Consider the following 115,343-nt stretch of genomic DNA (forward strand, 5'->3'; position numbering starts at 1 on the left):
TGACGTGGTGATATGGATGACGGATGGCTGGCCGCTGTATGAATCCCGCCTGAAGGGAAAGCTGCACGTAATCAGCAAGCGATATACGCAGCGAATTGAGCGGCATAACCTAAATCTGAGGCAGCACCTGGCACGGCTGGGACGGAAGTCGCTGTCGTTTTCAAAATCGGTGGAGCTGCATGACAAAGTCATCGGGCATTATCTGAACATAAAACACTATCAATAAGTTGGAGTCATTACCAAGCCAGCAAAGTGAATAAGGATAAGGACTTCTGCAACCATGATAAAACAGCATCGGGATCACCAATGGAAGCTCTTTATAGCCTGCATCAAGATGGTTTTGCATCGCCGCAATGGAATAGCGCATCATGCGAAAAGCCATTAATTCTTCCGGCTTACTTTGGTGCTCTATCACTACATAAATATAACCTGCTCCCTCCTGCGTTTTCACAGACCACAAGAGGTCGGAATAATATTGCCGCAGGTCTTCATCAATAAAACTGTTTGGTTCCAGTTTTAGCGTTGTTAAATCACACAGTTTGCGCAGCGGCGCGGGAAGATGAATATCAATAAAATCCCGCGCGGTGTCTGGATGGCGTAAAAAAGATTTAAATACCGCATCATGCGGCGTGGAAGTTGTCGATATTGTCATGGCGTTCCGTCACCCCTCAAATTTAAGATGACGCGACAATAACCACGATTAATACCCAATGCAGCAGGCAGTTTTTATCTTTGGACAGCGAATTCAGAACTATTTTTAGCGGACTGCAACTTTTACATTTCAGCGGAAGCTGACTCGCAAATTCCCCTTGAAAATACTCCGGCAGCGTTAGCCACCGGAGGGGGAATTATTTCAGCGATCCCTTAAGGAACTGTTGCAGACGAGGGCTTTGCGGGTTACCAAATAACTGTTCTGGCGCGCCCTCTTCTTCTATTTTCCCCTGATGGAGGAAAATGACGTGAGTAGAAACATGGCGAGCAAAGCCCATTTCGTGAGTCACTACCACCATGGTTTTCCCCTCTTCTGCCAGTTGCTGCATAATACGCAACACTTCGCCTACCAGTTCAGGATCGAGCGCCGAGGTAGGTTCATCAAACAGTAAAACTTCCGGTTCCATCGCCAGCGCCCGCGCGATAGAAACACGCTGTTGCTGACCACCGGACAGGTGCACCGGGTATTTCCCCTGCGCACGTTCGTCTATCCCGACTTTTGCCAGATATTTCACCGCCCGCTCGCGCGCTTCCTGCTTGCTCAGGCCCAACACCTGAATCGGCGCTTCCATGACGTTTTCCAGCACCGTCATATGGCTCCAGAGATTGAAGTGCTGGAATACCATCGTCAGGCGTGTGCGCAGTAAGCGCAGCTGATTTTTATCGGCGACTTTGAGTTGACCATCTTTGTCGCGCACCAGATTGATCGTCTGGCCATTGACCACGATCGATCCTTCGCTCGGTTTTTCGAGGAAGTTAATGCAGCGCAGAAAGGTACTTTTCCCCGATCCCGACGATCCGATGATGCTAATTACATCTCCGGCATTCGCTTGCAGTGAAACCCCTTTCAGCACTTCGTGTTCGCCGTAGCGTTTATGCAAATCGATAACGTTTAATTTATTCTCGGACATCGTATTCTCAGTGCGTTGAAGAAGGTTTCACATGCTGCAACCAGCGTTTTTCCGCTCTGCGAAAGAGGCTGATCAGGACATAAGAGATGATTAAATAGAGCACCGCGGCAATGCCGAAGGCGGTAAAAGGTTGATATGTGGCGGCGTTAATATCGCGGGCAATTTTCAGCAGATCCGGCACCGTGGCAGTAAATGCCAGCGCAGTAGAGTGCAGCATCAGGATCACTTCGTTGCTGTACGCCGGTAACGCAATACGCAGCGCAGAAGGCAAAATAATGCAGCGATACATTTTAAAGGTCGAGAAGCCATAGGCTCTGGCGGCTTCAATTTCCCCATGCGGCACTGAACGGATTGCCCCGGCAAAAATCTCGGTAGTGTAAGCGCAGGTGTTAAGCGTCAGCGCCAGCACGGTACAGTTCAGACCACTGCGAAAAAAGGCGTTAAGGAACTCGGTTCCCTTAACAATCTCCAGCGTGTACATGCCGGAATAGAACACCAGCAACTGAACATACAGCGGCGTACCGCGAAAAATATAGGTAAATAACCAGATTGGAAACTGGATGTATTTATTACTTGAGACGCGACCAATCGCCAGAAACAGCGCCAGAACTCCGCCTATCACTACCGACAAAATAAGCAGCCACAGGGTGATCGCCACGCCAGTAAAGCGATAACCGTCGGTCCACAGCAGTGGTTTCCAGTATTCATGTAAGATTTCGATCACAGGTCAGCCCTCTTCACACCCACGGAGTAGCGGCGCTCAAGGAACAGCAGCACACCATTGGAAACAGTGGTGAAAACCAGGTAAATCACGCCACAGACGATGGCGAAATAGAACGGTTCCCAGGTACTTTTGCCTGCCAGCTGAGTGGCTTTGAGCACATCTTCCAGGCCGAGTAACGAAACGAGTGCGGTAGATTTGAGGATCACCTGCCAGTTGTTGCCAATGCCTGGCAGGGCGTAACGCATCATCGCCGGAAACATGATCCGTCGAAACACTTGCCCACGAGTAAAACCGAACGCCGTCGCCGCCTCTATGTGTCCTTTCGGCACTGCCATAAACGCGCCACGAAACGTTTCGGTAAAATAAGCACCGTAGATAAAACCGAGAGTGATAATACCTGCGACCATCGGATCAATATCAATCTGCCCGACGCCCATCGCCTCCGTCACCGTGTTTAGCGCAATCTGCAAACCGTAGAAAATCAGCAGCATCAACACCAAGTCCGGCACGCCTCGAATCAGCGTGGTGTACCCTTCGAAAATCAGCCCCGAAAGCCGATTTTGCGAGAGCTTACCGCCAGCGCCAATTAAACCGATAATTACAGCGAGCACTACAGAGCTGATAGCCAGCTCCAGCGTGACGAGCGCACCCTGTAAAATAACACCTGAAAACCCATACAACATGCTGCCTGTCCTGTCGTGTGTGGTGAATTACCGCCTCTTGTCTCCCTCCGGTTACCCGAAGGGAGCGGACTTTCTTTCACCGATGGCGATTAACCACCATAAACATCAAAATCGAAGTACTTTTTCGCTAATTTCTCGTAAGTACCGTCAGCGCGCATTTCGGCAAAGGCTTTGTTCAGTGCCTCGCGCAGTTCGTTATCTTCTTTACGCAGGCCCATGCCGGTCCCTACGCCAAACAGTTTTTCATCTTTAACAGACGGACCACCGAATTTGTAATCTTTACCGACGGGTTGTTTGAGGAAACCTTCGCTGGCAGCGACCTCATCCTGGAACGCGGCATCAATACGTCCGGCAGTCAGGTCAGAATAAATGTTGTCCTGCCCCTGATAAGAAACGATTTCAATGCCTTTTGGTGCCCAATGTTCGTTACCGAACGTCTCCTGGGTGGTGCCCTGCAATACGCCTACCCGTTTGCCTTTCAGCGACTCGACTGTCGGCTGAATGTCGGAATTTTTCGCCACCACCAGACGAGAATCGGCAGCGTACAGTTTGTCGGTGAAGGCAATTTCTTGCTGACGTTTTTCCGTAATGGAAAGCGATGACATGATGGCGTCAATCTTCTTCGCTTTTAAGGACGGGATTAACGCATCCAGTGGGTTTTCGACAAACGTACATTGCGTATTGATGCGTTTGCACAACTCCTTCGCCAGATCGATATCGAAGCCAACCAGTTCGCCTTGTGAATTTTTTGATTCAAATGGCGCATAGGTCGGATCGGTACCGATGCGGATGTTTTGCGGAATCGCAGCAAACGCCGCAGTTGCGCTGGAGAAGGCCAGAACCAGAGAGAGCGATAGCACCAGTTTTTTCATAATGTCCTCAACTGACAGTCTTTTTATAGGGAATATTTACAGGTTTGTTACACTTATCGTGCCATAAAATTGACCATCAAGGCAAAATATCCCGCCCCGTTAGACGTATTATTTTTCATTAAAAATGCTTAAGTATGCATTTCAATGCACCACGATAGTGCAACAAACCTGGCGTGCACCATGATGATCATTCCATCAGGTACAGTTTCCCTGCGACGTATCAGTCACCGTAGACATTAAAGTCGAAATACTTTTTCGCCATCTTGTCGTAGGTACCGTCCTGACGCAGCTCGCCAAGCGCCTTATTAAACGCCGCCGTCAGTTCAGCATCATCTTTACGTAGCCCTACACCGGTACCGTCACCGAAGTATTTTTTGTCTTTCACTGATGAGCCAGCAAAGGCGAAATCTTTACCAGCAGGTTGCTTGAGGAATCCTTCACTGGCAGCAACTTCATCTTGTAACGCAGCATCCAGACGTCCTGCAGCCAGATCGGAATAAACCAAATCCTGGTTGGCATAGGCCACCACATCCACGCCTTTGCTACGCCAGGTCTCGTTAGCGTATGCTTCCTGGGTTGATCCCTGCAGCACACCCACATGTTTACCTTTCAGTGAATCCAGCGTTGGCTGAATCGGTGAACCTTTGGCGGCAATCAAACGAGAATCTGCGGCGTACAACTTGTCGGAGAAAGCAATCTCCTGCTGACGTTTATCGGTAATGGAGAGCGACGAAATAATGGCGTCGATTTTTTTCGCTTTTAGTGAGGGGATCAGCGCGTCAAAGTCACTGGCAACCCAGGTACATTTCACCTGCATCCGTTTGCACATCTCGTTACCGAGATCGATATCAAAGCCAACAAAGTCACCTTTGGCATCTTTCGATGAGAACGGCGCATAGGTGGTATCGGTTCCGATACGTACCGTCTCCGGTAGCGCCGCATAGCTGGAAGCCGCTGCGGAGAGACCGACTAACAAAGACAGAGCGAGAATCGACTTCTTCATACATAACCCTCAAGTGAAAATGGCTTTTTTATGTTGTGTATTGTGTTGTGTGTTTGCAGGCTCTTTCATGCAGGTCTTATGCCATCTTTACGACAACAGTAACATTCAACGTTAAATATGTTAATAAGACGTTGCATTATTGTCCTAGAGTTGAAGATAGCAGGTATGGCGGTTGAATCGCAGCGTTTCGATTCATCGAAAGGAACAAAATGTCGAGGATTTGATCGCGGTTGCAAAATTGCCCTGAAACAGGGCAACAGCGGAGTTATGCGCCCTGCCAGCGGGCAAAGAGATCTTCAGGAAGGGTTATCGCAAACTGGTCAAGAACACGATTAACCGTCTGATTTATCACATCATCAAGGGATTGCGGGCGATGATAAAACGCCGGAACGGGAGGCATAATCACCGCACCGATTTCTGCCGCCTGGGTCATTAAACGCAGATGGCCTAAGTGCAATGGTGTTTCACGCACGCAGAGCACCAGCGGGCGACGCTCTTTCAGCACCACATCTGCCGCACGGGTCAGTAAGCCATCAGTATAGCTATGGACAATGCCGGACAGGGTTTTGATTGAACAGGGTAAAATCACCATCCCCAACGTCTGGAAAGAACCGGAAGAAATGCTGGCAGCAATATCGCGCGCATCGTGTGTCACATCAGCTAACGCCTGCACTTCGCGCAGGGAAAAATCCGTTTCGAGGGATAAGGTCTGGCGCGCTGCCTGGCTCATTACCAGATGCGTTTCGATATCTGTGACATCGCGCAGAACCTGTAATAAACGCACGCCATAAATCGCGCCGCTGGCACCGCTGATGCCTACAATGAGTCGTTTCATAAATAGTTGCCCTGTCAGACTTGCAGGCAGACTTTGCAGGATTTCGACGGGAGTTGCAAGTCAGGGTGCCAGACCGGCACCCTGAGCGAAGGCATCATCCTTCGTTATGCATTTCGAGATTTTCCACTTCGTTCTGACGTTGCACGGCTTTGGCGTCGTCATTACGTAAAGTATCGAGGAAATCGAGGTAGCCCTGATCAACGTCTTTGGTGACGTAGACGCCGTTGAATACCGAGCATTCAAACTGCTGGATATCCGGGTTTTCAGCGCGAACGGCTTCGATCAGATCGTTCAGATCCTGGAAAATCAACCCGTCAGCACCGATGATCTGGCGAATTTCATCTACTTCGCGACCGTGAGCGATCAGTTCCGTGGCGCTCGGCATATCGATACCGTAAACGTTCGGGAAGCGAATTTCCGGTGCCGCAGAAGCGAGGTACACTTTCTTCGCTCCGGCTTCGCGTGCCATCTCGATAATCTGCTCAGAAGTGGTGCCACGGACAATGGAGTCGTCGACCAGCAAGACGTTTTTATCGCGGAACTCGGCGCGGTTGGCGTTCAGTTTACGGCGCACGGACTTACGACGCAGCTGCTGGCCCGGCATGATGAAGGTGCGGCCAACATAGCGGTTTTTAACGAAGCCCTGGCGGTACGGTTTGCCCAGAATACGAGCAATTTCCAGCGCGATATCACACGAGGTTTCCGGAATAGGGATCACCACGTCGATATCCAGATCTTCCCATTCGCGGGCAATTTTCTCGCCCAGTTTGGTGCCCATATTCACGCGCGCGCTGTAAACGGAAATTTTGTCGATGAACGAGTCCGGGCGGGCAAAGTATACATACTCAAACAGGCACGGATTGCTGACCGGATTGTCAGCACATTGACGGGTAAACAACTGCCCTTCTTCAGTGATGTAAATCGCTTCGCCCGGCGCGACGTCACGCAGGAAATCAAAGCCCAGCGTATCGAGCGCAACGCTTTCGGAAGCGACCATATATTCTGTACGGTTCTCGTCAATATCACGTTTTCCCAGTACCAACGGACGAATACCGTTTGGATCGCGGAAAGCAACCATACCGTGGCCGATGATCATCGCCACACAGGCATACGCGCCGCGGATTAAGCGGTTTGTAGCAGCGATGGCGGCGAAAATGTTGTCGGCTTCCAGCGGATAGTGGCGGAAGTTGTCCAGTTCGCTGGCAAAGATATTAAGCAGAATTTCCGAGTCGGAAGTGGTGTTGATGTGGCGGCGTTTTTCTTCAAACAGTTTTTTACGCAACTCGTGAGCGTTGGTCAGATTGCCGTTGTGGGCAAGCGTAATGCCATACGGGGAGTTAACGTAAAACGGCTGCGCTTCAGAGGCGCTGGAGCTGCCAGCCGTAGGGTAACGCACATGACCAATGCCCATATTGCCCTGCAAACGCTGCATATGGCGAGCTTCAAATACATCGCTCACCAGCCCGTTCGCTTTACGCAAACGGAAGCAGTTATTGGCATCTATGGTGATGATGCCGGCGGCATCCTGACCGCGATGCTGAAGCACCGTTAAGGCATCATAAATCGACTGGTTAACCGGCATAACACCGGCGATACCGACAATACCGCACATACGTCTTTTTCCTCGTTAAGCCACATCTCAGAGCACTTACGCTCTGGGCAAGAAACTTGACGAGCTTTGCAGATAATCAAAAAACCATCTGATGATAAAACTGAACTGCGGGATCAGCTGTGATTTGCTCCAGTCTTCGCTTTTCGACACCCCGGTAAAGGAGTCGAGAAAGAAGAGAATGGCGGCAACAATCAACACACCGCGCAACGCACCGAAACAGACGCCCAGCACCCGATCGGTGCCTGACAACCCCGTTTTCTCCACCAACTGGCCTATCACGAAGTTCACGATAGCACCAACGATCAGGGTAGCGATAAACAGTACCGCGATGGCAATCCCATTTCGAACCAGTTCGTCTTCAAAGCCCGTAAACCAGACTGACAGGTAAGTGTAGTAATGACTGGCAACAAAGAAAGCACAACCCCATGTCACCAGCGATAACGCTTCACGAACAAAGCCGCGGATCAGGCTAACCAGAGAGGAAAAAGCAATCACCGCGATTATGGCGTAATCAATCCAGACCATATGTGTCCCACGATTTTACGCCCTGTCATCCTGTTCGGGGCGCATTCTAACAGAAAAAGAAAACGTTTGCGTAGGGATTTCCTTCCCGCGCATCAATAAAAATGGCGCTGAAAAAACATTCAACGCCATCGACTTTTTATGCCTTTGCGGCATCGGGCAATGCGTGTCGGATGCGGCGTGAACACCTTATCCGACCTACGGTTCTACCCCTGTGTAGGCCTGATAAGACGCGCCAGCGTCGCATCAGGCAAGACCGTATTAATTCGGCGTATAGCCCATTACCACGCCACTTAAGCCAGAAAGTTGCTTCAACTCACCCAGCGATCCTTTCAGCTTATCTTTCGAGGCATCAGGCCCAACCAGAATACGGGTAATTTTACCCTGCACTGGCGTGGATGGCGACGTATAAACCCGATAACCGGCACCGCGCAGCTTACCGACAATCTCATTCACTTTATCGGCATTTTTCAGCGCGCCCAGTTGCACAACATAGGCTTTACCCGTTGGCGCTGCTTTTTCTTCCACGACCGGCTTCGACGCAGGTGGTGCTTCAACCTTCGGTTTAGGCGACTCCACCGGTTTCGGCTTCGGTGGGGCGACCGGTGCAGGTTCCGGTTCAAACTCGGTGTTATTGACTGCAATAGTGGCCGGATCGAGCGACGGTGCTGCGGCATCACCTGCCCGCACTTCTTCCGCTGCGCCTTCCGGCGGCTGCGTCGGCAGCGCCTGGGTGGCGGCTGGCATCATATCAGGCTCATCGCGATCGCCCGCTTTCGGCACCAGCGGGATAGCCGCGAACTCATCCTGATAATGTTTTTTCTGCCCGTCCAGCAGCCCTGGAAGTACAATCACCCCCAGCGCCACCAGCACGATCGTGCCCACTAACCGATTCTGAAACTTACTTGCCACCGCTTCTCCTCGCGTCAATCACTTCCATGACATGTGCGACCGTGTGGAACGAACCACACACCAGCACGGTATCTTCCGCTTTAGCGTCCGCCATTGCGGCATCCCATGCCTGCGCCACGCTATCAAATGATTTGCCGTTACCCAAATGCTCAAGCAGTTGTTCTGCCGTGGCACCGCGCGGCCCTTCCAGTGGCGCACAATACCAGTCATCAACCACGCTTTTCAACCAGGCCAGAGTTCCGGCAATATCTTTATCATGTAGCATACCGATAACCGCCAGCACGCGCCCGTTTTTCGGTAGCGCTTTCATACGCCCGGTGAGATATTCCGCCGCATGTGGATTATGCGCGACATCAAAAATAACGCGTGGCGACTCGCTCACAATCTGGAAACGTCCCGGCAAAATTGCGCTGGCAATCCCGTCGCGAATGGCATTTTCACTGACCTCCAGCCCGCTGGCACGCAGTGCCGCCAGCGCCGTTGCGGCATTCGGTTGCGGGACAAGCGGCAACGGCAGATTTTCCAGCGTGCCGTGAGCATCGCTAAACGCCCAGTCATGATCGGTGACGGAATAGTTCCACTCAACGCCCCGACGTTGTAACAGTGCACTTTTTTCCTGCGCCACATCAGCAATGGTAGAAGGCATTTCCGGCTCACCGACAATTGCCGGTTTTTCGCTGCGGAAGATGCCTGCTTTCTCGCGACCAATGCTTTCGCGATCTGGCCCCAGCCAGTCGGTATGATCCAGCGCAATGCTGGTTACTACCGCAACATCGGCATCGACAATATTGGTTGCGTCCAGACGACCGCCCAGCCCTACTTCCAGAATCACCACGTCAAGTTGTGCCTGTTTGAACAGCCACAACGCCGACAGCGTACCGTACTCGAAATAGGTCAGGGAAATATCACCGCGTGCCGATTCAATCTCCGCAAAAGAGGCGGTGTGGGCCGATTCCGGCAATTCCTGGCCCTGCACACGTACGCGCTCGGTATAACGCACCAGATGCGGCGAACTGTAGACGCCCACTTTGTACCCTGCCGCCATCAGAATCGACTCCAGCGTACGGCAAGTGGTGCCTTTGCCATTCGTACCCGCAACGGTAAACACAAATGGCGCAGGTTTCAGGACGCCAAGACGCGCCGCGACCTGGCTCACGCGCTCAAGGCCGAGATCGATAGTTTTACTGTGCAGGTTTTCCAGATAAGAAAGCCACGAAGCCAGAGGCGACGCGGCTTGAGGAGTGCGTTTGATAATCATGGTATCCGCTGATTCGTTACGGTGAGAATAGCAAAAGGGCAGAGCCAGTGGCCCTGCCCTTATCAGTTATCAGGCCTCAGGTTCCTGATCTGGTACCAGTGGCACCACTACGCCTTCACGCGGCGCTTCAGGATTCGGCGCTGGCAGATTCATCAACTTCGCCAGAATGCTCGCCAGTTTCAGGCGCATTTCCGGACGACGGACGATCATGTCGATGGCGCCCTTCTCGATCAGGAATTCACTGCGCTGGAATCCTGGCGGCAGTTTTTCGCGAACGGTCTGTTCGATAACACGCGGACCGGCAAAGCCGATTAACGCTTTCGGTTCAGCGATGTTGAGATCGCCCAGCATGGCGAAACTTGCAGAAACACCGCCCATGGTCGGGTCGGTCAGCACGGAGATGTACGGCAAGCCGCGCTCCTGCATTTTTGCCAGCGCCGCAGAGGTTTTCGCCATCTGCATCAGCGACATCAGTGCTTCCTGCATACGTGCGCCACCAGAGGCGGAGAAGCAGATCAGTGGGCAGTTATCTTCCAGCGCCTGCTCAACGGCACGCACGAAACGTGCACCTACCACAGACCCCATGGAACCGCCCATAAAGGCGAACTCGAATGCCGCAGCGACAACTGGCATTCCATACAGGGTGCCTTTCATCACCACCAGCGCATCTTTTTCGCCGGTTTCTTTCTGCGCAGATGCCAGACGGTCTTTATACTTCTTGGAGTCACGAAACTTCAGCACATCTTTCGGCTCAAGCTCGCTACCCAGCTCCACAAGGCTTCCTTCATCTAACAGGCTATGCAGGCGATTACGCGCTGTCATACGCATGTGATGGTCACACTTCGGACAGACCTCAAGATTACGTTCCAGCTCAGCGCGGTATAAAACCTGACCGCAGCTATCACACTTAGTCCACACCCCTTCAGGAATGCTCGCCTTGCGGGTGGGAGTAATGTTGCTTTTAATTCGTTCAATCCAGCTCATTAGGGACCTTTCTGTCTGAACCTGGTTCGATGCCAGTTTTATCTTTGGGGACGCATAATGCCATTTTTGCCCCCAACAGACCATGAATGTTGCACATTAAAACATAACAGCCCGAAACTTTGGATAAAAAAGTGGTCGAACCGCGGAGTTACTTTTTATTTTGCGGCGCGTGCCGCAGCGCGTTTGTGGCGAATAAATTCGAAAACACCTGGCAATATTGAAACAAAAATAATGCCAACAATCATCAGTTTAAGGTTGCTCTGAATGAAGGGGAGCGTTCCGAAGAAATAACCCGCGTAGGTAAAAATCAGTACCCATAGCAACGCGCCGATGACGTTAAAAGCGGCGAAATGACGATACGACATGTGGCCCATTCCCGCAACGAACGGCGCGAACGTTCTGACGATCGGCACAAAACGGGCGAGAATAATCGTTTTGCCGCCATGTTTCTCATAAAACTGATGAGTCTTATCAAGATAACTGCGACGAAAGATTTTCGAATCCGGATTACTGAACAGTTTGTCACCAAATAACCGTCCAATGGTGTAGTTCACCGCGTCACCCACAATCGCGGCGATCAGCATCAGCACCACCATCATATGGACGTTGAGATCGTTGGTTTCCAGTGATGCCAACGCACCGGCAACAAACAGCAATGAATCACCCGGTAAAAACGGCGTTACCACCAGACCGGTTTCACAGAACAAAATTAAGAACAAAATGGCATAAACCCAGACGCCATACTCCGCGACCAGTTCTGCCAGATGCACGTCAATGTGCAGGATAAAATCGATGAGGAAATAAATCAGGTCCATATTAGCCTATGCCTTGTACTCGTCATCTTTCAGGCTGTAACTACGTTGGCTACAGCCTGAAATGTTCCGAGCATTATTCTTGTTAGTCCGCCAGAAATAGCGGGCCCATTGGCGGTTTTGGAAGATCATACCGGTCAGGGTAATCCACCGCGACCAGATACAGCCCTTCCGCTTTTGCCGTTGCTGCCGCCAGCGTTCTGTCCTTTGCCGCCAGCAACTCTGCTATCCAGCTCTCCGGCTGGTTGTGGGCACCGACTTCCATCAGGCTGCCGACAATATTCCTGACCATATGATGTACAAAGGCATTCGCTTTGATATCTACCACCACATAAGGACCGTGACGCGTGACATTAATATGCATAACGTTGCGCCACGGGGTTCGGGACTGGCACTGCACCGCACGGAACGAGGTGAAATCATTCTCGCCCAGCAAGCATTGCGCAGCCCGATGCATCCGTTCAGCGTCCAGCGGTTCGTAAAAATGGGTTACCCCTTTACTCAGTACCGCCGGGCGCAGCCGATGATTGTAGATGATGTAGCGATAACGGCGAGCCGTGGCGCTAAATCGGGCATGAAAATCATCAGGTACAGCTTTAACCCAACGCACGGCGATGTCACCAGGTAAATTCGCATTTACGCCCAACGTCCACGCAGCGTCTTTGCGCTGTGCGGTCGTTTCGAAATGCACAACCTGCCCGGTACCGTGTACACCGGCGTCAGTACGCCCGGCGCAGAAGACGGTGATGGGTTCGTTCGCCACCTGGGAGAGCGCCTTTTCCAGCTTCTCCTGCACACTGCGGACTTCATTCTGCCGTTGCCAGCCGTAATACCTACTGCCGTCGTACTCAATGCCCAGCGCAATTTTATAAACTGGCGGTTGTTGCTGGTCGGACATTAGTACAGATACTCCTGCACCAGTTTCTCGGCGATTTTTACTGCCATCAGCGCGCCGCCAAAGCGAACGTTATCGGCCACCGACCAGAACTGAACTTGCTCCGGCATACCGTAGTCATTACGTACGCAGCCAACAGAAAGATGCGGCGTACCAGAAGCATCTCCTACCTGAGTCGGGAATTCGTTCTCTTCAGAGAGCACAATATCTTCGCCCTGAGCAAACGCATCACGCGCTTCTTCTGCCGCCAGCGGACGCAGTGCTTCAAAGTTGACCATCTGGGCATGACCGTAGAATACCGGTGCCTGGACGACGCTTGCCGAAATCATCAGCCCTTCGTCCTGCAGGATTTTGCGTACTTCGTCAACGATACGACGTTCTTCACGCACGCTACCTTCGCTATCCGGCAGTAACGGCAGCATGTTGAACGCCAGCTGACGCCCGAAGAAATCTTCTTCGTCAATCGGAATGCCATTGAGTAATTTAGCACTCTGCCCCGCTAACGCATCGACCGCTTTTTTGCCCTGGGCGGAGGCTGAAATCAGGCTGGTAACGCTGATACGTGATAAACCGCCCTGATCAATTAGCGGTTTCAGTGCCGCCAGCAGCTGGCTGGTCAGACTGTCCGGTACGGCGATGACATTCCGGTTGCGGTAATCGGTCAGTACAAACGGGTTTACTTCCGGCACTACCAGCGGTACGTCAGGTTCGAGAGCAAACAATCCGCTGCTGTCGATCACCAGACAACCTGAGTTGGTCGCTTCTTCAACCCAGGCAGCGGTAGCTTCTTTGCCTGCGACAAAAAATGCCAGCTGCGCCTGCGTCCAGTCAAATTCAGCGGCATCCTGCACGGTGATTGTCTTACCACCAAAGCGCAGTTGTTCGCCTGCGCTTTCGTTACGTGCCAGTGCATAAATTTCCCCAACCGGGAACTGACGTTCAGCCAGCGTTTCAAGCAGGGCTTCGCCCACAGCGCCAGTTGCGCCCAGGACGGCAATGTTCCAGCCTTCAGACATGGTGGTTTACTCCAGAAATAGCAAAGCTCCCTGCCAATGTTACAGCAGAGAGCATGAAGAAGAGATTAACGTGCCGGATGATGAACGGCGTTAAAACCCAGTTTACACAGCAATGATGCCGCACTGGCGTCATCACAAATTACATACAGAGATGACCATTCACGGCGCTCAAGATAGTTTTTGCGCAGTTTATCGAACTCACCCGGTATCCCGGCGACTTTACGCAGTGGCGCATCATCGCGGCGCACATCATACACCAAATGCACCAGCCTTTTCAGCGTCGGTTGATCGAGCGGACCATGCAGCGTAATGCGACCAAACTCTGGCGCGGGCAGTAATGTATCCAGCGCAACGTGTTGTTCATGCCCAATGAATTTGCTATAGGCTTCAAACACTTGCGTAGTACCGCGTGCTTTACCTTCCAGGGTATAGCCTGCAATATGCGGCGTGCCGATATCCACTTTTGTCAGCAATTCCACATTAAGTTCCGGCTCGCCTTCCCAGACATCCAGCACCACGCTTAACTTCTGGCCTTCATTCAGGCAGGTCAGCAGCGCGGTATTATCGACGACTGCGCCACGGCAGGCGTTAATCAGAATCGCTCCGGGCTTCAGGCTACGGATCAGTTTTTCATCCGCCAGATGTCGCGTTTTGTACGGACCATCTTTAAAGAGTGGCGTATGGAAAGTCAGAATATCCGCATGCTGGACTAATTCATCCAGCGAGCGGAAATCGCCCTCATCCCCACGGTCGGCGCGAGGCGGATCGCAAAGCAAGGTTGTAATCCCTAACGCTTCCAGTCGTGCCTGTAAACGCCGACCAACGTTACCAACGCCCACGATCCCCACGGTACGCTCGTGCAGTGAAAATCCATCGCGTTCAGCAAGCATCAGCAGTGAGGAGAAAACATATTCCACTACTGCAATCGCATTACAGCCAGGTGCAGCGGAAAAACCAATTCCCGCCTGCTTTAACCATGTGTCATCAACATGGTCTGTCCCCGCGGTGGCAGTGCCAACAAATTTAATGGGTTTTCCTGCCAGCAAAGATTCATTCACTTTCGTGACCGAACGCACCATCAGCGCATCCGCGTCTGCCAGTTGAGCCACGGGGATGGGACGCCCGGGAACCGCGGTCACCTCACCCAAACGGCTAAATAAGTCGCGGGCATAAGGCATATTTTCATCAACAAGGATTTTCACGTTTGTGTTACCTGTATGAGACGAGAGTTAACCGGACAAGTGTGCCATAATCTCGCGGCCAGGCATACTTGCGAAGATTTCAGGTATAAGGATACGTAATGATACAACCTATTTCCGGCCCTCCTCCTGGGCAACCACCAGGTCAGGGAGATAACCTGCCGTCTGGCGCGGGCAATCAGCCTTTATCCAGTCAGCAACGTACTTCGCTGGAAAGCTTAATGACGAAAGTGACCTCACTGACGCAACAGCAAAGAGCAGAACTGTGGGCGGGTATCAGGCACGATATTGGTCTGTCGGGAGATTCACCGCTGCTTTCGCGTCACTTCCCTGCCGCTGAGCACAATCTGGCGCAACGTCTGCTGGCCGCGCAAAAAAGCCATTCTGCCCGCCAGCTTTTAGCGCAATTAGGGGAGTATTTACGTCTGGGGAATAATCGTCAGGCGGTCACGGATTATATCCGTCATAACTTTGGTCAGACGCCGCTGAATCAGCTCTCACCGGAGCAATTAAAAACCATTCTAACCCTGTTGCAGGAAGGGAAGATGGTTATTCCGCAACCGCAGCAGCGCGAGGCGACCGACCGTCCGTTATTACCGGCGGAGCACAATGCGCTCAAACAGCTGGTGACCAAACTTGCGGCGGCAACGGGAGAACCCAGCAAACAGATCTGGCAATCGATGCTGGAACTTTCCGGGGTGAAAGATGGCGAGTTAATTCCAGCGAAACTGTTTAACCATCTGGTGACCTGGCTGCAGGCGCGTCAGACGCTAAGCCAGCAAAATACGCCGACGCTTGAATCACTACAGATGGCGCTGAAACAACCTTTAGATGCCAGTGAACTGGCGGCGTTATCGGCATATATCCAGCAAAAATATGGCCTTTCTGCGCAATCATCGCTTTCTTCTGCCCAGGCCGAGGATATTCTTAATCAGCTTTATCAACGGCGGGTTAAAGGGATTGATCCGCGTGATATGCAACCGCTGCTTAATCCTTTTCCACCGATGATGGACACGTTGCAAAATATGGCAACGCGTCCCGCGCTGTGGATACTGTTAGTCGCGATTATCCTGATGCTGGTCTGGCTGGTTCGTTAACCCCGACGAAATGACAGTATCGTGACAATAATTCCCAGCACCGCAGAGATCGCCCCGGCAAGAAATACCGAAGAGTAACCAAACGTGGTCGCCAGCATTCCCGCAAGCGGCCCGGAGACGCCGAGGGCGATATCCTGAAACGCGGCGTAACCGCCCAGTGCGGTGCCGCGAACGTGTGACGGTACGCGTTTAACCACCTCCACGCCCAGCGCAGGAAAGATAAGCGAACATCCGGCTCCGGTTAACGCCGCGCCCGCTAATGCGACCCATGCACCTGGGGCTTGCCAGAGCAGCAACAAGCCCACCGTTTCTACAAGCAGAGAGACGATCGCCACTTTCACGCCGCCAAAACGGTCCGGCATCCAGCCAAACATGACGCGCATCACGACAAATGCGCCGCCAAACGCGGTAAGCGTAAAGCCCGCCATCGCCCATCCTTTGCTGGCAAAGTAGAGCGAAACGAAAGTCCCGATAACCGCAAAACCAACGCCTTGTAGTGCCAGACCTAACCCTGGTTTCCAGATAAGCCCGACAACGCTCCACAGCGATGGACGTTCCCCCGCCAGGGCCGGTACTTTGCGCACTGTGCCGTTACAGGCCCACGCCAGTAAGGGTAATGCCATTGTGGTGAGCGCCAGTGCGGCAAAACCGTAATGGCTATGAATCAATAGGCCAAGCGGCGCACCAACAGCGAGGGCACCGTAAATCGCCATTCCGTTCCATGACATCACTTTGCCGGAATGTTTTGGCCCAACGATGCCTAATCCCCAGGTCAGAGCGCCCGTCAGTAACTGGCTTTCACCAAAGCCAAGAATCAAACGCCCGACGACCAACAGGGCAAATTTGAACGGTGCGGGGACGGGCAAAATCGCCGCCAGCAGCAACGCGCCCCCCGCCAGACCACAAGCTAACATCCCCTGAAGCGCCGAACGTTTTGCGCCATATTGATCGGCCAGTCGCCCGGCGTAACCACGCGTCAGCACCGTAGCCAGAAACTGAATCCCGACGGCAATGCCGACCATAGTGTTGCCATAGCCCAGTTCATGATGAACAAACAGCGGGATAACCGGCAACGGCAACCCTACGGTCATGTAGGTGAGAAAAACCGCAAAAGCGATGCGGAAGAGCGAAAAATTGGCAGAAGATCGTGTTTCGGTTTGGCTTACAGCAGTCATGCATTACTCCAGAATGCAGCGCAAGGCGAGGAGTATCCCCGTCTCATCTCTCTGGTTTCAGGGTTACGGTGCGTTGGCAGGATTTAACGCGTACGTCTTTTCTGAAGGAAATCGACAAAGCGGGAAGTTTGCCTGGAACTGGCGGCGATTGTCAATGATGTGAAAAAGGGAACCATCGGGTTCCCTTTTGCGTTAGTGCCGGAGGCCGCATTGGCGCGTAACGTCGGATGCGGCGCTGGCGCGTCTTATCCGACCTACTCCGAATTAATCTTTCAGCTTGCGCATTACCAGCGTGGCGTTAGTGCCGCCGAAGCCGAAGCTGTTAGACATAACTGTGGTCAGTTCGCGATCGGTCGTTTCGGTCACGATGTTCAGACCCGCAGCCTGCTCGTCCAGCTCTTCAATGTTGATGCTCGGGGCGATAAAACCGTGTTCCAGCATCAGCAGAGAGTAGATAGCTTCCTGTACGCCAGCAGCGCCCAGTGAGTGACCGGTCATTGCTTTGGTTGCAGAAATCGCCGGGCTCTTATCGCCGAACACTTCACGGATAGCTGCCAGTTCTTTCACGTCGCCAACCGGAGTCGAAGTACCATGAGAGTTCAGGTAGTCGATTGGGGTATCAACACCGTGCATCGCCATCTTCATGCAACGCACTGCGCCTTCGCCAGACGGAGCAACCATGTCTGCGCCATCAGACGTTGCGCCGTAGCCAACGATTTCAGCGTAGATATGAGCACCACGTGCCAACGCGTGTTCCAGTTCTTCGACCACCACCATACCGCCGCCGCCAGCGATAACGAAACCGTCACGGTGAGCGTCATAAGTACGGGAGGCTTTTTCCGGGGTGTCGTTGTATTTGGTAGACAGCGCACCCATCGCGTCGAATTCACAAGCCATTTCCCAGCACAGCTCTTCGCCGCCACCAGCAAACACGATGTCCTGTTTGCCCAGTTGGATCTGCTCTACTGCGTTACCGATACAGTGTGCGGAGGTCGCACACGCGGAGCTGATGGAGTAGTTTACACCGTGAATTTTAAACGGCGTGGCGAGACAGGCAGAAACGCCGGATGCCATCGCTTTGGTGACCACATACGGGCCAACCGCTTTCAGGCCGCGCGGGCCGCGCATTGCGTCAGCGCCGAACACCTGAAAACGCGGGGAACCGCCGCCGGAACCTGCAATCAGGCCAACGCGCGGGTTATTCTGGTAAGCTTCCGGAGAGAGGCCAGCATCTGCAATTGCCTGCTCCATAGAAAGGAATGCATAAATGGATGCGTCGCTCATAAAGCGCACAACTTTGCGGTCAATGAGGCCAGTGGTATCCAGTTTTACGTTGCCCCAGACGTGGCTACGCATGCCGGAATCCTTCAGCTCCTGAGAGAAAGTGATCCCTGAACGTCCTTCACGCAGAGATGCCAGGACTTCCTGCTGGTTATTACCGATGCTGGAAACAATGCCCAGGCCAGTAATCACTGCACGTTTCATTCAATACCTCTGTAAGTCGCACATAGAGTAAGTTTCGAATGCACAATAGCGTACACTTGTACGCCGAACAAGTCCGATCAGCCAATTAATAGAGAAATTTGCGCAGCCTGACACACATCGTTAAGATCGTCAGACTGCCCGTCAGACGAGTAACTTACGTGAAACACTACGCCATACAACCTGCCAACCTCGAATTTAATGCTGAGGGTACACCTGTTTCCCGAGATTTTGACGACGTTTACTTTTCCAATGACAACGGACTGGAAGAGACGCGTTATGTTTTTCTCGGAGGTAACCAATTAGAGGCACGCTTTCCTGAGCATCCACATCCTCTGTTTGTGGTAGCAGAGAGCGGCTTCGGCACCGGATTAAACTTCCTGACACTATGGCAGGCATTTGATCAGTTTCGCGAAGCACATCCGCAAGCGCAATTACAACGCTTACATTTCATTAGTTTTGAGAAATTTCCCCTCACCCGTGCGGATTTAGCCTTAGCGCATCTACACTGGCCGGAACTGGCTCCGTGGGCAGAACAACTTCAGGCGCAGTGGCCAATGCCCTTGCCCGGTTGCCATCGTTTATTGCTCGATGAAGGCCACGTGACACTGGATTTATGGTTTGGCGATATAAACGAACTGACCAGCCAACTGGACGACTCGCTGAATCAAAAAGTGGACGCCTGGTTTCTGGACGGCTTTGCGCCAGCGAAAAACCCGGATATGTGGACGCAAAATCTGTTTAACGCCATGGCACGACTGGCGCGTCCGGGCAGCACGCTGGCGACATTTACGTCTGCCGGTTTTGTCCGCCGCGGTTTGCAGGACGCCGGATTCACGATGCAAAAACGTAAGGGCTTTGGGCGCAAACGGGAAATGCTTTGTGGGGTGATGGAACAGACATTACCCCTCCCCTGCTCCACGCCGTGGTTTAATCGTACGGGCAGCAGCAAACGGGAAGTAGCGATTATCGGCGGTGGTATTGCCAGCGCGTTGTTGTCGCTGGCGTTATTACGGCGCGGCTGGCAAGTAACGCTTTATTGCGCGGATGAAGCCCCCGCGCTGGGTGCTTCCGGCAATCGCCAGGGGGCGCTGTATCCGCTCTTAAGTAAACACGATGAGGCGTTGAACCGCTTTTTCTCTAATGCGTTTACTTTTGCTCGTCGGCTTTACGATTTATTGCCCGTCAAATTTGATCATGACTGGTGCGGCGTCACGCAGTTAGGCTGGGATGAGAAAAGCCAGCATAAAATCGCACAGATGCTGTCGATGGATTTACCCACAGAACTGGCTGTTGCGGTCGGGGCGAATGAGGTTGAAGGCGTTACAGGTGTAGTAACAAATTGTGGCGGTATTACATATCCGCAAGGTGGATGGCTGTGTCCAGCAGAACTGACCTGTAATGTGCTGAAACTGGCGCAACAGCAAGGTTTACAGATTCGTTATCAACACCAGTTACAGGATTTATCCCGTAAGGATGACTGTTGGTTGCTGAATTTTGCAGGAGATCAGCAAGCAACGCATAGCGTGGTGGTACTGGCGAACGGGCATCAAATCAGCCGTTTCAGCCAAACATCGTCTCTGCCAGTGTATTCGGTTGCCGGGCAGGTTAGCCATATTCCGACAACGCCGGAACTAGCGGAGCTGAAGCAGGTGCTGTGCTATGACGGTTATCTCACGCCACAAAATCCGGCGAATCAACATCATTGTATTGGTGCCAGTTATCATCGCGGCAGCGAAGATACGGCGTACAGTGAGGACGATCAGCAGCAGAATCGCCAGCGGTTGATTGATTGTTTCCCGCAGGCGCAGTGGGCAAAAGAGGTTGATGTCAGTGAGAAAGAGGCGCGCTGCGGTGTGCGTTGTGCCACCCGCGATCATCTGCCAATGGTAGGCAACGTGCCCGATTATGACGTAACGCTCGTGGAATATGCTTCGCTGGCGGAGCAGAAAGATGAGGCGGTAAGCGCGCCAATTTATGACGATCTTTTTATGTTAGCTGCTTTAGGTTCTCGCGGTTTGTGCTCTGCCCCGTTGTGTGCCGAGATTCTGGCGGCGCAGATGAGCAACGAACCAATTCCGATGGATGCCAGTACGCTGGCGGCGTTAAACCCGAATCGGTTATGGGTGCGGAAGTTGTTGAAAGGTAAAGCGGTTAAGGCGGGGTAATCTGCTTTGGCATTGTTTGTCGGATGCGGCGTAAACGCCTTATCCGACCTACGCGTTACCTGTAGGCCTGATAAGACGCGATAAGCGTCGCATCAGGCATGGTGCTCCAGACGTCACAACTTACTGCTGTGAGGCCTGCTGAAACAGGTGTTCCCACATATCGGTAACCAGCGCCTGGTCACGCGGCGACAATTCACCCGCGCCAATGGCTTTTTCCAGACTCTGGCTAACGGTTGTATGTACCGCCTGGGCGGAGTGGTCATCACCACTTTCCAGTTCTGCGATGGCTAATGTCAGGTGGCCACGCAAATACCCACTGGCAAACAACTCATCATCACTGGCATGGTCAACCATACCGTCGATTAATGCCAGAATGCGTGATTCAAACTCCGCGATCATCTTCTTTCCTCATTGTAAAACGTGGCGCTGGCTTCAGTTGAGCGCTTCCGGCCACGGGAACTGTTCCGCCGTAAGTTCCGGCGTGTGATAATAATTTTGTAGTGCTTTAATGAAGCGTGCCGGACGTTCGGGAATGCCGTTTGCCAGATAATCCATTACCTGCGCATGTACCCGCCGTTGAAACACCACGCGGTCCGGTTCGAAATCCCCTTCCAGATTGTCGCAGCTAACATTAAACGGATATCCCGCCGCCACGCAGAACAACCAGTCCAGCGCCTGCGGCTTCACTTCAACATCTTCAAACTGGCTTTGCGTCTGGGCATCGCGACCGTCCGGGCAATACCAGTAGCCGAAATCAACCTGCTCACGGCGCGCTTTTCCGGCAATACACCAGTGCGAAATCTCATGAATTGCGCTGGCATAAAAGCCATGAGCAAAGACGATTCGGTTATACGGTACTTCCGCATCAGCAGGAAGATAGATCGGTTCGTCGTCGCCTTTAATCAGACGGGTATTAAATTCATCGGCAAAGCAGCTATTAAAAATCTCAATCAACTGCTCATAGTGGTGTGTACTGTTCATTAGTTCATCCCCAACCAGTGGAGGATCTCCTGTCCGTGGCTATCGTAAAGTAATTTTGCACTCATCACCGCCGAGACGATAACGATCATCGGGCGGATCAGCTTTTGTCCTTTGCTCAACACCAGTCGTGAACCCATGCGCGCGCCGAGGAACTGCCCCACCAGCATCACAAAGCCCGTCGCCCAAATCACTTTGCCGCCGAGAATAAACAACAGCAGACCGCCAATGTTTGACGTTGCGTTAAGTAATTTGGCGTGAGCAGTGGCTTTGGCGAGGTTGAATCCGCACAGCGTAACGAAGGCCAGCGCGTAAAACGATCCGGCAGCCGGACCAAAGAATCCATCGTAAAAACCGACGCAGCCCCCCGCCACCAGCGCAAATGGCAGTCCATACATCCGGCGCTGGCGATCTTCTTCACCCAGCTTTGGCATCAGCAAGAAATAGAGGCCGATACAAATCACCAGAATGGGCAAAATCTGCCGTAAGACATCAGCCTGAACATACTGCACCAGTAATGCGCCGCTCATTGAGCCGACAAAGGTCATGGCGATATTGAGTTTCTGATCGCTTAAACTAACCACTTTGCGGCGAATAAAGTAGATAGTGGCGGAAATAGAGCCGCCGCAGGCTTGCAGTTTATTGGTTGCCAGCGCGTTAGCCGGAGACATCCCCGCCGCCATCAATGCCGGAATGGTGAGTAACCCACCGCCACCGGCAATCGAGTCGATAAATCCCGCCAGCATGGCGACAAAAAAGAGAACTCCCAGCAGCAGCGGGGAAACCATAAACAGGCTATTAAACGTTTCCATTAGATCACGTGCTCATCCAGTAGCGCCTGGCAGGAAGGCGGCAACGGAGGCGGTGTCTTCTTCTCAGGCTTTGTTGTTCCCGGTTTTGGTGGTTCAAACCAGCTTTGCAGTTCTGCCCCGCAACCATCGCCCGGTGGCGGTAAAGGTTGATCTTCACACTCCAGGCTATCGGCAGGACAACGTAGTCGTACATGCATATGGGCGCGATGCTGGAACCAGGGCCGCACTTTGCGTAACCAGTCGCGATCGGTGCCCGCATCAAGGCAAAGTTGTTGTTTAATCGCCGGATTAACAAAAATGCGCGTGACGTCTTTGTCCTGCGCGGCGAGTTTAATCAAGCTGAAAATTTCCGGCTTCCACAGCGTCGGGACAACGTGTTTACCGTCGCGGGAAACTAAATCTAACGCTTGCGGGCGCAAGAGCTGCGCGGAGGTCCAGCGTGTTTTTGGCAGTTGCAGGAAGATATCGACATCCAGTCCAGTCTGGTGGCTGGCGTGACCGCCGTTGAAACGACCACCAGCAGGCATCCCCATATCGCCAATCAGCACCGTACCCATACCCAGATTGCTCACCTGGCGACTCAGACGCTGGATAAACATCACCAGATCCGGGTGTCCGAAATAGCGACGCTGATCGGTACGCATGACCTGATAATGTTCGGACTGTATCGGCAGCGTGTCAGCACCGACGATACAGCCATTTGAAAAACTGCCTATCGATTGTGCACTACCCGGCACAGGTTGGGTTATTTTTTGCCACGGCGTCGCTGCCAGGCTGGCGCTACTGGCAAGCAGGGCCAGCAGCACAATCGCAGTTTTGTTCATTTTTACCAGCGTGGAATATCAGTCTTCACATCAGCATTTTGCGCCCGTTGCCGTAACAGGTGATCCATTAAAACGATCGCCAGCATCGCTTCAGCGATCGGCACCGCGCGGATCCCAACACACGGATCGTGACGGCCTTTGGTGATCATCTCAACTTCTTCGCCAAAGCGGTTAATCGTGCGCCCCGGCACAGTAATGCTTGAGGTCGGTTTCAGCGCCATATGGGCAATGATTTGCTGCCCGCTGCTGATACCACCAAGAATGCCGCCCGCATGGTTGCTCTGGAAACCGTCTTTGGTGATTTCGTCACGGTTCTGGCTGCCACGCAGCGCTACCACGTCAAAACCATCACCAATTTCCACACCTTTCACCGCGTTAATGCTCATTAGCGCATGGGCGATGTCGGCATCCAGGCGGTCAAAAACCGGCTCGCCAAGTCCGGCGGGTACGCCACTGGCAACGACGGTGACTTTCGCGCCGATGGAGTCACCCTCTTTTTTCAGCGCGCGCATCAGTTCATCTAACGCGTCGATTTTGTCCGGGTCCGGGCAGAAAAACGGATTTTGCTCGACCTGCGACCAGTCTTTGATTTCCAGCGGAATATCACCCATCTGGGTCAGGCAGCCGCGAATCTCAATGCCAAATTTCTCGGCGAGATATTTTTTGGCAATCGCCCCTGCTGCAACGCGCATAGCGGTTTCGCGGGCGGAAGAACGTCCACCGCCGCGATAATCGCGCAGGCCGTATTTTTGTTCATAGGTGTAATCGGCATGACCTGGACGGAAAACGTCCTTAATCGCACTATAATCCTGAGAACGCTGGTCGGTATTTTCGATCAACAATCCGATGCTGGTGCCAGTAGTAACACCTTCAAAAACACCGGAGAGAATTTTGACCTGATCCGGCTCGCGGCGCTGGGTGGTATAGCGCGATGTCCCAGGTCGACGACGATCAAGGTCATGTTGCAAGTCCGCTTCCGTCAGCGGAATGCCTGGCGGAACACCATCGACGATGCAGCCGAGCGCCAGCCCGTGCGATTCGCCGAAGGTGGTTACGCGAAAGAGTTGTCCAATTGTGTTTCCAGCCATCACGGCTCCGTTATTGTTGTGTTTGCGTGTTTACTTAATCTTTATAAATCGCGAAATGTTCTCGTGCGGCAATAAGCTGCTCTTTAGTGAGCATAAACACACCATCGCCGCCGTTATCAAACTCCAGCCAGGTGAACGGAACATCCGGATATTGTTCCATAAGATGTACCATGCTGTTGCCCACTTCACAAATCAGCACGCCATCATCAGCGAGGTAATCTGCCGCGTTACCAAGAATGCGACGCGTCAGTTTCAGGCCGTCAGTGCCAGATGCCAGACCGAGTTCCGGCTCGTGGCGGTATTCGTTTGGCAGGTCGGACATATCTTCCGCATCGACATACGGCGGGTTGGTGACAATCAGGTCGTACTGCACTTTCGGCAAATCACGGAACAAGTCGGAACGAATCGGAATGACGTTGTGGATCAAACCGTGTTCTTCGATGTTCTGTTCAGCAACCGCCAGCGCGTCGGGAGAGATGTCTACCGCGTCGACTTCCGCTTCCGGGAAGGCATAAGCACAGGCAATGGCGATGCAGCCGCTACCGGTACACATATCTAAAATGTGCTGCGGTTGCTTGCTGATGAGTCCGGCAAATTTATTGTTGATCAGTTCACCAATCGGCGAGCGCGGCACCAGCACGCGTTCATCGACGTAAAATTCATGGCCACAGAACCAGGCTTTATTGGTCAGGTAAGCCACCGGAATGCGTTCGTTGACGCGGCGGATCACGCGCTCAACAATACGGTGTTTTTCGCTGGAAGTCAGACGCGCGGTGCGCATATCTTCCGGAATATCCAGCGGCAGGTAGAGTGAAGGCAACACCAGTTGCACGGCTTCATCCCACGGGTTATCGGTGCCGTGGCCGTACCAGATATTCGCCGCGCTGAAGCGGCTCACCGACCAGCGCAACATGTCCTGAATGGTTTGCAGCTCATTTACTGCTTCATCAACGAAAATTTTATCCACGTATTCCTCCAGGGCATGATCGCAATAATTTCGGCGGCTAGTTTGCCATGAAGATGACGATAAATCAGCATTCACGCGCGGTGAGTGAGGAAAAATACGTTTAAAACGATCGATTGTGCTACGAGTCAGGTAAACTGTAGGAAAATTAGAAATAGAGACAGTTAAATGAAAAAGAAAACAACACTTAGCGAGGAGGACCAGGCGCTGTTTCGCCAGTTGATGGCGGGGACTCGCAAGATTAAGCAGGACACGATTGTCCACCGACCGCAGCGTAAAAAAATCAGCGAAGTACCGGTCAAGCGGTTGATTCAGGAGCAGGCCGATGCCAGCCATTATTTTTCCGATGAGTTTCAGCCATTATTAAATACCGAAGGTCCGGTGAAATATGTTCGCCCGGATGTCAGCCATTTTGAAGCGAAGAAACTGCGGCGCGGTGATTATTCACCGGAGTTGTTTCTTGATTTGCACGGTCTGACGCAGTTGCAAGCCAAACAGGAACTGGGGGCGTTGATTGCCGCCTGCCGCCGTGAACATGTGTTTTGTGCCTGCGTGATGCATGGTCACGGGAAGCATATTTTGAAGCAGCAAACGCCGCTGTGGCTGGCGCAGCATCCACATGTAATGGCATTTCACCAGGCACCAAAAGAGTATGGTGGCGATGCGGCTTTGTTGGTGTTGATTGAAGTGGAAGAGTGGCTGCCGCCTGAATTGCCCTGAATGCTGGCATCGAATGCTGTAGAGGGAAAGTTCGCCTTAGCCATCATATCATAAAACAGACGCCGGAAATGACGACAGGGCCAGATGGCCCCGTCGACTTGTGAAAATATCGTCACTACAATTCATTCAGTACATACTGGAATCGGCACGTAGAATCAATCGGTTGTCGGCTACTGGTGTTCACATTTACCACGATATCATGTAGCTGTTTATCGGTTACCGGATGCCGTGTGGGAGAAACCGTTACCGTTGATTTATCGCAACCGTAGGAGGTAAAGGTTAACAGTTCCGAGACCACGCGGCAGTATGCACCTCTGCTATCAAAAACGCTGCCATCACAGAGTTTGCCATCTTCCATCAGGTAGGTCGAAAGCGTGGTGGTGATTGTCGAGCCATTGGATTGCAACTGTAACGCCTTATTGTGGCTGACGTAATTCTCACTCCACGAGATGTCATACGACGCGACAGGGATCGTCGGACATACTGTGGCATGGTTCGTTGGCCCAGTATATCTCCCGAATCCGGGTTGATCTGTGATCGTATAAAAAGAAGCGAGCCACGGGCAACCATAACTGTCGGACTGAACGGTTATCTTAAACGTCTCATATGCACACTGAAATGTCGCCGTATTTATCCCAGGACAATTCGAGCTATCAGCATTACCGTAGTCAGTTAAGATCAACACTGGCGCTGGTCCCGACCCCGTCCACGAAATAACGCTGGCTTGCTCGTTCTTCCTTATGGCATCGTTGTACACCCCATAGGCCGCCTCGTTGGGAGTTAACACCGTGACATACAAACCTCCGGTGTTATGAATAGACATTTTCCCCTTCCCATAATAAATCTTCACACTGTCGAAACTCGCGCTGGTGAGTTTATCCCCGGCATAGCTCTTTGGAACGCTCGCACTCATCACCAGCAACACCAGGCTCGCAAAAATCATTGTCCATTTTTTCATGTTAAAAATACTCAAAGGTTGCCGTCGCCGTAGCGCTGAAATCACCGGACGTCACATCCCGCCCGCCCTTCGCCTGTAGCCAGGCATTAAAATTGAGACTGTTATTGCCCTGGTTTAGCGGGAACGTGACACCCGTTGTGCTGTTGACTGGCACCGCCGCGCCTGCCGCCGTTTCAATACCAATCCCAGCTCCGGATGCAGAAGATGAGGCGTCAAAGGCCAGAAATCCGGGCAGTTCGCTATCTTCCGTTCCCGTCAGCGTTACCCTGACGCTAAACAGCGTGGAGCTTTTGCAATCCTTCAATTGAAATACTAACGGTACTCGCTCTGACTGCCCGAGGTTCATTAAATCGCTGGCGGCAATGGTGGGAAAGTGCACCTCCGCCAACAGGCTACCGTTGATCACTGGCGTACAGGATTTACCGAGCAAATTACCGGTAAAGTGCAGGTTGTCGACCGCCGGGGCAGTAACGCTGTACAACAGCATCAGGCTACAGATAAAAACCAACGCACGCTTTTTCTTCATTGATAATCCACCTGTAACGTGGCCCAGGCTTCAAAGTCTGCCTCAGGCAAATCGACACCGCTCTTTTTGACCGGTACTGCGGTTAACACCGGTAAGGCCGTTTCATTCACCACCAGTGCCGTATTGAGCTTAAAGCTCTGCCCTGCCTGTTTAAGCCGAATCGCCAGGCCAGAGATATCGGTGCTAACCGCGGCATCGTCAAAGTCGCTCTGCGTACCGCTCCAGCTCAATTTCATTTCCATTGATGGGTCGCGAACCGCCGTATCACAGGTAATGGAATACGGCACGGTTTGCTCATAGTTACTGCCATTAATGTCATCAACAAAAACATCCTGAAAGGTTATTTCAATGGTTTTACCGTTGCTAATAGTGCAGTTAGGTGGCTGCACTAAATAGCCGTGAAAAGAGACATTTGAGAGTGCCATCGAGCTAAAGCCCCACAGCATAAGAAGTGAGATCCGTTTCATTGGTAATCCACCACAATTGTGGCACTGGCGTTAAATTCCGCTGCCGATAAGGTTGTACCACTCTGTTTCACCGGCACTGCTTCGAGTGCAGGGACGCCCGAGGAAAAATTAAACGGCAACCATGAACCAGACGTTAAGTCGAGTGTTGAGTGATCACTACTTTTCTGAACCCGAATACCAAACCCTGAAATACCTGTGCTGATAACTGTTTCACCGTTGATCACAACCGTTGTTGCCCGCATCTGTAAACGCAGGTCATCCATTGCCAGGTTGTTACAAACAAGCGAGTAATCAATGGGTTGTTTATAACCTACCCCATCGATCTTATTGATGAATACATTACCAAACTCAACCGTCGCACCATTAACCGTGCAAGGAGGAGGGGCATCAACGAGCACTCGTAAACTCAAACTTACTGATTTACTCCCTGCAACTGCAAAGTCGCTACCAATACAACACATCAGTAACCATGTTCCCGCCCAGACTGAACAAGATCTTTTCATACTTACTTCCCCGTCATTAACCTTTGCGGCTCTGCTCTTCATCAACCTGACAACTGTTGCCGCTACAGGTGAAAAAGAGTGGCATCCGTGCGCCATAGTCGTTGACATAGGTCAGCACCGGCACGCTAGCCATCTTCACCTTGAGCGGTGCGGAGGTTTTTGGCGACATCACTATCGGCGAGAAACCGTCTGCCGGATTGCCATTTTTTTGCGCGCTGGCATTACTGAAAATGACGTAATACGGAGTAGGGTTATTGACGGTAAATTCCTGACCGTTACGGGTTAAGGTCACTTTATGCTGCCATGGGTTTTGCATGCTAGCTTTTTCCAGGGCTTTAGGTCGCCAGAAAAGTTTGATGCGTGTCTGCAGCGCAATTTGTAACGTATTGGCTTTGTTCGATTTCGGCGGAATTTCACGCACATTGAAATAAAATATCGATTCACGATCGGCAGGCAATTTATGGATATCTGGCAATCCCTGAATTTTCACCTGACCATTCATCATTGCATCAATGCGCTGTACGGGGGGCAATACTGCCAGCGGCGAACTAATCTTGACGCCCTTTTCATCTTCGATCCAGCTTTGTGCCAGATAAGGCTGTTTCGGGTCGTTATTACGCAGCGTGACGCTGATGGATTTATCGCTTTCATTAAAAATCAGGCGAGTACGATCGGGCGTTACTGACGCCAGAGCAGAAAAACTTACCGTTGCAGCCAGTAACGACAGTACCGTTGCCAATGTTTTGACAGAGAGATGTTTAGTCATGGATCATTCCTTAATCACGTTATTGGTTCGATGAAACAGACATCGGCGGTTCCATTGGTGTCACCTGTTGTGTCTGCTCCTGAATTACAGGTTGAATATCATGCGTTATGACGGGAGCACTTCCCCCTTTTTGCTGGCATGGCAACAACAAGCCATTGAACAGGTCATTCGGTAACGGATCTGGCAGGCTGATATCGCAGTGAGATTCTCCCTCCCAGAAAACGGTCATATGTTCACCCGGCTTAACGCCTGCAAGATAAACATTACCTTCGTCATCAACCAGCCCAACTTGTTGTTGATTATCGTTTTTCACTTCCGCCCCAAATGGCGGATGGCTGCCATCCTGCAAGCGCAGCACTACCATCGCCTTCTCACCGCTGATCACCGCAAATTTACGGTAGCCAATAGCGCCTTCCGTCAGCGTTGCCTGGACCACCGATTGGGTAGCTTCGGCGTTTTCCGGTAGTTTGTTCAAATCGATATAAGCCTGGTTACGGTAGTAATCATTAACATCTGCCACCACCGCTTTCCCGAACATGTTGGTATAAACGGCGGAACCATTACCTTCGACCGGCACATTAGCAACGCCATCGGCGTCGATTAGCAGACGTGTGCCTCCCATATTTTGCGTACGATGCAACGCCCCGCCGTGAGCAGTCAGTGTTACACCGCCCTGTAAGGAGACCCCCGCAGATGTGTATTGCCCCTCATGGTAGTTTGCACTCAGGTCAACTTTTGCCAGCGTACCGTCATGACTGTAATAACCATCAAGACTGGTGTGATTTTCACTGGTTCCGGCGCTCAACGTATAGTGGCTAGCGTCATCGATGCGGTGATACAAACTCGCCTGGCTGCTGTCGGCACCACTGCCATAATTGCCGTTGTAACTGATGGTGCTGTTGTCACCCCATGGCAAACTCAAGGACAGATAAACACCTTTGTCGGCACTTTTATCATATTCGTAGCGATAACCGGTGAGAGAAACGCTCAGGTTGCGAAGACTTCCTAAATTGAAATAATGAGAAAGCATCATGTTGTAGTTGGTCTGATCCTCGCGATCCCAATAGGTATGGTGAGAATAATTGAGATAGACCGAAACGCGCGCATCCCTAAAGTTCTGGTTGTAAGTGACCGTGTACATTTCCTTGTCGTTACCCGTGCGCGCACGGTCGGTGTCGTTCGCATCCAGATACTCACTCATGGTCATGTAGTTTTTTTCAGAGAAGCGATATCCGGCAAACGTCACCCGACTGTTGAGTTCATCGAAATCTTTGGCATAGCTGACGCGATAAGAGTTGCCGTCCAGCGTTTTGTTGCCATACACGCTGTTATCGTCGAGTTGAACACGAGAGTGAGTGACATCAAACGCTAGCGCTCCGAACAGCGCGAGGTCACGACCGAGGCCTAACGCTGCCGACTGGTAGTTTTCATCGGCCAATGCCCCGCCGTAGAGCGACCAGCCATTCGCAATCCCCCATGACGCCTCACCGCCCGAGAAGAAGCTGCCTGCAACCTGATGGTCCCAGTTTTGTGGACGCCCCATTGTCACTTTGTAACGCACCTGACCGGGGCGGGTCAGAAACGGCATGGACGCCGTGCTGACGTCATATTCCTGTACCTGACCGTTTTGTTCTTCAATGCGGACATGCAGCGTGCCAGATACGGAATCGCCAATATCCTGAATGCGGAATGGACCTGCGGGCACCTGGGTTTCGTAAATGACACGGCCCATTTGGGTTACGGTCACTTTAGCGGTAGTGTGTGCAACGCCGGAAATATCGGGTGCGTAGCCGCGCATGTTTGGCGGTAACATTTGATCATCGGTACTGATGCTGCCGCCAATGTAACTGAAGCCATCAAAAATATCGGAGTTGAGATAATCTTCACCCAGCGAAAGTTTGGCTTTTAATGACGGCAAGGCGCGCCAGGCGTAGTAACGGCTCCACTCCCAGTTTTTTTGCGTACCGCTATCATCAGTGTCGCCGTCATCGTTACTGCGGGTATGTTGGTAATCGCTCTGCCAGTCGGCTCGTAAGCGCCACGGCCCCACGTTAACGCCGACCGTACCATTACCGCTGATGTCGTTAGTGTCATCCCCCCCATTTTCATGTCGGGTTTGTGCGTTGATACTGTAATCGGCAATAAGCCCAGGAATCCCCTCATCCCAACGCGAAGGTGGGTCCCAGTCATCGTCAGTGTATTCGAGATATGCCTGTGGCACAGAAACTAAGAGCGCAGATTGACTTAAATCGCCCTTAATTTCCATACCTCCTATTTGGTCAGTTTTCAGACATTGTCCATCATGACCCCATTGCAAACTCTTCGCAAAATCATCTTTGAAGCCAAACTGGGCTATCAGTTCAGGTGGTAAGCAGGCATATGATTTATTCGGATCGTTTTCAGCTACATACCAATAGATATCGTATTCATCAGGTAATGGGTGATTATTTACATGAACACGTAAATTGTATTTCCCTGGTTCAACATACCCTTTTTGAGAAAAACGCCCCAGATCAATTTTGGTATTTCCTTTTAACTCCAGAAATCGAGCATCAAATTGAATGGTATCATCTGCCAGTACATTAAAAGGACTCCCGGAAATTGCCAGAGCAATCCACCATGAAAGCCCCCGTAAACGAAGAAAAGAATGTTCAGGCATCTACGTATCCATCCATGATTATTATAATTTAGTTATCTTTTATTTATAAACCCCATAACATTGCAGTTATGGGGGAACAGCATAATTAGAGATATGTAATCTGGAACGTCGTTAGCGTTTCAAACGGCGCTGGGGTTGGTGTTACCGCTGCAGTTTCACCTACTAACCAGGCTTTAAAGTTCAACGTTTGTTTCTGTTTGCCTTTTCCTGTTGAACTGTCCATCGCGATGTCCTGATCGATGCCTGCCCCCAGGTCATAACCAGTACCACGTTGGTCGCCAATCACCAGACTTACATTTGGAATTTCAGTTCCATTATCCATGTTAGACAGGGAATAGTTTTTTGAGTTGCCGGAGTACGGATTACCAGTGAATGTCGTGGTCATTGTCGTTTCAGTATTGAAATTACAATCCTGTAAACGAATCTGGAAATCTTTAGGTGTGGTAGTCTTGCCACCGGTTAAAGAACCTGTACCAATGCTGCCCATATCCACTTCCAGTTTATGATCGTCAGGAACAATCGAGCACGGAGAGTCTTCAATTGTGCCGTAAAATCTCACTGTACCGTTGTTACCTGCGGCAACGACTGATGCTGAAGTCAGCGCCCCCATGAGCATTGCCGTGGCAACTGCTGCTTTTACAAACTTACTCATTATTTGTCCTTAAATCATAAATAATTAGAATATAAGCCAACTGAAATATTGACGCAGAGCTTCTTCAATTTTTACAGCGACTTTTAACCAGCCAATGAACAGATTTTCAGCTCCTGAAAAAACAGGTTCCTTGATATAATATTCTTTGGCGTGCCGAACATATTGATATTTTAATATGACTGACGCAATTTAGATTTTCTAACATTCAAAGTTAGAAATGCTTAATTAATAGGCAGGAATAATAATTACTGAAATTTTTCATCTCAATCATGAAGAATAAGTTCAAAAAAACGGCAAATGCAAAAACCCAGTGAATAAATTAAAGTCAAAAACAATCACATGGCAATGACTATCTTGTGATATTAATTTCGCAACGATATAATATTAAAACACTATAATTAATATAAAATCAAGACCCAATTATATTTTTCACTTTAGTCATTATTTACCTAAAAATGCTTCCAGAAAAATAATTTATGAATAAAAGTAAATTCTCTTTCAATATGTAAATTTTTACAAATAAAAGCGTCATGCCGTATAAAATAAAGACCATTCGATCACAAGCGGATCATTGTTAGTACAATAAGATTGAATAAATTCAACATTGCCAGAAAAAATAAAGGCCCGATAGCTTACGCCAGCGGGCCTTGTGCATGCGTATTAAATCGCCTTTGCCATCTTCAAATTACATGGGCTCATCTGCCAGTTAAATGTGCCGTTTCCGCTTTCATCAAGCGTTACGCTGGCAATGGCCGAGGTGGTAAACATAGGCGGCGTTTCGCCCGGACATAACTCAGCAACCAGATACCCGACTAAGGGTAAGTGGGAGATCACCAGTACCGAAGCAACACCTTCATTGGTCAACGCCTGCAAATAGGCACTGACCAGACCAACATCGCCGCAGGGCGTTAACTCCGGCAGAACTTCTGCACTGGAAGGCAGGTTCAGACAATCCCCTACTTCTTCCAGTGTTTGCTCGGCTCGCAGGAACGGGCTCACCAGAACGCGTTCGATTTCCACTTTTTGACCTTTCAGCCAGTTCGCCATCAGGCGAGATTCGTCACAACCGTTAGTAGTCAGAGGACGAACCGAATCACTGGCGGCATCGAGGGCTGCGTCGCCGTGACGCATGATAAAAACTTGCATATTGCACCGCTTTTGTTAACCAGATTCGCCCATTTTCTTTCATCTGAAACCAGAGAAAGAAAACGGTGGCCGGCATTGTGCCTTATCCATTCACCGAATGAAACGCTGTTTTTTACCTCAATGGCGTAAGTATAGTCAATATGCGTTTACATTTTGAGCAACACTCCGCCATTCAGCGCGGATTCATATAGCTTTGACCTTCTTATTGCAGGTCAGTTGCAGTTGTTTTCCAAAAACTTTCCCCACGCTTGCTCATCTCGACTAAACGCTCGCAAGGGGTAAAACGGGAACCATACTGCGTGGCCAGTCGTTGCATTATTGCAACCACTTCACCCGCACCGAGAGAATCGATGTAGCGGAACGGACCACCGAGAAATGGCGGAAAACCAATGCCAAATACCGCGCCAATATCTCCGTCACGCACGCTACGGATAACCTGCTCGTCCAGACAACGTACTGCTTCATTCAGCATCAACATCACACACCGTTCAGCTACCTGCGGTGCGGAGAGTCGCCCCTGCCCTTGTGTGCCAATGAGCGGGTAAATGGCGGGATCGACCTGTTTTTTGCTTTTACGCCCTTTCTGACCATAAAGATAGAAACCCCGGCCATTTTTTCTGCCTTTGCGATCGTCGTTCAAAATTGAAGAAACAACATTTGCAGGCGCGCTAAAACGTTCTCCATAAGCGGCTTCCAGTACAGGAATAATTTTAGTCCCGGTGTCGATTCCTACCTCATCCAAAAGTTGGATTGGGCCTACCGGAAAACCAAATTTCACCAGCGCGGTATCAATGTGCTCTACCCGTTCACCTTCGGTCAACATGCGGATAGCTTCATTAATGTAAGGCGCTAAGATGCGATTGACGTAAAACCCGGCTTTGTCACGCACGACAATTGGCGTTTTGCCCTGTTTTTTCGCCAGTTTTACTGTGGTGGCGATGGTTTGCGCCGATGTACCGGCATGGGGAATAATTTCTACCAACGGCATTTTTTCCACCGGACTGAAGAAATGCAGGCCAATAACTTGCTCAGGTCGCGCGGCGTGAGCGGCGATATCGCCAATCGGTAAAGATGACGTGTTCGAAGCAAAGATGGTATGAGCGGCGCAATTTTGCTCAACTTCCGCCACCATTTGTTGTTTTAATTCGAGATTTTCAAACACCGCTTCAATAATCAGATCGCGATGGGCAAAGCCGCGATAGTCCGTCGTTCCGGAGATTAATGCCAGCTGTCTGTCACGTTCGCTGGCTTTGAGATGACGACGGCGAACTTTGCCCTCCAGCTGATCCCAACTGTACTTCAGCGCATGATTTATGCCCTGCGGGTTGATATCTTTAATTCTGACCGGAAGCCCCGCTTTACAAGCAGTGACATAAGCAATACCGCCGCCCATCAAGCCACCACCTAAAATTCCCACGCTGTTTAATGGCGCAGGCTGCGCATCACTGCCAGGATCTTTCTTCACGTCCGTACTGGCAAAAAAGATACTACGCAGCGCCTGCGATTGCGGCGTCATCGCCAGTTCACCAAACGCCCGAGCTTCAGCGTCATAGCCGCTACTGGTGCCTTGCGCTAATCCGTTTTCGATAACTTCAAGAATGCGTTCTGTCGCCGGATAGTTACCCTGAGTTTTGTGTTCTGTTTTCTTGCCGACCATTTTGAACAGCAGCGCACGACCTAACGGCCCCGCCAGAATACGCTCGCGTACAGGTAGAGGGCGTGAAGATGGACGATCCTGCTTTGCCAGCTCAACAGCGGCTTCCAGCAAAATGGAGTGTGGAACAACGTCATCCACCAGCCCCAGCTTTACTGCCTGTTTCGCCCGAAGTTGTTTTCCGGTGAGGATCATCTCTAATGCTGTGCTGACACCTATCAGGCGCGGTAAACGCTGGGTGCCGCCTGAACCGGGTAACAATCCAAGTTGTACTTCAGGCAAACCGAGCACCGTTTTAGGATCATCAGTACACACGCGACCGTGGCACGCCAGCGCCAACTCCAGCCCGCCGCCCAGGCAAGCGCCATGAATAGCCGCGATAACCGGAACGGGCAAAGCATGAATCTCCGCCATTAACTGTTGACCCTGCCGCGCCAGTGCTTCCGCTTCTTGCGCCGTTTTGCAGTTGGCGATCATGTTGATGTCTGCGCCAGCAATGAAGTTGTCTGGTTTCGCGGAGATAAACACCACGCCGCGCAACTCTTTGTTTTCACGGAGTTGCTTAATAATGGCGCGCACCTGCGAGGCAAACTCCGCCTTCAGGGTATTCATTTTCTCACCCGGTACGTCGATGGTGATAACAGCAATGTTGTCCAGACGGACATTAAGGGTAAACGCTGATGCCATTTCCATTATTCCGCCTCCAGAACCATCGCCGCACCAAGCCCACCCGCAGCACAGGCGGTCACTAAACCAAATCCACCGCCGCGACGGCGAAGTTCATGCAATGTCTGGGTAATCATCCGCGCGCCGGTCGCCGCGAAGGGATGCCCGTAAGCAATCGAGCCGCCAAGCACGTTAAATTTGCTATCGTCCACTTCGCCAGTGGCATGTGCACGCCCCAGTACGTCGCGCGCAAAACGTTCGCTGCCAAGCAACTGAATATTGGCCAGCGTCTGGGCGGCAAAAGCTTCGTGCATATCAATCAATGTCAGATCGGCCATCGTCAATCCAGCGCGTTCCAGCGCCAGCGGCGTTGACCAGGCCGGGCCGAGCAACATGTCCTGCCAGACATCAATAGCGGTAAATGCGTAGCTACGCAGATATCCCAGCGGCACCAGGCCCAATTCTTTCGCCCGCGATTCAGTCATCAGGATCACCGCCGCTGCGCCATCGGTCAGCGGCGTACTGTTTGCTGCCGTTACCGTCCCGTGTTTACGATCAAACGCCGGGTGCAGCTTTGCGTAATCAGCAAGAGAGGAATTACCGCGAATATTGTTGTCTTCGACAAGCGGTTGTTTATAAGGGGGGATAAAGGCAGTCATCACCTCTTCTTTGAGTTTACCGTCTGACCACGCCTGAGCGGCCCGCTGATGCGAACGGTGCGCTAATGCATCTTGCTGTTCGCGAGTAATACCGTAGGTTTTCGCCATTTGTTCAGCGGTGTCGCCCATCCGCAAGCCAGTAGAGTATTCCGCCACTGCCGGAGGCACCGGCATTAAGTCGCGCAAACGCAGGCGAGAGAATAGTTTCAGGCGCTGGCTCATGGTTCGAGCTTTGTTGACATCAACCAGCACGCGCGCCAGTTTTTTACTGACGCCAATTGGCAATACGGAAGAGGAATCGGCCCCACCGGCAATCCCCGCGCGAATAGTTCCCGCCATCAGGCTTTCTGCGACGTTTGCAATCGCCTGGAAACTGGTAGCGCAAGCGCGGCTGACGCTGTAAGCATCGGTATGCACATTCATTCCGGTGCCAAGAACAATTTCACGCGCAATGTTGGGGGCTTCAGGCATTTGTACGACCTGACCAAAAACCAGTTGTTCAATCACTTCGGCGGGGATCTCGCTGCGTGCCAGCAATTCGCCTACGACCATCTTCCCCAAATCAACAGCGGGAATGCCATGAAAAGCCGTCGCCTGACGGGCAAAAGGCGTACGTAAGCCGCTAACAATGGCGATACGATCGCCCTGGCGGGTAATCAGCGGTAAAACCTGACCCATAACACTCCCCTGTAAAAAAATAAATAAAGTGGTCTGACCTGATCATAGTCTTAACCATTTTTTTACATTTAGCCAAGTGGAGAAAAGGGAAAGTGGGAGCTATGACACAGAGAGAAAAGAGGAAGAGAAAATAAAAACGCCCCCGCCAGGAACTGACAGGGGCGTATATACCCGAGAGGAATTAACGCAGACCCAGCTGGAAGATCAACATTTCAGCTTCGCAGGCAAAAGTGAAATCGATATCCAGGCGCACACCGTCAGACTCTTCAGTGAAAGTCGGGGTGATTTTGCACGGTTCGGATTCCACGCTACGGGCTTTTTCAGTCAGCGCCGCCAGCGTTTGTTCTGCTTCTGCGCGGTTTGCAAACACGCGGCTGTAAGACGCGGTGCAGTCGGAGTTGTCCATAATGGTGCCAACATCCATACAGCAGCAAACCGGGGTTTCATCAGCACTACATTTACTCATCGTTGATTTCCTCTGTATGTGCACCCAAGGTGCCAGATAAACGTTGTGGATATTTTACGCTTCCGGAAAGTGCTGCTCCAGTTGTTAATTCTGCAAAATCGGATAAGTGACCGAAATCACACTTAAAAATGATCTAAAACAAAATTCACCCGAATCCATGAGTGCGCCACCTCCAAATTTTGCCAGCTGGATCGCGTTTCTTAGATCATATTTGAAAAAAGATAGAAACATACTTGCAACATTCCAGCTGGTCCGACCTATACTCTCGCCACTGGTCTGATTTCTAAGATGTACCTCAGACCCTACACTTCGCGCTCCTGTTACAGCACGTAACATAGTTTGTATAAAAATAAATCATTGAGGTTATGGTCATGAGCCAGAAAACCCTGTTTACAAAGTCTGCTCTCGCAGTCGCAGTGGCACTTATCTCCACCCAGGCCTGGTCGGCAGGCTTTCAGTTAAACGAATTTTCTTCCTCTGGCCTGGGCCGGGCTTATTCAGGGGAAGGCGCTATTGCCGATGATGCAGGTAACGTCAGCCGTAACCCCGCGTTGATTACCATGTTTGACCGCCCGACATTTTCTGCGGGTGCGGTTTATATAGATCCGGACGTAAATATCAGCGGAACGTCTCCGTCTGGTCGTAGCCTGAAAGCCGATAATATCGCGCCTACGGCATGGGTTCCGAACATGCACTTTGTTGCACCGATTAACGACCAATTTGGTTGGGGGGCTTCAATTACCTCTAACTATGGTCTGGCGACAGAGTTTAACGATACTTATGCAGGCGGTTCTGTCGGTGGTACCACCGACCTCGAAACCATGAACCTGAACTTAAGCGGTGCATATCGCTTAAATAATGCATGGAGCTTTGGTCTTGGTTTCAACGCCGTCTACGCTCGCGCGAAAATTGAACGTTTCGCAGGCGATCTGGGGCAACTGGTGGCTGGTCAGATTAGGCAATCTCCTGCTTGGCTGACTCCTCAGGGGCAAGCATTAGCAGCTACCGCCAACAGCATCGACAGTAATACCAAAATCGCTCACCTGAACGGTAACCAGTGGGGCTTTGGCTGGAACGCCGGGATTCTGTACGAACTGGATAAAAACAACCGCTACGCATTGACCTACCGCTCTGAAGTGAAAATTGACTTCAAGGGTAACTACAGCAGCGATCTTAACCCGGCTTTTAATAACTACGGTTTGCCAATTCCTACCGCGACAGGTGGCGCAACGCAGTCGGGTTATCTGACGCTGAACCTGCCTGAAATGTGGGAAGTGTCGGGTTATAACCGTGTTGATCCGCAGTGGGCAATTCACTATAGCCTGGCTTACACCAGCTGGAGTCAGTTCCAGCAACTGAAAGCGACATCAACGAGTGGCGACACGCTGTTCCAGAAACATGAAGGCTTTAAAGATGCTTACCGCATCGCGTTGGGTACCACTTATTACTACGATGATAACTGGACCTTCCGTACCGGTATCGCCTTCGATGACAGCCCAGTTCCGGCACAGAATCGTTCTATCTCCATTCCGGACCAGGACCGTTTCTGGCTGAGTGCAGGTACGACTTACGCATTTAATAAAGATGCTTCAGTCGACGTTGGTGTTTCTTATATGCACGGTCAGAGCGTGAAAATTAACGAAGGCCCATACCAGTTCGAGTCTGAAGGTAAAGCCTGGCTGTTCGGTACTAACTTTAACTACGCGTTCTGATAACGCGTTCGCTTAATAAGAAAAAAGGTGAGTTTTGCGACTCACCTTTTTTGTTTGTTTCTTATTCAGAATCGATATCTTTTAAATCATCCTGAATCGCTTGCGCGTTCGGATTTTCCTGCGGTTTGAGTTCGCCGCCATTAGCGATGAAATCATGACGCTGGAAGTACGCTTCGCGCACCATAATATAAGGATCGGACGACTGACGCAGCAGACCATCGGAATCCAACAACTGCGCACGAGTTTCTATCCCTTCAAGCGTCCATTTACCCACAGACATCGGCCAGGTCAGCCAGGAAAGAACCGGGTAAAGACCATCCGCCATATCACCACCGTCATCACGCAGCGTGAAGCTACCGTAGAACGGTAACTGAACGTATGGCCCATAACCCACACCATAATGACCAAGCGTACTACCGAAGCGGTGAGGTTCAGTCCGTTGCAGTTTCGGGTTCGCCATCCCTGCAACATCAATAAAGCCGCCCATCCCCAAAATGGTGTTCAGGAAAAAGCGGGTAAAGTGGACCATCCCCTGATAAGGGTCGCCCTGCAAGAAGTAGTTAACCATCACCGCAGGTTCTTCAAGGTTGCCAGTAAAGTTGCTCAAACCGTTACGCGCCGGTTGCGGAACATAATCACGCCAGGCGACAGCGACCGGTCGAACAATATACGGGTCTAATACATTGAAGTTGAAGTTGTACATGGTGCGGTTGAACCCTTCTAGCGGGTCAGAACGCCCTTGCTGATCTGTACCGGAACTCGCACACCCCACCAGAAGCGTAGTTCCCAGAGCAAGCGCCGACAGGCGAAGCTTCATAAATGTCTCCCTGTTTTTTTATGGCTTATGCAGTTTGCCATCCATGACGGAACGATACCGTATCCGCCTGTTTAGGTGTGGGCGATTGTAACAGCACGTCAACTGATGTCCAGACGCCCTGATTTGCTGATTTGATCATAGCCTGGTAATCGCCGCCCTGTAGGCTACTTGATTCTATAGAAACAGAAAAAGGCAAACGCAGCCTTTTCTACATTTTCAGAGTAACTCCCGCCAGTTGCGAGCAAAAAAGCCGCTACGCTTTAGCTATACGTGCTAATTCAAGAGAAGAGACCATGGACAACGACAAAATTGATCAACACAGCGACGAAATTGAAGTTGAGAGCGAAGAAAAAGAGCGCGGTAAAAAAATAGAAATAGATGAAGACCGACTCCCCTCCCGGGCGATGGCAATTCATGAGCATATTCGCCAGGATGGTGAAAAAGAGCTGGAACGCGACGCAATGGCGCTACTGTGGTCAGCCATTGCGGCGGGTCTGTCGATGGGCGCTTCGCTACTGGCAAAAGGGATATTTCATGTCGAACTGGAAGGCGTGCCGGGCAGCTTCTTGCTGGAGAATCTCGGTTATACCTTTGGTTTTATTATCGTCATTATGGCCCGCCAGCAATTATTTACCGAAAACACCGTGACTGCGGTACTACCCGTCATGCAAAAACCGACAATGAGCAACGTTGGCTTACTTATGCGGTTATGGGGCGTCGTGCTGCTGGGTAATATTCTCGGGACAGGTATTGCGGCGTGGGCATTTGAATATATGCCAATCTTCAATGAAGAAACTCGCGATGCATTTGTCAAAATCGGCATGGATGTGATGAAGAACACCCCCAGCGAGATGTTTGCCAACGCGATCATTTCCGGCTGGCTGATCGCCACTATGGTTTGGATGTTTCCTGCAGCGGGTGCGGCAAAGATTGTGGTGATTATATTGATGACCTGGCTTATTGCCCTGGGTGACACCACTCACATCGTTGTCGGTTCTGTTGAAATCCTCTATCTGGTGTTTAACGGTACGCTGCACTGGAGCGATTTCATCTGGCCCTTCGCACTACCTACTTTAGCGGGGAACATCTGCGGCGGCACCTTTATCTTCGCGTTAATGAGTCATGCACAGATCCGTAACGACATGAGCAACAAGCGCAAAGCAGAAGCACGCCAAAAAGCAGAACGTGCGGAAAACATTAAGAAAAATGATAAAAACCCGGCATAAATGGCGAGGGTTTAAGCAATCGAGCGGCAGCGTACTTACCCCGCAGTCCATTAGCGGGTATACTCATGCCGCATTGTCCTCTTAGTTAAATGGATATAACGAGCCCCTCCTAAGGGCTAATTGCAGGTTCGATTCCTGCAGGGGACACCAGATACCCTTCAAACCAAATCTACCTTCACCCCGTAAAAGATGGGTTTGGCAGCACACTTGCCCTATATCTACTCATTTTTACTGCAACAGGTTGAAATCTCAGCACTGTCAGAAAGCGCTGATGACTAAACAGCCCTGGCCGGGCGATGTAACCATCATACAGAATCCTGATAGCGAAATATGGCGTGACTCGATACTTCACTCTGCAATGCATTCCTTGATGAATTCGCAGGCCCGTGATACACGGGACACGTCGCTGAATGACGACAATGTCCTGGAAATCAGCGAACCGCGTATCCGGAGTACATTTGAGCGACTGTACCAGAACATGAATGAGGCGTTTGGATTAGGTGATTATTAGCAGGGGTAAGCATTTTTGTATTATTATTTTCCGGTTGAGGGATATGGAGATATCGACAACAACCGGAAAAAGTTTACGTCTATATTGCTGAAGGTACAGGCGTTTCCATAACTATTTGCTCGCGTTTTTTACTCAGGAAGAAAATGCCAAATAGCAACATCAGGCAGACAATACCCGAAATTGCGAAGAAAACTGTCTGGTAGCCTGCGTGGTCAAAGAGTATCCCAGTCGGCGTTGAAAGCAGCACAATCCCAAGCGAACTGGCAATTTGAAAACCAATCAGAAAGATCGTCGACGACAGGCGCTTATCAAAGTTTGCCACGCTGTATTTGAAGACGGATATGACACAAAGTGGAACCTCAATGGCATGTAACAGCTTCACTAATGAAATAATCCAGGGGTTAACGAACAGCGCGCAGGAAAGGATACGCAACGCCATAATCACAACACCGATAAGTAATGCATTTTTTGGCCCTACCCGATTCACAAAGAAAGGAATAATCGCCATGCACAGCGCTTCGAGTACCACCTGGAATGAGTTGAGATAACCATACAGGCGCGTTCCTACATCGTGTGATTCGAATAAACCTGCATAAAAGACAGGAAAGAGTTGTTGATCAAAAATGTTATAGAAAGACCACGTCCCCACAATAAATATGACAAAAACCCAGAAGTTTCGATCCTTGAAAACTGCGATAAAATCCTCTTTTTTTACCCCTCCCGCATCCGCCGCTATGCACTGGTGATCCTTATCTTTAAAACGCATGTTGATCATCATAAATACAGCGCCAAATAGCGAGACCAACCAGAAGTTGATATGGGGACTGATACTAAAAAATATACCAGCAAAGAACGCGCCAATAGCATAGCCAAAAGATCCCCAGGCGCGCGCTGTTCCATATTCGAAATGAAAATTTCGCGCCATTTTTTCGGTGAAGCTGTCAAGCAAACCGCATCCCGCCAGATACCCTAGGCCAAAAAAGAGCGCCCCCAGAATTAGACCTACAGAAAAATTGCTTTGCAGTAACGGTTCATAAACGTAAATCATAAACGGTCCGGTCAAGACCAGAATGAAACTCATACACCAGATGAGCGGTTTCTTCAGACCGAGTTTATCCTGAACGATGCCGTAGAACATCATAAATAGAATGCTGGTAAACTGGTTGACCGAATAAAGTGTACCTAATTCCGTCCCTGTTAATCCTAGATGTCCTTTCAGCCAAATAGCGTATAACGACCACCACAGCGACCAGGAAATAAAAAAGAGAAATGAGTAACTGGATGCAAAACGATAGTACGCATTTCTGAATGGAATATTCAGTGCCATAATTACCTGCCTGTCGTTAAAAAATTCATGTCCTATTTAGAGATAAGAGCGGCCTCGCCGTTTACTTCTCACTATTCCAGTTCTTGTCGACATGGCAGCGCTGTCATCGCCCCTTTCGCCGTTACTGCAAGCGCTCCGCAACGTTGGGCGAGATCGATAATTCGTCGCATTTCTCTTTCATCTGTAGATAATCCCGTAGAGGACAGACCTGTGAGTAACCCGGCAACGAACGCATCTCCCGCCCCCGTGCTATCGACACAATTCACAGACATTCCAGCAAAATGGTGAACTTGTCCTCGATAACAGACCACCACCCCTTCTGCACCTTTAGTCACCAACAGCATGGCGATCTCATACTCTTTTGCCAGGGCGCATATATCCCAATCGTTCTGTGTTTTTCCACTGATAAGTCGCCATTCTTCTTCCGAGAGCTTGACGACATCCGCCAGTTGTAGCGCCTGCCGCAAACACAAGCGGAGCAAATGCTCGTCTTGCCATAGATCTTCACGAATATTGGGATCGAAGCTGACAAAACCTCCGGCATGCCGGATCGCCGTCATCGCAGTAAATGCGCTGGTACGCGAAGGCTCGGCAGACAACGCAATTGAACAGAGATGTAACCATTCGCCATGTCGCCAGCAGGGCAAGTCTGTCGTCTCTAAAAAAAGATCGGCACTGGGGCGGACCATAAACGTAAATGAACGTTCTCCTTGATCGTTCAGATCGACAAGCACCGTGGATGTCCGGTGCCATTCATCTTGCTTCAGATACGTGATATCGACACCCTCAGTTAGCAGCGTTCTTTGCATTAACGCACCAAAAGGATCATCACCGACCCGACCTATAAACCCACTTGTTCCGCCTAATCTGGCGATTCCCACCGCAACGTTAGCTGGCGCGCCGCCAGGACAAGGCAGTAGCCGCCCGTCTGATTCTGGCAAGAGATCTACGACCGCATCCCCTAAAACCCATACTTTGGCTGACATTTTTTTCCCTTAAATTCATCTGACTTACGCATAGTGATAAACCTCTTTTTCGCAAAATCGTCATGGATTTACTAAAACATGCATATTCGATCACAAAACGTCATAGTTAACGTTAACATTTGTGATATTCATCGCATTTATGAAAGTAAGGGACTTTATTTTTATAAAAGTTAACGTTAACAATTCACCCAATTTGCTTAACCAGGATGATAAAAATGACGCAATCTCGATTACATGCGGCGCAAAACGCACTAGCAAAACTTCACGAGCGCCGAGGTAACACTTTCTATCCCCATTTTCACCTCGCGCCTCCCGCCGGGTGGATGAACGATCCAAACGGCCTAATCTGGTTTAACGATCGTTATCACGCGTTTTATCAACATCACCCGATGAGCGAACACTGGGGGCCAATGCACTGGGGACATGCCACCAGCGACGATATGATCCACTGGCAGCATGAGCCTATTGCGCTAGCGCCAGGAGACGAGAATGACAAAGACGGGTGTTTTTCAGGTAGTGCTGTCGATGACAATGGTGTCCTCTCACTTATCTACACCGGACACGTCTGGCTCGATGGTGCAGGTAATGACGATGCAATTCGCGAAGTACAATGTCTGGCTACCAGTCGGGATGGTATTCATTTCGAGAAACAGGGTGTGATCCTCACTCCACCAGAAGGCATCATGCACTTCCGCGATCCTAAAGTGTGGCGTGAAGCCGACACATGGTGGATGGTAGTCGGGGCGAAAGATCCAGGCAACACGGGGCAGATCCTGCTTTATCGCGGCAGTTCATTGCGTGAATGGACTTTCGATCGCGTACTGGCCCACGCTGATGCGGGTGAAAGCTATATGTGGGAATGTCCGGACTTTTTCAGCCTTGGCGATCAGCATTATCTGATGTTTTCCCCGCAGGGAATGAATGCCGAGGGATACAGTTACCGAAATCGCTTTCAAAGTGGCGTAATACCCGGAATGTGGTCGCCAGGACGACTTTTTGCACAATCCGGGCATTTTACTGAACTTGATAGCGGGCATGACTTTTATGCACCACAAAGCTTTTTAGCGAAGGATGGTCGGCGTATTGTTATCGGCTGGATGGATATGTGGGAATCGCCAATGCCCTCAAAACGTGAAGGCTGGGCAGGCTGCATGACGCTGGCGCGCGAGCTATCAGAGAGCAATGGCAAACTTCTACAACGCCCGGTACACGAAGCTGAGTCGTTACGCCAGCAGCATCAATCTATCTCTCCCCGCACAATCAGCAATAAATATGTTTTGCAGGAAAACGCGCAAGCAGTTGAGATTCAGCTGCAGTGGGCGTTGAAGAACAGTGATGCCGAACATTACGGATTACAGCTCGGCACTGGAATGCGGCTGTATATTGATAACCAATCTGAGCGACTTGTTTTGTGGCGGTATTACCCACACGAGAATTTAGATGGCTACCGTAGTATTCCCCTCCCGCAGGGTGACATGCTCGCCCTAAGGATATTTATCGATACATCATCCGTGGAAGTATTTATTAACGACGGGGAGGCGGTGATGAGTAGCCGAATATATCCGCAGCCAGAAGAACGGGAACTGTCGCTCTATGCCTCCCACGGAGTGGCTGTGCTGCAACATGGAGCACTCTGGCAACTGGGTTAACATAATATCAGGTGGAACAACGGATCAACAGCGGGCAAGGGATCCGCGTCACTCTTCCCCCTTCACGATCTTCAATAATATGCAATGCAGCTTCCCGCCCGATAATGTCATGTGGAAGCTGAATTGTGGTCAGCGGCGGTAAAAACAGATGCCCGACGCCAACCAGATTATCAAAGCCCATTACGGCGACATCCTGCGGGATACGTACCCCCTTCGCCAGGAGAACCTGATAAGCGACAAAGGCTGCGCGATCGTTACCACATATCAGAACATCAAAATCTGGTTTGCCAGATTTGAAGTGGGCATTGAGTAAACTTGCGAGATCGGTGTAGTGATCATCACCTGTTGCCATGTGAAATTGTTTCACCTCAGCCAGATCTCGTCCAGCATCACGCCAGGCCTGCTCAAATCCCTGCCGACGATACCCTGTTGCCAACGCACTTTCCGGTAGCCAGAAGCATAACGGTTGACGATAGCCCGCCGCGAGCAAATGCTGTGTTGATTCATATTGTGCAGTGTAATCATCAGGGATATAACTGGGTAACGCTGGGTCATCCGCCACACAGTTCGCCAATACAATATTTTCACCATACAGAGACTCAGGCAGCGTGATATGTCGCAGCCCCATTGTAGTATAGATAATGCCATCCGGACGGTGGGCAAGCAGCTGACGTGCAGCACGGGCAGCGTCATCTTCAGAAAAAATATTGATTAAAAAACTATTCCAGCCGAACTCGCTGGCGGTTTGCTCAATGGCAAGCAGAATATCAACAGAGAAAGGAGTGGTGGCCGTGTCCTGCGCCAGCACGGCGAGAGTCGACGGCTTACGTCCTTGAGCGCGCATCTTACGGGCGGAAAGATCAGGAACATAATTCAGGGTCTGGATTGCCTGCAATACGCGGTCACGCGTTGCAGGACGCACAGATTCTGCATTATGCATCACCCGGGAGACTGTCATCATCGACACTCCCGCCAGGCGTGCGACATCCTTTAATGAAGCCATACCCAAGCCGTTTGCCGTAAAACGGGCACTGTAGCAGAAACAGACGTCACTGGCGAGATCCAACGATATTCTCAACGCCCTATCACCCGACACGGCAATACAATAAAAAATAACAATAATTCCCGGACAATTGTACCCAATTCCGCCTCTGTTCTCGCCAACGAGTAACCATGTAGGCAAGTAGGTAAAACATGCCAACTGGCATCGCCAACCTGGAGAAGAAAATATAAATATGGATCATTGTGCTGCCGCTGTATCCCGACATCAGTCCGGAAATTATTGCGATTGCTATCGGTTCAGGTGCGATTGGCTGCACGATCGTTACGGACTCGCTTTTCTGGCTGGTGAAGCAATATTGCGGCGCTACGCTCAATGAAACATTTAAATACTATACGACAGCGACATTTATCGCTTCAGTCGTCGCTCTGGCGGGCACATTCCTGCTGTCATTTATCATCTAAGCGCAAAGAGACGTACTATGGAAAACGCTAAAATGAACTCGCTCATCGCCCAGTATCCGTTGGTAAAGGATCTGGTTGCTCTTAAAGAAACCACCTGGTTTAATCCTGGCACGACCTCATTGGCTGAAGGTTTACCTTATGTTGGCCTGACCGAACAGGATGTTCAGGACGCCCATGCGCGCTTATCCCGTTTTGCACCCTATCTGGCAAAAGCATTTCCTGAAACTGCTGCTACTGGGGGGATTATTGAATCAGAACTGGTTGCCATTCCGGCTATGCAAAAACGGCTGGAAAAGGAATATCAACAACCGATCAGCGGGCAACTGCTACTGAAAAAAGATAGCCATTTGCCCATTTCCGGCTCCATAAAAGCACGCGGCGGGATTTATGAAGTCCTGGCACATGCAGAAAAACTGGCTCTGGAAGCGGGGTTGCTGACGCTTGAAGATGACTACAGCAAACTGCTTTCTCCAGAGTTTAAACAGTTCTTTAGCCAATACAGCATTGCTGTGGGCTCAACCGGAAATCTGGGGTTATCAATCGGCATTATGAGCGCCCGCATTGGCTTTAAGGTGACAGTACATATGTCTGCTGATGCCCGGGCATGGAAAAAAGCGAAACTGCGCAGCCATGGCGTTACGGTCGTGGAATATGAGCAAGATTATGGTGTTGCAGTCGAGGAAGGACGTAAAGCAGCGCAATCTGACCCGAACTGTTTCTTTATTGATGACGAGAATTCCCGCACGTTGTTCCTTGGGTATTCCGTCGCAGGCCAGCGTCTTAAAGCGCAATTTGCCCAGCAAGGCCGTATCGTCGATGCTGATAACCCTCTGTTTGTCTATCTGCCGTGTGGTGTTGGTGGTGGTCCTGGTGGCGTCGCATTCGGACTTAAACTGGCGTTTGGCGATCATGTTCACTGCTTTTTTGCCGAACCAACACACTCCCCGTGTATGTTGTTAGGCGTCCATACCGGATTACACGATCAGATTTCTGTTCAGGATATTGGTATCGACAACCTTACCGCAGCGGATGGCCTTGCAGTTGGCCGCGCATCAGGCTTTGTCGGGCGGGCGATGGAGCGTCTGCTGGATGGCTTCTATACCCTTAGCGATCAAACCATGTATGACATGCTTGGCTGGCTGGCGCAGGAAGAAGGTATTCGTCTTGAACCATCGGCACTGGCGGGTATGGCCGGGTCTCAGCGCGTGTGCGCATCAGTAAGTTACCAACAGATGCACGGTTTCAGCGCAGAACAACTGCGTAATGCCACTCATCTAGTGTGGGCGACGGGAGGTGGAATGGTGCCGGAAGAAGAGATGAATCAATATCTGGCAAAAGGCCGTTAATAACGTTTCAACGCAGCATCGCCATCCTTTCCCTGGGTGAGCGATGCTGCCGATGACGCAGACTTAAGATTCTGCCGTTTTACCTGCTATAGCCTCCTCTTTTTCCATCACCCAACGCCTTTCGCTGTAAACGGCGGTTTCGCAAACCAAACCAAAACCGTAAGTAAGATAAAAGCAATAGCCGCCATACGGAAAATCTCATTTGCAGAAATAGAAAGTGACTGCTGGGTTATTTCATTATTAATTTCATTAAGAACTCCTGAAAGCGAACCATAGTATTTATCCATAATTTGTGACGATGAATTAAACACGGGGTTAAATTGATCGATGGTTGCTGTCAACTGACTATGGTGTAACGATTCGCGGCGTCCCCACAGTGTCATTGTCAACGACGTACCAACTGATCCTGACAAGGTGCGAAAAAAATTACTCATACTCGAGGCATTGGCAAATTTATTATCTGGCAAGCCTGAAAACGAAATCGTTGTTAAGGGTAAAAAGAAACAGGCAACGGCGAATCCCTGAAAAAACTGTGGCAAAATGATGCCTGTAAAATCAATCGTTGGCATAAATGTCACAGAACGCCAGTAATAGCAAACCGCATACATCAAAAAACTAAATGTCACCAACAACCGCATATCAATTTTGTTGCCATAACGTCCTATCAAAGGTGATATTAATAGCGGCATGATACCGATGGGCGCATAGGCAAGTCCGGCCCATATCGCATTATACCCCATCGTTTCCTGGAGTAACTGCGGCATAAGAACTATTGCCCCAGAGTAAAATAAATACGCGCATGTGATACTCACAATACCAATGGTGAAATTACGGGACTTAAACAAACTGAGGTCAAGAATCGGATTCTCTGAGGTCGACTCCCAAATGACTAAAGAAATCAGAGAAATAACTGATACTACTGTTAGTATTATTATTGTACTCGAGTTGAACCAATCTAGATCGCGCCCTTTATCAAGCATAATTTGCAAACCACCAACACCGAGCACTAACAGGGTCAGTCCTGGTAGATTCATTTTGACCGGTGAAGTCTCAGTTTCTCGTCCTTTAAGTAAGGTTAAGCATAATGTCAGGACGATAATCCCCATAGGGACATTGATTAAAAATATCCAACCCCAGCTAAAGTTATCGCAAATATAGCCGCCCAATATTGGCCCACATATCGGAGCGATAATTACGGTCATTGACCATAATGCCAAAGCAAATGTTCTTTTTTCTGGCGGATAATTCCTTAATAATAAACTCTGTGACAGTGGAATTAACGGCCCCGCCACTAAGCCCTGAACGACTCTAAAAAATATCAGCACATCAAGATTGGTCGATAGGCTACACATTAATGAAGATAGTGAAAAAAAGGTTACTGAAAGTAAAAATAATCTTAATTCGCCTATTCTTTGTGCCAGCCTGCCGGTAACAGGGATCGCAATGGCATTTGCTACGCCAAACGAAGTGATAACCCAGGTGCCTTCGTCTGTTGATGCTCCCAGAAAGCCAGATATTGTCGGTATTGCGACGTTAGAAATAGTGGAATCCAACATTTGCATAAACGTCGCTAAGGACAATGCAATAGTAACGCACCATAACGTCCCACCGGTTAATGGTGCCGGAGTTGATTTAGTGATTGCCATTAAAGTTGTCCATTATGCGAAATAATGTTGCTAATTTCTTTTTCTATCGGAGTAGTATCGATAACTAAAGCCTTACTGGTATAAGCAGGCATGGAGGTCACGGTTGAAGCCAGCTCAGGCATCTCAGCAATGTCTTCGTCCTTCGTATCAATAGTTGCAGTCATCGATAAACCAATACGTAAGGGATGTTCCATGAGTTCTTTTGGATCCAGAGACACCTCAACCGGTACACGCTGAACGATTTTGATCCAGTTCCCTGTCGCATTTTGTGCAGGTAATAAGGAGAACGCATTGCCGGTTCCCATATTGATTCCTGTCACCCGACCATGAAACACAACATTTTCACCATAAAGATCGCTGATAATATTGACCGATTGACCAATCCGTACATCCGTGAGTTGTGTTTCTTTAAAGTTGGCATTAACCCACATTTGACGTGCCGGTACGACAGCCATTAACGATTGTCCGGGACTCACTGTTTCGCCGACCTGAACACTTCGCTGGGCAATATAGCCGGTAACAGGACTCTTAATATCCGTACGTTTAAGCGCTAACCAGGCTTCTTTGGTTGCATCCGCCGCTTCAACGACTTGTGGCTGACGGTTTAATGGTGTGTTCATTACTAAAGCTTTATTCGCTTTATAAGCCTGGATAGCGGCATTCAATGCCGCTTTGCTACTTATTAACGTATCTTTGGTATGCTCCAGCGTTTCTTTTGAAATAACCCCCTGCTTCGCTAAAGGCACACGACGGTTATAATCTTCTAAAGATTGTTGATACTGAATACGTGCTGAAGCGACTTCGGCACTGTATTGTTTATCCTGTAAGTACAGTTTATTCGTTTGCCGAACAATATTTGCCAGATTATTTTTAGCTTTATTGAGTGCGATAGTGGCATCAGTCTTATCCAGTGAGACTAAAATGTCACCCTGTCGAACGTAGTTCGTATCTTTATGATTAACGACAGTGACGCTGCCTGAAACTTGTGCAGAAATTGGATCTGCATTCCCCGTGACATAGGCGTCATCTGTACTAATCATGTCTTCTAATTCCATTGACCAATAGGCATAGGCACCTGAAAACGCAATAAATAAAACTACCGCCAATAAAGAAAAGTATTTTCTTCTGTTAGAATATTTTTTATTTGAATTAATCTGTTCCACTTTTATCTCTCATTTCGCATAGATGAAATTTATGAATTGAATGAAAAGAGTATTCATTCTTCATATCAAACACAGTGCATGTGTTGCACATTATCCCAGGAACGTTGGAGGCCTAATTTAAATGAGGTGCAAAAAAAACAACAGAGGACTAAACCGTGGCTTTTGCAATACAATTCTTACGCCTGTAGGATTAGTGAGAAGACTTATAGTGCCAATGTGAAACTATAAATCATCGGTACAATACCTGATTTTATTGTTGACATTTCATATATGCCGACTATTTATATGGTATACTTGTCGAATTATCTTAAAGGAAGCTCAAATTTTCTTATTTTTATTGAGAAAATGAGATGATGCCTTATGTCTGTATTACTACAGGGAGAAGGGAGATGCTTCATTGCAAAGGGAATAATCTATGAACGCAATAATTATTGATGACCATCCTCTTGCTATCGCAGCAATTCGTAATTTATTGATCAAAAACGATATTGAAATCTTAGCGGAGTTGACTGAAGGGGGAAGTGCCGTTCAGCGGGTGGAAACACTTAAACCTGATATCGTCATCATTGATGTCGATATCCCCGGAGTTAACGGTATCCAGGTGTTAGAAACGCTGAGGAAGCGCCAATATAGCGGAATTATTATTATCGTCTCCGCTAAAAATGACCATTTTTACGGGAAACATTGTGCTGATGCTGGCGCTAATGGTTTCGTGAGTAAAAAAGAAGGCATGAACAATATCATTGCGGCTATTGAAGCTGCAAAAAATGGCTACTGCTATTTCCCCTTCTCTCTCAACCGGTTTGTTGGAAGTTTAACGTCCGACCAGCAAAAACTCGATTCCTTATCGAAACAAGAAATTAGTGTCATGCGGTATATTCTTGATGGCAAGGATAATAATGACATTGCTGAAAAAATGTTCATCAGCAACAAAACTGTCAGCACTTATAAAAGTCGCTTGATGGAAAAATTAGAATGCAAATCACTGATGGATCTTTACACATTCGCACAACGTAACAAAATCGGCTAACCACATGAAGTTTTTACCCTATATTTTTCTTCTCTGTTGTGGTCTTTGGTCGACCATAAGTTTCGCAGACGGAGATTACATCGAATATCGTGGCATCAGTAGTAACAACCGTGTCACACTTGATCCACTACGTCTGAGCAACAAGGAATTACGTTGGCTAGCGAGCAAAAAAAATCTTGTGATTGCAGTACACAAGTCCCAAACAGCTACGTTGTTGCATACCGATTCGCAGCAACGGATTCGTGGTATTAATGCTGATTATTTAAGTCTTTTAAAAAGAGCGTTAAATATCAAATTAACACTCCGGGAATACGCAGATCATCAAAAAGCAATGGACGCGCTGGAAGACGGTGAAGTTGATATAGTGTTATCACATTTAGTTGCTTCGCCGCCTCTTAATGATGACATTGCTGCAACCAATCCTCTGATAATTACCTTTCCGGCGCTGGTCACTACCCTTCACGATTCAATGCGACCGCTTACCTCATCAAAACCAGTAAATATTGCTCGGGTAGCAAATTATCCCCCAGACGAGGTAATTCATCAATCATTTCCAAAAGCAACAATTATCTCTTTTACAAATTTATATCAGGCATTAGCATCCGTCTCAGCCGGACAGAATGATTACTTTATTGGTAGTAACATCATTACCAGCAGTATGATTTCCCGTTATTTTACTCACTCCTTAAATGTAGTGAAGTATTATAACTCACCGCGTCAATATAACTTTTTATTAACCAGAAAAGATTCTATCGTTCTTAATGAAGTACTCAATCGATTTGTTGATGCTTTAACAAATGAAGTTCGCTATGAAGTATCACAAAATTGGCTTGATACAGGAAACCTGGCCTTTCTGAACAAACCATTAGAACTCACTGAACATGAAAAACAGTGGATTAAGCAGCATCCCGATTTAAAGGTGCTAGAAAATCCTTACTCGCCACCCTATTCTATGACAGATGAAACTGGCTCAGTTCGGGGCGTGATGGGTGATATTCTTAATATTATTACCTTGCAAACAGGTTTAAATTTTTCTCCGATCACCGTTTCACACAATATTCATGCTGGGACACAGCTTAACCCCGGTGGATGGGATATATTGCCCGCCGCTATTTATAGTGAAGATCGAGAAAATAATGTTTCATTTGCTGAAGCCTTCATAACAACGCCTTACGTTTTTGTCATGCAAAAAGCGCCTGACAGTGAACAAACATTAAAAAAAGGAATGAAAGTTGCCATTCCCTATTATTATGAGCTTCATTCGCAATTAAAAGAGATGTATCCGGAGGTAGAGTGGATAAAAGTCGATAACGCCAGCGCTGCATTTCACAAGGTTAAAGAAGGTGAACTTGATGCTCTGGTCGCGACACAGTTAAATTCGCGTTACATGATCGACCATTACTATCCTAATGAACTTTATCATTTTCTTATTCCCGGCGTTCAGAATGCATCACTTTCGTTCGCTTTTCCTCGCGGAGAACCGGAACTTAAGGATATTATTAATAAAGCACTGAATGCAATTCCCCCAAGCGAAGTTCTGCGCCTGACCGAAAAATGGATTAAAATGCCCAATGTGACCATTGACACATGGGACCTCTATAGCGAGCAATTTTATATTGTTACGACATTATCCGTTTTATTAGTTGGCAGTAGCCTTTTATGGGGATTCTACCTGTTACGCTCAGTTCGTCGTCGTAAAGTTATTCAGGGTGATTTAGAAAACCAAATATCATTCCGGAAAGCGCTCTCGGATTCCTTACCGAATCCAACTTATGTTGTAAACTGGCAAGGTAATGTCATTAGTCACAATAGTGCATTTGAACATTATTTCACTGCTGATTACTATAAAAATGCAATGTTACCATTAGAAAACAGTGAATCCCCCTTTAAAGATGTTTTTTCTAATACGCATGAAGTCACAGCAGAAACGAAAGAAAACCGAACAATATACACACAGGTATTTGAAATTGATAATGGCATCGAGAAAAGATGCATTAATCACTGGCATACCTTATGTAATCTGCCAGCAAGCGAACATGCTGTTTATATTTGTGGTTGGCAAGATATTACCGAGACGCGTGATTTAATTCATGCACTCGAAGTAGAGAGAAATAAAGCGATCAATGCAACTGTCGCAAAAAGCCAGTTTCTGGCAACAATGAGTCACGAAATAAGAACACCAATAAGCTCCATTATGGGCTTCCTGGAACTTCTGTCGGGTTCTGGTCTTAGCAAGGAACAACGGGTGGAGGCGATTTCACTTGCCTACGCCACCGGACAATCACTCCTCGGCTTAATTGGTGAAATCCTTGATGTCGACAAAATTGAATCGGGTAACTATCAACTTCAACCACAATGGGTCGATATCCCTACTTTAGTCCAGAACACTTGTCACTCTTTCGCTGCGATTGCTGCAAGCAAATCGATCGCATTAAGTTGCAGCAGTACGCTTCCTGAACGCTACCTGGTTAAGATCGACCCTCAGGCGTTTAAGCAGGTCTTATCTAATTTACTGAGTAATGCTCTCAAATTTACTACCGAGGGGGCAGTAAAAATTACGACCTCCCTGGGTCACATTGATGACAACCACGCTGTTATCAAAATGACGATTATGGATTCTGGAAGTGGATTATCTCAGGAAGAACAACAACAACTGTTTAAACGCTATAGCCAAACAAGTGCAGGTCGTCAGCAAACAGGTTCTGGTTTAGGCTTAATGATCTGCAAAGAATTAATTAAAAACATGCAGGGCGATTTGTCATTAGAAAGTCATCCAGGCATAGGAACGATATTTACGATCACAATCCCGGTAGAAATTACCCAACAAGTGGCGGCTGTCGAGGCAAAAGCAGAACAACCTATCACACTACCTGAAAAGTTGAGCATATTAATCGCGGATGATCATCCGACCAACAGGCTATTACTCAAACGCCAGCTAAATCTATTAGGATATGATGTTGATGAAGCCACTGATGGTGTGCAAGCGCTACACAAAGTCAGTATGCAACATTATGATCTGCTTATTACTGACGTTAATATGCCGAATATGGATGGTTTTGAGTTGACTCGCAAACTCCGTGAGCAAAATTCTTCCTTACCCATCTGGGGGCTTACAGCCAACGCACAGGCTAACGAACGTGAAAAAGGGTTAAATTGCGGCATGAACTTATGTTTGTTCAAACCGTTGACTCTGGATGTACTGAAAACACATTTAAGTCAGTTACACCAGGTTGCGCATATTGCACCTCAGTATCGCCACCTTGATATCGAGGCCCTGAAGAATAATACGGCGAATGATCTACAACTGATGCAGGAGATTCTCATGACTTTCCAGCATGAAACGCATAAAGATCTACCCGCTGCGTTTCATGCACTAGAAGCTGGCGATAACAGAACTTTCCATCAGTGTATTCATCGCATCCACGGTGCGGCTAACATCCTGAATTTGCAAAAGTTGATTAATATTAGCCACCAGTTAGAAATAACACCTGTTTCAGATGACAGTAAGCCTGAAATTCTTCAGTTGCTGAACTCTGTAAAAGAACACATTGCAGAGCTGGACCAGGAGATTACTGTTTTCTGTCAGCAAAATGACTAAATAGCGGCTCCCACAATGTTCAAATGTGGGAGCTATTTACCAGCACATCTTACATTTATGATGAGAACTCCTGGCGAATTTGTTCCCCATGCTGGTCGAGCGTTGCCGCTCCCGGCATAACATGCGGGTCCGCGCAGCCGCTGATTTTTATCGGATTACCCGGCATCATTATTCCCCCGGCTTCAATCAACATATTTCTCGCCTGAGTTTGTGGTAAATTAATGGCCTCAGCCACACTTAATAACGGCGCGACGGGCACACCAACTTCATGTATTCTGGCTAACCAAACTTCAGCTGCCTGCGTTTTTAACGTTCGCTCAATATATTGTTTAAGAATAGCCTGGTTTTGTACGCGTAAAATATTGCTGCTAAATCGGGGATCATTAACCAGTTCTGTAAGCTCCAGTGCCTGGCATAACACAGAAAAAAGCTTGTCATTACCACAACAAATCGTAATCGGCTTATCCTGAGTATCGAAAACATCAAAAGGTGCCATGTAGGGATGGCGATTTCCCAGGCGTTGTGGTGACTTCCCAGTCGCGATATATGCCATCAGCCCATGCTCCAGAAAACTCAGCGTGGCATCAAACATCGCTATATCGACATGCGCCCCTCTCTGGCTCTTTTCGCGGCCATAAAGTGCACTCACTATTCCACTGAATAAATAAACACCGCCACAGAGATCCGCAAGAGAGGTACCAACGCGCACTGGCGGAGCATCAGGGTATCCTGTTTCCATCATTATCCCGCTCATTGCCTGAATGATGGTATCGTAGGCAGGAGCATCTTTTAGCGGACCGGTATGTCCGAAACCTGACGATGAAGCATATATAAGGCGCGGGTTGATTTCTTGTAACCTTTCCCATGAAAACCCGAGTTTTTCCATTGTACCTGGACGAAAATTCTCAGCTAATACATCAGCTTGTTTAAGCATATTTATAAATATACTTTTATCGTGATCATTCTTTAAATCAAGAACCACACTCTCTTTGCCATGATTAATAAAACTGTAATAGAGTGACTGTCCATCCACATAGGGACCAAATGTGCGGGTATCATCACCATGACCCGGCGGCTCAACTTTAATTACCCTTGCACCCATATTACAAAGAAGTTGAGTTCCGAAAGGCCCATTAAGGACATGCGTCATATCGATAACTAATAAGCCTTCAAACGGCCCTTTGCATTCATTATTTGTCATTTGCTTATGCCTTGAAAAAAGCCGAAGGTGAAAAGACACTTCGGCATTTATGTAAAATAAATAACATGATTAATTATGAAACCAGTCGACTGACATAAATCCACAAAGGAGCCGTGACGACAAAACCCAGTACGCTCACAGCCAATGACGCTGTACCAGTGCGGGTGTAGACATTAAACCGGCTGGCAATAATGATTCCGGAGAATGCCGGCGGTAATGCGCCTGCCAGTACCATCATCTGCAAATGTTCGCTATTCAAATGACATGCCATACCGACGAGAAGCAGCGCCAGTGGCATCAGAATCAGCTTCAGGAAAGTGTTATAAGCAATTTCGGCACTGAACTCGAATTTATGTGCAGCCAGAGTCAACCCCGCAGCGAATACCGCTACCCCTGAGTTAGCCTTCGCAATCAGATTAAAGGTTGGGTCCCATGCTGCCGGAATTTTTACCCCAACCAACACCAGGATCGTTGCCAGAACAGGTGCCCATACTACTGGCTCCTTTGCCGCAGAAATTAATGCGCTCAGATTACTATTCTTCTTACCATCCGCTCCTGAGGAAGGATTCAGCAAATACAGACCAATAGGAATAGTAATTGCGTTAACAATAATAGAAATAATTGCTACAACTAAACCTGTTGATACGGAATCACCATAAATAGGATCGAGAACTGCAAATCCCAGGAATCCAATGGTAGGTGAACCTGCAATTAATGCACATACTGCTGCTTCTGCATGAGTACGTTTAAAAAATTTGTAGCAACCGAACCAGGAGAAAAAGAAACATCCGACAATAACCACAAGTGATACAAGGGTCAGACGAGTGTCCGCAAAAATCATTTCCCTGTTTGCCCGGGTAATAGATACAAATAGAGCTGCAGGAAGAGCGTAGTTTAATACCAGTTTATTAAATGCCCGGGCTTGATCTTCTGAAAAAGTTTCTCGTCTGCCGCTAAAATAACCCAACAGCATGATTACGATAATAGGCAATAAATCGCCAATAAAAAATGTTAGCATAATAGTATTTCCGATAAGGGTCCCCTCACCATCGCATAATAAGTTGGCAAGAGGAGACGATGTCAGTATTTAATTACCAGCGACTTGTTTTGGGTTAAGTTTGGTAATATGGCCACTTTCAGTTCCTGCTGCTGGGTCGATGACCACATTAATAATGGTCGGTTTGCGCGACTGAATTCCGGTGGTTAAAGCATGACGAAGTTCATCTGTCGTGGTGACGTTATAGCCAACGCCACGAAACGCATCCATTAATTTGTCATACCTTGCATGGTGCAACAGATCCGTTGGCGATGGTGCACCAGCGCCGCTGAGATCAACACCGTCTCCTCTGTAGATGCCGCCATTATTAAAAATAACGATCGTCACCGGCAGGTTATATCGACAAATCGTTTCAATTTCCATCCCACTGAAACCAAAAGCACTATCACCTTCAATGGCGACAACCGGAGAACCAGAGGTCACGCTAGCACCGATGGCATAGCCCATACCGATGCCCATGACACCCCAGGTGCCACAATCCAGACGACAACGTGGTTTATACATATCAATAATATTTCGTGCATTATCCAGGGTATTTGCCCCTTCATTAACTAAATAAATATCCTGGTTCTCGCGCAAAACATCGCGCACGGCACTCAATGCATTAAAGTAATTTAATGGTTGGGTATCTGTACTTAACTTTTCATGCATTTTTTGTGCATTTTGCTGCTTGTGGATATTTAAAATATCGCGCCACACCAGTGGAGTCGTGAATGTGTTTTGTTTCAATTCTGCCAGCATACCTTGCATACTGGATGCAATATCGCCAACGACTGGCACAGCAATGGGGCGGTTGCTGTCAATTTCCTGCGGTTCAATATCCAGTTGAATAAACTGTGTATCTGCCGCCCATCCTTTTTTACCGTGTGCCAGTAACCAATTCAGTCGTGCGCCAACAAGCATGACAACGTCAGCATTTGCCAGGGCAAACGAACGCGCAGCTGCCGCAGAAAGTGGATGCGTATCTTCGAGGATCCCTTTCGCCATAGACATTGGCAGGAATGGAATCTGGGCACTTTCAATAAATTCACGAAGCTGTTCATCAGCTTGTGAATACGCCGCGCCTTTGCCAAGGATAATTAATGGTCGTTCAGCTTTTGCTAAAAGCGAAATTGCGCTAGCGACTGACTTCGGGCATGGCAATAATGCTGGCGACGGATTTTCAACTTTTACAATCGTGGTTAACGCTTCGTCTTTTTCCATCGTCGCGGCCAGGACATTTGCTGGCAAATCAAGATAAACTCCGCCAGGGCGACCCGATACTGAGACCCGGATAGCGCGTGCCAATGCAATGCCAAGATCCTGCGGCTGATTAACGCGGAATGCTGCTTTGGCATACGGTTTTGCCGCATTCATTTGGTCCAGCTCTTCATAATCACCTTGCTGTAGGTCGACGATCGCGCGGTCGCTGGAGCCGCTAATCATGATCATCGGAAAACCATTTACCGTTGCGTTGGCCAATGCGGTCAAACCATTGAGGAATCCTGGCGCAGAAACTGTCAGGCAGATCCCCGGTTTTTGGGTAAGAAAACCGCTTGCCGCAGCGGCATAGCCTGCCGACTGCTCATGACGAAAACCAATATAACGAATGCCTTCCGCCTGGGCATGGCGCGCCATATCCGTCACAGGAATACCTACAACACCATAAATAGTGTCAATACCATTCTGTTTTAATGCTTCAACGATGATATGCATACCATCTGTCATTTGAAGTTGATCTGACATGATTAATAACCTCGAAATTTTTATAAATTGGGAGCCAGAAGCCCCCGTTAATATCAGATGGCGTGGTTTTGCTTCATTGCAGCAATTTCATCGTCGCTATAACCCAGCTCCTGCAATACAGCAGCGGTATGCTCACCTAATAGCGGCGCAGCTTTAATATCCGGCGTAAAGGCAGAGAATTTCATTGGACAACCAACGGTCAGATATTTTCCACGCAACGGTTGTTCCACTTCGACAACACTACCACTTTGGCGCAAAGAGGGATCAAGTGAAATTTCTTTCATACTTAAAACCGGTGCACAAGGAATATCAAACTGAGTCAAATAGGCCACCGCTTCATGTTTATCAATAGTGACAGTGTATTTTTCGATTTCAGCAAAAATATCGAAAATATGTGGCTGTCGGGCATGGGCTGTACTGTATGCCGGATCGGTAATCCATTCTGGTTTGCCGATGGCTTTACAGGTGTTTTCCCAGTTTTGCTCCTGAATAGTGAAATAAATATAGGCGTTAGGATCGGTTTCCCAGCCTTTACATTTCAGGATCCAGCCAGGCTGACCGCCACCACCCGCATTACCACCGCGGGGAACTGCATCACCAAATGTGCCATTCGGATACTGCGGGTATTCTTCCAGATACCCCAACTTATCGAGACGCTGCTGGTCGCGTAATTTCACGCGGCAAAGGTTCAACACGGCATCCTGCATTGACATGGTGACTCGTTGCCCACGCCCCGTTTTTTCGCGATGCAGCAAAGCAGCAAGTAAACCGATCAGCAAATGCATTCCGGTGTTGCTGTCACCCAACGCTGCAGCGCTTACCAGCGGCGGACCGTCCCAAAAACCTGTAGTAGATGCCGCGCCACCCGCTGCCTGAGCAACGTTTTCATAGGCTTTTACATTCACATAAGGCGAACACTCATCAAACCCTTTGATCGAACCAAAAATCAGACGTGGATTGATTTCTTGAATATGCTCCCAGGTGAAGCCCATATGATCAATGGCCCCTGGATGAAAGTTCTCGACTAAGATATCAGCTTCGCGGATCAGCTTTTCCATTACCTCTTTGCCTTCCGCTGTTTTGGTATTTAATTCAATAGAACGTTTGTTACTGTTAAGCATGGTGAAGTAAAGCGCATCGATATCAGGAATATCTCGCAGCTGGTGGCGCGTTACGTCACCAACGCCGGGACGTTCAATTTTAATGACGTCAGCGCCAAACCAGGCCAGCATCTGAGTACAAGATGGGCCAGATTGCACACCAGTGAAATCGAGAACTTTAATTCCTTGAAGTGGAGTTGACATAGCAATACCTATTAGTTAATTAAATATATGTTAATTTAGCGTTTATTTAAGGCATAATGCTCTCTATAAATAATCCGCAAAATATCGTCGTAGCTGCACTCGATATTTTTAAATTCCTGTATCAAGTGCTGATAATCATTTCATCGCCACTTCCAATTCCTTTCTGCATGGTAAGTAGTGAGGACGAAAAGAAGAATATGATAAATATTGGTTCGCGGTAATCAGAGAGGGCCGCGACATTTGTGATGTTATTCTTACAACTGTAAGAAGCGCCGGTGATGTACAAGTAAGGGTATGATTACGCTTTTTAAAGCGTACCATAAAACATAACATAATAAATGATTTATGATGACACGGGATTATTGCGGTTTACTTTGAAGAATATAAAATGCGAGTTTATAGCACCGCGAGCGCCAAATAATTTTATGGCCACAACCTGTCGTATTGTGGCCATAAAAAATTGTCGGCTGGAGGGAGTAAAATCCTTTACCTCAATATATTGCCTGTCAGCTTTAGTTCACAAACAGTGCTTCGCTATCGACGATGATTCCATCTTCCGCACCTTTAAGCGCCAGGTTTGCCTCGTAGTATTGCTTTTTATCAAGCAGTTTCTGCGCATCAGCAAGTGCATTACGAGTCTGTTTGAGCGGCATCAGATATTGGTTTTCCATTACACCAACACCGGCCAGGCGAAGCTCTTCCATTGCGCCCTTTTTATCCCCTTTCGCCATTTTTTCGTTGGCAATTTTTATCGCGGCTTCTTTTTCGGGTGTCGCTACATAACTCTCAGAAATTCCGACAGATGCATTAATGACAATATATTGGTCATCATTGAGATTGGTCTTTTTACCTGGCTTAGCGAACTTTGCCCATTCGGTACTGTCATCTGACAACAAAGCTGAAGCTTCATTGGTCAGTTCTTTTGCCTTTTCCGGATCGCCATGAAACAGAGCCAGGCGCGCTACCTGCACGTCACGCATCGCATATAAACCTTGTTCAGAGATACGCTCTGCTGCTGCCGTTTTCTGGGTTTGCTGAACTTGCTGAGTTTGCTGTTGTGCCGCTACCGGTGCATTATCAGCCGCCCATACAGTTGAAGATGCCAGAATTGCTGTGACCATCGTAGCCATAATTAAACGTTTCATACTTACCTCATTCTTTAACAGTTTTAGAAAACGCCGCCATCATATTGGGTGAGCATGAAATGAGAAATCAGAGAGCAACGGTCATTTTGAAAGGGTTATCTTACAGTTGTAGTTATTATCGCAAGAAGTATTTTAGTCTTACAATTGTAGGAATATGCTTCCTGTCACAGAGAACTATTCTTATATACCACAAAGAGATGTCATTTATTATATCGATGTAAATACTGATTAATTAAATGTAAATACAGCCATAACATCGTAGGTTCTCAGTGAACCATTTTCAGGATAACTTTCTATGAAAGTAAACTTAATGATTTTTAGCTTATTTTTATTGGTCTCTATTATGGCATGCAATGTTTTTGCATTTTCCATTTCTGGTGGTAGAAGTGAGACGAGCTATAAAGAGACAGAAAAAACGTCAGTGATGACGACAACTCATTCTACAAAACTTCAGCCATCACAGGCGATTTTGTTTAAGTTGAGAGAAGATGCGCCACCATTAAATCTCACAGAAGACATTACGCCCCCTTTTTCGACAAAGGCGAATTATCTTATTCATCCTGTGCGATAGCGTCTGTCACATGGCAGGTGAACAATCATGCCTGATGCTGATGTGAACACCTGCCCAAATGAGCCATCCTGACCCACTAGCGCCTGCCATACCCCACCATAAAGCGAATCATCAAGCCACAAGCCGGGGCAAGAAACATAAATATCCCCGTCACCAGTTCATTACCGCCTGTTAACCACATGGTGAAGTAATAAATGAGTGCAGCGAGGATCACCATGCCGAAGAAAGAAGAGACCGCCGATACCACGTTCAGTACCTGACCGATGTAGCCGCTTACGCAGACAATACACAGGGCGAGAAACATCCATAAATAAATCATAGCTCAACCTCCTGCCGCGCTAAAAAACCTGTAACTTCAGTCACTTTAATAGTAAGACAATCCTTAACCTCTGGCAATTTTTGCTAAGCATCAATGAAAACAGCACGTTAAATGCAACGCTATTGCGTGCGGAAAATTTTTTACTTTGCACGATTAATAATCAGTAGCTGAAAGCAGTCAGCCAGTGATAAAGTAGAGCCACCGCATTCATGCTCCTCGTGGTTATGTCCTGACTAGTCTTTACACTCTTTACAGGAACCATTGTCGTACATGATGGCCCAACCAATTGAGTGTACCGCTGTCGACATGGAATCTTCTGCGATACAACAATTCGTATCTACAGAAGGTAACTATGTTTCCACAATGCAAATTTTCCCGCGAGTTTCTACATCCTCGCTACTGGCTCACATGGTTTGGGCTTGGTGTACTCTGGCTTTGGGTACAGCTTCCTTATCCTGTTCTCTGCTTTCTCGGCACGCGTATTGGCGCAATGGCGCGACCATTCCTGAAACGGCGTGAATCTATCGCCCGTAAAAACCTGGAACTTTGTTTCCCGCAGCATTCTGCGGAAGAACGCGAGAAGATGATTGCCGAAAACTTTCGTTCACTCGGCATGGCGCTGGTAGAAACCGGCATGGCGTGGTTCTGGCCCGACAGTCGCGTACGTAAATGGTTTGATGTTGAAGGGTTGGATAACCTTAAACGCGCACAAATGCAAAATCGCGGCGTAATGGTTGTCGGCGTCCATTTTATGTCGCTGGAACTGGGCGGCCGCGTGATGGGACTGTGCCAACCAATGATGGCTACCTATCGTCCACATAATAATCAGCTGATGGAATGGGTGCAGACCCGTGGGCGCATGCGCTCTAACAAAGCGATGATCGGCAGAAATAATCTGCGCGGCATTGTCGGTGCACTGAAGAAAGGTGAAGCGGTATGGTTTGCTCCCGATCAGGATTATGGTCGTAAAGGCAGCTCCTTCGCGCCGTTCTTTGCGGTGGAAAATGTCGCCACAACCAATGGTACGTATGTCCTTTCACGTCTCTCTGGCGCAGCCATGTTAACCGTAACGATGGTAAGAAAAGCAGATTACAGCGGATATCGTTTGTACATCACCCCAGAGATGGAAGGCTACCCGGCAGATGAAAATCAAGCCGCTGCCTATATGAACAAGATTATCGAAAAAGAGATCATGCGCGCACCGGAGCAGTACCTCTGGATCCACCGTCGCTTTAAAACGCGCCCGGTGGGAGAATCGTCGCTATACATTTAACAAACTGCTCTTACTCTTTCCCTTCTCAAATCAGCCATAATAACCTCATGGTTTTTATGGCTTTTTTCTTAAGGTTTTTTCCTTCGCTGAATCTCTAATTATTACCGTCAGAAATTAAACTGTCGCCGATATGAGACACTTGTAAGTTACTAAAAGTAAATAAGAAAATGCCTCTTGTCTCGTTTCAGTTTTAGGCGTACATTAGCGCCGTCTGGAGCAGTTTAGCTCAGAATTCTGGGGTGATGCCCACGGTAAAATACAGGACTTTTAAGGTCGTTTTGCCCGGTGTCAACTCACTGTATCAGGTGTAATGAAGTCATTCAGGCGTAACAGTAATTACGCGGAGAGATGTAAAGTGAAATATTTCTTTATGGGCATTTCTTTTATGGTCATCGTTTGGGCCGGTACTTTTGCCCTGATGATCTAAAAGCAAACTGTGCAATGAAAAACAGGAGCCATCTGGCTCCTGTTTGCATTTCTGGCGATGGTGTTTATTCCGCGTTTTCGTGAATATGTTTGCTGCTGGCGGGTAGTAAACCGTCGGCACGGAACATCGCTTTAATTCCACGAATCGCCTGACGAATACGGTCGCGGTTTTCAATCAGTGCAAAGCGAACATGCGTGTCGCCGTAGTCGCCAAAGCCAATCCCCGGAGAGACACAGACCTTCGCTTCGTTCAGCAGCTTCTTGGCAAATTCCAGCGAGCCCATGGCAGCATACGGTTCCGGGATTTTCGCCCAGACATACATCGAAGCCTTCGGCATTTCGACCATCCAGCCCGCTTCATGCAGCCCTTTTACCAGTACATCACGGCGGCGTTTGTACTGTTCAGCAATGTCGCGCACGCACTGTTGATCGCCCTCCAGCGCCGCAATCGCTGCCACCTGCAACGGCGTAAAGGTGCCGTAATCGTGATAGCTTTTAATACGTGCCAGCGCGCTGACCAGCGTTTTGTTGCCAACCATAAAGCCGATACGCCAGCCCGCCATGTTGTAGCTTTTCGACAGCGTAAAGAACTCGACCGCCACATCGCGTGCACCTGGCACCTGCATGATTGACGGCGCTTTCCAGCCATCGTAGACGATATCGGCATAGGCCAGGTCATGGACCACCAGCACATCGTAGCGTTTCGCCAGCGCCACAACCTTTTCGAAGAACTCCAGCTCCACGCATTGCGCGGTTGGATTCGACGGGAAGCCGAGGATCATCATCTTCGGTTTCGGATAACTTTCGCGAATGGCGCGTTCCAGTTCGTTGAAGAAATCGACACCTTCCACCAGCGGCACTGAGCGTACCTGCGCCCCGGCAATCACCGCGCCGTAAATATGAATCGGGTAGCTTGGATTAGGCACCAGTACAGTGTCACCATGATCCAGCGTCGCCAGCATCAGATGCGCCAGTCCCTCTTTCGAACCAATAGTGACGATGGCTTCTGATTCCGGGTCGATCTCAATGCCGTAGCGATCCTGATACCAGCGGGAAATGGCGCGACGTAACCGCGGAATGCCGCGTGACGTGGAGTAACCATGCGTGTCCGGGCGCTGGGCCACCGTACATAATTTTTCGACGATATGCGGCGGAGTCGCACCGTCCGGGTTACCCATACTGAAATCAATAATATCTTCGCCGCGCCGACGCGCAGCCATTTTCAGTTCAGCGGTAATGTTAAAAACATAGGGCGGGAGACGATCAATGCGCGTAAAGCGACGTTCAGGGCGAGTGTCAGCCATAATTTCCTCAGATTAACGTTAGCGCCCGGACCGTCCGAGCGACGCTGCCACGATGGTGGCTGTTTTGAAAATAGCCTGATTAATTTCTGTCTGTCCAGCGTTTTAGAACATTTTTATTAATGACGTTAAATGAGGAACTCTGCTTTAAAAACAGGAAATTTATCTGCGCTAACAAGAAAATTACCACCCATTTTATTAACATAATAATTTCAATAAATTTACTAACCAGAAGTGCATTATCAAGAGATGCATTGCTAATACACCATTTATCTATCAATCCCCTTTTAAAATTGTGGTTTTTCCTCAAAAACGGCCTGCTGGTCATCAGCCTTCAGGTTACCTATCATAGAGGTTTAATCCTTATTCAGAGTCACCCGTGCACGAAATATTCAACATGCTGCTGGCGGTCTTCGATCGGGCAGCGTTAATGCTTATCTGCCTGTTCTTTCTCATCCGTATCCGTCTGTTTCGCGAACTGTTGCACAAGTCGGCGCACTCCCCAAAAGAGTTGCTCGCCGTTACCGCCATTTTCTCGCTGTTCGCCCTGTTCAGCACCTGGTCCGGCGTTCCTGTAGAAGGTTCGCTGGTGAACGTACGTATTATCGCGGTGATGTCAGGCGGGATTCTGTTTGGCCCGTGGGTGGGCATCATTACCGGCGTGATTGCGGGTATTCACCGTTATTTAATTGATATCGGTGGCGTGACGGCGATCCCCTGCTTTATCACCAGCATTCTGGCGGGTTGTATATCGGGCTGGATCAACCTGAAAATCCCCAAAGCACAGCGCTGGCGCGTCGGTATTCTCGGCGGCATGTTGTGTGAAACGTTGACCATGATTCTGGTGATTGTCTGGGCACCAACTACCGCATTGGGGATCGATATCGTCTCTAAAATCGGGATTCCAATGATCCTCGGCAGCGTCTGTATCGGCTTTATTGTGTTGCTGGTACAAAGTGTTGAGGGCGAAAAAGAGGCCAGCGCCGCGCGGCAGGCCAAGCTGGCGCTGGATATCGCCAACAAAACGCTGCCGCTGTTTCGCCATGTCAATAGCGAGTCATTACGCAAGGTCTGCGAAATTATCCGCGATGACATTCACGCTGACGCGGTGGCAATCACCAATACCGATCATGTGCTGGCCTACGTTGGCGTGGGTGAACATAACTATCAGAATGGCGATGACTTCATTAGCCCGACTACCCGCCAGGCGATGAATTATGGAAAAATCATCATTAAAAACAATGATGAAGCCCACCGCACACCAGAGATTCATTCCATGCTGGTGATCCCATTGTGGGAGAAAGGCGTTGTGACCGGAACGCTGAAAATTTACTACTGCCACGCGCATCAGATAACCTCGTCATTACAGGAAATGGCGGTCGGTCTGTCACAAATCATCTCCACGCAACTGGAAGTTTCGCGCGCTGAGCAGCTGCGTGAAATGGCAAATAAGGCAGAGCTTCGCGCCCTGCAAAGCAAAATTAATCCCCATTTCCTGTTTAACGCTTTGAACGCTATTTCATCGTCAATCCGTCTGAATCCGGATACCGCTCGCCAGCTGATCTTTAATCTGTCGCGTTATCTGCGCTATAACATTGAATTAAAAGACGATGAGCAAATCGATATCAAAAAAGAGCTGTATCAAATTAAAGACTATATTGCCATTGAGCAGGCCCGCTTTGGCGACAAGCTGACGGTTATCTATGATATTGATGAAGAGGTGAATTGCTGCATTCCCAGCCTGCTGATCCAGCCGTTGGTGGAAAACGCCATTGTCCACGGTATCCAGCCTTGCAAAGGTAAAGGCGTTGTCACCATCAGCGTTGCAGAGTGCGGTAATCGGGTACGCATTGCGGTGCGGGATACCGGGCACGGCATCGATCCAAAGGTGATTGAGCGGGTCGAAGCGAACGAAATGCCGGGCAATAAAATTGGCCTGCTGAATGTCCATCATCGCGTGAAGTTATTGTATGGCGAGGGGCTGCATATCCGCCGCCTGGAACCAGGAACGGAAATTGCGTTTTACATTCCTAACCAACGCACCCCTGTCGCCTCACAGGCTACGTTATTGCTTTGAGCCGGAGTGATATTGTGAAAGTCATCATTGTTGAAGACGAATTCCTGGCACAACAGGAACTGAGCTGGCTAATTAAAGAGCACAGCCAGATGGAGATTGTCGGCACCTTTGACGACGGTCTGGACGTGTTGAAGTTTTTGCAGCATAACCGCGTCGACGCCATTTTTCTGGATATCAATATTCCGTCGCTGGATGGTGTGTTACTGGCACAAAACATCAGCCAGTTCGCCCATAAACCGTTTATTGTGTTTATCACCGCGTGGAAAGAACATGCGGTAGAAGCGTTTGAACTGGAGGCGTTTGACTACATTCTCAAACCGTATCAGGAGTCACGCATTACCGGGATGCTGCAAAAACTGGAAGCAGCCTGGCAGCAACAGCAGACCAGCAGTACGCCTGCCGCGACGGTAACGCGTGAGAATGACACCATTAATCTGGTGAAAGATGAGCGAATCATCGTCACGCCAATTAACGATATCTATTACGCCGAAGCGCACGAGAAAATGACCTTTGTCTATACGCGGCGTGAATCCTACGTAATGCCGATGAACATTACCGAATTTTGCAGCAAACTGCCGCCATCGCATTTTTTCCGCTGCCATCGCTCATTTTGTGTCAATCTGAACAAAATCCGCGAGATCGAACCGTGGTTTAATAACACCTATATTCTGCGGCTGAAAGATCTGGATTTTGAAGTGCCGGTCAGCCGCAGCAAAGTTAAAGAATTCCGCCAGTTAATGCATCTTTAATCGGGAACTTTCATGAAAGCACCAGGCTTGCCCGCCGATCAACAATTTTTCGCCGATCTGTTCAGCGGCCTGGTGCTTAACCCGCAACTACTGGGGCGCGTCTGGTTTGCCAGCCAGCCTGCCTCATTGCCAGTGGGCAGTTTATGTATTGATTTTCCCCGTCTGGATATCGTGCTACGCGGCGAATACGGCAATCTGCTGGAAGCAAAGCAGCAACGTATGGTGGAAGGAGAAATGCTGTTTATTCCGGCACGCGCGGCTAATTTACCGGTCAACAACAAACCGGTGATGCTGTTAAGCCTGGTGTTCGCACCGACCTGGCTTGGCTTATCATTTTACGATAGCCGCACCACGTCGTTGTTGCATCCTGCCCGCCAGATCCAGCTTCCCAGCCTGCAACGCGGTGAAGGTGAAGCGATGCTTACAGCCCTCACCCATCTTAGCCGTTCGCCGCTGGAGCAGAATATCATTCAGCCGCTGGTGTTAAGTTTGCTGCATCTTTGCCGTAACGTGGTGAATATGCCGTCGGGCAATTCGCAGCCGCGCGGCGATTTTCTCTATCACAGCATTTGTAACTGGGTTCAGGATAATTATGCCCAGCCGCTCACCCGCGAGAGCGTGGCGCAGTTTTTTAATATCACGCCCAATCATCTGTCAAAACTGTTTGCTCAGCATGGAACGATGCGTTTTATCGAGTATGTGCGTTGGGTGCGAATGGCGAAGGCGAGGATGATTTTGCAGAAATATCATCTGTCAATTCATGAAGTGGCGCAGCGTTGCGGCTTTCCGGACAGCGACTATTTTTGTCGCGTTTTCCGGCGTCAGTTTGGCCTGACGCCGGGAGAGTACAGCGCCCGTTTTCAGGGCTAACGTCAGAAGGTTAATTCCGTTTCCAGCAGCGTCAGAATACTTTGCGCATCTTGCGCGGCAAACAACGACTGGCGGAAGTTTTTATTCACCAGTTTGCGCGCCAGCTGCGAGAAGACTTTCACATGGTTCATCCCTTCGTTAGCACCCAGCGTCAGCATGATCACCAGTTCGACTTCGCCCATCTCTGACTGCCAGTCAACCGGTTTCACCAGCCGGGCAATGCTGATACTGGAATGACGGATCCACTGAGATTTGGTGTGCGGGATCGCCACGCCAAAACCAACGCCAGTAGTGACAATCTCTTCCCGCTGCCAGACATCTTCTTCCAGCTCAAACGGACGTTCAGTACGCCCGTTAACGCCCAGGTTGCCGCACAGAAACTGGATCGCCTGCTCTTTATTGCTAAAGGCCTGATCAACAAAGATATTCTCCAGCGCCAGCAGCGGGCGAACGTCTTCTTCCGGCGTAAACGCGGTGAGTAACGCTTCAATCTCCTGCGCGCTGCGGCATTCACATGCCTGACGCGCCAGTTCCCGACACGCCTCGCTATCCAGTTGACGAAGCTGGCTTTTCACCGCCGGAATGCGCGGGCTACTCATACTCAGCTCATCCAGGCCCAGCCCAAGCAGTAGCGGAAGATAACGGCTTTCACCGCCCAGTTCACCGCAAATACCTACCCATTTACCCCGCTGATGCGCAGTGGTAACAATCTGCTGCAACATGCGCAGGAACGATGGCGTAATCGGGTTATACAGCGGCGATACGCGCGGGTTATTACGATCGACCGCATACAGATACTGGGTCATATCGTTAGAACCGATACTGAAGAAATCAACCTCATCGCAGAAGTGGTCGATGATGTAGCACACCGACGGCACTTCCACCATGATACCCAGCGTAATCGTCTCTGCATGACGCAGACCATCGCGCTTAAGCTCAACGATCGCTTTTTGGAGCTCACCCTTCACCCATAAGATCTGATCGAGACTGTGGACCATTGGGATCATCAACTGGGCGTTGCCGAAACTGGCAGCGCGCAAAATCGCCCGCAATTGAGTACGGAACAGGCCAGCAAATTCCGGGTAAATACGTACCGCGCGATAGCCGAGGAACGGGTTCTCTTCCTGGGGAATGTTGAGGTAAGGAATGCTTTTATCGCCACCGATGTCCATCGTGCGGAAGATAATCGGCTTGTCGCCCGCCGCCAGTAGCACCTGCTGGTACGCTTCAAACTGTTCCTGCTCGTCCGGCACGCTGTCGCGATCCATATAGAGCATTTCGGTACGAAACAGCCCAACGCCTTCCGCTCCGTTGGCAAACGCGCCTGGGGCTTCCAGAGCTGTGCCAATATTCGCCGCAATATCAATACGCTTTTTATCACGGGAATAGGCCAGCTGCGCGGCAGCTTGCGCCTGTTGTTTTTGGCGTTTATCCGCCAGCGTCTGCGCCACCTGGTAATAACCGCTCACCGCATCGTTGGGATTAATTGCCAGTACGCCGCACTGGGCATCAAGCACTGCAGGTTGCCCGGCATAACGGGCAATCGCATCCAGCGGCAGGCCGCTCAGTACCGGGATCGCCGAAGCGCGGGCCAGAATCAGGGTATGCGAGGTGCGCCCGGTTTTCTCCAGAATCATGCCCGCAAGATTTTTTAAATCGAGGCTCAAAAACTGGCTTGGGGTTAAATCTTCAGCCACCAGAATGGTCGGTTTTTCAAGCACCAGATTATTGCGCGGTTTTAGTTCCGGCCAGGTGATATGCAGCAACTGTTCGCTGATATCGCGAATGTCGCTGACCCGCTCGCGCAGATAATCGCTAGCAGAAGCAGAAAGTTTGGCACAAACCTGCTCCATATTGCTGATGATCGCCGCCCCCAGCCCCTGATGCTGTTCTGCCATCAGGTGACGGATATTGCCTGCAAATTCATCATCCTGAATCAGCGACAAATGGGCGCTGAGGATAGTTTTGCTTTCGCCGTCACGCTCACGCAATTGCTGGTTCAGTTGCTCGGCAAGCGTTGCCAGACTGTGCTCCAGTAGGGTGGAATCTTGCGCACTCGCAGGGATCACCCGATAACTGTCGAGGCTGTCGCTCTGTAACAGGGTCAGTGTACCCACGCCAACGCCGCTTGCCAGCACGTTGCCGTACAGTAAATCCGGGTTCAGGCGGCTTAATGAACGCGGCAGCGGATGCGCCGTCAGTTCTGCCAGCGTCGGCTGGACGCTATCGCTGTCGATAAAGCGCACCTGGATATACTCTTCCAGCACTCGCCGCGCCTGCTCTTCATCGCTACCGCTAATGTTCAGACTGCAACTGTCATTAAATAGGGTGCCAGTGCCAATCAGCGCCAGCGAGCTTTTCGCATCGGCCTTTGCGTTCTGGCGATGGTTAATAAAAGTGATTTCGCTTTGCCACTGGCTGCACTGCTCTTTAAGTTCCCACGCCGGACGAGCATGTAGACCGTTAGGCAAAGGACAGAGAAATTGAATCGTTAACATAACCGCTCCGGGTTAATCAGGAGATCATCTGAAATCCGTCAGTTGAACAACCGTCTCACGCGTAAGACGTTGAATAAGGGCAGATAAAAGCTGCTGCATCTGCAAAATGTCACGGCAATCGGCAATCGATGCGGCGCAATGTCCGTGGCGGGTGGCAGGCCCCATCACCACTGTGGGTACGCCAGTGCCGGTTAAGTGCACCGCCCCACCGTCCGTGCCACCGTTGCTGAACATATCCGCCTGCAACGGCACGCCAATTTCTGCCGCCACGGTTTCAATCCACGCGGTAAGTTTTGGCGGCGCAATCAGCGATTTATCGCTTAACACCAGCATCGGCCCGTTACCAATCTGACGATGGTTAGCCGCGCCATAATCAAAGTTTTTCGCCCAGCAGGCGGTATCAAGCACAATGGCGACGTCCGGCGACACCGCGCGGGTGGCAGTTTGCCCGCCGCGTAATCCCACCTCTTCGCTGGAACTTGCCACCAGCCACACCTCCGCAGGCAGTTCGGCGTCGTGCAGCTCACGTAGTAACGTCACCAGCAGATAGCAACCGAGGCGATCATCAAAGGCTTTCCCCATCACCCGCTGGTGAGGGAGAACCTGAAAAGTTGTATCAAAGGTGACGCGATCGCCTGGACGAATTCCCGCCTGCATCACTTCGTCATACGAGCGCGCACCAATGTCCACGCGCATGGTGCTGACGTCATTCCCCTGCCGGTCGCCGTCAAGCAGGCCTGGAATTTTGCACTCTTCACGGGTAGTGATACGCACCGACTGAAGCTGGCGGGCAGCCATGCGTACATTGCCAACCGGCAACACATCGATCGCCCCTTCGCGGGAGATGCTGCGCACCATAAATCCCACTTCGTCCATATGCGCACAGATCATCACCTTCGGACCTGTCGACTCATTGAGTCGGATCAGCACCGATCCCAGCCCATCAAATCGCACTTCTTTTTGCAGGCGATCCGCTTCTTCCAGCAGGATCTGCCGTACTTCCTGTTCCGAGGAGGCGATCGCATCTGCCTCGCTCAACGCTTTTAATAACGATAAATCCATTATGCCTCTCCCGTGAGCAACACTGTTTTCGGCATGGCGTAGAGCACTTCTGCACCTTGCGGGGTGACCAGCACAACATCTTCGATGCGCACGCCCCCTTGCCCTGGCAAATAAATCCCCGGCTCCACGGTCAGTAACATGCCTGGCTGTAGCGTCGTGGTGTCCCGCGGTGAAAAACGCGGATCCTCATGGACTTCAATACCGATAGCATGACCGGTGTTATGACCGAAATAGTCGCCATAACCGGCTTCTGTAATCACCCGGCGCGCGGCGTCGTCAACCTGCTGGCAGCGTACGCCGGGGCGAATCGCGGAGATTGCTGCGAGCTGTGCCTGCAGGACAATCTGATAGACGTTAAACAGCGGGTGAGATTCGGCGCTCACCCCTTCGCCATTCACCAGCAAGGTGCGCGTCATATCAGAGCAGTACCCCTGATAGAGCGCACCAAAATCAAGAGTGACAAACTCGCCCGCTGCAACAATCTTGTCGCTGGCTTTACCGTGCGGCAGCGCGCCACGCCAGCCGCTGGCGACAATGGTGTCAAAAGAAGCTTTTTCTGCGCCCTGCTGGCGCATAAACCACTCCAGTTCAGCGGCTATCTCGCATTCGCTCATACCCGCCTGAATAAAGCGGCGAATATGCTCTGCGCCACGATCGGCAATCCCGCAGGCAAGGCGGATTTTCTCCACCTCTTCTGGCGTTTTGATTTGCCGCAGCACATCCGGCGTGGCGCTCACCAGTTTCGCATTGAGTTCGAACTGCCAGCGGTGCGCGGTTTCCCAACTCACCTGCTGGCCTTCAAAACCGAGCGTTTGCAACTGCTCATCGGCAATGATTTGATTGACGATAGTGGTAAGCGTGTTCGTCGCGTCAAGCAAATGCAGCTGGTAGCCTTGCGTGCGGGCTTCTACATCCGCGTAATAGCGCGAGTCCACCAGAATGTGCGCACTTTCACGGCTAATCAGCACATAGCCTGATCCGGTGGAGATCCCCAGATGCGGCTGTTTGTTCTGCCGTGAGGAGAGAAGCACCGCATCCAGTTGTTGCGCCTTAAGCCAGTCGCGCAGCGAAGCGAGTAATGTCATCAGGATTGTCCTTCTTACAGGCTATCGATTAACAATTTGCCTTTACGGAACATCATCAGACGCAGGAACACCACCATCAGCGCAGTTATGACTGCCCCCAGCGCGATCCCCGCCATGTAGACGCCGAGGTTAGTGACCAGCGGCCATGCCCAGATAGCGGACTCCGGGAACCATTGCACTGCGCCCAGCCAGACAGCGGCGGTTGAGCCGACAATCGCGCCGACCATATAGGACGGAATGGCGGTGATGGGGCTTTCCAGCGCAAACGGAATCGCACCCTCACTGATCCCCATAAACGCCAGGAACATGGCGGTTTTACCCTGCGGATAAAGCTGAGCACTGAACAGACGTTTGCCGGTTAAACGGCGGTCGATAATGGTCGCCAGACCCAGACCAATCGGCGGAATAACAATAGCGATGGAACGCGCGGTAACCGGTAATACGTGGTCAGTGGTAAAGCTGAAGGCAACGAAACCAGCTGCTTTGTTGATCGGGCCACCAAGGTCGATTGCTGTCGCCGCGGCGATCCCCATCGCGTACATTAGCGCACCCTTCTCACCTGCGGCAGTCAGCACGGTACGGATACCGCCGTTGATCCAGCCACCAAAGGGGGTGATGACGTAGTACATCGCCAGCATGACAAAAATGGCGGAAAGAATCGGTAGCAAAAATGTGGTTTTGAACGCTAACAGGAAATCCGGTAACTGGATTTTCTGGTTCATCCACTTCACAAGGTAACCAGCAACGATAGAAATAATCAGGGCACCAATGAAGGTGGACGGCACCGGCGAAGAGGTCGCCCATTGCATCGTGCTGGGATCGAAGTTCAGCAGTTGCGTCGGCTGGGTAGACATCAACCCACCGATAAAACCAGCCGGGAACGCCAGTTTGCCACCGATAGAGTTCGCCACAAATGCAGCAAACATCGGAATGGCAAAACCAAACAACACGCCGCCGAAGGACTGCGACAACCAGGCAAATTTCAGTAAGGAGAGGTCGAAACCGGAGAATTTCCCGCTATTAAGAGCATCCATGATGCCGATATCAGCAGGAATTTTAAGCCAGCTATAAGCAATCAGCTGGCTGAAAGCGAGGATCACACCGCCCATAATTAAGGTCGGCACCATGCGTGAAATCCCTGACATCACATGCTGCGGGAGTTCACCCCAGAAGCTGGTTTTAGAGGCCTGCGGATTCTTAACTGCCGCTGCCGCACCGGATGCGCCAGGCACAACGGTTGCACTGCGTTTTTTAATGGCCATAACAATTATCCCTGTCGAATATTACTGTTGTTCAGAGGCAATCATCTCTTCGATTTCTTTGATGATGCCCGCAGCGTTTTTAATTGCGTCCTGCAAAGTGATTTCATAAACGTCGCGTGATTCGAAACGTTCGTTATCTTCCGGGGTAACCGCCACGGAGTGGATGATGATGGTCGCTTCGGCGATATCCTGCGCGGTCAGGCGATTCTGGATGCCGTCCGCGCCCTGAGTTTCAATTTTCACTTCATAGCCTGCTTCCACCGCCGCTTCTTCCAGCGCCTGGGCTGCCATAAAGGTGTGAGCCAGACCCATCGGGCAGGCACATAAAGCAATCAGTTTCTTACTCATCGTTAATTCCTCGTTCAGTGATAGTTGACGAGTGAAATTATGAACGTGCAAAACAAATCGCCGTTACCAGACAAATAATGCATTTACTGGAGAATTAATCCCGCTGTACGGAAGTGTGACGCAGGTCGGCCTTGTGAGGGGACACAAAGGAAAATTGAATTAACTGTATGATTTAAAAGATTATCGGGAGAGTTACCTCCCGATATAACAGGAAGGATTTAGAGAATGTGACCTAAGGTCTGGCGTAAATGTGCACCGGAACCAAGAAGGCCCGGATTGTCATGGACGATGAGATACACCGGAATATCATGGACATATTCTTTAAAGCGCCCTTTATCTTCAAATGCGGCACGGAAACCAGAGGCTTTGAAGAACTCAAGGAAGCGCGGCACGATACCACCCGCAATAAACACGCCGCCAAATGTCCCGAGATTGAGCGCCAGATTGCCGCCAAAACGGCCCATAATGACGCAAAACAGCGACAACGCGCGGCGGCAATCGGTGCAGCTGTCAGCCAGCGCGCGTTCGGTAATATCTTTTGGCTTGAGATTTTCTGGCAGGCGGTTGTCGGCTTTAACAATTGCGCGATACAAATTCACCAGCCCAGGGCCAGAAAGCACGCGCTCTGCCGAAACATGACCAATTTCTGCACGCAGTATTTCGAGGATAATGCCCTCTTCTTCACTATTCGGCGCAAAATCAACGTGACCGCCTTCGCCTGGCAAGCTTACCCAACGCTTATCTACATGGACCAGATGCGCAACCCCTAGCCCCGTTCCGGCACCGTAAACCGCAATAGGCTTACCTTCTACCGGTTCTGCGCCACCAAACTGAATCAGATGCTCTTTTTTCAGCATCGGGATCGCCATCGATACAGCGGTAAAATCGTTGATAATTTCCAGATGGCTAAAACCGAGATTCTTTTTCATTTCGGCAATTGAGAACGCCCAGGTATGGTTGGTCATTGCCACCCAATCACCGGTAATCGGGCAAGCGATGGCAATACAGCCGTCTTTCACCTCGACCTTATGTTCTTCAAGATAAACGCGAATGACCGCTTCGAGGCTGGGATAATCAAGCCCTGAATAGGTCTTAGCCTGCGAGATTTCACCACTGGCAATATCACACAGAGCAAGACGCGCGTTGGTGCCGCCCACATCACCGACTAATGCATACTTTGTCATTCTTCAACTGCTCCGCTAAAGTCAAAATAATTCTTTCTCACACTGTAAATACCTGGGGGCATAACAACAACGCCGGAAAGGCAGGCTCCCTGTAAATATCGATCTGGGTCACACAATTACTTTATCGTTTCAGCACCAATTGCAGCGATGCCTTTTTGCAAGCTGGGCAAACTAAGTATCTGACCCCGCATAAGGAATAGAACATGCTCCATCCGCGAGCCAGAACCATGTTGTTATTATCGCTCCCCGCCGTGGCAATTGGGATTGCGTCCAGTCTTATTCTGATTGTGGTGATGAAAATCGCCTCGGTATTACAGAATTTGCTCTGGCTACGACTGCCGGGAACTCTGGGGATAGCCCAGGATTCACCTTTCTGGATCATCGCCATATTAACGCTAACAGGTATTGCGGTGGGGTTGGTTATCCGTTTCAGCCAGGGGCATGCTGGACCAGACCCCGCCTGTGAACCGCTGATCGGCGCACCGGTTCCGCCCTCTGCGCTACCAGGACTTATCGTAGCATTAATTCTCGGTCTTGCTGGCGGCGTCAGCCTGGGGCCGGAACATCCGATCATGACCGTCAATATCGCCCTTGCGGTTGCGATAGGTGCTCGTCTGTTACCGCGCGTCAACCGGATGGAGTGGACTATTTTAGCCTCTGCTGGAACTATCGGCGCGCTGTTTGGCACACCTGTTGCGGCGGCATTGATATTTTCGCAAACCTTAAATGGCAGTAGTGAAGTTCCGCTATGGGATCGTCTCTTTGCGCCGTTAATGGCGGCAGCAGCTGGTGCACTAACTACCGGATTATTTTTCCATCCTCATTTTTCACTGCCCATTGCGCATTACGGACAGATGCAAATGACCGATATTCTCAGTGGTGCAATTGTGGCGGCGATTGCCATCGCAGCAGGGATGGTCGCCGTATGGTGCTTACCACGGTTGCACGCGATGATGCATCAAATGAAAAATCCGGTGCTCGTGCTGGGTATTGGCGGATTTATTCTCGGTATTCTGGGGGTAATGGGTGGACCAGTTTCGCTGTTTAAAGGGCTGGATGAGATGCAGCAGATGGTGGCAAATCAGGCTTTCAGCACCAGCGATTACTTTTTGCTGGCGGTGATTAAACTTGCCGCTCTCGTGGTTGCTGCCGCCAGTGGCTTTCGCGGTGGGCGAATCTTCCCGGCAGTGTTTGTCGGGGTGGCATTAGGGTTGATGCTGCATGAGCACGTTCCCGCCGTTCCAGCGGCAATAACCGTTTCCTGCGCTATTCTCGGCATCGTGCTGGTGGTAACACGCGATGGCTGGTTAAGTCTTTTTATGGCGGCAGTCGTTGTACCCAATACCACATTGCTACCGCTGCTCTGTATCGTCATGCTTCCGGCATGGCTGTTATTAGCAGGTAAGCCGATGATGATGGTCAATCGTCCGAAGCAACAGCCACCCCACGATAACATTTAGCAAAAAATGCTCTCCTTTATGATTTAAGAGTTATGGCGATGATACGGGGCTTTACCTCCCCGTAATATTGCGTTAACAGGCCGCTGACGGCTTCGATCGTGAAGGAGAATAACAATGTTCAGGTCACTGTTTCTGGCGGCCGCCCTGATGGCATTTACCCCGCTTGCGGCAAACGCAGGTGAAATCACCCTACTGCCATCAATCAAATTACAAATTGGCGATCGCGATCATTACGGTAATTACTGGGACGGTGGTCACTGGCGCGACCGTGACTACTGGCATCGCAATTATGAATGGCGTAAAAACCGCTGGTGGCGTCATGATAATGGCTACCACCGTGGCTGGGATAAGCGTAAAGCGTATGAGCGTGGCTATCGTGAAGGCTGGCGCGATCGTGACGATCATCGCGGAAAAGGCCGCGGACATGGACACCGCCATTAAACACATTCGCCAATGGAGCACAATGCCTGATGCGACGCTAGTGCGTCTTATCAGGCCTACAAACCGGCTCTTTAACGCGTAGGGCGGATAAGGCGTTTACGCCGCATCCGCCAATAGTGCCAGATGCGACGCTCATTCAACTACAGTCCCAGCGCCGTCCCCACCAACAACCAGATATTCAGCGCCACGACCAGCACTACAATCACCCAGCCTGTCTGTTTTACGCGTTTGCTGTTCACCAGATCGCCCATCATCTTGCTGTCACTGGTGAAAATCAGCAGTGGAACCAGCGCCAGGGCGATACCAAAACTTAACAGTACCTGACTCATAACCAGAATCCGTGTCGGATCTAATCCCATCAGAATCACAATAAATGACGGCAACATGGTGACTGTACGACGCACCCACAGCGGGATATGGAAGCGAATGAAGCCCTGCATCACCACCTGCCCCGCCAGTGTCCCCACCACCGTTGATGACAGTCCGGCAGCAACCAGGCTTAATCCAAAGACCGTTGCCGCAGCATGGCTTAACAACGGTTGCAGCGTCAGGTAAGCCTCATCAAGATCGGCAACGCCAGTATGACCGGAAAAGTGGAACGCCGCCGCAGCCGTAGCCATCATCGCCAGATTGACAAAACCGGCAATAGTCATAGCGATAGCCACATCCCATTTGGTGGCAGAATAACGTTGTTGACGCGAACCACCATGTAAATGCTGAGTCAGCGAAGAGTGTAAATAAATCACGTGTGGCATAATCGTCGCCCCCAACACACCTGCCGCCAGGAAGACTGCCTCCGAGGTGGGTAAACTCGGGATTACCATTCCTTTACCCAGTTGCGCCAGGTTAGGCTGGGAGAAAATCAACTCGACAATGTAAGCCGCAGCAACAAACAGCAGTAACCCGCCAATCACTTTCTCCAGCGGTTTTTGCCCTCGACGTTGCAGCATTAAAATCAGGAAAGTCGCGATCCCCGTCAGCACCGCGCCCTGCAACAGCGAAACACCCAGAATGAGTTTAAAACCGATCGCCGCACCAATAAATTCCGCCAGGTCGGTTGCCATCGCAATGATTTCTGCCTGAACCCAATAGAACCACACTACGGGACGCGGATAGTGATCGCGAATCTGCTCCGCCAGGTTTTTACCGGTGGCAATCCCCAGTTTGGCAGACAGTATCTGAATCAGCATCGCCATCAGGTTGGCCCAAACGACAACCCACAGTAGCTGATAGCCGAAGCTGGCACCCGCCTGAATATTGGTCGCAAAGTTACCAGGATCGATATAACCAATCGCCGCAATGAACGCAGGTCCCATTAATGCGAGCCTCATCTTGCGCGCCGCCCGTCCGCTGCTACTCTCAACGCGATAGTTAGTCATCTTGTGCCTCTAAAACATAGCCTTTGCTATGTTTCATGCTATGTCAAACGAGAATGATTATCAAATTCATTTAAGTGGATTGTGATGATTTCTTTGATAGACCAGAATTATGACGACGAAAAGATTGATGACTTGAATGTTGTGATTATGTTTAATGTTAGCACATTTACATAACTTTCAGCTTCCATACACAACATAGCAGAAATGTATGACAGCTCACTATTTTTGAAGCTTGTCACAGGACGTCATTATAGTGTGTGTCAGATCTCGTTTTCCTTAACCATGTTACATAGAATGTGCACGGAAATTTAACCTGCCTCATATTTGGAGCAAATATGGACCGCGTCCTTCATTTTGTACTGGCACTTGCCGTTGTTGCGATTCTCGCACTGCTGGTAAGCAGCGACCGCAAAAAAATTCGTATCCGTTATGTTATTCAACTGCTTGTTATCGAAGTGTTACTGGCGTGGTTCTTCCTGAACTCCGACGTTGGTTTGGGCTTCGTGAAAGGCTTCTCCGAAATGTTTGAGAAACTGCTCGGATTTGCCAACGAAGGGACTAACTTCGTCTTTGGTAGCATGAATGATCAAGGCCTGGCATTCTTCTTCCTGAAAGTGCTGTGCCCAATCGTCTTTATCTCTGCGCTGATCGGTATTCTCCAGCACATTCGCGTGTTGCCGGTGATTATCCGCGCAATTGGTTTCCTGCTCTCCAAAGTCAACGGTATGGGCAAACTGGAATCCTTCAACGCCGTCAGCTCTCTGATTCTGGGTCAGTCTGAAAACTTTATTGCCTATAAAGATATCCTCGGCAAAATCTCCCGCAATCGTATGTACACCATGGCAGCTACGGCGATGTCCACCGTGTCGATGTCCATCGTTGGTGCATACATGACCATGCTGGAGCCGAAATATGTCGTTGCGGCGCTGGTACTGAACATGTTCAGCACCTTTATCGTGCTGTCGCTGATCAACCCTTACCGTGTTGATGCCAGTGAAGAAAATATTCAGATGTCCAACCTGCACGAAGGTCAGAGCTTCTTCGAAATGTTGGGTGAATACATTCTGGCAGGTTTCAAAGTTGCCATTATCGTTGCCGCGATGCTGATCGGCTTTATCGCCCTGATCGCCGCGCTGAACGCACTGTTCGCCACCGTGACTGGCTGGTTTGGCTACAGCATCTCCTTCCAGGGCATCCTGGGCTACATCTTCTATCCGGTTGCTTGGGTGATGGGTGTTCCTTCCAGTGAAGCACTGCAAGTGGGCAGTATTATGGCGACCAAACTGGTTTCCAACGAGTTCGTTGCGATGATGGATCTGCAGAAAATTGCTTCCACGCTCTCTCCGCGTGCTGAAGGCATCATCTCTGTGTTCCTGGTTTCCTTCGCTAACTTCTCTTCAATCGGGATTATCGCAGGTGCAGTTAAAGGCCTGAATGAAGAGCAAGGTAACGTGGTTTCTCGCTTCGGTCTGAAGCTGGTTTACGGCTCTACCCTGGTGAGTGTGCTGTCTGCGTCAATCGCAGCACTGGTGCTGTAAGACCATACATAAAAAAGCCGGGGATAATTCCCCGGTTTTTTACGCCTGTTAATCAGCTAATGGCTGCGGGCGACCAATCAAATACCCTTGCAGATATTGCACCCCGAGCTTATGCAATAGCGCCTGCTGCTGTTGCGTCTCGACAAACTCCGCGACCACACTCAATGACTTCGCTTTCGCCAGATCGGTAATTGATCTCACAATCATCGCATCCAGCGTATTCGTGACGATATCTTTCACAAAGACGCCATCAATTTTGATGATATCAGCCTGCAAACGTTTTAACCGTTCGTAGTTGGCATAGCCGGTGCCAAAGTCATCAATCGCAATCCGGAAACCAAACTTATGCAGTTGCTCGATGTTGTACATGCTGCTTTCTGCGTTAGAAAACGCCTGCTCCTCGGTGATCTCAAGAATGACCGCCTGCGGGGAGATGTGATAACGCTTAAACAGACGAATAATCCGCCCGGCAATATTCTTTTGCAGCAGCGTGAGCGGCATTAAATTGACTGAAAAGCGCGGGCCTTTTTTGTCGCAAGGATGTGTTGCCAGCCACTTCAACAGGGATTCCAGCACTTGCAAATCAAAACGCGCGCTAAGGTTAAACTGAGCAATAAGGGGCAGAAACTTATCCGGGGTCATAATGCCGCCGTCATATTTCAGTCGCGCGAGGATCTCATCATAACCTTCACCCTCTTTGTTGCGAATTGGCTGGGCGTAGAGCAGCAAATCACCCTGATCTAACGCCGTACGAATGGTATTCAGCAATAGCACCTGTTTAGTGGTCTGCCCGGAAACCATCTCCTCTCTGCTATCCAGCGCCAGCACATGGTGATGTGCGCAGGATTGCTCCGCCAGCCAGCTTAACTGCCCCAACAAGGGTTGCAAGGTTTCCTGATTTCCATCAAAACGCCCCCAGGCAGCACCATAGCCCATATCCAGCCCGGTATTGTTCCAGTGAATTTGCCGACTATTCAGGATGTTAACCATATGCTGGAGTCGCCCTTCCGTTTCCGGTCCACTCAGCACTAACAGCAGTTCACTACCCGGCAATTGATACAACTTTTCGTTTTCCTGCATCAACGGCAGCAGCGTACGGTAAATTGATCGGATACAGTGAACGCGCATCATTAAGCCGTAATGACGACTCATAAACTCAAGATTATCAATGCGCAGGCAGCAAAAACTCTTGCCCGCCTCTTGCTCCGGCGCTTGCTCCAACGCACGAAAGTTGGGTAGAAGCGTTAACGGATCGGTCAGCGCCTGCAAATGCCAGCGGCGGTTAAGCCATTCACTACGATGATAAATACGCACCATATAGAGCAGGCAAACACTAAAGGAAATCAGCACCGCGAGAATAAATGCCAGCGAATATTCGGTTAGTACCCCTTGCAAAAAGTTCTGGTTGTAATTCAGCAGGCAAAGCGTTGAAACAGCCCAGGTGAGATTTAAAAACGGATAGCGAAGCTTACCGACACCGAGGGTAAAGATGATAAAGAAAACAGGTACCAGGTAACCGGCAATAAAGTCATTCTCATACGGTGTGCACATCAGAAGTAGCAGCACGCTAAGAGCTGCCAGCCAGCTTAAGGTAAATGCGCGTTTCTCTTTGCTCAACGACGGAGCAATATCCCTGCGCCATAATATCTGCGCAAAGTGGGGACTTACAATCATGCGAGTGAGATAGTAGAAAAGCATGTTGTAAATCAGCACAGCGGTGAAAAGGCTTAGTAAATCAACGACTGTGAAAATGGCATCCGCATCGCCGAAAAAGGTGGATATCTTTAGCGGGAAATCAAAAAAGCTCCCCACAAGATACATGCTGCATTTGATGCCGATCGGCGTCACCAAACCAAGCCAGAAAAGACGTTGCCAGACATATCGGCTGGTCAATCCATAACGCCAACGCGTCCCCAGCTGCCAGCGTAATATTGCGCAGGCACACAACACCACAAACGTCTGGCTGCCGAGCATGACCGCGGTCTGTAAAAAAGAGAGATGAAAGTTCCACAGATTGGTGCAAAACATCCCGCATAAAACGGGGACGACACCGCGCCAGCCAAAGATAAACAAGATTGACAGCATTACGCACAGTGGCATCCACGCCAGAAAGATATAACTGGAATGGATAATGGCAAGTGGCGAAATAAAACGGGATAGCTGAATAAGTACCACGGTGAGCGTAAACGCTAGTGTGAATATCTTGATATTTTTTATCAGGTTATGCTCCACAAACATGAGTACACTACTCTCACTGATCGGGGTTTTCAGGCACACAAATAATAAGTTTATTCGCATCGCGAAGCAAACAGGGGCCAGCCTGTTGCCGATTTTTCATCCAATGATGCTTTCACCAGGCGGCGCTAACCCGGACGTAGACTGTATTACAAAAGCGGCAAAAAGCAGAGACAAAAAACCCCCGCTTTACAGCGAGGGTTTGAAATTTGGTGGAGCTAAGCGGGATCGAACCGCTGACCTCTTGCATGCCATGCAAGCGCTCTCCCAGCTGAGCTATAGCCCCACGATGCGTTTACGTACCAAATTTGCTGGGTGCAAAATTTGGTGGAGCTAAGCGGGATCGAACCGCTGACCTCTTGCATGCCATGCAAGCGCTCTCCCAGCTGAGCTATAGCCCCGTCACGTAAAGCTTGTCGAGTTGACGGGCGGCATCATATGAATTCCGCCCGAATGTGTCAACGGCAAATTGCAACGTGTAGTTTCAATCGCTGAAAAATCAGGCAAATGAACAATTTTGGAAAACCGCTCGCATTCAGTAGTTATTCATGTCACGGTTTCATGTAAAGTGGTGTTATAAAATGAACTACTAATAGACCCACATACATTCAGGGAATTGTTATGTTCAAGGAGAGGATGACGCCAGATGAACTTGCCAGACTGACCGGCTATAGCCGCCAGACCATTAATAAATGGGTACGCAAGGAAGGCTGGACAACGTCACCAAAACCTGGCGTCCAGGGTGGCAAAGCCCGACTGGTTCACGTCAATGAACAGGTTCGTGAATATATTCGCAATGCTGAACGTCCGGAAAGTCAGGGAGAAACGCCTGCCCTTTCTGGTGATGCGCCGCTTGAAGTATTGCTGGTGACACTGGCGAAAGAGATGACGCCAGTCGAACAAAAACAGTTTACATCCTTGCTTCTGCGGGAAGGGATTATCGGATTGTTACAACGCTTAGGGATTCGCGATAGCAAATAATATGAAAAGATTACGCAATAAAATGACCACCGAAGAACTGGCTGAATGCCTCGGTGTGGCTAAACAAACTGTTAACCGTTGGATCAGAGAAAAAGGCTGGAAAACGGAAAAATTTCCTGGCGTGAAAGGCGGTCGTGCCAGACTTATTCTGGTCGATACGCAAGTTTGCGAGTTTATTCAGAACACGCCAGCCTTCCATAACACGCCGATGCTTCTGGAAGCCGAAGAACCCCTTGCCGAATACGCACCGGGGATTCGCACTCCTGCTTATCGGCAAATCATCAGCGCAATAGACAACATGACTCACAGTGAGCAGGAAAAAGTTGCGCAATTTTTGTCACGCGAAGGAATTCGTCATTTCCTTGCTCGTCTCGACATAGATGAATCAGAATAAATAAAAAACGGCAGGGGTATCTCTCCTGCCGTTTATCTTTTATGCGCTAATTATTGCTGATTTTCGCGTTCAGCAATAAAAGCCAGCGCTTTGTTGATACGCTCGATACTGCGGGTCTTACCGATTGCGTGAACGGTAACATCCAGCGCCGGAGACTGCCCCGCACCGGTTACGGCGACACGCAGCGGCATACCAACTTTACCCATACCCACTTCCAGCTCATCCGCCGTCGCCTGAATAGCGTGATGAACGTTTTCAGCGGTCCAGTCAGTAATCGCAGTCAGTTTGTCACGAACCACTTCCAGCGGCTGACGCGCTACCGGACGCAGATGTTTTTTCGCGGCGTCGGCATCGAACTCAGCAAAATCTTCGTAGAAATAACGGCAGCTCTGTGCCATCTCTTTCAGCGTCTTGCAGCGTTCGCCCAGCAGTTTCACCAGATCAGCCAGCTGCGGGCCGTTACGGGTATCGATATTTTCCTGCTCAATGTGCCATTGTAAGTGAGTAGCAACATACTCCGGCGGCAGCGCGTTAATGTAGTGATGGTTCAGCCACAGCAGCTTGTCGGTGTTGAACGCACTGGCAGATTTGCTGACGGCATTCAGAGTGAAGTATTTGATCATCTCTTCACGAGTGAAGATTTCCTGATCGCCGTGGGACCAGCCCAGACGCACCAGATAGTTCAGCAATGCTTCTGGCAAATAACCGTCATCACGATACTGCATTACGCTGACCGCCCCGTGACGTTTGGACAGTTTTTTGCCGTCATCGCCGTTGATCATAGAAACGTGCGCGTAAACCGGTACCGGCGCTTTCAGTGCTTTAAGAATGTTGATCTGGCGCGGCGTGTTGTTGATATGGTCTTCGCCACGGATAACGTGGGTGATTTCCATATCCCAGTCGTCAACCACCACACAGAAGTTATAGGTTGGAGAACCATCGGTACGACGGATAATCAGATCATCCAGCTCCTGGTTGCTGAACTCAATCGGGCCACGGATCTGATCGTCAAAAACAACAGAACCTTCCTGCGGGTTAGCAAAACGTACAACGCACGGTTCATCATCAGCATGATGCTCATGGCTGTGGCGGCAGCGACCGTCATAACGCGGCTTCTCACCTTTCGCCATTTGCTCTTCGCGCAGCGCTTCCAGGCGCTCTTTAGAGCAATAGCATTTATAAGCAGTGCCCTCTTCCAGCATCTGATCGATCACCGCGTTGTAGCGATCAAAACGTTTGGTCTGGTAGTACGGACCTTCATCCCACTCCAGGCTCAGCCAGTTCATGCCATCCATAATGGCTTCGATAGCTTCCGGCGTGGAACGCTCAAGATCGGTGTCTTCAATACGCAGCACGAACTCACCGCCGTGGTTACGTGCAAAAAGCCAGGAGTAAAGAGCAGTACGCGCGCCGCCAACGTGCAGATAGCCTGTTGGGCTTGGCGCGAAGCGAGTTTTGATTTTCATGAAATGGCCTTACGTTTAGAAAGATGCCGACAACCGGCAAATCCTGGAAAAATTGAGTGGGCGATATTCTATCACTCCCGCCTGATTCCTCAATGTAGTTCGGGTTGCAACCTTACGCATTATTGTTTTCGTTGACAAATTGCGCAACACGGTCTGTTTTGCGATCATCTTGCTTAAATTTACGACGAACGAACAATTTCTTTAGAAAATGCGTTGACTCATTTTGAACTCTCCCTATAATGCGACTCCACACAGCGGGGGTGATTAGCTCAGCTGGGAGAGCACCTCCCTTACAAGGAGGGGGTCGGCGGTTCGATCCCGTCATCACCCACCAACTACTTTATGTAGTCTCCGCCGTGTAGCAAGAAATTGAGAAGTGGGTGATTAGCTCAGCTGGGAGAGCACCTCCCTTACAAGGAGGGGGTCGGCGGTTCGATCCCGTCATCACCCACCACTTTCTCGCCAGCTAAATTTCTTGTAAAAATGTGAAGTACCGAAGTGGGTGATTAGCTCAGCTGGGAGAGCACCTCCCTTACAAGGAGGGGGTCGGCGGTTCGATCCCGTCATCACCCACCACTTCGGGTCGTTAGCTCAGTTGGTAGAGCAGTTGACTTTTAATCAATTGGTCGCAGGTTCGAATCCTGCACGACCCACCAATGTAAAAAAGCGCCCTAAAGGCGCTTTTTTGCTATCTGCGATACTCAAAGATTCGAACCTGCAGCAGGTTCGAGTTGAGCGCAGCGAAACAACGGAGCCGCTCGCGGCGACGGCCCGAAGGGCGAGCGAAGCGAGTCATCCTGCACGACCCACCAATGTAAAAAAGCGCCCTAAAGGCGCTTTTTTGCTATCTGCAATTTGCGAAATTGCCTGATGCGCTTCGCTTGTCAGACCAACTATGTCCGGCAGTTCCCGTGCCTCTCATCTACTGCGCCAACGCCGCCAGCAGTTTAACCAGCGCGGGCGTCACCTGCTGCGTTTCATAAACAATATATAAGTCTGCCGGGATGCGTTCTTTGAGCGGACGGAATATGACACCGGGCCAGTTCATCTGCGCGTAGCTGTCCGCTATCAATGTGATACCAATACCCATACTGACCATGGCGAGTACCGTTTGCGGTTCATTAACTTCGCGAATAACAACCGGTGAAAATCCCACCTGCTGGCAAACCCGCTGCAAAAAATCCCAGTCAGTGTACACGGGCGGCATTGTAACGAAATACTCGTCACGTAGCGCTTCCAGCGGGACGGTGGAAAATGATGAGAGATGATGCTCTTCAGGCATCGCCACCAGAAACGCCGATTCATGCAACCGTAAGCTGGTAAAACCTGCCGGTGGTTCTGTCGCCATTCGCCAGATCCCGGCATCAAGTTCGCGGCGTTCCAGCAGGGCCATTTGCATCGCGGGCATCTTTTCGCGAAACAGAACTTCAACGTTAGGATTTTCTCTAAGGAATCGCCGCATAACCGGGCGCATCCGTCCCCACATTGCCGTTCCCACAACCCCGAGTTCAATCCGCCCTGCTTCTCCCCGACCTATTTGTTCAACCCGAGCCAATACATTATTTGCATTCACCAGCAATCGACGCGATTCTTCCATCAAGATTTTGCCCGCGTGTGTCAGTACGACGCTGCGCGAATGGCGAATAAAAAGCTGCGTGCCGAGTTGATTTTCCAGCTCTTTAATATGAATGCTGAGCGGAGGCTGAGACATATTTAAACGCGCTGCTGCGCGACCAAAATGCAACTCTTCCGCTACGGCAAGAAAATAACGGAGCAACTTAAGATCTGTTCTGTATACGCGTTCCATAATTAAGTGCTCCATATAATAAATACATCGTATTAAATTATCATGGCATAAAGTATTTCACCACCAGATATCCGACATACATAAACACAATGGATAATATACCCGGTAATACATTTGGTACAGGAATAGGCAAGCGCACGATTGTAAACAAAGCACCAATGCCAAAACCAACGCCAGAAGAAAATAAAATATCTTTCACTAATTAACCTTTATCATAAAAGCAGCCCCAAGGAACAGAGCTGCGAATCCTTTTAATGTGTAACTGAACGATGCGTTATCTTTTCAGGGTCATGGTTATATTTAAACCCAAAGAAAAATATCACTGCGAGGAAAAGAGCATACCCTGCAAACATCAGCCAAATGGTATGCCAATCTTTTACGCCATCCACCGAGAAGTAATCCACTGCCATACCGCTCAGAATCGAGCCAACCCATGCGCCGACACCATTTACCATGGTCATAAAAAGGCCCTGGGCGCTGGCACGAATGCTGGAATCAACTTCCTGTTCGACAAATACCGAACCAGAAATATTGAAGAAATCGAATGCACAGCCATAAACAATCATCGACAGCAGCAGCAAAATAAACCCGGTTGGTGATGGGTCGCCATAGGCAAAGAAGCCAAAGCGCAGCGTCCACGCCACCATACTCATCAGCATGACGGTTTTAATACCGAAACGCTTCAAAAAGAACGGTATCGTCAGAATGAAACCGACTTCAGCCATCTGTGAAACTGACAGTAAAATGGACGGATATTTCACCACGAAGCTATCAGCAAACTCAGGATTACGGGCGAAATCATGCAGGAACGGGTTGCCAAAAACGTTGGTAATTTGCAGCACCGCGCCCAGCATCATGGCGAAGAGGAAAAAGATAGCCATGCGTGGATTTTTAAACAGCACGAAGGCATCCAGACCCAGCTTGCTGGCAAGCGATGTAGTCGCTTTTTTCTCCGCAACCGGAATCTTCGGCAAAGTCAGCGCATAAGCCGACAGCAGCAATGACGCACCGGACGCGATATACAGCTGCAGACTACTCAATTCCAGATGCAGCAGGCTTACTGCCCACATGGCGACAATGAACCCCACCGTACCAAAAACGCGAATGGGCGGGAAAGCGGTCACCGGGTCAAGCCCTGCCTGGGCAAGACAGGAATAAGAGACGCTGTTCGATAACGCAATAGTCGGCATAAACGCCATCGCATTGACTAACATCACCCAAAACATCATATCCGGATCAGTTACGGATGCCGCATAAAAAAGTACGCCCGCACACACCAGGTGACACAGCATGTATGCACGTTCTGCACGCAGCCATTTGTCTGCGATGATCCCCATTATACCAGGCATAATAATCGCGGCGATCCCTTTGGAACTGTAAACCATGCCAACATTAGCGCCGGTGAAATGAAGGGTATTAATCATGTAAGAACCGAGGGTAACCAGCCAGCTCCCCCAGATAAAATATTGCAAAAAGGACATTACCTTTAAGCGCAAAGCGATGCTCATAATCGTTTCCTTGTCGCATCATATGGCCTCACTCAGTAAGGCCGTTTATTGTTGTTTTACTCAGGCAATTTTGCGCAGAAAGCCGCAAATAAGATTAATAAAGTTTTGCTTTGAGAGTTCCGCTGCTGCCAGCGTTTGGGCATGAGAAAGCTTCACGTCACTCAGACCTTCCGCCATGTTGGTAATCGCAGAGACCGCAACGACTTTAAGTTCGCAATGGCGAGCTGAAATAACCTCAGGCACCACAGACATACCAACAACATCCCCACCAATAATTTGCATCATGCGAATTTCCGCCGCAGTCTCGAAATTCGGCCCCGGATACGAGACGAACACGCCCTCCGTCAGAGGGAACCCCTCTTCTTTCGCCACTTTTTGTAACAGTGCGCGGTATTCCGCATCGTAGGCATTCGCCAGCGAGAAGAAGCGCTCACCAAAACGTTCATCATTAAGACCCACCATAGGCGTTCCCGGCATGGTGTTGATGTGATCTTTCAATGCGACCAGACTGCCGGCCCCCACTTCAGGACGCAGTGAGCCAGCCGCATTGGTGCAGAACAGCAACTCGCAGCCCAGCAACTTAAAGGTACGGATTGCATCCGTCATGATGGTCATCCCACGACCTTCGTAGAAATGTCCGCGACCTTTCATGCACGCCACTGGCACCCCCTGGAGATAACCCAGCACCAGCTCACCCGCATGACCGTGTACGGTACTTACCGGGAACCCAGGCAGCTTTTCGTAGGAAATTGCGACCGCGTTCTCAATCTGATCGGCCAGCGCGCCCAGCCCGGAACCTAAAATAAAGGCCACTCGTGGCGTGAAATCAGGTTTATAAGTCTTGATAATATCTACGCAATACAGTGGGTTATGAGAAAACTGAGCCTGATACATATATATCCTTTTTTTGTAGGGTGGAATCTAACGCCTTTTTATAACGAGATTGCCCTACCTCATACCAATACACTTTTTTCATGTATCCGATAGTTATTCGATATCGATATATTTATATTTTTTCACTATTAATAGGCTGAAAAAACTGTATTGGCACTCTCCTTTCCCTTGCATTAACAATATGCCGCTTTTAATCAACCTTTTTATTAAGCAATCAACTAATAACGATCGGCATAGGGAATTATGCTATGAAAAAACATCTTTTTACTCTGACACTCTCTTCTGTATTGGCGATACCAGCAGTATCCCATGCAGAATTTAAAGGCGGTTTTGCTGATATAGGTATTCATTATCTTGACTGGACTAGCAGAACCACTGAGAAATCGTCGACCAAATCACACAAAGATGATTTTGGATATCTGGAACTGGAAGGCGGCGCTAACTTTAGTTGGGGAGAAATGTACGGGTTCTTCGACTGGGAAAACTTTTATAATGATCGTCATGATAAACCGGGTAGCGAGCAGCGTTATACCTTTAAAAATACCAACCGTATTTACCTGGGTGACACCGGATTTAATCTCTACTTGCATGCGTATGGCACCTACGGTTCTGCGAATCGCGTGAATTTCCATGACGATATGTTCCTTTACGGGATCGGCTACAATTTCACCGGCAGCGGTTGGTGGTTCAAACCGTTCTTTGCAAAACGCTATACAGACCAAACCTATTATACCGGCGATAACGGTTATGTCGCCGGTTGGGTTGCAGGTTACAGCTTTATGCTGGGCAGTGAGAAATTCACCCTCACCAACTGGAACGAGTACGAGTTTGATCGTGATGCCACCTACGCGGCAGGTAATGGCGGCAAAGAAGGTCTGAACGGTGCCGTCGCACTTTGGTGGAATGCAACTTCACACATCACCACAGGAATTCAGTATCGTTATGCGGATGACAAACTGGGCGAAGATTTTTACCAGGATGCAATAATCTACTCCATCAAATTTAATTTCTGATTGATTACTGCCGGGGCTCCCGGCAGTATGAATAGCTCTATATCTGATACAGCGGATCCCCTTCCCGCCCAGCCATTAGCGCACGGCCCTGGCCTCGTACCACTTCCCATAACGCTTGTGCGGCGGTGGAAAGTGAACGGTTCTTCCTGCGCACCAGCATCAACTGGCGTTCCACCACCGGCGTAATGCGCTTTACCACCAGCGGGCTACCTTCAGGTAACGGCAGCGCCAGTGCGGGAAGAATACTAATGCCGATGCCTGCGGCTACCATCGGGAACAGCGTCGCCGGATGACCAATCTCCTGCACAATATTCGCCTGAATACCGTTGCGCGCCAGAGCTGCGTCAATCAGCGGTCGGCTGCCTGACGCGTAATCCTGCAACACCAATTTCGCTCCCTGTAATGCCTGCCAGGGTACATAATCTTCCGCGGCTAAAGCGCTATCGCGATGGCAAAGCAAGAAGAAAGGCTCGGAAAGAATCGCTTCACATTGCAGATCGCTCACTGGGCCTGGATCGATGACGATGCCAAAATCGACATCTCCCTGGCGAATACTTTCCATCACCCACTGCTGCGGACGATCGTGCAGGACAAACTGAATATCGGGATAGCGGCGATGGCTTTCAGCAATGCATTGCGGAATAAGATGCGCGGAAATGGTCTGGCTGGCAGCGACCCGAACTTTTCCGCTCAGTTGTTGCCCCATACGCCCGGTATCGCGCAACGTGCTGTTAAGTTCATCCAGCAGTCGCTCAAGACGCAAAGCCAACTGCTGCCCTGCATCTGTAAGCACCACTTCACGCGTGGTTCTGTCCAGCAGGCGAACACCAGTATGATTTTCCAGCTCCTTCACACTGTGACTCACTGCCGACTGGCTCAGGCCGATACGCTCTCCTGCACGACTAAAACTTTTCTCCTGCGCTACTGTGACGAAAACCTTTAATTGCTTTAAAGAATAATTCATCTGTTTTTTTCATGAATGGATGCAATAAATCAATTTTATTTCTCAAACTGGAAGAAGCACAATAGAACCATCGATCATCTGGAGTCTTTATGAAACTTTTTCGTATCCTCGATCCTTTCACCTTAACCCTGATCACAGTGGTGTTGCTGGCCTCTTTCTTTCCGGCCAGAGGCGATTTCGTCCCCTTCTTTGAAAATCTGACCACTGCAGCGATTGCTCTGCTGTTTTTTATGCACGGCGCGAAGTTGTCGCGTGAGGCGATTATTGCTGGCGGTGGCCACTGGCGACTGCATTTGTGGGTAATGTGCAGCACCTTCGTGCTGTTTCCGATTCTGGGCGTGCTGTTTGCCTGGTGGAAACCGGTAAATGTCGACCCGATGCTCTACTCCGGTTTTCTCTACTTGTGCATTCTCCCCGCGACCGTGCAGTCTGCAATCGCCTTCACGTCAATGGCGGGCGGTAACGTTGCGGCGGCGGTTTGTTCTGCGTCAGCATCCAGCCTGCTGGGGATTTTCCTTTCACCATTGCTGGTTGGTCTGGTGATGAATGTTCACGGTGCAGGGGGCAGCCTTGAGCAGGTCGGTAAAATTATGCTGCAACTGTTGCTGCCATTTGTGTTGGGGCATCTTTCCCGGCCGTGGATTGGTGACTGGGTGTCGCGTAATAAAAAATGGATTGCGAAAACTGACCAGACGTCCATTCTGTTGGTGGTTTATACGGCATTCAGCGAAGCCGTCGTTAACGGTATCTGGCACAAAGTTGGCTGGGGATCATTGCTGTTTATCGTGGTGGTCAGCTGCGTTCTTCTGGCTATCGTGATTGTAGTTAACGTCTTTATGGCACGCCGACTGGGCTTCAATAAGGCAGATGAAATTACTATCGTCTTTTGTGGTTCGAAAAAGAGTCTGGCAAATGGCATCCCGATGGCAAACATTCTGTTCCCCACATCGGTGATCGGTATGATGGTGCTGCCCCTGATGATTTTCCATCAGATCCAATTGATGGTCTGTGCGGTGCTGGCGCGTCGATACAAACGCCAGACCGAACAGTTACAGGCGCAGCAGGAAAGCAGCGCCGATAAAGCTTAAAGCGGACGCTTCAGGGGCTGGACCAGTTGCGTCAGCCCCTCGGTTTTAATCAGCAGCGTGATTTGCATTAGCTCACCGAGCTTCCCTGCCGGGAACTCATCTTTGCGGGCAAACCACAGCAGATACTCCTCCGGCAGGTCGATTAAGCGACGCCCTTTGTACTTGCCAAACGGCATTATCGTATTGGCTATTTCAATCAGCTGCTCTTTTTCCATCTCAGCTACCCAGCAAACGCAGCATTTCCGTTTCGTCGATGACTTCAATACCCAGTTCCTGCGCCTTCGCCAGTTTAGATCCTGCAGCTTCACCCGCTATCACCAGATCGGTTTTCTTCGACACGCTGCCCGCGACTTTCGCGCCCAGTTCGACCAGTCGAGCTTTAGCGTCATCACGCGACATCTGGCTTAAGCTGCCCGTAAGCACCACGGTTTTACCAGCAAACGGGCTGTCAATCTCTTCCGCGTTAATCACCACCGGCGCAGGCCAGTGAACGCCTTCCGCCAACAGCTCGCTGATGACATTGCGGTTGCTTTCTTCGGCAAAGAAGTTGTGAACGTGGGAGGCAACGACAATGCCAACATCAGGCACCTTTTGCAGCTCTTCAATCGAAGCGGCTTCCAGCGCTTCCAGCGTGCCGAAATATGCCGCCAGACCTGCTGCGGTGGCCTCGCCGACTTCACGGATGCCAAGTGCATAGAGGAAGCGAGCAAAGGTGGTTTCTTTCGCTTTTTCCAGCGCGTTAACCACGTTTTGTGCCGATTTTGGCCCCATACGCTCCAGTCCGGTAAGTTTGCCTGCGGTGAGTTTGAACAGATCCGCCGGAGTGTGGACATATTCTTTTTCAACCAGCTGATCGATGATTTTGTCGCCCATTCCGTCAACATCCATCGCACGGCGGGAAACAAAGTGTTTCAGCGACTCTTTACGCTGCGCACCGCAAATCAGGCCACCGGTACAGCGGGCAACCGCTTCACCTTCCACACGCTCAACGTCAGAACCACATACCGGACAATGCGTCGGGAATACAACCTCACGGGTATCTTCCGGGCGTTCAGAAAGCACGACGTTCACCACCTGCGGGATCACGTCGCCTGCACGGCGAATCACCACTTTATCGCCAATGCGTAAACCAAGACGTTCGATTTCGTCAGCATTATGCAGTGTGGCGTTACTCACCAGCACGCCAGCAACATGGACAGGTTCCAGACGCGCAACAGGCGTAATCGCGCCAGTACGCCCAACCTGAAACTCGACGTCACGCACAAAGGTCATCTGTTCCTGCGCCGGGAATTTAAACGCTACCGCCCAGCGCGGGGCACGCGCGACAAAGCCAAGCTGCTCCTGCTGTGCCAGTGAGTTGACCTTAATCACCACGCCGTCGATATCAAAGCCCAGCGTCGGGCGGTCTTCTTCTACTTTGTGGTAGAACGCCAGCACTTCTTCCGCCGATTCACAAAGCGTTACCCGATCGCTGACCGGCAAACCCCACTTTTTAAATTGCAGTAAACGGCCAAGATGAGTATCCGGCAGCTCGCCACCTTCCAGAACACCGACGCCATAGCAGAAGAAAGTGAGCGGTCGCTTCGCTGTAATACGCGGATCAAGCTGACGCAGTGAACCAGCAGCCGCATTACGTGGGTTAGCAAACACTTTCCCGCCCGTGCGTCGCGCATCTTCGTTAATCTTTTCGAAGCCCGCCTGCGGCAGGAACACTTCACCACGCACTTCCAGACGCGCCGGGATATTCTCTCCGTGTAGCTTCAGCGGAATGGCGCGAATAGTACGCACATTAGACGTAATATCTTCCCCGGTAGTGCCATCGCCACGCGTCGCGGCACTGACTAAAACGCCATTTTCATACAGAATACTGACGGCAAGACCATCCAGCTTCAGCTCACAGCACCAGGTGACTTTCTCGTTGCTTTTCAGACGGTCCTGCACACGTTTGTTGAAAGCAAGAAAGCTTTCTTCATCAAAAACGTTATCCAGCGACAACATTGGTACTTCATGGCGTATCTGGCTGAAAGCCGCCAGCGGCGCAGCACCTACACGTTGGGTAGGCGAATCAGGCGTAATCAGTTCTGGATGTTTGGTTTCCAGCTCGCGCAGTTCGCGCATCAGCCTGTCGTATTCAGCGTCGGGAATTTCCGGCGCATCCATCACATGATAAAGATATTCATGATGGCGAAGCGTCGTTCGCAGTTCTGTCAGTTGTTGTTCGATTGATTCCATATCGCACCATCAATGCTAAAAACCCCCGACAAGCGGGGGTTCGAAGAGGAGTTAATTTGCCTTAAGTGTATCAGGCGTTGGCGTCTTTGACTTCGCGGATGATGTCCTGGTACTCGCGCAATTTCTGCGGAGTCATCATACGGCGCTGATCGTCAAGCACTACACCGCCCACTTCATCGGCAATATGCTGCGCAGATTGCAGCATCAGCTTGAAGTTCTGCAGCTCGTCACCGTAAGACGGTACCTGCATAAAGATAGTGACACCCGGAGTAGTGAAATCCTTCATTTCAGGATCAAAGGTTCCCGGTTTCACCATATTCGCCAGGCTGAATAACGCCGGGCCGCTGCCATCCGGGCTAAGATGACGATGGTAAATATTCATATCGCCAAAAATGAAGCCCGCTTGTTGAATGCTGTTAAGAAGCAGTTCACCGTTTAGCTCGCTACCGTGATGCGCCGCGACGTTCATGATAATCACCGCTTCTTTGCGCTTCGGTTTATCCATAACTGGAGCCGGTTCCGCTACAGGCTCAGGCTGTGGTGCCGCTACGGGTTCTGCAGGCTGGAAAGCCTGTTGTGCCGGTTGCGGTGCTGAATGCACTGGCTGCGGCGCTGACGCGACTTGTGGCGAAACTGGCTGCTGCAACGGCTGTTCAGGCTGCGGCTGATAGGCAGGCTGCTGCACGGGTTGCTGCACCGGCTGCGCTGGACGCGGAGCATGTTGCGGCGGTACCTGCGCTTCAGGCGGCTGCTGGACCGGTTGACGCGGCTGCGCAGACGCATAAGGCGGTTGGTACTGGTGTTGCGGCGACGGACGAGCAGCCTCATGCTCCTGGGCGTTAGCCGGGGCATGATTCACGCGGTGAACACGAACCTCACCAACGCCCTCATCATCTTCGACATCCTCGTCATAAGAATCGTCGTCACGTTTTGACTTCATTCGTTTTAATGGCCGATCGCGGAACATAGAAGATCGTTCTTTACGGCTGGTCCAGAAACCATGTACCAGTAAAGCGATTATGGCGATCGCGCCAACAATGATTAATATCAGACGCAAATCCTGCATCATTATATTCTCTGTTGTTCTAACACCTTGCCACCACGGCAAACATTTACTCACTAAGAGTATTTGCCGATTACCTCAAGTGCAAGTGCACTATTAACTTTCACAGCACAAAGATAGATGAAATCGTGCTTTTTGCTGTTTTTTCGAACATATCCTAACTGTCCATTGCGCAATTACCCGGTAAAATACGCAGAATTTTCCTGGGATTGGTCAAAAGGAGCTCATCCTGATTATGGTTTCATCATTCACATCTGCCCCACGCAGCGGTTTTTACTATTTTGCGCAAGGCTGGAAGCTCGTCTCGCAACCTGGGATTCGGCGTTTCGTTATTTTACCGCTGCTGGTCAATATTTTGTTGATGGGGGGCGCATTCTGGTGGCTCTTTACGCAACTCGATGTCTGGATCCCGACTCTCATGAGTTATGTTCCGGACTGGTTACAATGGCTGAGCTATCTGTTGTGGCCTCTGGCTGTCATCTCTGTGCTGTTAGTGTTTGGCTATTTCTTCTCAACGATTGCTAACTGGATTGCCGCTCCGTTCAATGGTTTATTGGCTGAACAACTGGAAGCACGATTGACTGGCGCTACACCGCCAGATACCGGGATTTTCGGTATCATGAAAGATATGCCGCGAATCATGAAACGCGAATGGCAAAAATTTGCCTGGTATCTGCCGCGCGCAATTGTATTGCTAATTCTTTACTTCATCCCTGGTATTGGGCAAACCGTCGCGCCGGTACTTTGGTTCCTGTTTAGCGCCTGGATGTTAGCCATCCAGTATTGCGATTACCCCTTCGATAACCACAAAGTGCCGTTTAAAGAGATGCGCACCGCCCTGCGCACACGCAAAATCACCAATATGCAGTTTGGTGCTTTAACCAGCCTGTTTACGATGATCCCTCTGCTTAATCTGTTCATCATGCCCGTTGCCGTTTGTGGTGCGACGGCGATGTGGGTCGATTGCTATCGCGATAAACACGCGATGTGGCGGTAACAATCTACCGGTTATTTTGTAAACCGCTTGTGTGAAACAGGGGTGGCTTATGCCGCCCCTTATTCCATCTTGCATGTCATTATTTCCCTTCTGCATATAGATATGCTAAATCCTTACTTCCGCATATTCTCTGAGCGGGTATGCTACCTGTTGTATCCCAATTTCATACAGTTAAGGACAGGCCATGAGTAAGATTTTTGAAGATAACTCGCTGACTATCGGTCACACGCCGCTGGTTCGCCTGAATCGCATCGGTAACGGACGCATTCTGGCGAAGGTGGAATCTCGTAACCCCAGCTTCAGCGTTAAGTGCCGTATCGGTGCTAACATGATTTGGGATGCCGAAAAGCGCGGCGTGCTGAAACCAGGCGTTGAACTGGTTGAACCAACCAGCGGTAATACCGGGATTGCACTGGCCTATGTCGCTGCCGCTCGCGGTTACAAACTTACCCTGACCATGCCAGAAACCATGAGTATTGAACGCCGCAAGCTGCTGAAAGCGTTAGGTGCAAACCTGGTGCTGACCGAAGGTGCTAAAGGCATGAAAGGCGCAATCCAAAAAGCAGAAGAAATTGTCGCCAGCAATCCAGAGAAATACCTGCTGCTGCAACAATTCAGCAATCCGGCAAACCCTGAAATCCACGAAAAAACCACCGGTCCGGAGATCTGGGAAGATACCGACGGTCAGGTTGATGTATTTATTGCTGGCGTTGGCACTGGCGGTACGCTGACCGGCGTCAGCCGCTACATTAAAGGCACCAAAGGCAAGACCGATCTTATCTCTGTCGCCGTTGAGCCAACCGATTCTCCAGTTATCGCCCAGGCACTGGCTGGTGAAGAGATTAAACCTGGCCCGCATAAAATTCAGGGTATTGGCGCAGGTTTTATCCCGGCTAACCTCGATCTCAAGCTGGTCGATAAAGTCATTGGCATCACCAATGAAGAAGCCATTTCTACCGCCCGTCGTCTGATGGAAGAAGAAGGTATTCTTGCAGGTATCTCTTCTGGAGCAGCTGTTGCCGCGGCGTTGAAACTACAAGAAGATGAAAGCTTTACCAACAAGAATATTGTGGTTATTCTACCATCATCGGGTGAGCGTTATTTAAGCACCGCATTGTTTGCCGATCTCTTCACTGAGAAAGAATTGCAACAGTAATGCCAGCTTGTTAAAAATGCGTAAAAAAGCACCTTTTCAGGTGCTTTTTTGTGGCCTGCTTCAAACTTTCGCCCCTCCTGGCATTGATTCAGCCTGTCGGAACTGGTATTTAACCAGACTAATTATTTTGATGCGCGAAATTAATCGTTACAGGAAAAGCCAAAGCTGAATCGATTTTATGATTTGGTTCAATTCTTCCTTTAGCGGCATAATGTTTAATGACGTACGAAACGTCAGCGGTCAACACCCGCCAGCAATGGACTGTATTGCGCTCTTCGTGCGTCGCGTCTGTTAAAAACTGGCGCTAACAATACAGGCTAAAGTCGAACCGCCAGGCTAGACTTTAGTTCCACAACACTAAACCTATAAGTTGGGGAAATACAATGTTCCAGCAAGAAGTTACCATTACCGCTCCGAACGGTCTGCACACCCGCCCTGCTGCCCAGTTTGTAAAAGAAGCTAAGGGCTTCACTTCTGAAATTACTGTGACTTCCAACGGCAAAAGCGCCAGCGCGAAAAGCCTGTTTAAACTGCAGACTCTGGGCCTGACTCAAGGTACCGTTGTGACTATCTCCGCAGAAGGCGAAGACGAGCAGAAAGCGGTTGAACATCTGGTTAAACTGATGGCGGAACTCGAGTAATTTCCCGGGTTCTTTTAAAAATCAGTCACAAGTAAGGTAGGGTTATGATTTCAGGCATTTTAGCATCCCCGGGTATCGCTTTCGGTAAAGCTCTGCTTCTGAAAGAAGACGAAATTGTCATTGACCGGAAAAAAATTTCTGCCGACCAGGTTGATCAGGAAGTTGAACGTTTTCTGAGCGGTCGTGCCAAGGCATCAGCCCAGCTGGAAACGATCAAAACGAAAGCTGGTGAAACGTTCGGTGAAGAAAAAGAAGCCATCTTTGAAGGGCATATTATGCTGCTCGAAGATGAGGAGCTGGAGCAGGAAATCATAGCCCTGATTAAAGATAAGCACATGACAGCTGACGCAGCTGCTCATGAAGTTATCGAAGGTCAGGCTTCTGCCCTGGAAGAGCTGGATGATGAATACCTGAAAGAACGTGCGGCTGACGTACGTGATATCGGTAAGCGCCTTCTGCGCAACATCCTGGGCCTGAAGATTATCGACCTGAGCGCCATTCAGGATGAAGTCATTCTGGTTGCCGCTGACCTGACGCCGTCCGAAACCGCACAGCTGAACCTGAAGAAGGTGCTGGGTTTCATCACCGACGCGGGTGGCCGTACTTCCCACACCTCTATCATGGCGCGTTCTCTGGAACTGCCTGCTATCGTGGGTACCGGTAGCGTCACCTCTCAGGTGAAAAATGACGACTATCTGATTCTGGATGCCGTAAATAATCAGGTTTACGTCAATCCAACCAACGAAGTTATTGATAAAATGCGCGCTGTTCAGGAGCAAGTGGCTTCTGAAAAAGCAGAGCTTGCTAAACTGAAAGATCTGCCAGCTATTACGCTGGACGGTCACCAGGTAGAAGTGTGCGCTAACATTGGTACGGTTCGTGACGTTGAAGGTGCAGAGCGTAACGGCGCTGAAGGCGTTGGTCTGTATCGTACTGAGTTTCTGTTCATGGACCGCGACGCGCTGCCCACTGAAGAAGAACAGTTTGCTGCTTACAAAGCAGTGGCTGAAGCGTGTGGCTCGCAGGCGGTTATCGTTCGTACCATGGACATCGGCGGCGACAAAGAGCTGCCATACATGAACTTCCCGAAAGAAGAGAACCCGTTCCTCGGCTGGCGCGCTATCCGTATCGCGATGGATCGTAAAGAGATCCTGCGCGATCAGCTCCGCGCTATCCTGCGTGCCTCGGCTTTCGGTAAATTGCGCATTATGTTCCCGATGATCATCTCTGTTGAAGAAGTGCGTGCACTGCGCAAAGAGATCGAAATCTACAAACAGGAACTGCGCGACGAAGGTAAAGCGTTTGACGAGTCAATTGAAATCGGCGTAATGGTGGAAACACCGGCTGCCGCAACAATTGCACGTCATTTAGCCAAAGAAGTTGATTTCTTTAGTATCGGCACCAATGATTTAACGCAGTACACTCTGGCAGTTGACCGTGGTAATGATATGATTTCACACCTTTACCAGCCAATGTCACCGTCCGTGCTGAACTTGATCAAGCAAGTTATTGATGCTTCTCATGCTGAAGGCAAATGGACTGGCATGTGTGGTGAGCTTGCTGGCGATGAACGTGCTACACTTCTGTTGCTGGGGATGGGTCTGGACGAATTCTCTATGAGCGCCATTTCTATCCCGCGCATTAAGAAGATTATCCGTAACACGAACTTCGAAGATGCGAAGGTGTTAGCAGAGCAGGCTCTTGCTCAACCGACAACGGACGAGTTAATGACGCTGGTTAACAAGTTCATTGAAGAAAAAACAATCTGCTAATCCACGAGATGCGGCCCAATTTACTGCTTAGGAGAAGATCATGGGTTTGTTCGATAAACTGAAATCTCTGGTTTCCGACGACAAGAAGGATACCGGAACTATTGAGATCATTGCTCCGCTCTCTGGCGAGATCGTCAATATCGAAGACGTGCCGGATGTCGTTTTTGCGGAAAAAATCGTTGGTGATGGCATTGCTATCAAACCAACTGGAAACAAAATGGTCGCGCCTGTAGACGGCACCATTGGTAAAATCTTTGAAACCAACCACGCGTTCTCTATCGAATCTGATAGCGGCGTTGAACTGTTCGTCCACTTCGGTATCGACACCGTTGAACTGAAAGGCGAAGGCTTCAAGCGTATTGCTGAAGAAGGTCAGCGCGTGAAAGTTGGCGATACTGTCATTGAATTTGATCTGCCGCTGCTGGAAGAGAAAGCCAAGTCTACCCTGACTCCGGTTGTTATCTCCAACATGGACGAAATCAAAGAACTGATCAAACTGTCCGGTAGCGTAACCGTGGGTGAAACCCCGGTTATCCGCATCAAGAAGTAATTCTTGCCGCAGTGAAAAATGGCGCCCATCGGCGCCATTTTTTATGCTTCCGCCAGCGGCGGCAAAATCAATTCATCGCTCTCATGCTGCTGGGTGTAGCGCATCACTTCCAGTACGCGTAATCCCGCGCTATGTACCGCGTCAGTTAATTCCTTACCTTTCAACAAGCCACTGATAAGCTGAGCACAAAACAGGTCGCCAGTCCCTTTCAGGTCAGTTTTAACCCGTGAATGGGAAATGACATTCACGCTGTCGGCACTGACCACCACCACCTGCATCTCCTGATTTTCTTCATTACCGGAGGCGCTGGTAATCACCACCCATTTTAATGTGTCTGAAAGCAGACTTTTTGCGGCAGCAATAGCACTGTCGAGATCGCGGCAATTTTTACCGGTCAGGATTTCCAGCTCAAAAATATTGGGGGTAATTCCCTGCGCCAGCGGCAGTAAATATTGTCGATACGCCTCGGGAAGGTCAGGTTTGACATAAATTCCGCTATCAATATCGCCAATCACTGGATCGACCATGATCAATAGGTTAGGATGATCTTTGCGTAGCGCAGTCAGCCACTCGGCAAGGATTTTGATTTGCGATGCCGTTCCCATATAGCCCGTGGTTACAGCACGAAGTTGGCGCAACGCATCACGCTCCTGAAGCGCACGCAAATAGCCGCTAAACCATTCGTCCGGAATCGCACCACCGTAGAAAGTGTCATAATGCGGTGTATTGCTCAGCAATACCGTCGGCACGGCAAAGACATTCAGGCCGTTCTGTTTGATAGCAGGCACGGCAATGCTGTTGCCTACGCTGCCGTACACTACCTGCGACTGCACGGCGACGATATCCGCCTGCAATGCCCTGCTCTTATCGTTAAACAACAACAAACTACTCATTTAATTTTTTCTCCTTGCCGATGATCCTCATCGTATTCCAACCGAAACTTTACCTGATTCTGGCAGTCAAATCGGCTATTACAAAACAAGGATAAGGTAATTCAGTGAAGAAAATCATTTGTCTGGCCATTACGCTGCTAATGACACTCCCCGCTTACGCGAAGTTAACTGTTCATGAAGAAGCCCGCATCAACGCCATGCTGGAGGGATTAGCACAGAAAAAGGATTTGATATTTGTGCGCAACGGTGATGAACATACCTGCGATGAAGCGGTTTCCCACCTGCGTCTGAAGCTCGGCAATACCCGTAACCGCATTGACACTGCCGAGCAGTTTATTGATAAGGTGGCCTCGTCGTCATCGATTACCGGGAAGCCGTATATCGTGAAGATGCCCGGTAAAAGCGATGAGAACGCACAACCTTTTTTACATGCGCTAATTGCGCAGACGGATAAAACAGTGCCTGCGCAATAATCTTAAATCCCCGCCCCCTGGCTAAAGTGTTCTTCCCCAAACACGCCGGTGGAGAGGTAGCGATCGCCGCGATCGCAGATGATCGCCACAACCACCGCGCCGGGGTTAGCTTTTGCCACGCGCAGTGCTCCGGCAACCGCGCCGCCGGAGCTAACGCCACAGAATATTCCTTCCCGCACCGCCAGTTCACGCATGGTGTTTTCCGCATCGCTCTGATGAATATCCAGCACCTCATCCACCAGCGAAGCGTTGAAAATCCCCGGCAGATATTCCGCAGGCCAGCGGCGAATGCCGGGAATGCTACTGCCCTCTTCCGGTTGCAGGCCGACAATGGTCACCGGTTTGGATTGTTCGCGCATAAAGCGTGACACGCCGGTGATGGTGCCGGTTGTTCCCATGCTGGAGACAAAATGGGTAATGCGCCCGCCGGTTTGCTGCCAGATTTCCGGCCCGGTGGTGGTGTAATGGGCGTAAGGGTTATCGGGATTATTGAACTGATCGAGCAGCTTTCCTTCACCACGATTCGCCATCTCCAGCGCCAGATCGCGCGCACCTTCCATGCCCTGCTCTTTGGTGACAAGAATCAGTTCCGCACCGTATGCCAGCATCGCCGCACGGCGTTCCTGGCTCATGTTGTCGGGCATCAGCAATTTCATGCGATAGCCTTTAAGCGCGGCAATCATTGCCAGCGCAATGCCGGTGTTACCACTGGTGGCTTCGATTAAGACATCACCCGGTTTAATTTCCCCGCGCTTTTCCGCCTCGACGATCATCGAAAGCGCCGCACGATCTTTCACCGAACCTGCCGGGTTATTGCCTTCCAGTTTCAACCAGACTTCACTGCCGTTATTCGGCCCCATTCGCTGCAACTTCACCAGAGGCGTATTGCCAATTGTTTGTTCTAATGTACTCACGATCTCTATCCATACGTGGTGTTGCCTGATGCGACGCTTGCGCGTCTTATCAGGCCTACAGGTTACAAACCTTGCCATTAAAAAGCCCGGATCGCGGGAAGCGCCTCCGGGCGTTTAACATTCACTCAACGTATCAGGCGCTTTGTGCGAGAGCAAGTTCCTCATCGCGGGTTTCAATACGCTCGTCGCCGTTATACAGCCGCGCATGTTGCAGACCAACGAATAAACGCTCGCCACGTTGCGGGGCGTCGTCGCCGTGCATCACGACCGTCAGCGCTTCGTTGTACCACCCCAGCGGCTGCACGACTAATTGGGTGTAGTGGCCTTTCGGGCTGGCTTCCAGTACCTGTACCGGCAGCGGCGAATCGAGGCTGGTACGGCGGCTGATATCCACTTCCCACGGGCGCAGGAAGAGATCCACCGGCCCCTGATACGCAGGTGTATAGCCCAGCGGCCAGCGATGTGCGCCAACATGGAACTGCCCGCCGCGAATGGTTCCCTGCAGGCGGTTCACTTCGCCCATAAATTCGAGCACAAAGCGGGTCGCTGGTTCGCGCCATACCTGATCCGGCGCATCAGCCTGCTCGATATTGCCCTGGCTCATCACCACTACACGATCGGCTACTTCGGTCGCTTCTTCCTGGTCATGGGTCACGAATACGCTGGTAAATTTCAGTTCTTCATGCAGTTGACGCAACCAGCGACGCAGCTCTTTACGCACCTGCGCATCCAGCGCGCCAAACGGTTCATCAAGCAGCAGAATTTGCGGTTCTACAGCAAGCGCACGCGCCAGCGCCACACGCTGTTTCTGCCCGCCGGAAAGCTGCGCCGGATAACGATCCGCCAGATGCGCAAGCTGGACCATCTCCAGCAATTTTGTCACTTTCGCTTTGATGGCTGCGGCATTCGGGCGCTCGCGACGCGGCAGTACCGTCAGGCCAAAAGCGATATTGTCGAACACCGTCATATGGCGGAACAGCGCGTAATGCTGGAACACGAAACCGACTTTACGGTCCCGCGCGTGCAGACGGCTGACGTCAGTGCCATGGAAGCGAATATGCCCACTGGTTTGATGCTCCAGCCCGGCGATAATCCGCAGCAGCGTGGTTTTCCCGGAACCGGACGGCCCCAGCAACGCGACCATCTGACCAGAAGGAATATCCAGCGAGATATCGTTCAGCACCTGGGTGCGACCAAAAGACTTCTTAATATTGGCAATCTCAATGCTCATGATGTTCCTCCTGCTGCGCGCGTTTTTCCTGATTCTCCAGACGCCACTGCAACATACTCTTTAAAAACAGGGTGATAATGGCCATCAGCGTCAACAACGCGGCAGCGGTAAAGGAGCCGACGGTGTTGTAGTCTTGCTCCAGCAATTCAATCTGTAACGGCAGCGAAAGTGTTTCGCCGCGAATCGAGCCGGAAACCACCGACACCGCACCAAACTCGCCAATCGCGCGGGCGTTGGTCAGCACCACGCCATAAAGCAGCGCCCAGCGGATGTTCGGCAGCGTGACGCGGCGAAACATCTGCCAGCCAGACGCGCCAAGCAAAATCGCCGCTTCGTCTTCCTGGCTGCCCTGGCTTAACATCACCGGCACCAGCTCACGCACCACAAACGGACACGTCACGAAGATGGTGACCAGCACCATTCCCGGCCAGGAGAACATAATTTGCAGATTATGTTCATCCAGCCAGCCACCGAGCGGGCCGTTAGAGCCGTAAAACAGCAGATACACCAGACCGGCAACCACCGGCGACACGGCAAACGGAATGTCCAGCAGCGTCAGCAGCAACTGGCGTCCGGGGAAGTTAAAGCGCGTCACCAGCCAGGCCAGCAGAATGCCGAACACCAGGTTCACCGGCACGGCAATCAGCGCAATCATCACCGTCAGCCAGATGGCGTGCAGCATGTCCGGATCGGCCAGATTCTGTAAAACTGGCATCAGCCCTTTGCTGAATGCCTGCACGAAGATGTAAATCATCGGCACCAGCAGGATGAACGCCGAAACCAGCATCCCGATGCCAATCAGAAACCATTTGCCCCAGTTAATCGGGCGCGCGTCATAACGCTTCAATTGGGTAACTTCCGCCATTAATGACCTACCACACGCCGACCAAAGCGACTTTGCAGAGTGTTAATTGAGAACAGCAGCAGCAGGGATGCCGCGAGGATCACCGAAGCAATCGCGCTCGCCGCCGGGTAATCAAACTCCTGTAAGCGAACAAAAATCATCAGCGACGTCACTTCCGTCTTCCAGGCAATGTTCCCGGCGATAAAAATTACCGCGCCAAACTCACCGAGGCTGCGGGTAAACGACAGCGCCACGCCCGCCACCAGCGCCGGAGAAAGCTCCGGCAGCACCACTTTGCAGAAACTCTGCCAGCGCGTTGCGCCGAGCGTTTCTGCCGCTTCTTCATATTCCGGGCCTAACTCTTCCAGCACCGGCTGCACGGTACGCACCACAAACGGAATACTGGTAAAAGCCATCGCCACCGCAATCCCCAGCCAGGTATAGGTAACTTTGATATCAAACTTCGCCAGCCATTCACCGTAAAAACCGTTCACGGAAAAGAGCGAGGCCAGCGTCAAACCGGCGACTGCCGTTGGCAGCGCAAAGGGTAAATCCATCAGCGCATCAAGCAGCGTGCGGCCCGGAAAGCGATAGCGGGTTAAGATCCACGCCATCAGCAAACCGAAAACGCCGTTAAAAATTGATGCCACAAACGCTGACAGCAGCGTCACTTTGTAGGCCGCGACCACCTGCGGGTTGGTGATCACCTCCCAGTACTGCGCCCAGCTCATCTGAGCCAGCTGCATCACCAGCGCGGAGAGCGGCAGCAGCAAAATCAGGCACACAAACAGCAGACTGGTGCCGAGGCTTAAGGTAAAGCCCGGCAGCACGCGTCTTGATGAAACTGCAAACATTAATTACGCCCCGCCGCTAACAGCTTGTCTAACTCGCCGCCGCTGGTGAAGTGGGTTTTCATCACTTCCGGCCAGGAGCCAAATTTGTCTTCCACGCGGAACAGTTCGGTCTGCGGGAATTTGTCTTTCAGTTTGTCCATGACTTCCGGGTTATTTACGCGGTAGTAATAGTCGGTGATGATGGTCTGCGCCTGCGGGCTGTAGAGCCAGTTCAGGTAGGCTTTTGCTGCTTTTTCCGTACCGTTGGCCTGCACGTTTTTATCGACCCACGCCACCGGGAATTCCGCCAGAATGTTGGTTTTCGGAATCACCACTTCAAAGCCCTGCGCTTCATACTGTTTGCGGATGTTGTTCACTTCCGACTCGAAGCTGATCAGCACATCGCCCAGGCCGCGCTCGGCAAAAGTGGTGGTCGCGCCACGACCGCCAGTATCGAACACTTCAACGTTTTTCAGGAACTGGGTCATAAACTGTTCGGTTTTGGCTTTGTCGCCACCGTCAGCTTTATCCGCTGCGCCCCATGCCGCCAGATAGGTATAACGCGCGTTACCGGAGGTTTTTGGGTTCGGGAAAATCAGCTTCACGTCGGAGCGCACGAGGTCGTTCCAGTCGTGGATATTCTTCGGGTTGCCCTTACGCACCAGGAAGCCCATGGTGGAGTAGAACGGCGAGCTATTATTCGGCAGGCGCGACTGCCAGTCGGCCGGGATCAGCTTGCCTTTATCGTGCAGGATTTGTACGTCGGTCACCTGGTTATAAGTGACAACGTCTGCTTTTAAGCCCTGCAAAATCGCCAGCGCCTGTTTTGATGACCCTGCATGAGATTGTTTTATCGTCAGTTTGTCGCCGCCGTTATCTTTTGCCCATTGTTGCTCAAACGGCGGATTCAGGGCGGCAAACAGCTCGCGGGAGACGTCATAAGAACTGTTCAGCAGTTCCGTTGCCTGTACATGGCCCGCCAGCAGCAGAGAAGCGACCAGCGCGAGTGAGTTCTTTTTCAGTAAGTTAACGGCCATTGCGCACCCTTATAAATTTAATGACTTTCTAATAGCCATCATATTTATAACGGACGTGAAAGGAGTAACGGTTTTATATACCGTTTGGTGATTTGGAAGTTGAAAAGGGAATAAGAACCGGGTTCAAGACGAAATCCTCCCCACAAATGCAGGGAGGAAACAGAGGTGAATCAGATGCCGACGCTAACCGTCTCCGGCAGTGTGCTGCCGCCATCAATCACATTCTGTGTACCGGTTAAATAACTTGATTCATCCGATGCGAGGAAGGCTGCCAGTTCGCCGACTTCCAGCGGATCGGCGAGGCGACGCATCGGGATTGCTTTTGCCATTTCAGTCAGCACCGATTCTGGATCTTCCGGGTTCGACTGGCGGGCAATGCTTTCCGCCATTGGCGTGCGTACGTATCCCGGGCAGATGGCGTTAACGCGAATACCAGACTGCGCGTACTCCACCGCCAGCGATTTAGTCAGGCCAACAATCGCCGCTTTCGTTAAGGCATACGCCGTTTCACCCGGATCGGCCACCATATCGCCAGTGACTGAAGACATCATCACAATGCGACCATCTTTGCGGGCAATCATCTCCGGCAGCACCGCCTTCGTGACGTTCCATACGCCTTTAATATTGATATCAATATGGAAATCGCGATCTTCATCGCTCATATCGAGGAAACTGCCCAGACGACAAACGCCTGCGTTATTCACCAGGATATCAATGCGCCCTTCTTTTTCCTTCGCGCGCTTGATAGCTGCGGCGACCGACGCCGGGTCACGCACATCGGCGACAACCGCCGTACAGCGATGACCACGACCACACAGTTCGTCCGCCAGCTTTTCGATCTCAGGGGAGATATCCAGCAAGATTAGGTTTGCGCCATGACGCGCAAAAGTTCTGGCAATTCCTTCGCCAATTCCCTGCAATGCGCCCGTAATCAGTGCTGTCTTGCCCGTGAGTTTACCCATTTTAATGCTCTCCTTGTTAATACAGAGCGTTACACTCCATTCCCTCTGAAAATACAGGATAAACAAAATATTGCTGCGGATCAGCTCACTAATTCAGGAAAATCTCAATCCAGTCGCTGCTTTATGCATCATTTCAGGCGTTGCGTTAGCTCACTGCTGCGCTCAATCATTTTCAATGACTCCACATCATTGAGTTGCACAAGGCCAACAAACAGTAAATCGGTAACAGAATTTTGCGCCGTGCGGGTGGACATCGACGAGCTGCGCCATTCGGTTTCGCCAGAAACGGTATCGAGGGTGTAATGCGCCAGCCGCCGCAGCGGGGAATCGGTTAACGAGGTAATGGCAATCACCGTTGCCCCCTGCTTTCGTGCTGCCTCGGCGCACAAGACAATCTCTTTTTTACTGCCGCTGTAAGAGATAGCGATTTGTACATCGCCTTTTTTCAGCGCCTGGGAAACGGTGGCTTGTACATGCGTGTCAGCTTCACAGGCCACACGATAACCAATTTTCATCAGTTTGAATGAAAGATCGCGCCCCACCAGCGCCGACCCACCCAGGCCCGTTATCTGGATAAACGGTGCTTTACTGATGACCTCAATGATTTTTTGCAACCGCGCGTAGTCGAACAACGCACAGGTTTGCTCCAGCGCCAGCTCTTTTTCGCGATTCAATTTGCGGGCAATCACTTCCAGCGAATCATCACTGGTAATCGAACTGTGCAGGTGCAGCGCCGTGGCATTCGTTTTCTCCCGGCTAGCACTGTATTCGCCAATTAACGCCATACGCAATTCAGTAAATCCTTGCGCGCCGAGCTTCTGGGCAAACTTCACAATACTCGACTGGCTAATACCGAGCTGTTTCGCCATATTTCGTGAAGAAACGGATTTCAGTTCGCTCACCCTGGCTTGCAGAAAGTCGGCTATCTTTTGCTCATTTTCAGTAAAGTCACTTTCTGCATTGCGTAATTTTGTCAGGTACAACATCTTCCACTCCCTCACCACATCCTGCGCGCAGCATAGCACACGGATTTTGCCCTTTGACGCTCTTCACACTCTGTGATTTCAGACTCAATGATTCCTTTAAAACTAGCAAATTGAGATATATGATTCCATACATCTGCAATTATTTGATCGTAAATAGTAAGGTCACCACCGATGCAACTTGAAAAGATGATTACTGAAGGCTCGAACGCCGCCTCGGCTGAAATTGACCGCGTATCGACGCTGGAAATGTGCCGGATTATCAACGATGAAGATAAAACTGTACCACTCGCCGTTGAGCGCGTACTGCCGGATATCGCCGCGGCGATCGATGTTATCCACGCCCAGGTAAGCGGCGGCGGGCGTCTGATTTATCTCGGTGCGGGAACATCCGGTCGTCTGGGGATTCTGGATGCCAGCGAATGTCCGCCCACCTACGGCGTTAAACCGGGTCTGGTGGTTGGTTTGATTGCTGGAGGCGAATATGCCATTCAGCACGCGGTGGAAGGCGCTGAAGATAGCCGGGAAGGTGGTGTTAATGATTTGAAAAACATCGGCTTAACCGCGCAGGATGTGGTGGTTGGCATTGCGGCCAGTGGTCGCACGCCGTATGTAATTGCCGGACTGGAATACGCACGCCAGCTCGGCTGCCGCACAGTGGGAATTTCCTGTAATCCCGGGAGCGCCGTTTCAACCACCGCTGAGTTTGCCATTACGCCAGTTGTTGGGGCCGAAGTGGTCACAGGTTCTTCGCGAATGAAAGCAGGTACGGCGCAGAAACTGGTGCTCAATATGCTCTCCACCGGGCTGATGATTAAATCCGGCAAAGTGTTCGGCAACCTGATGGTCGATGTGGTCGCCACCAACGAAAAATTGCATGTGCGCCAGGTCAATATCGTCAAAAACGCTACCGGATGTAGCGCAGAGCAAGCGGAAGCGGCATTGGTTGCCTGCGAGCGCAACTGTAAAACGGCCATTGTGATGGTGCTGAAAAATCTCGATGCCGCAGAAGCTAAAAAACGCCTTGATCAACACGGCGGCTTTATTCGTCAGGTTTTAGACAAGGAATAACCCATGGCCAAAGAGATCAGCAGTGAACTTCTGAACACCATTCTTACCCGTGTCGGCGGACCGGGAAATATCGCCAGTTGTGGTAACTGTATGACGCGCCTGCGTCTGGGTGTACATGACAGTTCACTGGTTGATCCCAATATCAAAACGCTGGAAGGCGTGAAGGGCGTCATTTTGACCAGCGATCAGGTGCAGGTGGTTTTTGGGCCGGGCAAAGCGCATCGTGCCGCAAAAGCCATGAGCGAGTTGCTGGGCGAAGCACCCGTGCAGGATGCCGCAGAAATCGCCGCCCAGAATAAACGTCAGTTAAAAGCCAAACAAACCTCCGGCGTGCAACAATTTCTCGCCAAATTCGCCACCATCTTCACGCCGCTGATCCCCGGTTTTATTGCCGCCGGTCTGCTGCTGGGGATAGCGACGTTAATTGCCACGGTGATGCACGTTCCGGCAGATGCTCAGGGCACGCTACCCGACGCGCTGAATTTTATGAAGGTGTTCAGCAAAGGTTTGTTCACCTTCCTGGTGATTCTGGTGGGCTATAACGCGGCCCAGGCGTTCGGCGGCACGGGCGTCAATGGCGCAATTATCGCCGCGCTCTTTTTGCTCGGTTATAACCCTGCTGCCACCACTGGTTACTACGCCGGATTTCACGATTTCTTCGGTCTGCCTATCGATCCGCGCGGCAATATTATCGGCGTGTTGATTGCCGCGTGGGCCTGCGCCCGCATCGAAGGCATGGTGCGCCGCTTTATGCCGGACGATCTCGACATGCTGTTGACCTCGTTAATCACCCTGCTGATCACCGCTACGCTGGCCTACCTGATCATTATGCCGCTGGGCGGCTGGCTGTTTGAAGGCATGTCGTGGCTGTTTATGCACCTGAACAGTAATCCGCTCGGTTGTGCAGTATTAGCCGGGCTGTTCCTGATCGCCGTGGTGTTTGGCGTGCATCAGGGCTTTATTCCCGTTTACCTCGCGTTAATGGATAGTCAGGGATTCAACAGCTTATTTCCCATCCTTTCAATGGCAGGCGCGGGCCAGGTGGGCGCGGCGCTGGCACTCTACTGGCGGGCGCAACCGCATAGCGCATTACGCAGTCAGGTACGCGGGGCGATTATTCCCGGTCTGCTGGGTGTTGGCGAACCGCTGATTTACGGCGTCACCCTGCCCCGCATGAAACCGTTTGTTACCGCCTGTTTAGGTGGCGCAGCGGGTGGTTTGTTTATCGGGCTGATAGCCTGGTGGGGCCTGCCGATGGGCTTAAACAGTGCCTTTGGGCCGTCTGGTCTGGTGGCGCTGCCGCTGATGACTTCCGCACAAGGCATCCTTCCGGCAATGGCGGTTTATGCAGGCGGGATTCTGGTGGCATGGGTTTGCGGGTTTATTTTCACCACGCTCTTTGGCTGCCGTAACGTCAATCTGGACTGATAATATGAAACGGACAATGCTCTATCTTTCTCTGCTGGCTGTTAGTTGTAGCGTCAGCGCCGCAAAATACCCTGTACTGACAGAAAGTTCGCCAGAGAAAGCAGGGTTCAACGTCGAACGGCTTAACCAGATGGATCGCTGGATTAGCCAGCAAGTGGACGCCGGTTATCCCGGCGTAAACCTGCTGATTATAAAAGATAATCAGATTGTGTATCGCAAAGCCTGGGGAGCGGCGAAAAAGTACGATGGCAGCGTATTGATGGAACAGCCTGTCAAAGCCACCACCGGGACGCTGTATGACCTGGCTTCCAATACCAAGATGTACGCCACTAACTTTGCTCTGCAAAAGCTAATGAGCGAAGGCAAGCTGCATCCTGACGATCGGATTGCGAAATATATTCCGGGATTTGCCGATAGTCCAAATGACACCATCAAAGGCAAAAACACGCTGCGGATTTCTGACCTGCTGCATCACAGCGGCGGTTTCCCGGCAGATCCGCAATACCCGAATAAAGCGGTCGCGGGCGCGTTATATTCCCAGGATAAAGGCCAGACGCTGGAGATGATCAAGCGCACGCCGCTGGAGTATCAGCCCGGCAGCAAGCATATCTACAGCGATGTCGATTATATGCTGCTTGGATTTATCGTCGAGTCGATTACCGGTCAGCCACTTGACCGCTATGTTGAAGAGTCGATTTATCGCCCGCTCGGCCTGACGCACACGGTATTTAATCCACTGCTGAAAGGCTTTAAACCACAGCAAATTGCCGCCACGGAACTCAACGGCAATACCCGCGATGGCGTGATTCACTTCCCGAATATCCGCACCTCCACTCTCTGGGGTCAGGTGCACGATGAAAAAGCATTCTATTCGATGGGCGGCGTTTCCGGGCACGCAGGTTTGTTTTCCAATACCGGCGATATTGCGGTGTTAATGCAAACGATGCTGAACGGCGGCGGCTATGGCGATGTGCAGCTGTTCAATGCAGAAACGGTGAAGATGTTCACCACCAGCTCTAAGGAAGATGCCACTTTTGGCCTTGGCTGGCGCGTGAATGGTAATGCCACCATGACGCCGACGTTTGGCACGCTGGCAAGCCCGCAAA

Annotated in this window: 105 protein-coding genes, 7 tRNA genes, 1 other RNA gene and 2 pseudogenes (1 of these 115 running past the window's edge); 40 read left to right on the forward strand and 75 right to left on the reverse strand. The window is 50.2% G+C overall.

Features of this window, described 5'->3' with window-relative positions:
• A partial coding sequence (locus ACJHWT_RS04155) for an IS1 family transposase (protein WP_001642742.1) occupies positions 1 to 226 on the forward strand: 226 nt, incomplete at its 5' end.
• Between the two features lie 15 nt (positions 227 to 241).
• Here the strand turns inward: ACJHWT_RS04155 and rpnB are convergent.
• From rpnB to pdxB, 16 genes and pseudogenes are all read right to left on the reverse strand, one after another.
• Positions 242 to 652: pseudogene (gene rpnB / locus ACJHWT_RS04160) on the reverse strand (recombination-promoting nuclease RpnB); the annotation flags it as partial.
• Between the two features lie 196 nt (positions 653 to 848).
• Positions 849 to 1,622, reverse strand: coding sequence for a histidine ABC transporter ATP-binding protein HisP (gene hisP / locus ACJHWT_RS04165; RefSeq protein ID WP_001293612.1), 774 nt, complete (start codon positions 1,620 to 1,622; stop codon positions 849 to 851).
• 7 nt (positions 1,623 to 1,629) lie between these two features.
• Positions 1,630 to 2,346: an ABC transporter permease gene (locus tag ACJHWT_RS04170; protein ID WP_000569958.1), complete on the reverse strand. Its 717-nt coding sequence runs from the start codon at positions 2,344 to 2,346 to the stop codon at positions 1,630 to 1,632.
• Positions 2,343 to 3,029 carry a histidine ABC transporter permease HisQ gene (gene hisQ, locus ACJHWT_RS04175; protein WP_000965514.1) on the reverse strand — a complete coding sequence of 229 codons (687 nt, stop codon included), beginning with the start codon at positions 3,027 to 3,029 and terminating at the stop codon, positions 2,343 to 2,345. The genes ACJHWT_RS04170 and hisQ overlap by 4 nt, the downstream gene beginning before the upstream one ends.
• A gap of 89 nt (positions 3,030 to 3,118) precedes the next feature.
• The gene (gene hisJ, locus ACJHWT_RS04180; protein ID WP_000737621.1) at positions 3,119 to 3,901 is read right to left on the reverse strand and encodes a histidine ABC transporter substrate-binding protein HisJ; all 783 of its coding nucleotides are present in this window, start codon (positions 3,899 to 3,901) and stop codon (positions 3,119 to 3,121) included.
• A gap of 220 nt (positions 3,902 to 4,121) precedes the next feature.
• The gene (gene argT / locus ACJHWT_RS04185) at positions 4,122 to 4,904 is read right to left on the reverse strand and encodes a lysine/arginine/ornithine ABC transporter substrate-binding protein ArgT (protein ID WP_000748261.1); all 783 of its coding nucleotides are present in this window, start codon (positions 4,902 to 4,904) and stop codon (positions 4,122 to 4,124) included.
• 265 nt (positions 4,905 to 5,169) lie between these two features.
• Positions 5,170 to 5,739 carry a flavin prenyltransferase UbiX gene (gene ubiX / locus ACJHWT_RS04190; protein WP_000825700.1) on the reverse strand — a complete coding sequence of 190 codons (570 nt, stop codon included), beginning with the start codon at positions 5,737 to 5,739 and terminating at the stop codon, positions 5,170 to 5,172.
• A gap of 94 nt (positions 5,740 to 5,833) precedes the next feature.
• Positions 5,834 to 7,351, reverse strand: coding sequence for an amidophosphoribosyltransferase (purF, locus tag ACJHWT_RS04195; RefSeq protein ID WP_000334221.1), 1,518 nt, complete (start codon positions 7,349 to 7,351; stop codon positions 5,834 to 5,836).
• 36 nt (positions 7,352 to 7,387) lie between these two features.
• The gene (gene cvpA / locus ACJHWT_RS04200) at positions 7,388 to 7,876 is read right to left on the reverse strand and encodes a colicin V production protein (protein WP_000262113.1); all 489 of its coding nucleotides are present in this window, start codon (positions 7,874 to 7,876) and stop codon (positions 7,388 to 7,390) included.
• A gap of 258 nt (positions 7,877 to 8,134) precedes the next feature.
• Positions 8,135 to 8,785, reverse strand: a complete 651-nt coding sequence (dedD, locus tag ACJHWT_RS04205; protein ID WP_000157012.1) for a cell division protein DedD — start codon at positions 8,783 to 8,785, stop codon at positions 8,135 to 8,137.
• Positions 8,775 to 10,043: a bifunctional tetrahydrofolate synthase/dihydrofolate synthase gene (gene folC / locus ACJHWT_RS04210; protein ID WP_000584586.1), complete on the reverse strand. Its 1,269-nt coding sequence runs from the start codon at positions 10,041 to 10,043 to the stop codon at positions 8,775 to 8,777. The genes dedD and folC overlap by 11 nt, the downstream gene beginning before the upstream one ends.
• Before the next feature lie 69 nt (positions 10,044 to 10,112).
• Positions 10,113 to 11,027, reverse strand: coding sequence for an acetyl-CoA carboxylase, carboxyltransferase subunit beta (accD, locus tag ACJHWT_RS04215; protein WP_000118403.1), 915 nt, complete (start codon positions 11,025 to 11,027; stop codon positions 10,113 to 10,115).
• Positions 11,028 to 11,182: 155 nt separating this feature from the next.
• A complete protein-coding gene (locus ACJHWT_RS04220; protein ID WP_000364327.1) occupies positions 11,183 to 11,842 on the reverse strand; it encodes a DedA family protein in 660 nt (219 codons plus the stop codon).
• Between the two features lie 82 nt (positions 11,843 to 11,924).
• Positions 11,925 to 12,737, reverse strand: coding sequence for a tRNA pseudouridine(38-40) synthase TruA (gene truA, locus ACJHWT_RS04225; RefSeq protein WP_001283598.1), 813 nt, complete (start codon positions 12,735 to 12,737; stop codon positions 11,925 to 11,927).
• The gene (locus ACJHWT_RS04230) at positions 12,737 to 13,750 is read right to left on the reverse strand and encodes an aspartate-semialdehyde dehydrogenase (protein WP_001289165.1); all 1,014 of its coding nucleotides are present in this window, start codon (positions 13,748 to 13,750) and stop codon (positions 12,737 to 12,739) included. Before ACJHWT_RS04230 ends, truA begins: the two co-directional genes overlap by 1 nt.
• 65 nt (positions 13,751 to 13,815) lie before the next feature.
• Positions 13,816 to 14,952 (reverse strand): 4-phosphoerythronate dehydrogenase PdxB, encoded by a 1,137-nt coding sequence (gene pdxB, locus ACJHWT_RS04235; protein WP_000699117.1) that lies wholly within the window; start codon positions 14,950 to 14,952, stop codon positions 13,816 to 13,818.
• Between the two features lie 98 nt (positions 14,953 to 15,050).
• On the opposite strand from pdxB, the gene flk reads away from it, so the two are divergent.
• On the forward strand, positions 15,051 to 16,046 hold the full coding sequence (gene flk / locus ACJHWT_RS04240; protein WP_000615813.1) for a flagella biosynthesis regulator Flk: 996 nt from the start codon (positions 15,051 to 15,053) through the stop codon (positions 16,044 to 16,046).
• Here flk and ACJHWT_RS04245 read toward each other — a convergent pair.
• Together ACJHWT_RS04245 and fabB are read right to left on the reverse strand one after the other, a co-directional pair.
• Positions 16,043 to 17,221, reverse strand: coding sequence for an MFS transporter (locus ACJHWT_RS04245; protein WP_000127769.1), 1,179 nt, complete (start codon positions 17,219 to 17,221; stop codon positions 16,043 to 16,045). The genes flk and ACJHWT_RS04245 overlap by 4 nt on opposite strands.
• A gap of 264 nt (positions 17,222 to 17,485) precedes the next feature.
• The gene (gene fabB / locus ACJHWT_RS04250; RefSeq protein WP_000817178.1) at positions 17,486 to 18,706 is read right to left on the reverse strand and encodes a beta-ketoacyl-ACP synthase I; all 1,221 of its coding nucleotides are present in this window, start codon (positions 18,704 to 18,706) and stop codon (positions 17,486 to 17,488) included.
• Positions 18,707 to 18,864: 158 nt separating this feature from the next.
• Here fabB and mnmC point away from each other — a divergent pair, with 158 nt between their 5' ends.
• Positions 18,865 to 20,871 carry a bifunctional tRNA (5-methylaminomethyl-2-thiouridine)(34)-methyltransferase MnmD/FAD-dependent 5-carboxymethylaminomethyl-2-thiouridine(34) oxidoreductase MnmC gene (mnmC, locus tag ACJHWT_RS04255; RefSeq protein ID WP_000683541.1) on the forward strand — a complete coding sequence of 669 codons (2,007 nt, stop codon included), beginning with the start codon at positions 18,865 to 18,867 and terminating at the stop codon, positions 20,869 to 20,871.
• A gap of 120 nt (positions 20,872 to 20,991) precedes the next feature.
• On the opposite strand, the gene ACJHWT_RS04260 is transcribed toward mnmC, so the two are convergent.
• The 6 genes from ACJHWT_RS04260 to prmB are packed head-to-tail and all read right to left on the reverse strand — an operon-like array spanning position 20,992 to position 25,540.
• Complete coding sequence (locus ACJHWT_RS04260; RefSeq protein WP_000559761.1) at positions 20,992 to 21,270, reverse strand: YfcL family protein; 279 nt, start codon at positions 21,268 to 21,270, stop codon at positions 20,992 to 20,994.
• A gap of 33 nt (positions 21,271 to 21,303) precedes the next feature.
• On the reverse strand, positions 21,304 to 21,852 hold the full coding sequence (gene epmC, locus ACJHWT_RS04265; protein WP_001089248.1) for an elongation factor P hydroxylase: 549 nt from the start codon (positions 21,850 to 21,852) through the stop codon (positions 21,304 to 21,306).
• Positions 21,852 to 22,661 (reverse strand): sulfite exporter TauE/SafE family protein, encoded by an 810-nt coding sequence (locus tag ACJHWT_RS04270; protein WP_000447366.1) that lies wholly within the window; start codon positions 22,659 to 22,661, stop codon positions 21,852 to 21,854. The genes epmC and ACJHWT_RS04270 overlap by 1 nt, the downstream gene beginning before the upstream one ends.
• Positions 22,661 to 23,485 carry a penicillin-insensitive murein endopeptidase gene (gene mepA, locus ACJHWT_RS04275; protein ID WP_001043840.1) on the reverse strand — a complete coding sequence of 275 codons (825 nt, stop codon included), beginning with the start codon at positions 23,483 to 23,485 and terminating at the stop codon, positions 22,661 to 22,663. The genes ACJHWT_RS04270 and mepA overlap by 1 nt, the downstream gene beginning before the upstream one ends.
• 2 nt (positions 23,486 to 23,487) lie before the next feature.
• Positions 23,488 to 24,573 (reverse strand): chorismate synthase, encoded by a 1,086-nt coding sequence (gene aroC / locus ACJHWT_RS04280; protein ID WP_001297933.1) that lies wholly within the window; start codon positions 24,571 to 24,573, stop codon positions 23,488 to 23,490.
• Positions 24,574 to 24,607: 34 nt separating this feature from the next.
• On the reverse strand, positions 24,608 to 25,540 hold the full coding sequence (gene prmB / locus ACJHWT_RS04285) for a 50S ribosomal protein L3 N(5)-glutamine methyltransferase (RefSeq protein ID WP_001298774.1): 933 nt from the start codon (positions 25,538 to 25,540) through the stop codon (positions 24,608 to 24,610).
• Between the two features lie 165 nt (positions 25,541 to 25,705).
• Between prmB and smrB the strand changes: the two genes are divergently transcribed.
• Positions 25,706 to 26,257, forward strand: coding sequence for an endonuclease SmrB (smrB, locus tag ACJHWT_RS04290; protein ID WP_000730806.1), 552 nt, complete (start codon positions 25,706 to 25,708; stop codon positions 26,255 to 26,257).
• 115 nt (positions 26,258 to 26,372) lie between these two features.
• Here the strand turns inward: smrB and ACJHWT_RS04295 are convergent, their stop codons facing one another.
• From ACJHWT_RS04295 to ACJHWT_RS04345, 11 genes are all read right to left on the reverse strand, one after another.
• Complete coding sequence (locus tag ACJHWT_RS04295; protein ID WP_001317961.1) at positions 26,373 to 27,215, reverse strand: StfH/YfcO family fimbrial adhesin; 843 nt, start codon at positions 27,213 to 27,215, stop codon at positions 26,373 to 26,375.
• Position 27,216: 1 nt separating this feature from the next.
• A complete protein-coding gene (locus ACJHWT_RS04300; protein ID WP_000730189.1) occupies positions 27,217 to 27,741 on the reverse strand; it encodes a fimbrial protein in 525 nt (174 codons plus the stop codon).
• Positions 27,738 to 28,208 carry a fimbrial protein gene (locus tag ACJHWT_RS04305; protein ID WP_000822662.1) on the reverse strand — a complete coding sequence of 157 codons (471 nt, stop codon included), beginning with the start codon at positions 28,206 to 28,208 and terminating at the stop codon, positions 27,738 to 27,740. The genes ACJHWT_RS04300 and ACJHWT_RS04305 overlap by 4 nt, the downstream gene beginning before the upstream one ends.
• Entirely contained in the window at positions 28,205 to 28,753 is a 549-nt protein-coding gene (locus tag ACJHWT_RS04310; protein WP_001317962.1) for a fimbrial protein, read from the reverse strand. Before ACJHWT_RS04310 ends, ACJHWT_RS04305 begins: the two co-directional genes overlap by 4 nt.
• Positions 28,728 to 29,477, reverse strand: coding sequence for a fimbria/pilus periplasmic chaperone (locus ACJHWT_RS04315; protein ID WP_000160649.1), 750 nt, complete (start codon positions 29,475 to 29,477; stop codon positions 28,728 to 28,730). Before ACJHWT_RS04315 ends, ACJHWT_RS04310 begins: the two co-directional genes overlap by 26 nt.
• A gap of 19 nt (positions 29,478 to 29,496) precedes the next feature.
• Positions 29,497 to 32,136 carry a fimbrial biogenesis outer membrane usher protein gene (locus tag ACJHWT_RS04320; RefSeq protein ID WP_001114071.1) on the reverse strand — a complete coding sequence of 880 codons (2,640 nt, stop codon included), beginning with the start codon at positions 32,134 to 32,136 and terminating at the stop codon, positions 29,497 to 29,499.
• A gap of 85 nt (positions 32,137 to 32,221) precedes the next feature.
• Complete coding sequence (locus ACJHWT_RS04325) at positions 32,222 to 32,788, reverse strand: fimbrial protein (RefSeq protein ID WP_000033309.1); 567 nt, start codon at positions 32,786 to 32,788, stop codon at positions 32,222 to 32,224.
• Between the two features lie 660 nt (positions 32,789 to 33,448).
• Positions 33,449 to 33,934: a phosphohistidine phosphatase SixA gene (sixA, locus tag ACJHWT_RS04330; protein ID WP_001195819.1), complete on the reverse strand. Its 486-nt coding sequence runs from the start codon at positions 33,932 to 33,934 to the stop codon at positions 33,449 to 33,451.
• A 202-nt stretch (positions 33,935 to 34,136) separates the two neighbouring features.
• Positions 34,137 to 36,281 (reverse strand): fatty acid oxidation complex subunit alpha FadJ, encoded by a 2,145-nt coding sequence (fadJ, locus tag ACJHWT_RS04335; protein WP_000425039.1) that lies wholly within the window; start codon positions 36,279 to 36,281, stop codon positions 34,137 to 34,139.
• The gene (gene fadI / locus ACJHWT_RS04340; protein ID WP_000531905.1) at positions 36,281 to 37,591 is read right to left on the reverse strand and encodes an acetyl-CoA C-acyltransferase FadI; all 1,311 of its coding nucleotides are present in this window, start codon (positions 37,589 to 37,591) and stop codon (positions 36,281 to 36,283) included. The genes fadJ and fadI overlap by 1 nt, the downstream gene beginning before the upstream one ends.
• A 181-nt stretch (positions 37,592 to 37,772) precedes the next feature.
• The gene (locus tag ACJHWT_RS04345; protein ID WP_001296261.1) at positions 37,773 to 38,057 is read right to left on the reverse strand and encodes a YfcZ/YiiS family protein; all 285 of its coding nucleotides are present in this window, start codon (positions 38,055 to 38,057) and stop codon (positions 37,773 to 37,775) included.
• A 371-nt stretch (positions 38,058 to 38,428) separates the two neighbouring features.
• Here ACJHWT_RS04345 and fadL point away from each other — a divergent pair, with 371 nt between their 5' ends.
• Positions 38,429 to 39,769: a long-chain fatty acid transporter FadL gene (fadL, locus tag ACJHWT_RS04350; protein WP_021525697.1), complete on the forward strand. Its 1,341-nt coding sequence runs from the start codon at positions 38,429 to 38,431 to the stop codon at positions 39,767 to 39,769.
• Positions 39,770 to 39,830: 61 nt separating this feature from the next.
• On the opposite strand, the gene mlaA is transcribed toward fadL, so the two are convergent.
• Positions 39,831 to 40,586, reverse strand: a complete 756-nt coding sequence (mlaA, locus tag ACJHWT_RS04355; protein WP_000776768.1) for a phospholipid-binding lipoprotein MlaA — start codon at positions 40,584 to 40,586, stop codon at positions 39,831 to 39,833.
• Positions 40,587 to 40,879: 293 nt separating this feature from the next.
• Between mlaA and ACJHWT_RS04360 the strand changes: the two genes are divergently transcribed.
• The 3 genes from ACJHWT_RS04360 (at position 40,880) to ACJHWT_RS04370 (ending at position 42,323) form a co-directional block, all read left to right on the forward strand.
• A complete protein-coding gene (locus ACJHWT_RS04360; protein ID WP_000368131.1) occupies positions 40,880 to 41,812 on the forward strand; it encodes a formate/nitrite transporter family protein in 933 nt (310 codons plus the stop codon).
• A gap of 75 nt (positions 41,813 to 41,887) precedes the next feature.
• Positions 41,888 to 41,962 (forward strand) — tRNA-Arg (locus ACJHWT_RS04365).
• Between the two features lie 121 nt (positions 41,963 to 42,083).
• Complete coding sequence (locus ACJHWT_RS04370) at positions 42,084 to 42,323, forward strand: DUF4942 domain-containing protein (protein ID WP_000166324.1); 240 nt, start codon at positions 42,084 to 42,086, stop codon at positions 42,321 to 42,323.
• Between the two features lie 79 nt (positions 42,324 to 42,402).
• On the opposite strand, the gene ACJHWT_RS04375 is transcribed toward ACJHWT_RS04370, so the two are convergent.
• A complete protein-coding gene (locus tag ACJHWT_RS04375; protein ID WP_001197021.1) occupies positions 42,403 to 43,650 on the reverse strand; it encodes an MFS transporter in 1,248 nt (415 codons plus the stop codon).
• A gap of 71 nt (positions 43,651 to 43,721) precedes the next feature.
• A complete protein-coding gene (locus ACJHWT_RS04380; protein WP_001274890.1) occupies positions 43,722 to 44,636 on the reverse strand; it encodes an aminoimidazole riboside kinase in 915 nt (304 codons plus the stop codon).
• Positions 44,637 to 44,851: 215 nt separating this feature from the next.
• Here ACJHWT_RS04380 and cscA point away from each other — a divergent pair, with 215 nt between their 5' ends.
• A complete protein-coding gene (cscA, locus tag ACJHWT_RS04385) occupies positions 44,852 to 46,285 on the forward strand; it encodes a sucrose-6-phosphate hydrolase (RefSeq protein ID WP_000194528.1) in 1,434 nt (477 codons plus the stop codon).
• Between the two features lie 7 nt (positions 46,286 to 46,292).
• On the opposite strand, the gene ACJHWT_RS04390 is transcribed toward cscA, so the two are convergent.
• Entirely contained in the window at positions 46,293 to 47,288 is a 996-nt protein-coding gene (locus ACJHWT_RS04390) for a LacI family DNA-binding transcriptional regulator (protein WP_001317964.1), read from the reverse strand.
• Between the two features lie 242 nt (positions 47,289 to 47,530).
• Here ACJHWT_RS04390 and ACJHWT_RS04395 point away from each other — a divergent pair.
• Positions 47,531 to 47,749 (forward strand): annotated as a pseudogene (locus ACJHWT_RS04395) (D-serine transporter DsdX); the annotation flags it as partial.
• 17 nt (positions 47,750 to 47,766) lie between these two features.
• Positions 47,767 to 49,095, forward strand: a complete 1,329-nt coding sequence (gene dsdA / locus ACJHWT_RS04400; protein WP_000426445.1) for a D-serine ammonia-lyase — start codon at positions 47,767 to 47,769, stop codon at positions 49,093 to 49,095.
• A gap of 107 nt (positions 49,096 to 49,202) precedes the next feature.
• On the opposite strand, the gene emrY is transcribed toward dsdA, so the two are convergent.
• Both emrY and emrK read right to left on the reverse strand, forming a co-directional pair.
• Positions 49,203 to 50,741, reverse strand: a complete 1,539-nt coding sequence (emrY, locus tag ACJHWT_RS04405) for a multidrug efflux MFS transporter permease subunit EmrY (RefSeq protein ID WP_001018735.1) — start codon at positions 50,739 to 50,741, stop codon at positions 49,203 to 49,205.
• Positions 50,741 to 51,904 (reverse strand): multidrug efflux MFS transporter periplasmic adaptor subunit EmrK, encoded by a 1,164-nt coding sequence (emrK, locus tag ACJHWT_RS04410; protein WP_000435191.1) that lies wholly within the window; start codon positions 51,902 to 51,904, stop codon positions 50,741 to 50,743. The genes emrY and emrK overlap by 1 nt, the downstream gene beginning before the upstream one ends.
• A 415-nt stretch (positions 51,905 to 52,319) precedes the next feature.
• Between emrK and evgA the strand changes: the two genes are divergently transcribed.
• Positions 52,320 to 52,934, forward strand: coding sequence for an acid-sensing system DNA-binding response regulator EvgA (gene evgA / locus ACJHWT_RS04415; protein ID WP_000991370.1), 615 nt, complete (start codon positions 52,320 to 52,322; stop codon positions 52,932 to 52,934).
• A 4-nt stretch (positions 52,935 to 52,938) separates the two neighbouring features.
• Positions 52,939 to 56,532 carry an acid-sensing system histidine kinase EvgS gene (gene evgS, locus ACJHWT_RS04420; RefSeq protein WP_001317965.1) on the forward strand — a complete coding sequence of 1,198 codons (3,594 nt, stop codon included), beginning with the start codon at positions 52,939 to 52,941 and terminating at the stop codon, positions 56,530 to 56,532.
• Positions 56,533 to 56,587: 55 nt separating this feature from the next.
• Here the strand turns inward: evgS and yfdE are convergent, their stop codons facing one another.
• The 5 genes from yfdE to ACJHWT_RS04445 all read right to left on the reverse strand — a co-directional run bounded on the left by yfdE (position 56,588) and on the right by ACJHWT_RS04445 (position 62,964).
• On the reverse strand, positions 56,588 to 57,733 hold the full coding sequence (gene yfdE, locus ACJHWT_RS04425; RefSeq protein ID WP_001317966.1) for a CoA:oxalate CoA-transferase: 1,146 nt from the start codon (positions 57,731 to 57,733) through the stop codon (positions 56,588 to 56,590).
• A 73-nt stretch (positions 57,734 to 57,806) separates the two neighbouring features.
• A complete protein-coding gene (gene yfdV, locus ACJHWT_RS04430; RefSeq protein ID WP_000955028.1) occupies positions 57,807 to 58,751 on the reverse strand; it encodes a transporter YfdV in 945 nt (314 codons plus the stop codon).
• 69 nt (positions 58,752 to 58,820) lie between these two features.
• Positions 58,821 to 60,515: an oxalyl-CoA decarboxylase gene (gene oxc / locus ACJHWT_RS04435; RefSeq protein WP_410232314.1), complete on the reverse strand. Its 1,695-nt coding sequence runs from the start codon at positions 60,513 to 60,515 to the stop codon at positions 58,821 to 58,823.
• A gap of 53 nt (positions 60,516 to 60,568) precedes the next feature.
• Positions 60,569 to 61,819 (reverse strand): formyl-CoA transferase, encoded by a 1,251-nt coding sequence (gene frc, locus ACJHWT_RS04440; protein WP_000106759.1) that lies wholly within the window; start codon positions 61,817 to 61,819, stop codon positions 60,569 to 60,571.
• Positions 61,820 to 62,331: 512 nt separating this feature from the next.
• Positions 62,332 to 62,964: a YfdX family protein gene (locus tag ACJHWT_RS04445; protein ID WP_000825604.1), complete on the reverse strand. Its 633-nt coding sequence runs from the start codon at positions 62,962 to 62,964 to the stop codon at positions 62,332 to 62,334.
• Positions 62,965 to 63,259: 295 nt separating this feature from the next.
• Here ACJHWT_RS04445 and ypdI point away from each other — a divergent pair, with 295 nt between their 5' ends.
• Entirely contained in the window at positions 63,260 to 63,535 is a 276-nt protein-coding gene (gene ypdI / locus ACJHWT_RS04450; RefSeq protein WP_000867651.1) for a colanic acid biosynthesis lipoprotein YpdI, read from the forward strand.
• Positions 63,536 to 63,611: 76 nt separating this feature from the next.
• Here the strand turns inward: ypdI and ACJHWT_RS04455 are convergent, their stop codons facing one another.
• Positions 63,612 to 63,854 (reverse strand): YfdY family protein, encoded by a 243-nt coding sequence (locus ACJHWT_RS04455; protein ID WP_000639883.1) that lies wholly within the window; start codon positions 63,852 to 63,854, stop codon positions 63,612 to 63,614.
• 352 nt (positions 63,855 to 64,206) lie between these two features.
• Here ACJHWT_RS04455 and lpxP point away from each other — a divergent pair, with 352 nt between their 5' ends.
• Together lpxP and ypdK are read left to right on the forward strand one after the other, a co-directional pair.
• Entirely contained in the window at positions 64,207 to 65,127 is a 921-nt protein-coding gene (gene lpxP, locus ACJHWT_RS04460) for a kdo(2)-lipid IV(A) palmitoleoyltransferase (protein ID WP_000484405.1), read from the forward strand.
• Positions 65,128 to 65,482: 355 nt separating this feature from the next.
• Positions 65,483 to 65,554 (forward strand): membrane protein YpdK, encoded by a 72-nt coding sequence (ypdK, locus tag ACJHWT_RS04465; protein ID WP_010723117.1) that lies wholly within the window; start codon positions 65,483 to 65,485, stop codon positions 65,552 to 65,554.
• Between the two features lie 64 nt (positions 65,555 to 65,618).
• Here the strand turns inward: ypdK and alaC are convergent, their stop codons facing one another.
• Positions 65,619 to 66,857 carry an alanine transaminase gene (gene alaC, locus ACJHWT_RS04470; RefSeq protein WP_000785949.1) on the reverse strand — a complete coding sequence of 413 codons (1,239 nt, stop codon included), beginning with the start codon at positions 66,855 to 66,857 and terminating at the stop codon, positions 65,619 to 65,621.
• A 376-nt stretch (positions 66,858 to 67,233) separates the two neighbouring features.
• Here alaC and ypdA point away from each other — a divergent pair, with 376 nt between their 5' ends.
• The 3 genes from ypdA to ACJHWT_RS04485 are packed head-to-tail and all read left to right on the forward strand — an operon-like array spanning position 67,234 to position 70,550.
• Positions 67,234 to 68,931 (forward strand): two-component system sensor histidine kinase YpdA, encoded by a 1,698-nt coding sequence (gene ypdA / locus ACJHWT_RS04475; protein WP_000544359.1) that lies wholly within the window; start codon positions 67,234 to 67,236, stop codon positions 68,929 to 68,931.
• A 14-nt stretch (positions 68,932 to 68,945) separates the two neighbouring features.
• Positions 68,946 to 69,680, forward strand: a complete 735-nt coding sequence (gene ypdB / locus ACJHWT_RS04480; RefSeq protein WP_001295458.1) for a two-component system response regulator YpdB — start codon at positions 68,946 to 68,948, stop codon at positions 69,678 to 69,680.
• Positions 69,681 to 69,692: 12 nt separating this feature from the next.
• Positions 69,693 to 70,550: an AraC family transcriptional regulator gene (locus ACJHWT_RS04485; protein ID WP_000646863.1), complete on the forward strand. Its 858-nt coding sequence runs from the start codon at positions 69,693 to 69,695 to the stop codon at positions 70,548 to 70,550.
• Between the two features lie 2 nt (positions 70,551 to 70,552).
• Here ACJHWT_RS04485 and ptsP read toward each other — a convergent pair whose 3' ends face one another.
• The 6 genes from ptsP to glk all read right to left on the reverse strand — a co-directional run bounded on the left by ptsP (position 70,553) and on the right by glk (position 77,989).
• Positions 70,553 to 73,048 carry a phosphoenolpyruvate--protein phosphotransferase gene (gene ptsP / locus ACJHWT_RS04490; protein ID WP_000955883.1) on the reverse strand — a complete coding sequence of 832 codons (2,496 nt, stop codon included), beginning with the start codon at positions 73,046 to 73,048 and terminating at the stop codon, positions 70,553 to 70,555.
• Positions 73,049 to 73,072: 24 nt separating this feature from the next.
• Positions 73,073 to 74,110, reverse strand: coding sequence for an aminopeptidase (ypdE, locus tag ACJHWT_RS04495; protein ID WP_000366063.1), 1,038 nt, complete (start codon positions 74,108 to 74,110; stop codon positions 73,073 to 73,075).
• Positions 74,110 to 75,195 (reverse strand): aminopeptidase, encoded by a 1,086-nt coding sequence (gene ypdF / locus ACJHWT_RS04500; RefSeq protein ID WP_000173231.1) that lies wholly within the window; start codon positions 75,193 to 75,195, stop codon positions 74,110 to 74,112. Before ypdF ends, ypdE begins: the two co-directional genes overlap by 1 nt.
• Before the next feature lie 14 nt (positions 75,196 to 75,209).
• A complete protein-coding gene (locus tag ACJHWT_RS04505; RefSeq protein ID WP_000985353.1) occupies positions 75,210 to 76,457 on the reverse strand; it encodes a PTS fructose transporter subunit IIC in 1,248 nt (415 codons plus the stop codon).
• Positions 76,458 to 76,478: 21 nt separating this feature from the next.
• Positions 76,479 to 76,805 carry a PTS fructose transporter subunit IIB gene (locus ACJHWT_RS04510; protein WP_000038456.1) on the reverse strand — a complete coding sequence of 109 codons (327 nt, stop codon included), beginning with the start codon at positions 76,803 to 76,805 and terminating at the stop codon, positions 76,479 to 76,481.
• Between the two features lie 218 nt (positions 76,806 to 77,023).
• Positions 77,024 to 77,989: a glucokinase gene (glk, locus tag ACJHWT_RS04515; RefSeq protein WP_000170355.1), complete on the reverse strand. Its 966-nt coding sequence runs from the start codon at positions 77,987 to 77,989 to the stop codon at positions 77,024 to 77,026.
• A 203-nt stretch (positions 77,990 to 78,192) separates the two neighbouring features.
• Here glk and ACJHWT_RS04520 point away from each other — a divergent pair, with 203 nt between their 5' ends.
• Positions 78,193 to 79,449, forward strand: coding sequence for an ion channel protein (locus tag ACJHWT_RS04520; protein ID WP_000903116.1), 1,257 nt, complete (start codon positions 78,193 to 78,195; stop codon positions 79,447 to 79,449).
• Between the two features lie 114 nt (positions 79,450 to 79,563).
• Positions 79,564 to 79,890, forward strand: coding sequence for a DUF2502 domain-containing protein YpeC (gene ypeC / locus ACJHWT_RS04525; RefSeq protein WP_000490072.1), 327 nt, complete (start codon positions 79,564 to 79,566; stop codon positions 79,888 to 79,890).
• A gap of 140 nt (positions 79,891 to 80,030) precedes the next feature.
• Here the strand turns inward: ypeC and ACJHWT_RS04530 are convergent, their stop codons facing one another.
• Positions 80,031 to 81,269 (reverse strand): Nramp family divalent metal transporter, encoded by a 1,239-nt coding sequence (locus ACJHWT_RS04530; protein ID WP_000186372.1) that lies wholly within the window; start codon positions 81,267 to 81,269, stop codon positions 80,031 to 80,033.
• 335 nt (positions 81,270 to 81,604) lie between these two features.
• Here ACJHWT_RS04530 and nupC point away from each other — a divergent pair, with 335 nt between their 5' ends.
• Positions 81,605 to 82,807 carry a nucleoside permease NupC gene (nupC, locus tag ACJHWT_RS04535; RefSeq protein WP_001317971.1) on the forward strand — a complete coding sequence of 401 codons (1,203 nt, stop codon included), beginning with the start codon at positions 81,605 to 81,607 and terminating at the stop codon, positions 82,805 to 82,807.
• A 48-nt stretch (positions 82,808 to 82,855) separates the two neighbouring features.
• On the opposite strand, the gene ACJHWT_RS04540 is transcribed toward nupC, so the two are convergent.
• The 3 genes from ACJHWT_RS04540 to ACJHWT_RS04550 form a co-directional block, all read right to left on the reverse strand.
• Positions 82,856 to 85,045 carry a sensor domain-containing phosphodiesterase gene (locus tag ACJHWT_RS04540; protein WP_001309635.1) on the reverse strand — a complete coding sequence of 730 codons (2,190 nt, stop codon included), beginning with the start codon at positions 85,043 to 85,045 and terminating at the stop codon, positions 82,856 to 82,858.
• Between the two features lie 207 nt (positions 85,046 to 85,252).
• Positions 85,253 to 85,328, reverse strand: a tRNA-Ala gene (locus tag ACJHWT_RS04545).
• A 39-nt stretch (positions 85,329 to 85,367) separates the two neighbouring features.
• A tRNA-Ala gene (locus ACJHWT_RS04550) sits at positions 85,368 to 85,443 on the reverse strand.
• Between the two features lie 220 nt (positions 85,444 to 85,663).
• Here ACJHWT_RS04550 and ACJHWT_RS04555 point away from each other — a divergent pair.
• Both ACJHWT_RS04555 and ACJHWT_RS04560 read left to right on the forward strand, forming a co-directional pair.
• On the forward strand, positions 85,664 to 86,023 hold the full coding sequence (locus ACJHWT_RS04555) for a YfeC-like transcriptional regulator (RefSeq protein WP_000472028.1): 360 nt from the start codon (positions 85,664 to 85,666) through the stop codon (positions 86,021 to 86,023).
• Between the two features lies 1 nt (position 86,024).
• Positions 86,025 to 86,417 (forward strand): MerR family transcriptional regulator, encoded by a 393-nt coding sequence (locus ACJHWT_RS04560; RefSeq protein WP_000826498.1) that lies wholly within the window; start codon positions 86,025 to 86,027, stop codon positions 86,415 to 86,417.
• Between the two features lie 50 nt (positions 86,418 to 86,467).
• On the opposite strand, the gene gltX is transcribed toward ACJHWT_RS04560, so the two are convergent.
• Positions 86,468 to 87,883: a glutamate--tRNA ligase gene (gene gltX, locus ACJHWT_RS04565; protein ID WP_000695662.1), complete on the reverse strand. Its 1,416-nt coding sequence runs from the start codon at positions 87,881 to 87,883 to the stop codon at positions 86,468 to 86,470.
• Between the two features lie 258 nt (positions 87,884 to 88,141).
• Between gltX and ACJHWT_RS04570 the strand changes: the two genes are divergently transcribed.
• The 5 genes from ACJHWT_RS04570 to ACJHWT_RS04590 all read left to right on the forward strand — a co-directional run bounded on the left by ACJHWT_RS04570 (position 88,142) and on the right by ACJHWT_RS04590 (position 88,695).
• Positions 88,142 to 88,217, forward strand: a tRNA-Val gene (locus tag ACJHWT_RS04570).
• 44 nt (positions 88,218 to 88,261) lie between these two features.
• Positions 88,262 to 88,337, forward strand: a tRNA-Val gene (locus tag ACJHWT_RS04575).
• 46 nt (positions 88,338 to 88,383) lie between these two features.
• Positions 88,384 to 88,459: transfer RNA gene (locus tag ACJHWT_RS04580), tRNA-Val, on the forward strand.
• A gap of 4 nt (positions 88,460 to 88,463) precedes the next feature.
• Positions 88,464 to 88,539 (forward strand) — tRNA-Lys (locus tag ACJHWT_RS04585).
• A gap of 30 nt (positions 88,540 to 88,569) precedes the next feature.
• Positions 88,570 to 88,695: non-coding RNA, RtT sRNA (locus ACJHWT_RS04590), on the forward strand.
• Between the two features lie 110 nt (positions 88,696 to 88,805).
• On the opposite strand, the gene xapR is transcribed toward ACJHWT_RS04590, so the two are convergent.
• Genes xapR through xapA form a run of 4 tightly spaced genes read right to left on the reverse strand, consistent with a single transcriptional unit; the run spans position 88,806 to position 92,092 of the window.
• The gene (xapR, locus tag ACJHWT_RS04595; protein WP_001317973.1) at positions 88,806 to 89,690 is read right to left on the reverse strand and encodes a DNA-binding transcriptional regulator XapR; all 885 of its coding nucleotides are present in this window, start codon (positions 89,688 to 89,690) and stop codon (positions 88,806 to 88,808) included.
• A gap of 40 nt (positions 89,691 to 89,730) precedes the next feature.
• The gene (locus tag ACJHWT_RS04600) at positions 89,731 to 89,889 is read right to left on the reverse strand and encodes a DUF1427 family protein (RefSeq protein ID WP_000651752.1); all 159 of its coding nucleotides are present in this window, start codon (positions 89,887 to 89,889) and stop codon (positions 89,731 to 89,733) included.
• Positions 89,890 to 89,941: 52 nt separating this feature from the next.
• Positions 89,942 to 91,198, reverse strand: a complete 1,257-nt coding sequence (gene xapB / locus ACJHWT_RS04605) for a xanthosine/proton symporter XapB (protein WP_000020390.1) — start codon at positions 91,196 to 91,198, stop codon at positions 89,942 to 89,944.
• Between the two features lie 60 nt (positions 91,199 to 91,258).
• Positions 91,259 to 92,092, reverse strand: a complete 834-nt coding sequence (gene xapA / locus ACJHWT_RS04610) for a xanthosine phosphorylase (RefSeq protein WP_000283878.1) — start codon at positions 92,090 to 92,092, stop codon at positions 91,259 to 91,261.
• Between the two features lie 248 nt (positions 92,093 to 92,340).
• Here xapA and ACJHWT_RS04615 point away from each other — a divergent pair, with 248 nt between their 5' ends.
• Positions 92,341 to 93,105 carry an outer membrane protein OmpK gene (locus ACJHWT_RS04615; RefSeq protein ID WP_000716367.1) on the forward strand — a complete coding sequence of 255 codons (765 nt, stop codon included), beginning with the start codon at positions 92,341 to 92,343 and terminating at the stop codon, positions 93,103 to 93,105.
• 37 nt (positions 93,106 to 93,142) lie between these two features.
• Here ACJHWT_RS04615 and ACJHWT_RS04620 read toward each other — a convergent pair whose 3' ends face one another.
• Positions 93,143 to 94,069, reverse strand: a complete 927-nt coding sequence (locus ACJHWT_RS04620; RefSeq protein WP_001109810.1) for a LysR family transcriptional regulator — start codon at positions 94,067 to 94,069, stop codon at positions 93,143 to 93,145.
• 89 nt (positions 94,070 to 94,158) lie between these two features.
• Here ACJHWT_RS04620 and ACJHWT_RS04625 point away from each other — a divergent pair, with 89 nt between their 5' ends.
• Complete coding sequence (locus ACJHWT_RS04625; RefSeq protein WP_000765604.1) at positions 94,159 to 95,157, forward strand: bile acid:sodium symporter family protein; 999 nt, start codon at positions 94,159 to 94,161, stop codon at positions 95,155 to 95,157.
• Here ACJHWT_RS04625 and ACJHWT_RS04630 read toward each other — a convergent pair.
• The 3 genes from ACJHWT_RS04630 to zipA form a co-directional block, all read right to left on the reverse strand.
• Positions 95,154 to 95,372, reverse strand: coding sequence for a DUF3820 family protein (locus ACJHWT_RS04630; protein ID WP_000410201.1), 219 nt, complete (start codon positions 95,370 to 95,372; stop codon positions 95,154 to 95,156). The two genes, ACJHWT_RS04625 and ACJHWT_RS04630, sit on opposite strands and share 4 nt — an antisense overlap.
• Position 95,373: 1 nt before the next feature.
• Complete coding sequence (gene ligA / locus ACJHWT_RS04635) at positions 95,374 to 97,389, reverse strand: NAD-dependent DNA ligase LigA (protein ID WP_000443686.1); 2,016 nt, start codon at positions 97,387 to 97,389, stop codon at positions 95,374 to 95,376.
• Positions 97,390 to 97,459: 70 nt separating this feature from the next.
• The gene (gene zipA / locus ACJHWT_RS04640) at positions 97,460 to 98,458 is read right to left on the reverse strand and encodes a cell division protein ZipA (RefSeq protein WP_001317975.1); all 999 of its coding nucleotides are present in this window, start codon (positions 98,456 to 98,458) and stop codon (positions 97,460 to 97,462) included.
• Between the two features lie 229 nt (positions 98,459 to 98,687).
• Between zipA and cysZ the strand changes: the two genes are divergently transcribed.
• The 5 genes from cysZ to crr all read left to right on the forward strand — a co-directional run bounded on the left by cysZ (position 98,688) and on the right by crr (position 103,568).
• Positions 98,688 to 99,449, forward strand: a complete 762-nt coding sequence (cysZ, locus tag ACJHWT_RS04645) for a sulfate transporter CysZ (RefSeq protein ID WP_000254833.1) — start codon at positions 98,688 to 98,690, stop codon at positions 99,447 to 99,449.
• Positions 99,450 to 99,633: 184 nt separating this feature from the next.
• The gene (cysK, locus tag ACJHWT_RS04650) at positions 99,634 to 100,605 is read left to right on the forward strand and encodes a cysteine synthase A (protein WP_000034402.1); all 972 of its coding nucleotides are present in this window, start codon (positions 99,634 to 99,636) and stop codon (positions 100,603 to 100,605) included.
• A gap of 383 nt (positions 100,606 to 100,988) precedes the next feature.
• The gene (gene ptsH, locus ACJHWT_RS04655) at positions 100,989 to 101,246 is read left to right on the forward strand and encodes a phosphocarrier protein Hpr (RefSeq protein ID WP_000487600.1); all 258 of its coding nucleotides are present in this window, start codon (positions 100,989 to 100,991) and stop codon (positions 101,244 to 101,246) included.
• 44 nt (positions 101,247 to 101,290) lie between these two features.
• Positions 101,291 to 103,018, forward strand: a complete 1,728-nt coding sequence (ptsI, locus tag ACJHWT_RS04660) for a phosphoenolpyruvate-protein phosphotransferase PtsI (RefSeq protein ID WP_000623136.1) — start codon at positions 101,291 to 101,293, stop codon at positions 103,016 to 103,018.
• A gap of 40 nt (positions 103,019 to 103,058) precedes the next feature.
• Positions 103,059 to 103,568 (forward strand): PTS glucose transporter subunit IIA, encoded by a 510-nt coding sequence (crr, locus tag ACJHWT_RS04665; protein WP_000522247.1) that lies wholly within the window; start codon positions 103,059 to 103,061, stop codon positions 103,566 to 103,568.
• A gap of 41 nt (positions 103,569 to 103,609) precedes the next feature.
• On the opposite strand, the gene pdxK is transcribed toward crr, so the two are convergent.
• On the reverse strand, positions 103,610 to 104,461 hold the full coding sequence (pdxK, locus tag ACJHWT_RS04670; protein WP_000096679.1) for a pyridoxine/pyridoxal/pyridoxamine kinase: 852 nt from the start codon (positions 104,459 to 104,461) through the stop codon (positions 103,610 to 103,612).
• A 104-nt stretch (positions 104,462 to 104,565) separates the two neighbouring features.
• Between pdxK and ACJHWT_RS04675 the strand changes: the two genes are divergently transcribed.
• Positions 104,566 to 104,934, forward strand: coding sequence for a YfeK family protein (locus ACJHWT_RS04675; RefSeq protein ID WP_000719926.1), 369 nt, complete (start codon positions 104,566 to 104,568; stop codon positions 104,932 to 104,934).
• A gap of 2 nt (positions 104,935 to 104,936) precedes the next feature.
• On the opposite strand, the gene cysM is transcribed toward ACJHWT_RS04675, so the two are convergent.
• The 7 genes from cysM to murR all read right to left on the reverse strand — a co-directional run bounded on the left by cysM (position 104,937) and on the right by murR (position 111,741).
• Positions 104,937 to 105,848, reverse strand: coding sequence for a cysteine synthase B (cysM, locus tag ACJHWT_RS04680; protein ID WP_001317976.1), 912 nt, complete (start codon positions 105,846 to 105,848; stop codon positions 104,937 to 104,939).
• A gap of 133 nt (positions 105,849 to 105,981) precedes the next feature.
• Positions 105,982 to 107,079: a sulfate/thiosulfate ABC transporter ATP-binding protein CysA gene (gene cysA, locus ACJHWT_RS04685; RefSeq protein ID WP_000021031.1), complete on the reverse strand. Its 1,098-nt coding sequence runs from the start codon at positions 107,077 to 107,079 to the stop codon at positions 105,982 to 105,984.
• Complete coding sequence (gene cysW, locus ACJHWT_RS04690; protein WP_000852686.1) at positions 107,069 to 107,944, reverse strand: sulfate/thiosulfate ABC transporter permease CysW; 876 nt, start codon at positions 107,942 to 107,944, stop codon at positions 107,069 to 107,071. Before cysW ends, cysA begins: the two co-directional genes overlap by 11 nt.
• On the reverse strand, positions 107,944 to 108,777 hold the full coding sequence (gene cysT / locus ACJHWT_RS04695; protein ID WP_000458406.1) for a sulfate/thiosulfate ABC transporter permease CysT: 834 nt from the start codon (positions 108,775 to 108,777) through the stop codon (positions 107,944 to 107,946). Before cysT ends, cysW begins: the two co-directional genes overlap by 1 nt.
• Positions 108,777 to 109,793 carry a thiosulfate/sulfate ABC transporter substrate-binding protein CysP gene (gene cysP / locus ACJHWT_RS04700; protein ID WP_000290223.1) on the reverse strand — a complete coding sequence of 339 codons (1,017 nt, stop codon included), beginning with the start codon at positions 109,791 to 109,793 and terminating at the stop codon, positions 108,777 to 108,779. Before cysP ends, cysT begins: the two co-directional genes overlap by 1 nt.
• Positions 109,794 to 109,963: 170 nt before the next feature.
• Positions 109,964 to 110,755: an SDR family oxidoreductase UcpA gene (ucpA, locus tag ACJHWT_RS04705; RefSeq protein WP_000517443.1), complete on the reverse strand. Its 792-nt coding sequence runs from the start codon at positions 110,753 to 110,755 to the stop codon at positions 109,964 to 109,966.
• 128 nt (positions 110,756 to 110,883) lie between these two features.
• Positions 110,884 to 111,741, reverse strand: coding sequence for an HTH-type transcriptional regulator MurR (gene murR / locus ACJHWT_RS04710; protein ID WP_000966481.1), 858 nt, complete (start codon positions 111,739 to 111,741; stop codon positions 110,884 to 110,886).
• A gap of 171 nt (positions 111,742 to 111,912) precedes the next feature.
• Here murR and murQ point away from each other — a divergent pair, with 171 nt between their 5' ends.
• The 3 genes in view from murQ to pbp4b are tightly spaced (at most 4 nt apart) and all read left to right on the forward strand, a layout consistent with a single transcriptional unit that may run on beyond the window.
• Positions 111,913 to 112,809, forward strand: coding sequence for an N-acetylmuramic acid 6-phosphate etherase (gene murQ / locus ACJHWT_RS04715; RefSeq protein ID WP_001175617.1), 897 nt, complete (start codon positions 111,913 to 111,915; stop codon positions 112,807 to 112,809).
• Positions 112,810 to 112,812: 3 nt separating this feature from the next.
• Positions 112,813 to 114,237 (forward strand): PTS N-acetylmuramic acid transporter subunit IIBC, encoded by a 1,425-nt coding sequence (gene murP / locus ACJHWT_RS04720; RefSeq protein WP_001040487.1) that lies wholly within the window; start codon positions 112,813 to 112,815, stop codon positions 114,235 to 114,237.
• A 4-nt stretch (positions 114,238 to 114,241) separates the two neighbouring features.
• On the forward strand, positions 114,242 to 115,343 hold the 5' portion of the coding sequence (pbp4b, locus tag ACJHWT_RS04725; RefSeq protein ID WP_001317977.1) for a penicillin binding protein PBP4B. It continues 200 nt past the right edge of the window; only the first 1,102 of its 1,302 coding nucleotides appear in the window; its start codon is at positions 114,242 to 114,244; its stop codon lies beyond the right edge, outside the window.

Source organism: Escherichia sp. WS338 (assembly GCF_046486405.1).
Classification (GTDB): Bacteria; Pseudomonadota; Gammaproteobacteria; order Enterobacterales; family Enterobacteriaceae; genus Escherichia; species Escherichia coli.

Excerpts from the sequence above, each read along its gene's own strand:
- hisP (WP_001293612.1), bottom strand. The coding sequence starts at position 1,622 with ATGTCCGAGAATAAATTAAACGTTATCGATTTGCATAAACGCTACGGC.
- hisQ (WP_000965514.1), bottom strand. The coding sequence starts at position 3,029 with ATGTTGTATGGGTTTTCAGGTGTTATTTTACAGGGTGCGCTCGTCACG.
- hisJ (WP_000737621.1), bottom strand. The coding sequence starts at position 3,901 with ATGAAAAAACTGGTGCTATCGCTCTCTCTGGTTCTGGCCTTCTCCAGC.
- argT (WP_000748261.1), bottom strand. The coding sequence starts at position 4,904 with ATGAAGAAGTCGATTCTCGCTCTGTCTTTGTTAGTCGGTCTCTCCGCA.
- ubiX (WP_000825700.1), bottom strand. The coding sequence starts at position 5,739 with ATGAAACGACTCATTGTAGGCATCAGCGGTGCCAGCGGCGCGATTTAT.
- purF (WP_000334221.1), bottom strand. The coding sequence starts at position 7,351 with ATGTGCGGTATTGTCGGTATCGCCGGTGTTATGCCGGTTAACCAGTCG.
- cvpA (WP_000262113.1), bottom strand. The coding sequence starts at position 7,876 with ATGGTCTGGATTGATTACGCCATAATCGCGGTGATTGCTTTTTCCTCT.
- folC (WP_000584586.1), bottom strand. The coding sequence starts at position 10,043 with ATGATTATCAAACGCACTCCTCAAGCCGCGTCGCCTCTGGCTTCGTGG.
- accD (WP_000118403.1), bottom strand. The coding sequence starts at position 11,027 with ATGAGCTGGATTGAACGAATTAAAAGCAACATTACTCCCACCCGCAAG.
- ACJHWT_RS04220 (WP_000364327.1), bottom strand. The coding sequence starts at position 11,842 with ATGGACCTGATTTATTTCCTCATCGATTTTATCCTGCACATTGACGTG.
- truA (WP_001283598.1), bottom strand. The coding sequence starts at position 12,737 with ATGTCCGACCAGCAACAACCGCCAGTTTATAAAATTGCGCTGGGCATT.
- ACJHWT_RS04230 (WP_001289165.1), bottom strand. The coding sequence starts at position 13,750 with ATGTCTGAAGGCTGGAACATTGCCGTCCTGGGCGCAACTGGCGCTGTG.
- flk (WP_000615813.1), top strand. The coding sequence starts at position 15,051 with ATGATACAACCTATTTCCGGCCCTCCTCCTGGGCAACCACCAGGTCAG.
- ACJHWT_RS04245 (WP_000127769.1), bottom strand. The coding sequence starts at position 17,221 with ATGACTGCTGTAAGCCAAACCGAAACACGATCTTCTGCCAATTTTTCG.
- fabB (WP_000817178.1), bottom strand. The coding sequence starts at position 18,706 with ATGAAACGTGCAGTGATTACTGGCCTGGGCATTGTTTCCAGCATCGGT.
- ACJHWT_RS04260 (WP_000559761.1), bottom strand. The coding sequence starts at position 21,270 with ATGATCGCGGAGTTTGAATCACGCATTCTGGCATTAATCGACGGTATG.
- epmC (WP_001089248.1), bottom strand. The coding sequence starts at position 21,852 with ATGAACAGTACACACCACTATGAGCAGTTGATTGAGATTTTTAATAGC.
- ACJHWT_RS04270 (WP_000447366.1), bottom strand. The coding sequence starts at position 22,661 with ATGGAAACGTTTAATAGCCTGTTTATGGTTTCCCCGCTGCTGCTGGGA.
- mepA (WP_001043840.1), bottom strand. The coding sequence starts at position 23,485 with ATGAACAAAACTGCGATTGTGCTGCTGGCCCTGCTTGCCAGTAGCGCC.
- aroC (WP_001297933.1), bottom strand. The coding sequence starts at position 24,573 with ATGGCTGGAAACACAATTGGACAACTCTTTCGCGTAACCACCTTCGGC.
- smrB (WP_000730806.1), top strand. The coding sequence starts at position 25,706 with ATGAAAAAGAAAACAACACTTAGCGAGGAGGACCAGGCGCTGTTTCGC.
- ACJHWT_RS04295 (WP_001317961.1), bottom strand. The coding sequence starts at position 27,215 with ATGAAAAAATGGACAATGATTTTTGCGAGCCTGGTGTTGCTGGTGATG.
- ACJHWT_RS04300 (WP_000730189.1), bottom strand. The coding sequence starts at position 27,741 with ATGAAGAAAAAGCGTGCGTTGGTTTTTATCTGTAGCCTGATGCTGTTG.
- ACJHWT_RS04305 (WP_000822662.1), bottom strand. The coding sequence starts at position 28,208 with ATGAAACGGATCTCACTTCTTATGCTGTGGGGCTTTAGCTCGATGGCA.
- ACJHWT_RS04310 (WP_001317962.1), bottom strand. The coding sequence starts at position 28,753 with ATGAAGAGCAGAGCCGCAAAGGTTAATGACGGGGAAGTAAGTATGAAA.
- ACJHWT_RS04315 (WP_000160649.1), bottom strand. The coding sequence starts at position 29,477 with ATGACTAAACATCTCTCTGTCAAAACATTGGCAACGGTACTGTCGTTA.
- ACJHWT_RS04320 (WP_001114071.1), bottom strand. The coding sequence starts at position 32,136 with ATGCCTGAACATTCTTTTCTTCGTTTACGGGGGCTTTCATGGTGGATT.
- ACJHWT_RS04325 (WP_000033309.1), bottom strand. The coding sequence starts at position 32,788 with ATGAGTAAGTTTGTAAAAGCAGCAGTTGCCACGGCAATGCTCATGGGG.
- sixA (WP_001195819.1), bottom strand. The coding sequence starts at position 33,934 with ATGCAAGTTTTTATCATGCGTCACGGCGACGCAGCCCTCGATGCCGCC.
- fadJ (WP_000425039.1), bottom strand. The coding sequence starts at position 36,281 with ATGGAAATGGCATCAGCGTTTACCCTTAATGTCCGTCTGGACAACATT.
- fadI (WP_000531905.1), bottom strand. The coding sequence starts at position 37,591 with ATGGGTCAGGTTTTACCGCTGATTACCCGCCAGGGCGATCGTATCGCC.
- ACJHWT_RS04345 (WP_001296261.1), bottom strand. The coding sequence starts at position 38,057 with ATGAGTAAATGTAGTGCTGATGAAACCCCGGTTTGCTGCTGTATGGAT.
- fadL (WP_021525697.1), top strand. The coding sequence starts at position 38,429 with ATGAGCCAGAAAACCCTGTTTACAAAGTCTGCTCTCGCAGTCGCAGTG.
- mlaA (WP_000776768.1), bottom strand. The coding sequence starts at position 40,586 with ATGAAGCTTCGCCTGTCGGCGCTTGCTCTGGGAACTACGCTTCTGGTG.
- ACJHWT_RS04360 (WP_000368131.1), top strand. The coding sequence starts at position 40,880 with ATGGACAACGACAAAATTGATCAACACAGCGACGAAATTGAAGTTGAG.
- ACJHWT_RS04370 (WP_000166324.1), top strand. The coding sequence starts at position 42,084 with ATGACTAAACAGCCCTGGCCGGGCGATGTAACCATCATACAGAATCCT.
- ACJHWT_RS04375 (WP_001197021.1), bottom strand. The coding sequence starts at position 43,650 with ATGGCACTGAATATTCCATTCAGAAATGCGTACTATCGTTTTGCATCC.
- ACJHWT_RS04380 (WP_001274890.1), bottom strand. The coding sequence starts at position 44,636 with ATGTCAGCCAAAGTATGGGTTTTAGGGGATGCGGTCGTAGATCTCTTG.
- cscA (WP_000194528.1), top strand. The coding sequence starts at position 44,852 with ATGACGCAATCTCGATTACATGCGGCGCAAAACGCACTAGCAAAACTT.
- ACJHWT_RS04390 (WP_001317964.1), bottom strand. The coding sequence starts at position 47,288 with ATGGCTTCATTAAAGGATGTCGCACGCCTGGCGGGAGTGTCGATGATG.
- dsdA (WP_000426445.1), top strand. The coding sequence starts at position 47,767 with ATGGAAAACGCTAAAATGAACTCGCTCATCGCCCAGTATCCGTTGGTA.
- emrY (WP_001018735.1), bottom strand. The coding sequence starts at position 50,741 with ATGGCAATCACTAAATCAACTCCGGCACCATTAACCGGTGGGACGTTA.
- evgA (WP_000991370.1), top strand. The coding sequence starts at position 52,320 with ATGAACGCAATAATTATTGATGACCATCCTCTTGCTATCGCAGCAATT.
- evgS (WP_001317965.1), top strand. The coding sequence starts at position 52,939 with ATGAAGTTTTTACCCTATATTTTTCTTCTCTGTTGTGGTCTTTGGTCG.
- yfdE (WP_001317966.1), bottom strand. The coding sequence starts at position 57,733 with ATGACAAATAATGAATGCAAAGGGCCGTTTGAAGGCTTATTAGTTATC.
- yfdV (WP_000955028.1), bottom strand. The coding sequence starts at position 58,751 with ATGCTAACATTTTTTATTGGCGATTTATTGCCTATTATCGTAATCATG.
- oxc (WP_410232314.1), bottom strand. The coding sequence starts at position 60,515 with ATGTCAGATCAACTTCAAATGACAGATGGTATGCATATCATCGTTGAA.
- frc (WP_000106759.1), bottom strand. The coding sequence starts at position 61,819 with ATGTCAACTCCACTTCAAGGAATTAAAGTTCTCGATTTCACTGGTGTG.
- ACJHWT_RS04445 (WP_000825604.1), bottom strand. The coding sequence starts at position 62,964 with ATGAAACGTTTAATTATGGCTACGATGGTCACAGCAATTCTGGCATCT.
- ypdI (WP_000867651.1), top strand. The coding sequence starts at position 63,260 with ATGAAAGTAAACTTAATGATTTTTAGCTTATTTTTATTGGTCTCTATT.
- ACJHWT_RS04455 (WP_000639883.1), bottom strand. The coding sequence starts at position 63,854 with ATGATTTATTTATGGATGTTTCTCGCCCTGTGTATTGTCTGCGTAAGC.
- lpxP (WP_000484405.1), top strand. The coding sequence starts at position 64,207 with ATGTTTCCACAATGCAAATTTTCCCGCGAGTTTCTACATCCTCGCTAC.
- alaC (WP_000785949.1), bottom strand. The coding sequence starts at position 66,857 with ATGGCTGACACTCGCCCTGAACGTCGCTTTACGCGCATTGATCGTCTC.
- ACJHWT_RS04485 (WP_000646863.1), top strand. The coding sequence starts at position 69,693 with ATGAAAGCACCAGGCTTGCCCGCCGATCAACAATTTTTCGCCGATCTG.
- ptsP (WP_000955883.1), bottom strand. The coding sequence starts at position 73,048 with ATGTTAACGATTCAATTTCTCTGTCCTTTGCCTAACGGTCTACATGCT.
- ypdE (WP_000366063.1), bottom strand. The coding sequence starts at position 74,110 with ATGGATTTATCGTTATTAAAAGCGTTGAGCGAGGCAGATGCGATCGCC.
- ypdF (WP_000173231.1), bottom strand. The coding sequence starts at position 75,195 with ATGACATTACTCGCTTCGCTGCGCGACTGGCTTAAGGCGCAACAACTG.
- ACJHWT_RS04505 (WP_000985353.1), bottom strand. The coding sequence starts at position 76,457 with ATGGCCATTAAAAAACGCAGTGCAACCGTTGTGCCTGGCGCATCCGGT.
- ACJHWT_RS04510 (WP_000038456.1), bottom strand. The coding sequence starts at position 76,805 with ATGAGTAAGAAACTGATTGCTTTATGTGCCTGCCCGATGGGTCTGGCT.
- glk (WP_000170355.1), bottom strand. The coding sequence starts at position 77,989 with ATGACAAAGTATGCATTAGTCGGTGATGTGGGCGGCACCAACGCGCGT.
- ACJHWT_RS04520 (WP_000903116.1), top strand. The coding sequence starts at position 78,193 with ATGCTCCATCCGCGAGCCAGAACCATGTTGTTATTATCGCTCCCCGCC.
- ypeC (WP_000490072.1), top strand. The coding sequence starts at position 79,564 with ATGTTCAGGTCACTGTTTCTGGCGGCCGCCCTGATGGCATTTACCCCG.
- ACJHWT_RS04530 (WP_000186372.1), bottom strand. The coding sequence starts at position 81,269 with ATGACTAACTATCGCGTTGAGAGTAGCAGCGGACGGGCGGCGCGCAAG.
- nupC (WP_001317971.1), top strand. The coding sequence starts at position 81,605 with ATGGACCGCGTCCTTCATTTTGTACTGGCACTTGCCGTTGTTGCGATT.
- ACJHWT_RS04540 (WP_001309635.1), bottom strand. The coding sequence starts at position 85,045 with ATGTTTGTGGAGCATAACCTGATAAAAAATATCAAGATATTCACACTA.
- ACJHWT_RS04555 (WP_000472028.1), top strand. The coding sequence starts at position 85,664 with ATGTTCAAGGAGAGGATGACGCCAGATGAACTTGCCAGACTGACCGGC.
- ACJHWT_RS04560 (WP_000826498.1), top strand. The coding sequence starts at position 86,025 with ATGAAAAGATTACGCAATAAAATGACCACCGAAGAACTGGCTGAATGC.
- gltX (WP_000695662.1), bottom strand. The coding sequence starts at position 87,883 with ATGAAAATCAAAACTCGCTTCGCGCCAAGCCCAACAGGCTATCTGCAC.
- xapR (WP_001317973.1), bottom strand. The coding sequence starts at position 89,690 with ATGGAACGCGTATACAGAACAGATCTTAAGTTGCTCCGTTATTTTCTT.
- xapB (WP_000020390.1), bottom strand. The coding sequence starts at position 91,198 with ATGAGCATCGCTTTGCGCTTAAAGGTAATGTCCTTTTTGCAATATTTT.
- xapA (WP_000283878.1), bottom strand. The coding sequence starts at position 92,092 with ATGTATCAGGCTCAGTTTTCTCATAACCCACTGTATTGCGTAGATATT.
- ACJHWT_RS04615 (WP_000716367.1), top strand. The coding sequence starts at position 92,341 with ATGAAAAAACATCTTTTTACTCTGACACTCTCTTCTGTATTGGCGATA.
- ACJHWT_RS04620 (WP_001109810.1), bottom strand. The coding sequence starts at position 94,069 with ATGAATTATTCTTTAAAGCAATTAAAGGTTTTCGTCACAGTAGCGCAG.
- ACJHWT_RS04625 (WP_000765604.1), top strand. The coding sequence starts at position 94,159 with ATGAAACTTTTTCGTATCCTCGATCCTTTCACCTTAACCCTGATCACA.
- ACJHWT_RS04630 (WP_000410201.1), bottom strand. The coding sequence starts at position 95,372 with ATGGAAAAAGAGCAGCTGATTGAAATAGCCAATACGATAATGCCGTTT.
- ligA (WP_000443686.1), bottom strand. The coding sequence starts at position 97,389 with ATGGAATCAATCGAACAACAACTGACAGAACTGCGAACGACGCTTCGC.
- zipA (WP_001317975.1), bottom strand. The coding sequence starts at position 98,458 with ATGATGCAGGATTTGCGTCTGATATTAATCATTGTTGGCGCGATCGCC.
- cysZ (WP_000254833.1), top strand. The coding sequence starts at position 98,688 with ATGGTTTCATCATTCACATCTGCCCCACGCAGCGGTTTTTACTATTTT.
- cysK (WP_000034402.1), top strand. The coding sequence starts at position 99,634 with ATGAGTAAGATTTTTGAAGATAACTCGCTGACTATCGGTCACACGCCG.
- ptsH (WP_000487600.1), top strand. The coding sequence starts at position 100,989 with ATGTTCCAGCAAGAAGTTACCATTACCGCTCCGAACGGTCTGCACACC.
- ptsI (WP_000623136.1), top strand. The coding sequence starts at position 101,291 with ATGATTTCAGGCATTTTAGCATCCCCGGGTATCGCTTTCGGTAAAGCT.
- crr (WP_000522247.1), top strand. The coding sequence starts at position 103,059 with ATGGGTTTGTTCGATAAACTGAAATCTCTGGTTTCCGACGACAAGAAG.
- pdxK (WP_000096679.1), bottom strand. The coding sequence starts at position 104,461 with ATGAGTAGTTTGTTGTTGTTTAACGATAAGAGCAGGGCATTGCAGGCG.
- cysA (WP_000021031.1), bottom strand. The coding sequence starts at position 107,079 with ATGAGCATTGAGATTGCCAATATTAAGAAGTCTTTTGGTCGCACCCAG.
- cysW (WP_000852686.1), bottom strand. The coding sequence starts at position 107,944 with ATGGCGGAAGTTACCCAATTGAAGCGTTATGACGCGCGCCCGATTAAC.
- cysT (WP_000458406.1), bottom strand. The coding sequence starts at position 108,777 with ATGTTTGCAGTTTCATCAAGACGCGTGCTGCCGGGCTTTACCTTAAGC.
- cysP (WP_000290223.1), bottom strand. The coding sequence starts at position 109,793 with ATGGCCGTTAACTTACTGAAAAAGAACTCACTCGCGCTGGTCGCTTCT.
- ucpA (WP_000517443.1), bottom strand. The coding sequence starts at position 110,755 with ATGGGTAAACTCACGGGCAAGACAGCACTGATTACGGGCGCATTGCAG.
- murR (WP_000966481.1), bottom strand. The coding sequence starts at position 111,741 with ATGTTGTACCTGACAAAATTACGCAATGCAGAAAGTGACTTTACTGAA.
- murQ (WP_001175617.1), top strand. The coding sequence starts at position 111,913 with ATGCAACTTGAAAAGATGATTACTGAAGGCTCGAACGCCGCCTCGGCT.
- murP (WP_001040487.1), top strand. The coding sequence starts at position 112,813 with ATGGCCAAAGAGATCAGCAGTGAACTTCTGAACACCATTCTTACCCGT.